The following is a 115,343-nucleotide window of genomic DNA, read 5'->3' as shown; positions in this document are numbered from 1 at the left end:
GATATAACATTAGTGTTTGTGCCTGCATCGTCTGTATCTTTTATTCCATCTCTGGGATTAACGTCACCACGATTGCTAGTCCGTCCTTGAACGCCAACGATGAGTAATCCGCTGAGTTTAGTTGTTGTTGAGAATCGATTCGCTTCAATTTCTGCGGTGCGGGCTTCTAAACTATCAACACGGCCCCGCAAAGTCGCTAATTCAGCAGCAAATTCTTCCTGTAGTTTTTGCAAAGTTGCTAAATCTTCGCGTGTGAGTAAATCAATAGTGGCTGTAGTAATTAGCTCATTGACTCTATCTAAGCAAGCATTTACACCAGCAGCAAATTCATACCTAGTTAAAGCGCGATTACCACGATAACTGCTGTCTGGATAACCCGCTATGCAACCATAGCGTTCTACTAAAGACTGTAATGCACCGAATGCCCAATCTGTGGGTTGTACATCCTTGAGTTGAGAAACCGATGTGACTTGTGCCATCGGTTCTTCTGTGATGGAGAGTGGGGGAGTGGCAAAGTAGGGGAACAATATAGCTTCTGACTCCTGAGTAATTTCCGTGTCAGTGTAATCCTGTGCTACTGCTTTTTGTGCAACTCCGTTCGCTCCCGCAACTAATAAACAGGCGAGCGTCCCAATGCAATGACTGCGGCGAATAAGTCTAGCTTTCAACTTTTTACACTCTGCTCACATACTTACGTGAAGAGTGTATTCTCGATTCTCTAGCGTCCACATGGGGAAATGTACGGATTTTGTACAAAATTAGACTTTATGCGTCTGGGCAACTTCTGAAAGCGCGAGTATAACAGGGTATTAGGTACTGAGGGACTGGGGACTGGGGATTAGGGACTGGGGAATAGGGATTAGGAAAGAGTTTTCCCCACGCCAATTACCCAATACCCAGTACCCAGTCCCCAGTCCCCAGTCCCCTTAAAAACACACTGGATTGATTGAGAACTACTATGGCAAATCGCTGGCGCAAGCTGACGCTAAAAGCTGCTAAACGAAATCAGCCACATGCAGGCACGACCAAAGATGTGGCTGAAAAACTCGATAAAAAGCCGAAAAAGCAAAATCGTCTATGGTCAACGCTAGCGATGCCTACGGCGGGCTGCGCCTACGCAATTCTGCTAAGCAGTGCTAGTTTAGTTATGGCTTTTGCTTGGATTAGCACTCTCTACATCTTCAATCCAAATCAGGTCAGTTGGCTGAATAAAGTTTTACCAGAATGGGCACAAATTCCCCTCGGTAACTACGAACGTCCCCATACTCTCGAAGATATCCAACTCAATCTGAGTAAGCAAAAACACATAGCTGGGGAAATCTTACCTTTAGATAAGGATGCAGAAATCTCGTTTTTACTGCCAGTTTTTCGACAACGTGCTAATTGTCAGTCTAATTGTCAAGAACTTGTTGAACTCAGGGTTTATCAACGCTCACAAGAGTCACAGTTTCAATCCCAGTCCGAAAAATATTACTATCTAGCAACTCAACTATCTGTAACAGGCCCAGAAGAATCCTTTGTATTGGATGCGACATCAGAGCAAGATACCAACTTTCCCCTACCTTTAACTGAAGTGAAACGCTTTGAAGGTGCTACATCACCAGGGGTTTGGTTTTCTTTACAAGGTCAGCGCCAACAAGGAAATAGAAAGTTTGCTTACGGTAACATCATATATTACAATCCAGAACGCACCAATTTACAGTCGATGTTGTCTTGGACAAGTCCCAAAGGACAACAGCCCAAATGGCAGCAGGTAACTGGTGATAAGCAAAAAGAGTTAGTGGTTGATCAAACAGTAGGATTAGAACCGCAGTTACAAGTTTATCAAGTCAAACCTGTCAAATTATTCCTCAAACCCCTTCAATTAGAAGCGATTACCCTCACCTCACCCGCCCTCAAAGATTCTGCGTACCAAAATGCCCTTTCAATTGCCCGTAGTGGACTATGGACACCAGCTTTTGAATGGCTGAAATTCATCCAAAAACAGCGAAGAGGAGTTTTACCAGAGGCGGCGCAAGCGCAAATGGATTTAATTCGCTTGCACTCCCAACTTACCAAAGCCCAAGCTCAAAAAAATTGGGCAAGTCCGAGTCAACAAGTATTAGCAGATTTGATTGATGGTCGCTGGGGGAAAGCTTTACAGGTGTTTGAAGCATCGCCTCATAATGCTCAAGAAATTGCCACCTTACTGAAAGCCGATGAAGGACGGTTGTGGAATCGCACAGTTGCAGCGTTGCGCGTGAATCCAAATAGGTCGGAAGTACAAGCTTGGGGAGCATTAATTTTAGCAGTTCAACGGGGGCGAGAACATGCTAATTCCTGGTTGAGCGCCCAACCACAAATCAAAAAAGATACTCTCGCATATATTCAAGGTCTGTTAGCAAGAGTTAGTAGTGAGGTAAAAAAGTCACAAACCCTTTCTACTCACCCTAGTCAGATTATTGGTTCGGTGCAACCAATCACTCAAGTCACTAGCGCCGAGTGGCTACAACTAAATTCCACAGCAGATATACAACTCACAGACAACCAATGGTATCAGGTGGAAGTAAGTGCATTTCATGACGGTAAACGCTGGCTAAATTCACCATTTAATAACTTAAAGCCTCCTAAAACTTCCGCAGCTAAATTTTTTTGGCAAACTTTGGGTATTAGTTCTGACCCTGGAATTCAAATAGTTGTCTGGCTACCCAATGGAGAACAGCAAACAAATACCGCCATTATCAAAGCAGTGCAATTACGAGGTGGAGTTTTGCGCCTATTAGCTACTAGCGTCACAATTCCAGAGAATCAAAATAATGGTCTTCAACCCAGACCCCTAGCTATGACAAATACAGCGCTGGAATGGGTGCAACCATCTCCAATCACTATAGAGGCACTGTATCAACAAGATCCCCAAAAGGTAAAGACAATTTTACCAAGTGTGTGGCGTTCCTTACAACAGTCAGGTGATCTTTCCACTGAGGCTATTCCTAGCTTTGAGCAGATGCAAGAAAAATTGAGTTTTTGGCCTGTTCAATTGATTAATTTAACAAATAATGCTAAGCCGGAAACAGTATTAACTATCTCAGAAGCATCAATAGCATTTTTGAATCAGGCTGTACCTGGGATTCATGGGGAAAAAGAGCAATCACGTCCCCGGAGTTTAATTTTGTCTGATACTGGTAAAGTAATTTATACGGATTTTACCGAAAATTCCCAGCAAGTATTGACAGCGATCGCTAAACTTTCAGACACGCATTCCCTAGCTTTACTAGTGGAAAATGCTAATAACTATAGTCTGAAGCGCTGGTCAGACAAAAACCAGCGTTTTGAATAGCAACTCTCTTGTTAAAATTCAAAGTCGAGAGATGCTAGCGATCGCTGTCCGAAACAACTTACATTATTCTTGGCTAACACCATCTAGACGTTGGTGCTTCAAGTTTTGCAACTGCTCTAGCAAAGAATCTATCTCTGCTTGCAGATGCATAAGTTTAGCTTGCTGGTCATCTTGGTAATAAGACTTGCTCAACTTGCTAGCCCAGAGAGCCTGAGACTCACGGTTATAAACACTTGGTGAACAGGTAGACATCACTTATTTAAATCCACAACTTAACTCACACCATTAGAGATAATATAATAATGTAAATTTAACCTTTATGAAAATATTGTATAATTTTAATCATTTAGTCTAATAAGTTTTAGATTCTCTTATAAAAGACTGCAATTTTGATACTCGTGTTCCAATCAAAAGACTGGGAAACAAGGTAGACAAGGGGACAATGTAAATAAATAATTAATCCCCATTGCCCCTTATCCCCAGAGGGGCCCCGAGTTTCCCAGTCCCCAGTCCCCAATCCCCAGTACCCAATCTTTAAAAATCCCGTGACTTTGAGCCTGTCTGCTGCTAAATCTTATCGCCAACCTTGGCCTGGACTGATAGAAGCCTATCGTGAATACTTGCCTGTTAGCGAAAAAACGCCTGTTGTCACTTTGTTCGAGGGTAACACGCCTCTAATACCAGTACCGGCGATCGCAGAGCGCATTGGTAGACAAGTACGTGTATTTGTCAAATACGATGGTCTCAATCCTACGGGTAGCTTCAAAGACCGGGGAATGACAATGGCAATTTCCAAAGCCAAGGAAGCAGGAGCAAAAGCAGTAATTTGTGCTAGCACAGGCAACACCTCAGCCGCCGCCGCCGCTTATGCTAGGCGTGGTGGGATGAGTGCCTTTGTCCTGATTCCTGATGGCTATGTAGCATTGGGCAAATTAGCTCAGGCTTTGCTGTATGGGGCGGAGGTTCTGGCAATTAAAGGTAATTTTGACCAAGCGCTAGAAATTGTCCGTGAGATGGCAGAAAGCTATCCAGTAACTTTGGTGAATTCAGTCAATCCCTACCGCTTAGAAGGGCAGAAAACAGCAGCATTTGAAATTGTTGATGTGCTCGGCGAAGTTCCAGACTGGCTGTGTATTCCTGTGGGGAATGCGGGAAATATCACAGCATATTGGATGGGCTTTTGTCAATATCATCAAGCCGGAAAGTGCGATCGCCTACCCCGAATGATGGGGTTCCAAGCCGCAGGTGCAGCCCCCTTAGTCACTGGTAAGCCAGTGGCGCACCCCGAAACCTTAGCGACAGCAATTCGCATTGGCAACCCGGCTAGCTGGGAGTTGGCGATCGCAGCCCAATCAGCCAGTATGGGAAGTTTCCACGCCGTCACCGATGCAGAAATTCTCGATGCTTATCGACTTTTGGCATCATCTGAAGGCATCTTTTGCGAACCCGCTAGCGCTGCTTCTGTAGCCGGCTTATTGCAGGTAAAAGACCAAGTTCCCACCGGGGCGACAGTAGTTTGTGTCCTCACGGGCAATGGTTTAAAAGACCCAGATACAGCAATTAAACACAATCAAAGTCTATTTAAACAGGGTATCGCGGCTGAACTAGGAGCAGTAGCCGAGGCAATGGGATTTTAAGAGTGGTGAGTACTGAGTAGTTAGGGCTTTCGGTTATGAAGCCACACATGAGTGATCAAAGATTTTAGAAGTGCTCATCACTTGAGTTAGACTTGACCGAACTATCCTCAAATAGCTAACTATCCCCTAATAAGACCATTTCTTGCAAGAGAAATATTCCCATGTTCTACCTGGTTTGTTTTGGCGTCCAGCCAAATGCCAATCCCAAGAACTACTTGCATCAAAGCCCGCTTTACAACGATAGTGTCCTTGTCCAAATAATACTTGCGTTTCTTGTCCCCCAGATAGAGATTGTTGTTCCTCTGTAGATAACTCTGCAAGTAAATCGGTGGTGAACATTTGATGTGACATAATTAATGACCTCACTGACTAGATAGATTGTTTAGCGTTGTCGCTATTACTAAATAACGAATATCAAACGCAAAATATTCCAAAATTAGTAAAATACTAAAAGATTTTTGAGATATTCAAAATACAGCTACTATGCTTTATAGTCTTTCTGAAAGAAAGTAACTTTAACTACCAGGAATTATTCTATTAAATCTAGAGAAATGTGGTTGTGCAATAGTCATATATCAAAGTTATTCAGTTAATGAACTCCAAACAACCGTTTATAGTAGTCGAAGTATAGGTTAGGACAATGTTGATTGCTCAAAGCCTTGTAGACGCGAAGCGGCTTCCCGTAGGGTATTTATATAGGCTAAACCATAGCTATCCGCGCTTCAGAACTCAGTACGGGCTAAATTATAGCTATCCGCTGTAAGCGCAGCCATGCCCGCAAGGCTTTACAGCACTCTGCTATAAATAGCGTCATTTCAATCCTAACTCATTCGTCTATGTGTGCGGTTGTATTTAAGATCACATTCACTGAGTATATTTAACTAGATTAGAAATCGCTGTGAGCAATTCCTCTGGCGCTACAGGTTTGGCGATGTGCTGTTGAAACCCTGCTGCTAGTGTCTCCTGCTGATCAATTTCACTCGCATAAGCAGTCAGGGCGATCGCAGGAATCTGTTGTCTTCCTTCTTTTGCCTCTAAAGCTCGCACCTCTTTTATCAGCATATAGCCGTTCATTTCTGGCATCCCTATATCGCTGAGCAAGATATCTGGTTTTGACTGTGCTAGAGCTTGTAATGCTTCATCTGCTGATGCTACTGCGGTTACAAGTGCGCCAAACTCCTCAAGCACAAAGCTGAAAAAGTCACGGGTATCAGCATTGTCATCCACAAGCAGGATTTGTATACCTGTGAGCGGGGCAGAAGCAGTAGTCTCAGTTAAAACAGTGTTCGTTTCATCCTTGATGATTGCGCTGTCCTTGAGCAAGGGTAGCTGAACTGTGAAGATCGATCCTTGCTCCTCACCTGGACTTTGGGCCCACACTGTTCCACCATGCATCTCAACCAAGTGACGGACTAGGGCTAAACCTAACCCTAATCCACCAAACTTTCTGGTTGTCGTACTGTCGCCTTGATAAAAATATTCAAACACATGAGGTAGAAAGTCAGGGCTGATGCCCTTACCATTGTCACTCACGGTAATTTGAGCTTGAGCGTCAACACACTCCAATAGCACATTTACTTGTCCGCCACTAGGTGTGAACTTGACGGCATTCGATAGCAGATTCCAGAGGACTTGTTGTAAGCGAGCACAATCACCCAAAACTTGCCCAACCGACGGATCTAGCATCGTTTGAATTTGAATGGTTTTCGCCTCTGCCGCTAAGCGCACTGTCTCCATTGCGGCCTCAATAGTCGATGCCAGATCGACTGCTGTCATGTTGAGGTTGATTTTACCTTGGAGAATGCGAGAAACATCTAACAAGTCTTCAATTAGCTGAGCTTGTAATTTAGCATTGCGCTCAATGGTTTCCAGTGCTTTATTGAGAGCTGTTTCATCAAATTTACGACTTTGCAACAGTTTTGACCAACCTAAGATCGGATTTAGGGGCGATCGCAACTCGTGAGAAAGGACTGCTAAAAACTCATCTTTGATTCGGTTTGCGGCTTCTGCTTCTGCTCGTGCTGTTCGCTCAAGTTGCAAGAGGCGATCGCGTTCTGACTCGGTTCGCTTACGATCTGTGATATCAGTTAGCATGGCGATCGCACCTAAGAATTCACCCTGCTCACTCCAAATTGCTCTAGCAGAAATCAGTGTCCAGATGTACGAACCATCCTTGCAGCGCAATCGGCCTTCTTTAAGATCATTCCCTTCTTGCTTGAGCCACTCAAGTTTCTGTTGGGCAATCACACCATCAGTCTGATCCATAAAATCAAATATGGCACGACCGAACATCTCTTCTGCCGTATAGCCCAACATCTCAAAGATCCGCTGATTCACAAACTCTGTTCGTGCTTGAGAATCAATCATCCAGATTCCTTCATAAGAGGTATCAACAATTCTGCGATACCTGGCTTCACTCTTCTGTAAAGAATCCTCTGCTCGCTGGCGTTCACAACGCTCTTGGGCTTCCCGCAATGCTCGTTGTACTGAAGGAACCAACCGCCCTAGTCTTTGCTTCAACACATAATCGGTTGCACCATTCTTCAGGGCTTCGATCGCCAATTCTTCACCCAACGCCGCAGAGACAAAGATGAAAGGCACATCTGGACAATGATTGCGAGCAATTTCCAGTGCAGAAATCCCATCAAACGATGGTAGGGCATAATCGGCAAGAATTAAATCAAAAGCCTTTGTTTCCAGTGCCGCCAAGAAGTCAGCACTGGTTTCAACACGTACGAGTTCGCAATCAATTCCTCCTTCTGTTAGTGTCGCTTGGGCAAGCTCTGCATCCAACAAACTGTCTTCCAACAGAAGGAAACGCAGGACACCCATCACTTGTTCTCCGGCTGACGATGAGGTACAGGAGGTAGAGCCCCAAGGGGTGGCTGATTGATCACTGCCCAAAATAATCCCACACCTCTAATCGCATCAACAAACTCATGGTAATCTACAGGCTTGACTACATAAGCATTGACGCCTAACTCGTAGCATCGAGATAAGTCTGGTTCTTCGCGGGAAGAAGTCAGTACTACAATGGGAATCACCCGCATTTTGGGATCAGATTTAAGTCTTGCTAGCACTTCTAACCCATCGATTTTAGGTAGCTTCAAATCGAGCAGCACTACAACAGGATACCCCTCCATTCGTAACCGAAATAATCCCCGGCGATAGAGATAATCTAATGCTTCCTCACCATCACGTACTACGACTACTTCGTTAGCGAGATGGTTTTCCGAAAGGGCAGTCAGGATTAATTCTGCATCATTGGCACTGTCTTCAATCAACAGAATTCGCTTGAGTTCCTTCATTCACTCTCCTTTTTTATTAACTTGGGCAGTGAGAAATAAAATGTGGCTCCGTTGTTAACCACACTCTCTGCCCAAACTCGACCATTATGCCGATGAATAATCCGCTGCACATTTGCCAATCCTACACCTGTACCTTCAAATTCTAGGTCACTATGTAGGCGTTGAAATACGCCAAACAGTTTGTGGACATATTGCATATTAAAACCAACGCCGTTATCTTGCACAAAAAAGATAACTTCGTTTTCATGGTTGGTACTGCCAATAGTAATTTCTGCTATGGTGCGAGTCAGGGTATATTTAATTGCATTGCCAATCAGATTGCGAAGGACGAGCCGGAGCATTGAAGGGTCGCCCTGCACCTCTGGCAATGGTGCGATGTGCCAATGGATTGTGCGTCCTTTTGTCTCAGTGACTAAATCGCGTTTGACTTCTCGCACTAGTTGATCCATATTCAGGGTAATAGAACGCATCTCGCTGCGTCCCATCCGAGAAAAAGTCAGTAATTCATCGATTAGTATACCTGCCTGTTTGGCGGTTTGGGCGATCGTCCGTAAATAACGCTGACTTGTTTCATCTAAGCTGGTTGAACTCAGCCGCTTTTGCAGCAATTCCACAAATCCGGCGATATGGCGAAACGGTGCTCGCAGATCGTGAGAAACTGAATAGGAGAAGGATTCTAGTTCCTGATTGGCAGCTTCTAGTTGGGCTGTGCGTTCTATGATGCCTTGCTCTAGGATTTCGTTGAGTTGTTGCAAGGTGATTTCGGCAAGCTTGCGATCGGTGATGTCGAGCGCAGTTCCAATTAACTCAAGCGATCGCCGAGATACTCCCTCTCCCTCGAACTGTGCCTGTCCGTAAGCCGACACCCACCGCTTGGTTCCGTCGGGCCACACAAGCCGATATTCAATTTCGTAAGCACCCGACAACTTGGGATCAAGTGCAGTGTTGACAGCACTCGCTACGCGTTCTCGGTCGTCAGGGTGTATGCGCTCCATGATCATTGGTAGAGGAATAATCACTGCGTCATTAGGCTCGCCCCAGATTTCGCACATTCGCTCATCGAACTTAACGAGGTTTGTGCTAGGGTTGTAGGCCCAAGTACCGAGCCGACCCACCTTGATGGCAAGTTGTGTGCGCTCCTCGCTTTGCCGCAATGCCTCCTCAGCTAGTTTGCGCTCAGAAATGTCGGCGATTAATCCCAGCATCCGCACTGCTTCCCCTTGAGTATTATGATAAATATGCCCACGTGCCCAAATCCAGCGTAATTCTCCATCAACACGGCGAATACGGCATTCAAAATTCCAAATATTGTTATTAGTGAGGGCTATCCGAAACTTGGCATCAACTAGAGCGCGATCTTCAGGTACAACGTGCTCCAGAAACATTTTATAAGTCCATTCGGGTAGGAGAGACTCGTAACCAAAGATTTGATCATGTCGCAGGGAACGATGAGCAGTTTGGTTGCTTAAATTTAGATCCCAATCGCCTAATTCTGCAGTTTGCAGCGCAAAGCTTAAGCGCTCCTTGCTCTCGCGTAATGCCTCCTCAGCTAGCTTGCGATCGTGAATATCAACACACGAGCCGATATAGCCGAGGAACTTCCCCGTTGATGCAAACCGCGGCACACCAGCATCCAAAATCCAACGATATTCGCCATCAAAATGTCTAAGGCGATACTCCATTTGAAAATTTTGTCGGGCATCAAAGGCATTAATGTATGTATCTAAGTAACGCTGAAAGTCATCGGGATGAATGCCTTGAGTCCATCCATTCCCCATCTCTTGCTCTAAAGTCCGTCCGGTAAAGTCTAGCCAAGGTTGATTGAAGTAATTATAGAGTTTGTCAGTGCCAGACATCCAGACCAGCACGGGAGCGGTATCTGTCATTTGGCGAAAACGGGCTTCACTTTCACGCAATGCAGCTTCGGCCTGTTTGCGTTCGGTAATATCAGTAACTAACCCTACAAACCCTTCCACGATTCCTTGAGTGTTCAAACGAGGAATATACGTAGCACTTACGTAGCGTGATCCACCATCTATGTAAGGCACTTGGCTTTCAAAGGTAACTTGCTGTCCTGCTAATACCTGCTCTACGTAAGGACGAATCCCTGTATAAGCAGATTCACCCAAAACCTCCCAAATATACTTGCCATAAACCTCTGTTGCCGAATGCCCAAACCATACCTCGTACTCTCGGTTATTGAAGCGGTAACGTTGTTCTGAATCTACAAAGGATATGAGGACTGGTAAGGCGTTTGTGATCAGGCTAAGTTCTGCTTCTCGTTGGCGTAGCGCCTCCTCTGCTTGCTTGCGTTCGGTAATGTCACGAAAGAAAATTCCTAGCCCCTCTTTAGAAGGGTAGGCATGAATCTCAAACCAGGTATCATAATCAGGCGGTGAGTAGTAGTGGTGTTCAAAGTGGACAGGAACCTGCTCTGCTATTGCCCGTCGATACTGGCGCTCTACGTTAGTGCCAACTGATGCAGGCCACTCCTCCCAATGGATCTTGCCGATTACCTCGGTTCGCGGCTTGCCGTTGAGCCGCTCAGCCTGTGTATTCTGATACATGACTCGCCAATTTGGATCAAGGGCAACGAACGCATCAGTCATCCTCTCCAGAATGTGATTGATTTGGTTATAAGCTGATTCAGCTTCTTGTTGTGCCGCCTCGCTAGCAGCTCGTAATGTCTGTTCACGAAGGGTTGCTGCTTGTCGTATCCGAGCTAGCTTTAGAGTTGCTTCAACTCGTACCAAAAGTTCACGCGCAGAGAACGGCTTGATCAAATAATCATCAGCTCTGGCTTCTAACCCCTCAATGCGAGACTCCTCTCCAGCACGAGCAGAAAGCAAAATGATGGGTAATTCTCTCGTTTGTGGGTCGGCTCGGAGCTGACGCAGCAACTCGAAACCATCAAGCCCTGGCATCATCACATCACTTAGAATCAGATCAGGTCGTTGTATCTGAGCAGCAGCCAGGGCCGCGATCCCATCAGCAACCGCCTCAACTTCATACCGTTGGCTCAACAGTCGTTTTAGATAGTCACGCATGTCAGCGTTATCTTCAACCAAGAGAATTCGTGCAGATTCACCTACAGGCAAAGAACTAATTTGCCCCCCTGCCCCCCTGCTCCCCTGCTCCCCCTCCTCTTCTCCAGGTAGCCAACGTAATGCTTCCTCAACATAGGGAGCCGCACCTATTGCGGTTGAGTATGGGACGATACGTTCAGTAGATCTGGTGCGTAGCGCATCGCTGGGCAGATGGGCAAATCCTGTGGGTAGCGACACGGTAAACCGGGTTCCTTGGTCTACAATGCTGTTGACCTGAATGTTGCCTCCATGCAGTTTCACTAACTCCTGAACCAACGATAATCCAATCCCTGACCCTTCATAAGTCCGCCCACGCGCACCCTGCACTTGATAAAATCGCTCAAACAGACGCGGAAGTTCGATCGCTGTAATGCCAATACCCGTATCCCTAATTTCTAATTCAACGTGATTACCACCCCAACGCAGTACCACTTCAATTTCTCCCTCAAAGGTAAACTTGAAGGCGTTGGAAAGTAGATTGAGGACAATCTTCTCCCACATTTCGCGGTCTACATACACTCTTTCGGGCAGAGGTGGACAATTGACTAAAAGCCGTAGCCCAGCTTGTTCAATGGCGGAGCGAAAAACGCTGGCTAACTCTGCTGTCAGCATTGCCAAGTCTGTTGGTTCGTAAACTGCCTGCACCCGTCCAGCTTCAATGCGGGAAAAAGCAAGGAGGGTGTTGACCAGTTTGAGCAAACGTAATCCATTACGCTGCACCATCTCCAATTTTTCCCGCTCCCCTGGCTGGAGTCCTGAATCGTTAGCTAAGGTTTCTGCTAACGGGCCCAGCATTAGGGTTAGCGGCGTGCGAAATTCATGACTGACATTACTGAAGAAAGCAGTTTTAGCTCGATCAAGTTCTGCTAAGGCTTCGGCTCGTTTGCGTTCCTCTTCGTAGGCACTGGCGTTAGCGATCGCTGTAGCAACGTTACTGGCAACCAGCTCAAAAAAACCTCGATATTCATGATCAAACTCCAGGCGAGGGCTAATACCAAGGACAAGCAACGCCGCTAACTGCTCTTTTTGACCTGCTTGAGCGATGGGCAAGACGATCGCTGAACGCGGTGATTCTTCCCAGGCTCCACCCGGTAGCTCACCAAATTGGTTCGTTAACTGATCAATAACTACTGCTTGTGCAGTTGTTTTCACCTGTGCCAGCTGCCAGGGGTCAGTTTTCTGAGTTAAGTCAACCTGTTGAGGACTGCTAAATGTGCCCGCTTCCAGCCCCACTGTTCCCACAAGGTGAGCTTCGTCGCCATCATTCTCTACTAAATACAGTAACGCAAAGGGAATATCGTAAGGATTTGTTGCCAGAGTTGTGCTAGCAATGTGACAAGCTTTCTCAACCGACTTTGCTTCCACAGTGCTAGCAGCCAGTTCCCGTAATGTGCTCAAACGCCGCTCACCAATCACCCGTCGAGTGGTTTCAGTGACAGCCGTAAACGCTCCTCCCACTTCTCCTGTTTCTAAGAAAATGGGGCTATAAGAGTAAGTAAAGTAGGCTTCTTCGACATAGCCGTAGCGATCAACCAATAGCAACATATCATCAGACCAGGTTGCCTGCCCGGTTGTCAACACGCTTTCAAGCTGCACGCCAATAATGTCCCAAATCTCAGCCCAAATTTCTTTACCAGGGCGTCCTAGTGCCTGTGGATGTTTAGTACCCAAAATCGGTTGCCAAGCATCGTTGTAAAGCAATACTAATTCTTTGCTCCACCAAATCACCATCGGAAAGCGAGAATTCAGACAAATGCTTAGAGCAGTTTTCAGGCTTGATGACCAGTTTTCAACTGCACCGAGCGGTAATTGCGACCAGTCGAGCGATCGCATGAGCGCCCCCATCTCACCACCTCTTGCAAAGAGATCGTTGGAATTTGCTGCCTTCGCTTCAGTCATCTAAATCTCGACTCCGCTTCCAGAAAATATTTGTCTACCATACTGAGTGCTGAGTTATGAGTGTTGAGTTATGAGTGCTGAAGCGCGGATAGTTATGGTTTAGCCCGTCAAGAGTCAGTATTTATTCTCTCCTTGCTCCCCTGCTCCCCCTGCTCCCCCTGCTCCCCTACTCCCCTACTCCCCTGCTCCCCTGCTCCCCTGCCCCTCCGCCCCAGATCGCTCTTGTGTCAACCGATCAATAGCATCACCCAAGGCAGTGGTGAGACTTTTGCGGGTTTGAGCGTGGTTATCTTGCTCAGTTTTCAAAGCTTGCACCAAGCGATCGCGTTCTTTGATGACGGCGATGAGTTTAAGTTGCAAGTCCTCTACAGATTTTAATGGTTCTATTTCTTGTTGGATAGCTGTTAGTGCTGTACCATCAGCAAGTCTCCCTTCTTCTTTACCCTGGAGTTTCTGAAGCTCTACCTTGAGGGATGCGATCGCCTGTTGCGACATCTGGGCATCTGTGCGGCGTTGCTCTGCTTCTGTATTGTAAAGTTTACGCCATTTTTGGGCACTTTCCCAAGCCGCATCGCGATCGCGCAACAATTCTGTCAGTTGTTGTTTGAGGCTCTGAATTTCCGTCAACCATTGTTGTGTTAAGTCTTGACTCATAGAAAATTATTTTGTGTTACTTTGATTTACCTTCTTTGATAAAGATTGATACCAAATTAGGATAAGTAGTATTGTTTGAGAGTCTACAGAATAGCTTTGTAGTAAAGGCTTTTAATCGAAAATTAATATGATAAGCTGCTGGAGCCGCAGAAAGAATTTTCTTAATTTCTATCCCACTTTATATCTACAGTCAAAGTAGTAAATCAGTAGTGAGCAAATAACCCTGCAAATATGAATAGACTCTAAACGAAGTGCAATACTCAATCTTACGGTAGAATCACGGAGAAACTTACCAGTGCCAATTGTCTACTAATTGTTTAACTCCAACCCAGAAAGAAAAACCAAAAGCTTTGCTAAAAAAGTTTTTCTGTTTTCAATTTTGACTTGTTGAATCAACTGCAACTGTAGTTATGACAAATCCTCGTTTTGTCCGCTTTTTTCGCCACCTCAATTTGCGTACGCTCAAGAAAACTTTTGCTAGGACAACTGAAAGACGACTTTTAGGACTTGCTTCGGAAATTGCTTTCAACGCCATGTTATCCCTGTTTCCAGCGATTCTTGCTATTCTCACAGCTATTGGCTTATTTGAAGAATCTTTGCAAGACACTTTTAAACAATTGGCGGTGCAACTGAGTCAAGTTTTACCCGAAGAAGCGCTGCTTCTAATTCGTGATTTTGCCACCACAGAAATTACTGACCCCAAAAATGGTAGCTTGTTTTCTTTGAGCTTTGCGATCGCAATTTGGACTGCTTCTGGAGCAGTCAGTACGGCTATGACTGCCTTTGATCAAATTCATCAAATTCCCTCAGCAAAGACGCGCCCCTTTTGGAAAGCCAAACTCGTCTCTTTAGGATTAACAGTCGGTACTATATTGCTTTTGGTGTTGGCTTCTTTGTTAGTTTTTACTAGCGACCTACTTTTAGCATTAGTGGTACGTGAAAATGGTTATTTGGTCTTTTTATTACATATTTGGCAACTATTACGCTGGCCTCTAACTTTAAGTATTGTTGCTACCGCCTTTAGCTTTGTCTATCGCTATGGCCCCAGCACATGGAACTCAGGCACGCCGATGATGCCTGGAGCAATTTTAGCAGCTGTTTTCTGGGCAATTTTGTCTGCCCTATTTCGGCTTTATGTGGCGAATTTTGGCAACTATAATAAAGTATATGGTGCAGTAGGGACTGTGATAGTGTTAATGCTATGGTTGTGGATGAGCGCTGCTGTTTTGTTAGTAGGCGACCAATTAAACGTGAGTGTTGGTGAAGATATGCGCCTGAAAACGCGAGCGCAATCTAGGGAAGAATATTAAAGATAAATATACTCATAAATCCCCGTGTAAACGGTTAAAAGATCTCAGTAGGGGAGTAAAATATCTAACGATTCAATACAAATAAGCGATCGCCCCAATGTCTGAATCTCCTCAGTTTTCAATGATTGAACCTGATGCTAAAGCCCCAAGCCTAAAGCGCCTGCGTCAAATGAGCCGACTCCTGGATAGTATGATTACGATTCCCGGAACTAAAGTTGGTATTGGTCTAGATCCACTTATAGGACTTATACCCATTGGTGGTGATTTTTTGGGAATCATGCTTTCTAGCTACATCATTCTAGAAGCAGCGCGGCTGGGTGCGTCTAGAGCTACTTTAGGTAGAATGGTTTTGAATGTGATCATTGATGGCTTGGTAGGCGCTGTCCCAGTGTTAGGAGACTTTTTTGACTTTGCCTGGACAGCTAACACTCATAATCTCAGGCTATTAGAAGAACACTTAAAGTTTCCCAGCCAGAAAAGGAGTGCAGACAGGTGGTTTATCTTTGCCGTTTTTGTTGGATTATTGCTGATCGCTATTGTCTTAGTAGCATTACCTGTGATACTAATTAGAATTCTATTGAACGCCTTCACTGGCACTTAAATTAGTTATTGACAGAATGAAAGATTGGTGGCAAGCCACTTTTCCGAAAGGGCGGCAAAGTCTAATTATTACTGATGCTAAGGGGTATCCTGTACAAATCGCGTATGGCGAAAAAGGTATAGGTAAACCGTTAATTTTTTTACATGGTATGGGCAGCTGGAGCTACAATTGGCGCAACAGTATTGCACCATTATCTAAATATTTTCGTGTAATTTGTTTTGATGCCAAAGGCTATGGATTTTCAGAAAAACCATTGTCCCGCAGAGAAGATAACGGTCATCAAGTTATTGAGTTAGCGAGAATTATTCAAGCATTATGTGATGAACCTCCAGTGATTGTGGCAGAATCTTTAGGTGCATTGGTTGCCCTTGCCCTTGCTCAAGAAAATCCCCAACTAATTGGGCGATTAGTAGTAGTAAATGCACCTATTTTTGCCGAACAACTACCCCATTGGGCTATGGAGTTGATTGCTCAAGCGCCTTTGGAAATAGTGCAAACAATTGACTCTTTGCGTCTGGCATATTTCTTCGCACCTTTAGTTAGAGAAATTATGGCAATAGAAAGGCGTGGGGTGCTGTTTGATCCATCAATCCTGACACAGGAAGATGTCTACTGGATAACTTACCCGTTTATTGAGCTACCTGGTACTCTTGTGAAAGTTGCCGAAGAATTACAAATAGCAGCACGAGAGATTAAAAATTTCCAAGAAAATAAGCCAAATATGCTCAGTAATATTCAAAATAATCTGGATACTATTAGATGTCCCACACTAATTTTGTGGGGCGAGCAAGATAGTTGGTTTCCGGCTAGTCATGGCGAGAAATTGAATCAACGCCTCCTCAATTCCAGGTTACAAATTCTGCCTAATTGTTGTCATGATGCCTCAACTGGTGCTTTTAAGGTAGTGAATAGAGCAATTATTGAGTTTTTGCAAGATACTGATTTCTGTTAATACTAAAGAATAGGGAATAGAGAAGTAGAGACGTTGCATTGCAACGTCTCTACAGAGGTTAACTCAACCGCTGACGCAACCACAAAGCTAGTAAAGGCAATGCCAGTTGATAACCCTGCTCAGCACTGTAAATCAAACCTTTGTGCTGTAACCCATTCAAAGCGCCCTGAAGGCTACCACCCCTCGAAAGTCCATTTTTTTGAATGTAATCTTTGCTTTGCGGTTTGTCTGTGGGATCTAGAGCCAAACATTCCAAAAGATGCACCTGATTTGCTGGAAGTAGCATCAGTAATGACTCAAACGTGATAGACAGGTCTTGGAGCAGTCCAGCAATTGCTTGCTCTACGTCTTGCTCAGTAATTAATTTATCAGGACGACACAAAGTTTGCAGGCGGCGAATGAGTGCCATAGCATCGCCAATGTGTCCCTGTACAGCATCTAAAAATAGTTGCAGTGCTTTTGAGCGAGAATCAAATGTTAGTCCCTGTGTATGCAAAGTTTCTCTAGCTAACACTGCTAAAACGTCCTTAGCTAAGGGAGGTAATTGCACAGTTTCCAGAGGATAGTTAGTCTCATCTGAATGATTACTTGTCTCAGCAATAGTTGCTATGAGAACGTAACTAACATGAGTATGCATTTTGATTTCTCGCCTGAATGTGGCTTCCCACAAACCATTGCGATCCCAAGAGCGGATGTGGGGAAAACTCTGCAAAATCAACACTACCCGCTTATGCAAATCAATAGCCATGATTTGCGGCAACTCTAGCAATAGTTCAAATGCCTGCCATAGTTGTTGGTTGAACGCATCTGCTTTGACATTTGGCGATCGCAATAGTTTTAGTTTCCCACCATTTCCCTCCAGCACGTAAATAAAAAACTGACTAGCACTCTTAACAACCCAATCTTGAACTTTTGCCGGTTGCCAGTTTTGACTAATCGCCTCTGCTAGCAACTGTACAAATCGCTCCCCATCTGTAGCGCGGATGCAGTCTATTTCCAGCACAATCGCGCCGACTTCTTGCGCTGCTCCCCGCACTAAGGTACGCCGTCCGCCTCCAGGTACTCCAGTAATCAGCAAGTCGCCATCCTGGGCAAGTACTTCAACAATGCGCTGAAATTCTGCTGATCGCCCAATTAATTGCAAAGGAGTAGACAAATTCAAATTCACCCGCCTTTCGCCTGTAACGAAAGCATACTCATTTCTGTGATTACTCAGCAACCATTGAACTGGGGAATGGGGATTGGGGATTGGGGAATGGGGATTCATACCCTAACCAAATCTTACTCATAATTTCTTTCCCCGCACTCAGTTCCAGAGCGTTCATTGAAGACAACTATGATTAGCATCAAAAATAAATAGTGCTAAAAAGTTTTTAACACTAATAAATCGTGTCATATTAGATTTAACACTTTTAAAAGGATTAAAAATATGGCTCAGGCAGTGTCTACCATTGCGCCAGAAGATAAACAGCTTATCTGGCATAATTTGGATATTTCCCAAGCGATCGCCCGCTTGCAAAGTGATGCCGAGACAGGTTTGAGTAGCGCGACGGCAAAACAGCTATTAGCTGATTTAGGAGCCAACGAACTTACTGCCAAAAAAGGCAAACCCTGGTGGTGGAAATTTCTGCTGCAATTTAACCAGCCATTGCTAATTATTTTGCTGTGTGCGGGTTTTGTGAAAGCAATAACTGGCAGTTTGGTGAATGCGGGGGTGATTTGGGGCGTCACTACCACAAACGCCATTATTGGATTTATTCAGGAATCGAAAGCCGAAAGTGCGATCGCAGCCCTAGCTAAAGCCATTACCACAGAAGCTACTGTCATCCGCGATGGTCAAAAATTACGCATTCCCTCACGAGAATTAGTTCCTGGTGATATTGTGTTGCTGACTTCTGGCGACAAAGTACCAGCAGATTTACGCTTAATCCAAGTGCGGAACTTGCAAATTGATGAATCTGCTCTCACAGGTGAGTCGGTAGCCGTAGAAAAAGACACCCGTGTTTTAAATCTGCACGCAGCTTTAGCAGAGCGTAAAAACATGGCTTATGCCGGAGGCTTCGTTACTTTTGGGCAAGGGACTGGTATTGTAGTTGCTACAGGAAACGCCACCGAGACAGGGCGAATTTCCCAGTTAATGCAGCAGCATATAGACATTTCCACGCCCTTAACCCGAAAATTCGATAAATTCAGTCAAAACTGGCTGTACATGGTGCTAGGGCTAGCTAGCCTCTGCTTTGTGGTGGGATTAAGCTTTCGGGGTTTTCAAGAAGCCTTAGAAGCTGCGATCGCTTTAATAGTAAGTGCTATACCAGAAGGTTTACCAGCCGTAGTTACAGTCACACTAGCCATAGGTGTTTCGCGGATGGCACGGCGTCATGCCATTATTCGCAAATTGCCAGCAGTGGAAACCTTGGGTAGCGCTACCGTCATCTGTTCCGATAAAACTGGGACTTTGACAGAAAACCAAATGACAGTGCAAGCAATCTACGCTGGAGGACATCAATATACAGTCAGCGGTTTAGGTTACGTACCAATGGGAGAAATCCTCATTGATGACAAACCAGTGAACTTAGACAGTGAAAAGGGTTTGCAAGAATGCCTGTTAGCAGGATTGCTGTGCAATGACTCCCATCTAGAAAAGAAGGATGATAAGTGGGTAGTCATGGGAGATCCCACAGAGGGAGCCTTAATTGCATCAGCTAACAAAGCGGGTTTTAGCCAGGATAATTTAGCAAAACAAATGCCCAAGCTGGATGGAATACCGTTTGAATCTGAGTTCCAATACATGGCGACTTTGCACGCCACTCCCAAAGGAAAGACTATTTATGTCAAGGGTTCAGTAGAGGCAATTCTCCAACGCTGCAACCTGATGCTAAATAATGATGGACAACTTCGCCCTCTAGATTGTGTAGAAACTTTAAGGCAAACCACTATTGAGCGGGAAGTAAATATCATGGCACGGCAGGGCTTGCGAGTATTAGCTTTGGCGAAAAAGCCCGTCAGCGAGCAAAAAAATACGGTAGATCATCCAGATATTGCCACCGGGTTAATTTTCTTAGGGTTGCAGGGGATGATTGATCCGCCGCGTGAAAGTGCAATTAGGGCAGTACAAGCCTGTCAATCGGCGGGAATCCAGGTAAAGATGATTACTGGAGATCATGCGGTTACAGCACAGGCGATCGCTCGCCGCTTGGGAATCAACAAAAATGGCTCAGTTCTAGCTTTTACAGGCGCAGAACTCACGCAAATGGATAAAACAGAACTCGCCCAAGTCGCTGAAGAGGGAGTAGTCTTTGCCCGTGTCGCACCAGAACAAAAGCTGCGTTTAGTCGAAGCTTTACAATCAAAAGGCGAAGTAGTCGCCATGACGGGGGATGGTGTAAACGATGCACCAGCATTGAAACAAGCAGATATTGGTATTGCGATGGGTGGTGCTGGTACAGAAGTAGCCAAAGAAGCATCTGATATGCTACTTACCGATGATAACTTTGCCTCCATTGAAGCTGCTGTAGAGGAAGGACGCGCGGTTTACAAAAACCTCCTAAAAGCTATTTGTTTTATCTTGCCTGTCAACGGTGGGGAATCAATGACGATTCTTATTAGCACATTATTTGCTAGAGATTTGCCAATTTTATCCCTACAAATTCTCTGGTTGAATATGCTAAATTCCATCACAATGACAGTACCTTTAGCATTTGAACCGAAGGCGCAAAATATTATGCAACAACAGCCGCGTCGTCCTAATGAACCATTGCTATCGGGCAGTCGCATCAAGCGAATTTTAGCAATTTCTCTGTTTAACTGGATTGTCATATTCGGAGTATTTGAATACATCCGCCAAATAACTGGTAATGTGGATTTAGCTCGAACAATGGCGATTAATGCTCTAATTGCTGGACGGATATTCTTTTTATTGAGTATTAGTCAATTAATCCCAAATCTCATTGCTAAGATGAATGGAACAATTAAAGAGAATGTTAATATTCCTGCAATTGGTTTTGGGATTATTGGGGCAATTATTTTACAAATCATTTTTGCTCATGTGCCGTTGATTAATGAGGTTTTTTCAACAGCACCATTGAGTTTGCAGCAATGGTTATTTTGTTTAGCGGTAGGTTCACCGATGATTATATGGGCGACGATTGTGAATCGTTTTGATCCACTAAATTAATAGTTTTAGAAGTTTTACAGGTTATGGGGACGTTAGGATGAGAAAATTAGGTAAATCGACTCGTCACGGCGTTAACCAAGTACGAGCGTCGGAGTCGCCAATCCTCGATCCCCAATTTCCAATCCCTTTTACGTTTAAGTGTCTTTTAATCTGTAAGGAGAAAAAATCTTGTTTCGCATCTGGCGATTAAAATTTGTTGTTTTCACAGTCATTGGATGCCTTACTTTGCTAACCATAATTAACTTTGGGGAAATGTATGTTCTGGCTCAATCTTCTGTAACTTCAACAGTGATTGCTCAAGCACCAAATCTAGGGCGACACTTCAAACAATTTGGGCTTGAGGGTTCGATCTTTATTTACGACTTAAATAAAAACCGAACCTACGAACATAATCCTCAACGTAACGCAACTGCAATTATTCCAGGTTCAACATTCAAAATTTTCAACGCGATGGTGGCTCTTGAAACTGGTATCATTCCTGATGATGTGGCTGTCCTGACTTGGGATGGAATTCACCGGAATATTGATGCGTGGAATCATGATACGAATTTGCGTCAAGCCTTCAAGGATTCAACTGTCTGGTTCTATCAAGTACTAGCACGCAAAGCTGGACATGAGCGGATGCAGCAATTGATTAATAAAGTTAATTATGGCAACCGTCAAATTGGTACTGCCGCAGACATTGATCGTTTCTGGTTGCAAGGGCCATTAAAAATTACACCCAAAGAGCAAATAGAGTTTTTGCAAAGGTTGTATAGAGGCAATTTACCCTTCTCGCAACGGACAATGAATCTTGTCAAAGATATTATGGTGCGTGAACAAACTCCAGACTACATACTAAGAGCAAAAACGGGATGGTTAGATAGCACTAACCCAGAAGTTGGCTGGTTCGTAGGCTATTTAGAGCAGAATAAAAACGTTTATTTCTTTGCAACAACCATTGACATGTATAAGCCAGAGGATGCACTCGCTAGAATCGAGATTACACGAAGAAGCTTAAAGGATTTGGGCTTGCTATAAGATAGGCTGATGCCCTAAAGAGGAACATCGCCAAGTGAGCTTTTTTGGTTTTGTTCGTGACTTCAGTTATTTGCTGAGGGAAGATTATCCAGAAGCCGTTTACGAATTAGCACCAGTTGTTCTTGGCTATTAATTGGGCTACGCGGTGCTGGCAGTTCTGTATTAGGCCAATTAGGTAAATTATTGCAGGGACATAACAAAGCTGGCATCCCGATATTTCGTGCGGCTACTGGCATAGCGCAACGGCTGCAAGGTAACATATCCCATTCTGGTGTTAATAGTTCAGCAATAGTTTCTTGCGTACCTTCCAAATAACAATCACCTGATTCTGGTGAGAGAATTTTTTGCCAGCACTCTTCAAATTCTTGACTATAGCGATCGCCTTCTAGTACTGGTTGAGGCAAAAAGCTTGCCTGACCATTACCCGTGATAACTCTCTTACCTAACTGAAACCAGTAGGCAAGATATCCTCTAACTTCTTGTTTGGTTGCCATATTACAATTTTAGATTTTAGATTTTGGATTTTGGATTAATTTGAATTAAGAGTTAAGAATCTTGACTTATCACTTCTTGTGGTTATTCTATATTTGGCAATGGCGAACCTAGAACGCTGAGATTGAGAACATGACCGCCAGTGACTAAATAAACTGCTTCACTGAGCAAACCTAACTGGCGCACTAGAGAACCTAGGCGATCGCGAAATGTCCGACCAAGAGGGTAAGCTGGCACTACACCCCAACCTGTTTCTTCTGCAACAAATAGCATATCAGCAGCAACCAGCTGCACCGTCTCCAACAACTCTGTAAGAACATTTTCCCAGCTTAGGTCGTCTTGTTCTAAGAAATTAGCTACCCAAGTTCCCAAAGAATCGACCAAGAGGCAAGTATTCGGCTTCGCATCAGCCAGGGTAGCAGACAGTTCTATAGGTACACAGAGCGTCACCCAGTCTTGAGGACGACGATTTTGGTGTTTTTGAATGCGTTTGTGCCACTCTTGGTCATCTGGATTGTCATTAGCTGTTGCTATATAAACAACTACTTTCCCCGACTGCATCGCCAGAGTCTCCGCCCATTCACTTTTACCAGATCGCGCTGGCCCTGTGACTAAGATGACTTTACCCAAAGTTGTTTCCTTAGTATCTTAGAAAAGATAACTCTGGTACTAATTTATCACCACAGTTTTTTACTTTACAGGTGAAATTTTTGCTAACAAATAACTTTTAAGAGATAAAATTAGCACCAGCACAGCATCTTTGATGCCACAAATGGCAAAAGCCAAAATCCCAACAACCCCATTCATAATTATAAAAAGGCGTCGGTAAAACCCATTCCTTCTCGGTAGGTGATGAAAAACGCCTTTTTAGACCGTTGACAGTTGACTGTTAACAGTCAACTGTCAACGTGAAATCCATTCCCTTTTAGGGGTGGGATGAGCTTAATTAACACTATTGGGGACAGCAAATTTAAGGTTATCTTTTATGAAAGCAGGCTTAAAACGCATTGAGGCAACTCTACACGATATAGGGACTCGCGGCACTGCCTCCGCGGCTCAAACAGGTGATTCGACAAAACGGCCTTTCTCCTTTAGGATTAGCGTCGGCGCAAATGAACCTACGGAAAGTACACAGACGCCATCTGAAGAGGACGTAAAAGCACAAGGGCAAACAGTAGACCTTGATGTAGATCCCGCTGGAGACTACTCAGCCGAACAAAATTTATTTCCCCAACATGACTCTGTGCAGACTTTTCAAGCACAAGAGAGTGGTGACAAAACACCGACCCTACCTAAGTTTAAAACTCCTAGCTTAAGTAGTCATCGCCACGGAGCCAATCCGACCTTGGCGATGAATCTACTACAAGAAATTCAGGAAATTGTCGCTGGTTGGCAAAATGAACTGCAAAAAATATTACAGCAAATTCAAGATATTTATTTAGAAGGCCCAATTGTCAATGGCTGGTTAGAATCTAATCTTCAAGAAGCAGAACAGGGAGGAACTGCAACACTGCGCCATGCGGAAGTTGACCGCCTCATGGACTACGTAGAAGAAATTTGCGCGACCGATAAGAAAGTATCTTATCAATCATCCAGTACTGGCTATCGCCTCTGTGGCGTGGATAATTCTGGTAAAGTCTGGTCACGTCCATGTCCATCGGATCAAGTTGCGACTGTTAGCATGGCGATCGCCCGTTACCAAAAATTACGTCAACTATTGGGGCGCAAGCAATATCTGGAAACCCGTTTGAGTCAATTAGCCCAAACGCTTGTGGTTTTACACAGTCACATTCAACAAACATAAAAAACCATGTCCCTTGTGGACAACGGGAGATGCGGCGTGGGGAAGAATTATGCCTCATCTCCCATGCGGCGGATGAGGTTTCCCGCCGCTTTCTATGAAGTTTTAAAAATTATATCCGAAGAAACTCGGTTGGTGGGTTGGGAATTTTTGGTTTAGATTAACAGGCAGCAAGTGTAAATAGTGAACAGTTATCTCTGGACACTGATAACTGATAACTGATAAGTGATAACTAACAAAATGCCAGACCCTCAAATTTCTGCCATTATCTGCACTCATAACCGAGATACCTATTTAGGTGCTGCGATTGATAGCCTTTTGACGCAGGATTTTACTGCTGACTTTGAGGTTGTAGTCGTGGATAATGGGTCTGGCGATCGCACTCGCGAAGTTGTAGAACAAAGAGCCAGCGATCCCCGTCTGAAGTACATCTTTGAACCTACCATCGGTTTATCTGTTGCTCGGAACACCGGCGCAAGAGTTGCTCGTGGTGATATTCTTGCTTATTTAGATGACGATGCTGTAGCTAGCCCTGGCTGGCTGCAAGTTTTATATTTTGCTTACAAAGATAATTCTCAGTTAGCGATCGCAGGTGGCAAAGTCACTCTACTATGGCCCCCAGGTATCCAACAACCACGCTGGATATCTCCAGGACTAGCTGGAAATCTGGGAGCATACGACTTAGGTGACAACATCATTTACATCGAGCAACCAGGTTTAACACCTAGAGGCTTGAATTACTCTATCCGCCGTAGCTTTCTTGAAGAAATCGGAGGTTTTGATCCTCAGCTTGGTCGAGTCGGGAAAAACCTCTTATCTAATGAAGAACTGCAAATGACCGAATTAGCTCTACAGCGTAGTTGGCAAGTCGCTTATCTGCCCGAAGCTTTAGTTGCTCACAATGTTGCTCCAGAGCGTCTCCAACGTTCCTGGTTTTTAAACCGAGGCTGGTGGCAAGGTATCAGTGAATGTTATCGAGAACAACTCTCCGGTAAAGCTGGTGTTGCTCAGTTGCAGCGGGGTAGCGAACGGTTTTTACGTGGTTTATATAAAGCAGTGCAATATTTCTCCGACCCAGCAGAACGATTTGATAAACTTGTGTACGCTTATGGTCAGATTGGTTACTTAAATGCCGCTATTCAAGGTCTTTTATCTCAAAATCAAATAAAAAATAACAAATAAAAACTTAAATTTTATGTCATCTAAAATACCAGTTTCAGTACTAATTCCAGCCAAAAATGAGGAAGCAAACTTACCAGCCTGCCTCGCTAGCCTTACCAGAGCAGATGAAGTATTTGTAGTAGATTCTCAAAGTACCGATAATAGTGTTGAAATTGCTAAAAGTCACGGTGCAAATGTCGTGCAATTCAGCTTCAATGGACACTGGCCCAAAAAGAAAAATTGGTCTTTAGATAATCTCCCTTTTCGCAACGAATGGGTATTAATTGTAGATTGCGATGAGCGCATCACCCCCGAACTATGGGAAGAAATCGACCAAGCAATTCACAATAATGCAGATAACGGTTACTACCTGAATCGCCGTGTCTTTTTCTTAGGAAAATGGATTCGCCACGGTGGTAAATATCCTGATTGGAATCTGCGTTTGTTTAAGCATCAAAAAGGTCGTTACGAAAACCTCAATACCGAAGATATTCCCAACACTGGTGATAACGAAGTTCACGAACATGTGATTTTACAGGGAAAAGTCGGGTATCTCAAAAACGATATGCTCCACGAAGATTTTCGCGACCTTTACCACTGGTTAGAACGGCACAACCGCTATTCCAACTGGGAAGCGCGTGTTTATTTCAATATTCTCACAGGTAAAGATGACAGCGGCACTATTGGTGCAAATCTATTTGGTGATGCGGTACAACGCAAGCGTTTTTTGAAAAAAGTGTGGGTACGTCTGCCATTTAAACCAATTTTACGATTTGTTTTGTTCTACATTATTCAGCGCGGTTTTTTAGATGGCAAAGCCGGATATATATATGCACGCTTACTGAGTCAATATGAATATCAAATTGGAGTCAAACTTTACGAATTACGTAACTGTGGTGGTCAGCTAAATACTACAACTACTCTGAAGGAGGGAGCAGGGGAGCAAGGGAGCAAGGGAGTAGAGGGAAAGCTATTGACCATTGACTCTTGACAAATGATAAATGACGATACTTTTGTAGATTTACGTAAATATGACCAATCCTGGTTTGATCGAGGGCGTCCAGGTTGGTATATTTTGTTGTGGTGGATTGTGCAGGCGATCGCTTTTCCCCTCACACCTCAACCGCTCAATATTTTGCGTCGTGCTTTACTGCGTTTGTTTGGCGCTCGTATTGGCAAAGGCGTGTTGATTCGACCCACAGCCCGCTTCACCTATCCTTGGAAAGTCACCATTGGCGACTATAGTTGGATTGGAGATGATGTAGTTTTATACAGTCTCGATCAGATATTCATCGGTGAACACTGCGTAATTTCACAGAAAAGTTACTTATGTACTGGTAGCCATGATCTTCAAGACTCTGCTTTTGGTTTGAAAACAGCGAGTGTCACCATTGGTAATGGCGCATGGGTGGCGGCAGATTGTTTTGTCGGCCCAGGAGTGCAAATTGGAGCTAATGCAGTAATTGGCGCTCGTAGTAGTGTTTTCACTCATATACCTCCTGGACAGGTTAGTTGGGGAAACCCCTGCCGTCCCCAGTATTTGCGGCAGATAAAATAGCGAGACGTTGTATTGTGTAGGAGACGTTGCATTGCAACGTCTCTATGTGTTTACCGTATTTAAGGAAAAATCGGTTCAGCTGCTAATTTATCCAAACGGATGCTAGCAAGCAAATTCCGCCACTCTGCTTGAAGTTCTGGATTTTGAGGATTTTTCTGACGCAGTTCTGCTAGTGTCGTCAGTGCCTCGTACCATATCCCATTTTCAGCATAGATAACAACGCGTTTTAGAGGTTCTGCTGTGTTTAGCTCCTGGACGGTTGCCTGTTTCAGGTTGACTCGTTGTATCACCCCTTCAACGTAAATCGGAGGTGATTCTTTTTGTTGGTCACAGTAAACGGTTAAAAACCAGCGATATTGTTTGCCCACTTCTAATGGGGGAGCATTGGCAGGTAAGGAAACTCGGATTAATCCTGGACGCTCTGGTAGGGCGATCGCTTTTTGATAGATAGGGTTTGATTCTTGATCTTGCAGTACAAATTCAGCTGGATAGGTAGAGTCTTTAGTATATGGCATATAGAACAACCAGCTTGGGCGTTCCACAGTTGTTAATCCCCAAACATTCTTTACTGTGCCAGGTTCCTCGCTAAAAGGGACTAGGGCAGTGAGTTCAGTTTTAACAGATGGACACACACTTAAGCTGCCTCCACGGCTAGCTCCTCCAGTGGGACGACCTCCGGGAGGTGGCCCGGGTGGAGGCGAAGGGGGATTAAAGCGTACAACTTGAGCGTGAGTTGAAGCTGGTAGGGTTGGTTTTGCTAGTACTGAGGTTAGGCTACTCACTAAACTTGTGCAGCTAAAAGCTAGTATTAAAAACAGTTTTATCGATTGCGAATTTGACTTCATCTAAAACTTTTCCTTAAGTCAATTAGTTTAGATATTTTTACTTTTTATTTTTGAATTATGAATTGACATCAAGCCAACTGTCGCCACCAATGATAAAGCTGATGGCACAAAAGGCACCCAAGCACCCAAAATTAATAGACCAAGGCAGAGTAGATATAGCACACCAGAGGTAACACCGACAGCTAATGCTAATAGAGGAAGCGATCGCCACTGCCAAGCAAGTATTCCCCCGACCAAAGACCAACCCCAAATCCAGACTACTTCAATCCACAGTGACCAAACCCGCAGTAATGGACGTTTATCTAATACATTACTTAGGATCTGGCTAACCATCTGCGCTTGTACCAGCACTCCTGGCATTTGTTTGTCGAATAAAGCTCCGTATGGTGTAGACCAGGTGTCTCGAAAATCCCCTTTTGCCACTACACCAATCAGAACAACCCGGTCTTTGACAGCGCTGGGGTTGACCGGATTATATAGAAACTGCGTCAGCGTTACTTGCTCAGCTATCTGCTTTGAGGAACGGTAGTTGAGTAAGATTTGACCATTAGGATCGATGCCTTGATAGCCGCCAGCGCGAGACTTTAGAGTCGGAAAAACATTATTGCCCAACTGCAAATTTCCTTGCAGAGTGAACTGAGGTTTAATTCCTAAAGGCGATAGATAGCGGAATACCAGTTGCATACTGAGTGCGTAGGAAGCTGAACACAACGATGCTGCTTCTTGGTTCATGAACAGCAGATGCCGACGTAAAATCCCATCGCTATCTAGAACAAAGTCGCTAAATCCTACACGATACTGTTCTGAAATTTCCGGTGGCGGTTCAATACCTTTGGTGTTTGCTGTTCTATCACTTCCCTTGCAGACGCCAATCAAATTCTCAGTCTGCTGGAGACGAGTAGTTAAATCTTGCTCCTCAGCCGGAAAATCACGGTAAATATCCAAACCGATCGCTCTGGGTTCATACTGCTCAAGTTTTGTCAGTAGTTTGTTGAGAGACTTATCAGAAAGGGAAGCTCCTTTTAATGATTCACCATTTTGTCGTTGAGTCGCCAGGTCATTATCATCAATTGTCACTATTAACAAGCGTGAATCAGTTCCTTCATCAGGACGCGATCGCATCATCTGATCAAAGGCATTTAGCTCTGCACTTTGCAGCAGTCCCACAAACCTCACCCCACAAACCAAGGCTGCGATCGCTAAGCTGTAGAAAAAAGGTACGTTCAATCTGCGTTGAACAGATGCAGATAAATTCGGTATTTCTTCGGTGTTTGCATACCTTAGTTCTTCCCAAGTCGGTGGCTTTTGGGCTGGATTTTGGCAAATTACTGGTAGCCAAGTTGCACAGGGAAATTTATCTTCAAGTCCTTGCAACCGTTCTCGTGCTTGCCGTACTGCCTGGTATAAAGATTCACCACCTGCAAAGCCTGCTAAAAAATACTTCAAAAACTCCTGGGCAACCCGGTCTGGGACGGGTTCGCGCATAATGATCATCTGGGGAATTTGCAAATCAGCCAGTTCTCGCGCCAATCCCAACCCATCACAGGAGTTGAATATTGCCAGTTGCAACCCATTTTCAATCGCTTTTTTAAGAGCGTACTTCAACTCACCAATGGTGAGGCTATCAGTTTGATTTAAATAAATTCGCCCACTTTCTCCATTCCCCTGACTGGAACTATGGCCAGCGAAGAAAAGAATATCCCAGTTTTTCCCCCAGAGATGGTCAGTCAATTCCTTGCGTTGTGGTTCTACCACAAAGCTAATATCGGCGTTACTACATTGTTGCAGTAAAGCTTGGTCAGCCTGAGTATCAATTCCTTGGCTATTACCGACAATTGCCAAAATATTTACCGCTTGGTTTCGGGTGCATGGTTTGATAATGCGATCGTAGGTTGGTGAAGCGAGGGCGATTTCAGTCTTGGGATAGCGTTCTAACAAGTCCCATAAATGCCAAGGTAATAGCTGCAATTGACTATTTTCTGTTTGCAGAATCACCCGTACTTCTTCTGTGGGCAATAATCTTTCTAGCCATTTCTCTCGCAAGGGGCGAAACTCCTCCGCCCGCAGCCAGGTGTTGAAACGTGCCCGCAAAATGTGGGCAGTGTTTTCGCAGTCTTGGATCATTGATACATTTGTCACCTGCACTTGATCAGCATGGAGACGATAACGGTTGCCCAAATGTCGATAGCTAGATTGCCAGTGACTATAGTAAAGCGGCATTTCAGGTGATGGTGGTAGCTTACCCGTAATTTCTGTTGAGGGGCGATCGCATTCTTCACCAATCTGAAGGGTGACAGCAAACCCCTGCTCAAAACTACCCTCTCCAAATTTTAGAACTACTAACTTACCCATAACCGTCGCTTTGCTCCAATTCAAAATCACCGAATTTATTATGCTTTTACCCTTGTCTTCTCCTGTGGTTGCGACGTTGCGCGTAACTTGTTTACCCGTGAGGATACGGAAATAACTACTCTATATTTATGTTCTTCTTTAGAGTATCAGTTCTATTTTGCAGTGTGGTTAACAGCCAGCCTCGGTTGGATGCTTGCGTAGACTTCTCTTTGCCCATGCGGCAGCTTCCTCTTTGTAGAAGGTTTTCTGACTTGATCAGCCAGTGTTGCATACAAAAGTCGGAGTAGGAGCTTCCAGGGAGAATAAGATTTCGTAATTGTTACCCCAAGCTTGAAATCTTAATAAATATAATTACTGTCTTCTCTACGAGATACTCCGCGAATCAAGTGGGGCGTAGCTCATTAAGAAATACAAATTATTACCAATAGCTAGAAGCCACTGCTCAAACTTCTTTTGAAGTTCAAAAAATCAAGTTGGAATTTTTACCCGAATTACCAATTACCAGTTAATAATTACCAAACCAAACTTGGAAATTTACATGCTTCAAATTATAAAATGCTCTGTGATGCTGGTATCATTCAATGCTACTTTAACGCTAAATTGCTCTGTGGGTGCGCCACGAAACTGTAACTGAATATAGTTGTCTGATTTTCTGGCTTGAGCTTCCAGAAACACTTCTCCTGAACTATCAAGAACAGTAAGCTGCACTCCTGGAGGTAAATATATTTGATTACCAGTAGCGTGTAACTGGAGACGAATACTGGTTTGTTGGTCAGTTTCGGGAGTAATTTCCACCATTAACATGACGGGCTGGTTGAGAATTTGGATTCCCCAATCAATCAATTTTGCACGTCTAGTTACTGCTTCTGGCTGGTTGAGGGCATTTTTTTCCACGGTTTCAGTACTGCGAAAGGCATAAGCTGGTCTAAGTTCCGGCACATTCCATAAAGATTCAATAGTTTGCCAGCCCGTCTCAAATATCCCAGCAAACCACTGACTCAAATTCACAAATGGGGTTGCTAAATGATCAATTAACGCTTCTAGGGGTTGCAATTGACTCAAAGGCAGCTTTTCGGTTGTGACTCTAGGGATAAACCCCAGTAGCCTTGCTTCTTGGAGCGATTCATCAAATTGAACTACTAAATAACCTACCCGTTCTTCCCAGGTTTCTGGAGGAATGTTACATGTCTGCTGATCCAGACGTACAGGGCGACACTCCAAACGACCAACTGAGGATATCTCCAGATCAGCCACATCTGCACAGAGGCGCATGACAGGGTTCCAACTGTCACTGGCTTGGAGGTTAGTAGGAATTTCCATCATCTGCAAGTAGTCATTCACTACCCATACCGCTAGCGTATTCAGCCGCACTTGCTCTGCTTTTTCAAGAGTTGGCTGCTGATTGGCAAACTGCTGGGCAGTTATGCGAGCTATTTGGGAAATCGGCAAAGTTATTGCGGAATCGTCTAGCTGAAAGGTGATGTTATTCATACGTTAAGTCCCCAGTGGTCAATGCTGCTATCTATATATCGCTCACATTCACTAAATTTATGCCACAAAAGAAAGCTTTTAATAATCAAAAAAAACTGACAATTGACTGGAGACTAGGAGAGTTTTCTGAATCTCAACTCTCGTATACACCAGTATGCGATCGCTAATACCCAATTGCCAGTCTCCCACGTAGCGCTTAGCGCTGATACTACTAGCATTTTTACTAGTAGTACATATCAACTCTGAATACCAAAAATCTGAGAGTTTCATTACTGCTTCTGTTGACTACTTTGTCACTTTCATCCAAAAAATCTGAAACCCTTAACTTAAAGGACTTTAATTTCTTATTGACTAAATAAAATTCATTTATCGCTTGAAATCACCGCAAAATGTATTGTTATTACAGTAATTACTTAGAAAATTATATTTATTTACCTATATAGATAGATGCTCTATAAAATTATCTTCCTTAAGGAATACAAATAAGCTAAAAAACTTAATTTTGTTGGGATATCAACTTAGCTTCAAAAATAATTGATATGCATTTCAATCAATGATATCCATCAGATAAATCTTATAAATCTTAGTCTTTTGTTAATGTTTTCAAGCTACTATACCAGAATAGTTGATGGCTCAAACTTGGATATCTAGGGATGGTTGTGTCATCCCGGAAAAATCCCCTAGATTTATCCCCCAAGCTGCAAAGTGTAGCTGTAAAGCAAGCAATTCATAGGTAAATCTCTGAGGTAATAAGCATGAATTACACTATCGAGTCTGCACGTAACATTTTTTCTAATACTCAAGTGGCAGATGCAGTTCCAGCCACCACAGCAATGTTTGCCAAACTCAACATTGACGACAAACTAGCATTTCTTTGGTATGCCTATACCGAACTAGGTCGTACAATTACTCCCGCCGCTCCAGGAAAAGCAAATCTGCAATTGATGGAAGATATATTCAACCAAATTAAGCGGATGTCTCATGAAGAACAAACGCAATTAATGAGGGATCTTGCGACCAATGCTGACACTCCTATCAGCCGTTCTTATGCATACTTTGGTGTCAATGCGAAGCTGGGTTTTTGGTGGCAGCTAGGAGAGTGGATGAAACAGGGTATCGTTGCTCCCATGCCAATCGGCTATCAAATGTCAAGTGAAGTTAAAGCAGTACTAGAAGCAGTCCAAAAAATCGATCAAAGTCAGCAAATTACTGTACTAAGAAATACTGTAGTAGACATGGGATTCGATCCGACTCAGGCTTCTACAACGGAGGCAGAAGTCATAAACTTCACATTCCCACGCACATCTCAACTTCCTCAATTTCCTATTGAGGGGGTAACAGATCCAACAGTGTTGAAATACATTGCAGCGATGAACGCAGATAATGTTGAAGCTGCTGTTGCTTTATTTGCTAACAACGGTGCATTGCAACCGCCTTTCCAAAAACCGATTGTTGGGCGAGAGGCTATCACTGCCTATCTGCGAGACGAAGGACAGGGATTGGTCATGAAACCAACAAAAGGCATCTCGGAAAGTATAGAAGATGGTTATACACAGCATAAAATTACTGGTACGGTCGAAACTCCTTGGTTTGGGGGTAACGTGGGAATGAACATTGCTTGGCGATTCTTACTCGACCCCCAAGGACAAATTTACTTTGTGGCGATTGACTTATTAGCATCTCCTAAAGAACTGCTCAACCTGGTACGTAAATAGTGCGCTAGTAGCGCGTCTTCGTAACTTTAGCGAATGGGAAAAGGGTAAGGGATAAAGGGAAAAGGTGCTTATCCGAATGGCACGCACACTTCAGGCGTGCCATTTGGAATAAAACTATTTCTCAAAGATTAGTTTAGTTGAATAAATCAGGCGATCGCTTTAGAGATTAACGATGAGGTAACATCTGAAATAATCGATGGCAGAATGATTTGAACGAAGCCACGAAACGATAGCCCTTACGGACAATATCCAAAACAAAGTACGGCACTCTTAACCGAAGTGGATACAAAAAAGGGAGATATAGCCAGTAATAAGCTTTTTTCAAGTTATTCCACTTTGAGCATGTCTGTTCATCGAGAAAATCCGAGATATCTACGACTAATCCTCTACCTTCATGCATCATGACATTGCGACCGTGAATATCATGGGGGTAAAGACCGCGATGACGGGCATAATCTAGAGCTGCATCAATGTCTCGTATAACCTGTTTGGGGATACGTAGACCAAGGTGCATACAGTTGTAAAGAGTAACTCCATACAGCCGCTTCAAAATTAAGAAGCCTTCTTTGGCATAGAAACATTCCGAAAAAGCAGGATGAGTACCTAAGCGGTGGTAAACCTCCACTTCCTCCTCAAAACCTGGGCGACCAGGTGCGTAAATTTTCACCACTAGGTCTGGATGGTCGGGGTGATAGACCACAGCAGCATAGTTTCCCGTACCCAGAAGCCGCCAGGGTTCAGGAAGATAGTTTACTTTTACTGGGTTATGGGGATTGACACTCTCAATTTGTAAGCTAGGAAGTAGTTCTTGGTAAATACTTTCAAGCATGTGCTGAAGGTGTAATTTATCCATACATACAGGAGTTACCCATAGAAACTACATCATGTATCCTCCAAGTAGGGTAGGCATTGTAATGCCCACTCTACATGTGATCTATTCATCATAAAACCTGCTTTAAGCCAAAGCATGACTTCAGAAGAAAATTCTAATTAGTCCGAACTTCAGTTACAACCAATTACCAATCAGCACATAGGCAGACCAAAAGCTTGGTGCTTTGTAGTTGGGATGTTTCAACAGTTGTAGCTGGGCACGGTGGAGAGCTTCAGCTTTGGTAATTTTGCCACCTTTAAGTTCTTGATAAAAGGCACTGACAAACAGAGCTGTTGATTCATCATCAATCTGCCATAAGGATGCTAGAGTACTGCGTGCACCGGCTCGTACAGATGCCCCGGCTAAACCGAGTGCTGCACGGTTGTCTCCTGCTGCTGTTTGGCAAGCACTTAAAACTAATAGTTCCACTCTGGTTTTATCCTGACTACGAAGGAAACTATCAAAATTTTTGACTTTGATTGGGCCATCAGCAGCCAAAATATAGGTATTTTCAGCCAAGGAACTAAACTGACCGTGAGTTGCTAAATGCACTACGTTAAATGAAACGGTATTAATTTCGGTTTCTAGTTTTTTGCTGGTGAACTGCCCATCTAGGAGACTGGTTGTCGATATGCCGGCTTCGGTAATGCCGTTGAATTCAGATTTGATAGCAGGTAAAGGAGCATAGTTGGGGTAATTGGCTGGAGGCTGAGTTAGCCCAGCAGTTAAGGCTTTTAGCTGCTTTTGTACCAGTGGTTTGGGGTCGAGGAGTTGCAGACCGACGCTGAGAGCGATCGCATATTTTTCCACTAAATACTGTTTACCATCATAAAGAGCTGCCATTGGTAAGTTGCGTAATGCTCCATCCAGCACAAACACTAAGGTATTCACCCCACTCGCTTGTAATTCTGATTCAATAGGTTGGAGCAACCAGTTATAAACTTGTTGCGACTGATTTTCTACAGCTTTGCTAGCAGTGGGATTGACCAGGCTTTTTCGCAGTTCTGTGAGAATTTTTTCTACTTCTACTTGACGAATTTTGGTGTTGTAATGCCGCAGGGGTTGTTTGGGAATTTTGACAATTACCTGGAGTTCGTTAGGAAGAATAATTGGATAAAGGATGGCAGCAGTGGGGTTATCTTGTACCACTTGATCGAGCGGCACTTTTTGACCTTGTAGACAAGCTTCCCGAAAAAAGTTATCTAATTCTGCCAATTGCAGTGCTTCAATCCGCTGACGTGCTTTCTCTAATATTTTTATATCCGGTTGTGTCCCCTGAGATTGCAGCAGTAACTCTACTGACTGTCGATAGACTGGTTCGACGCTATCTCGAAAGTTAAATTGCACGTCTTGATTGACTGCCACTAAGTCACTGCGGAGATACTGGAGAGTTTCCACAGCAGCATCATACGCTGCGATCGCACCATTAATATCTTTTTGTGCCCAGAGCAATCTACCTAACTGCCACTCTAAGGTATAGATAATGTCTCGTGCGTTGCTGGTTTGTGCGAGAATTAATCCTTGCTGGGTGAGCTTTTGCGCCTCTGACCACTGTTTGGTTTCTTCGTATAAGCCGCCCAAGCTCTTTAAGGCATAAGCTTCTGCCCGCTTGTCGCCCAAACTGCGGGATTGCTTAATAGCTTTGGCAAGTAATATTGCCGAGTCCGAATTTCTACTGGGGAATTTCGTCAGGCTTTGTGCAAAATTAATCCTAGCGTAGATAGCAGCACGACTAGGGGGGAGTTGCTCTAGTTGGGATTCAATTGATGGTAATAGAGTTTCGGCTTGTGCTAATTGTTTATCTTCGATGAGTAGGCTGAGGCGATTTAGTTTTGCCGTAGCTCTTGTCAGGGGCGACGGGGACACTTTCTCTGTTTGTATATAATAAGCGATCGCCTGTTGTTTTTGCTCTTGTGTACGGATATTACGAGTATTATTTCCTAAGCTGAACAGACTTGCGCCGATATCAGCGTTTGATTGTAGTCGTTGAGCAATCACAAGACTTTGCTCAAGGGCTTGGCGGGACATTTCGAGTTCCCCTGCTACTTGGAGAGCATCACCTAGTGATCGCAATCCTACTGTCTTTGCTATAGAATCTGGTTGAGATTGTAACGTTTGATTGACTTTTATCAGTGTTTCTACTGCACGGCGGTAAAACCCTTGAGTTCGCCACGCTTGTGCTTGATTAATCTGCGATCGCATTATACCGCTTTGATTTTTTGCTTGCTTGTAAACCTCTTCCGTTTGCTCCCAAGTTGCTAAAGCTGCCTCTACCTTTCCCATTGCCAGTTGTAAACGACCTTGAATATCCAGTGATTGGGCAAATACTTGCAGATTTTGGTTTTTACCCTGTTGTTTGAGCAAATTCAAGCTGTCTGTAATTGCCTGCTGTGCCTCAGTCCATGCACCGAGCTGCTGGTAAGCTAAAGAAAGATTACTCAAAGTCGCTGCTAGTCTAAGCTTATCCCCTTGCTGCTTATATTTCTGGGCTGCCTGTTGCAATACATTCACCGCTTGGGCAAAGTTGCCGGCATCGAATAAAACTTTACCCTGTTGCAGTGGAGAGGTATTAGTAACACTGTTGATTACCAGTTGGGATGAGGAGTTAAGCACACCTGGAACGTTTGCCAGCACAGGCGAACTAAGGATGCACAGTAAAGCAATTAAGAAGTACAAAGGCAAACGTAAAAAATCAAAAGTCTTGCCTTTTACTCTTTGTCTGTGAATTTTTAGATAATTCACTCCAGAAAACCTAGTTGTTTTAGTCATGGGCATGGCAAGAGGTAAGTAATAACCCGCAAGGCACAAGATTGACTGTAGGTGCTTGGGCTACCAAAATAATCATTAGTATCCCTCACTACTGATGGCGGTAAAGACTTTCACTTTAAACATAATGTTTGGTTCGTAGTGAGCGCTTTAGCGCTCAAGCTAAGGACTTTAGTCGTGACTACGAACTTATTCACGCATCAGGCGTTGGTGTAGTGGATTACTAGTAAAAGTTTCAGAGCCAATGCTTATTGAATACCTCAGCTTCCGACGTCAGGTATGAAAAGTGTCAAAAATTAACTTTTATAACAAACCCTCTAACTCAGCAAATTTCCGTAAGCGCGGTAGACACTGACGCTGATAAAAACTGCTTAATGTCGGAATTGAGAGATTAAATTCCTCAGATAATTCTCTCCAGCTAACTTCAGGGGGTAGGCGTTTGAGAATTAACACCTGACAATTCACCTCTGGATGCCCTTTTATGTGAGTACGGCGCAGTTCTCCATCCGCATCTGTCTTAGCCCATATCTCCAAGTTTTCCAAAATGGGAGGTGCTTGGGGGGTAGCAGGTAAGTTATCTATAGGGTCAATGATTTCACTATTTTCACCCGATTTAGACTGGTGGAGCCGGAGCGGGACGGTTGTAATTTGTTCTCGGTGCTGGTTGAGATAAAAGTCTTGTAATCTGCGTTTTAGGTAAGCATTTAGCCAGGTGACAACACTACCATAAGTGGGGTCATATATTTGACCCGTCAACCCTTCACAAACGTTGCGGCAGAAATATAACCAAGTTTGTTGTAGTGCGTCTTGATAATAGGGAGTATTTTCCCTCCAGAGCCTACCTGCTGTCAAGCGAATAATTTGCGTGAGCAGCTTTTGACGCTGAGGGCTTCCGAGTGGGTTTCCACAGGCTTTGGCAACTAAGCAGCGTAGCTGTTCATCGAATTCAACCATGGCAATCTTGGCGAAGAAAGCAAGAATATCTTAGTATTACGTATAACAATGCCCTAAAAAAATTACCCTTCGTCGCGATACTACATTTTTTTACTTATCCTCATTTTGCTTTGCTTTCCCGCCCTGCACTCATCTTGCGGGCTAATAGCTTAAATGCGTTTAAACGCGTTGAAATTAAAGAAATTTCAGATGGATTATGGTTGATGGGTTATAGACCCGCTATCAATTTGCCAACAGTATTACGAATTTGCAGATAATGACGATATAAATTACGACGTATAATTATACCATCTTATTGAAAATTTACCAATTAAATACTGTGTAATTTCAATTTATTTGCTGTCATAATTTGGCAGAATCATCATAAACTATACTTTTCATCACATTTGTTAATTATGGTTGTGGTGTAAGAATTAAACTTTGACGGCGTAAATTGTCTGCATAAATATTTAATATTGTAGTATTTTGTAGTATTTGTGTTAAAATAATGTTAATATTGGCTACATTATAAATAGCAAGACGTACTAGAAATGGATGTCCATCCACTAGCATCATTAATTTTTCAACCTCGGTTTTATCCGAGTTTAGTTAATGTCTTTGGGCTAAATCTAAGATGTTTTTATGCTCTAATCAAGACAATTATACATTAAACCATGATTGATTAATATTAATAAGCCAATAAACTTCTGTAGAATCTACAATTAACAATCGCCGTTTTTTCCAAATACTCGTCGTTTACCTAACTGAAAATATTTCGAGACTATATAATTATGAAATTTACCTTCTCTATACCTTCCTTACTTGCTTACATATCATCTATTATGCTACTAGGTTTGTCGCTACCATTAGTTGTAAAAATACCAGCTTCTAATGCTTCTAATAACTGCCAAACTTTTAAGCCACCAGATCTTAATATACTAACCGACTTCATAGGCATGGGACACTTTCAAGAGGATTGCCAAAAAGACTCACTCGCTGCGGTTTCTTCTTTCACGCAGGCAATTAGGCTCAATTCCAAGGCTGAAGAACCCTACTATCATCGTGCAAATGCTTACAAGAAACTTGGAAATTATAAAGCCGCAGTGGCAGACTATACCGAAGTAATTAGGCAAAATACAGGTAGATTGGGTTTTAGTAGTCCTGCCTACTGGAATAGGGCTTTGACTTACGAAAAGTTGGGTGACAAACAGAAAGCAATTTCAGATTTTACTCAAGTAATTAGTGAAAGTGCTTCTTCTGCTGAGGCATACTTTTTCAGAGCAAATATGTACCGGGATTTAGGAAATAAAGAAAGTGCGATCGCAGATTACAAAGTAGCAGAAAAGATTTTTCAGCAATATGTAGATGGGGTTTACGGAAATGGCCCTATGGATACTATAAATGAAGAAATGTTGGATAAAGTCAGAAATGAATTATCAAGCATGGGAGTAGATATTTCAGTACCGCAGATTACAACTGGTACTATTTTAAAATCAATCGCCAAAGTAGAAGTCGAGCGAGCACTAAATTTAGCAAGATTTGAACCTCAACACCCAACGATTCAGCATTTTGACGCTCAAATTGATGATTTGTATAAACAATTAGAAAACACACAACCGCAAGTAGACAAAATTGTACTGAAAAGTCTTAAAGCAAATGCTGCATATCAAAAAATAGAAGGGTTTGAAATAGAGCGATCGCAACTTCTCAAAGAATTTTCTCCAGACCATCCAGCAATAGTATTAATTGATAGTCAAAAAAAGGAATTAGAAGCTTTAATTAGCCACAATAAAATATAGGATTTTGTGGACTACAGGATATGTAACGGCATAAATTATCTATGCAAAAAATGAATAATCTAGTTGCCGTTACACACAACTCCTTTTCAGCTAACTATAATCTGAGCCAGGACAATAAATTATCCCACCAAGAATATGTCAAATTACCTACACTCAGCTTCATTTTTTTGCGAATGTCTTGGATATTCCAGTTAGTTAACTTAGCGAGAGTTTGCGCCTCTTGTTCAAAACGCTTAGGCAAAGACCGCTTGTATTCTCTGCCTGCTTGACATTGAAGTTCCCCAGTAAACGGATGTTGTAGAATATAACGCCCTTGGAAAGATTCACGGTTGGAGGTTTGTTGAAATGTCGGATCTTCAGGGAATTTGTCGCGGGTATAGCGGATGTGTAGACGAGTGATGAAGACATTACTGGTAGGCAAGGAACCACGAAAGCCGGAGGATATTGGTACATTACTAGAATTATTATCCAGCCAAAATACGCCTGCTTGCTTCAGTTCTTCTTGAGTCAAAGGCTCGGCAGAACAAGGATCACAATTACCCATATCCCAAGCGTATTCTAAAAAACCGACCTTCCGGTCTTCTTTAGTGTAGGCAGTTTGGAACATGGATTTGTAAAATTCACCAAATTCATCTTTAACAAACAGAGGAATATTGGTATTAGAAGGGATTTTTACCGTCCGATAGTTAGTGATTTCAGCCTCTCCTTTGGGCGAGAGGATATAGACAATTAAATCCTGCTCGGTACTGGCATTGATCATGCCCAAACGAATTGGCAGCATGAACTTGGGTGATTGATAAGAAATTTGCAGCGGACGGAGGAATTGATAGCCAGATTGCTCGAATTTATCCAGATTGACTTTGGCAACAAAGAACTTCATCGAGGAACGGATGTAAGGCTGAAGTAACTGTTTTGCACCTCTGGGAATTTTATAACCGTTGCGTTTGAGCCAAGTTTCTAGTCCACCAGATTCTTTTGCACTCAGGATCAAAATGTCGTATTCGCCGACGTTGAAACGTGCTTCGACTGTAACACCTAAGCTGGCATCGCCCCTCGTACGCCCTCTTTCTGCTGCTGCGGTTGGTGCTGGTGCTGCTTGCATTACCCGATCATAAGCTGGCTCGCAGGGGTCAGAGTCAAAATACTCCACCAATCGCGGCGCACTAAAAGCATCCAAGCGTTCGATAATTTTGGGTTGGGCAATGCGAACTTGCTCTTTTTCTAACACCGTCGGAACAGGTATCACCATCGCAAAATCTTTGACCTCGCCTTGGAAGTCGTTGGCCATCGTTAGGACAGTGCGATCGCCATCCCGCGCGATCGCCACCTGAGAAGCTTTGTTATACAGTTTCGTATCAGCTTTAGCTACATAAAATCCACAAAATGCCCAAGCTGCGGGCGTAAAGCACAGCACAGCTACAACCGCCAGTAATAATGACATTAAGACTCGAAAAAGCTTCATTTTATACCTCTATGAATAAGTGGTGATTCAAAAGTCAAAAGTCAAGAGTCAAGGGTCAAGAATCAGTAATTTATTCCCCTTGTCCTCCTCTGCTTCCCCTGCTCCTTCTCTCTCCTTTGACCAAGAAAATCGTGCGTCCAACCAGAAAAAATCTAGGATTACAGTCAACGGGGCTAGAGCGAATAGTGCCCAAAAAACTGCGGTGGGGACAAAGAAATAATTCCGCAGAATAAAAGTGCAGATGGCAATGCATATTGCCCAAACTACACGCCCGATTCGGGCATTGGGGATAGACCGGGGATCTGTAACCATAAATAGGGCAAACAGTAACAAAGACCCGCTCATTAGACGATGCCAATAAACGTCCCAAGTCCAACCCAGCCAGAGATTGCGAATCGCCTCCAGCAAGGAATACGCACCCAAAAAAGCTGCTGTGGTGTCCCAGCGACCAACTCGCTGCAAAATCATCCCGCCAGTTCCAGCAAATAACAGTCCATACCACCACTCCTCGCCCCACTGTCCCGGCGAAACCCAAGCATCGGGCGTCAGAACTAAGGCACAGATGATACCAAAATTGGCTGGATTGAAGAAATGCTTCTCACCAACTTGGAAAAGAAATTTGCTGGCGATCGCACTTGCTGCGGCGATTGCCATTGTTGTCCAATGATCTGCCCGCAAAAGCAAGCTGAGTCCCAGAGAAGTAATTAAAGCGCTGCGAAGATTCATCATTTGTTCTTTGCCAGTGACTAATGACAATATCCATTGCGTTGCTAAACAAGTGGCGATCGCCACCCCAATCAACTCTGGTCGCAGCGTCCAGTCTCTTGTACTAATTCCCAAGACCAAAAACAAGCCCAAAAATAGAATTTGATAATCGCGTATATCTTTAAGCAGCATTACCCCATAATTCCGAGATTTCCCTGAGATTTGTCATCAATCTAGACGAGTAAAAGCTAAAACGATGTTGTTGTTACAGATTTTGTTACAAAACTGGAAATAAAACTTACAAAGCAGGTAGCGCACGGGACATTTCATGCTATATGTATGACTTACTTTTATAGTAAATTTCATATAAAATGGACGATGATAAGGATATTACAGAAATTCCTTTACGACCTCTGGTTTGGATGGGAGACTCTCTCAAAAATATCCGCTTATTTCCTGAAGAGGTGCGTGCATCAGTAGGTTATGCGCTGCAATTGGTGCAAGCAGGGGAAACACCAATGGATGCCAAGCTTTTTAAAGGGGTTGGAAGTGGCGTGTATGAAATCGTCAAACGCTACGATACCGATACTTACAGGGCAGTCTATGCGGTAAAGATTGGAGAGAAAATCTATGTTCTGCACGCTTTTCAGAAGAAATCAAAGCAGGGGATTAAAACACCACAAGCTGATATTGACCTGATTAAACAACGCTATAAGGACGCAGTGGCAAGGGAGAAACAACAATGACACAGGAACCCGTTTTTGAAGAAAGCAGTGGCAACGTATTCGCTGACCTCGGTTTGTCAGAGGCTTCGGAACTTTTTATGCGGGGCAAGATAGGGATTCAGGTACTCCGTCTCCTCTCTCAGCGCAACCTGAAACAGCGGCAAATCAGCGAGCTTCTTGGCATTCCCCAGCCAGAAGTATCTCATTTGATGAAAGGAGAGTTTCAACGGTTCAGCGAGGGCAAACTCCTCATTTTCCTCAAGCGACTCGATACGGAAATCACTTTACATCTTCGTCCTCGTTATGCACCGGGCCAATCTGCTGAAACTGTTATATCGCTATAGCGCAGTATGGAAGCCATCTTGGGTCTGAGTTTAGAACAAACCAGGATTTATCAATGTCACAATAAAATAAAATCACATAGACTGCTCGTAAACAGAAAACTAAGCTTACGTTCAAGAACAAGATCTCAAAGCGAAGATGCAGTTAGCGCCCTTTTTTCCGATTTTTTACCGTGTTCTTCAACCAACTTTTCCCAACTGTCTTTGGGGTGGCGATCGCAATTCCAAAATGATCGCACTAACATTTGATGATGGCCCTCATCCTCAGTACACGCCCCAAGTATTGGCAGTTTTAGACCGTTACAACATTAAAGCCAGTTTTTTTTGGTTGGGTGCTTGCGTCAACCGTTCACCAGCGATCGCTAAAGCAGTCAGCGATCAGGGACACTGGATAGGATTGCATGGCTATGATCATCGCTCTTTTCCCATGCTCTCCCCGCTTGACCTTAAGGATAGTTTAGAAAAAACTCAAGCTGCTATCTACAATGCCTGCAACCTACAACCTGAACAAGTGCGCGATGTCCGTCCCCCCAATGGTTTATTTACACCTGCAACTTTAAAATTATTTCTTCAGTGGAATTACCGCCCAGTTATGTGGAGTGTTGTACCAGAAGACTGGGTAAGACCAGGCGTTAACACAGTAGTGCAGCGAGTTATTGAGCAGGTACAAAACGGTTCAATGATTGTCTTACATGATGGTGCTTGCGGTGGACAAGATGTTGCAGCCACAATCAAAATCCTCATTCCTCAACTACTACGACAAGGTTATGAATTTGTGACTGTTGATACCCTATGGCAGCAAGGTACAACCAAGCCTCTGTGGTAAAGCATTTGAGAGCTAATCTCACTCCCAAAGTCAAATTAAGTACAGTTCCAAGCAAGAATAGAAACTTCAATCAACAATGACAATCAATTGCAGCCACCATCTTTTCTTGATGTTGGTGTAAAAGACTTCGGAACTCTTGTAACCATTCTTCACTGGACTTTCCTTGACAATCATGCCACTTTCCATCAGGAGTAACGATAGCGTATGAAACTAAATCAGGCACTAGGGTAGAGATAGGGCGAATATTGTCTTCTGATTGCACAACATCTAGTCCGTATCGACGTTGAAATTCTTCGGGGTTGAGATTGTAATGCTGCTCCTTATCCGAAATGATGCCATCATATCGACCACCAATCACAAATCCGTCACATTTTGCTTGCGAAGATGGATTATCTTCATCTGCTTCAAAGTATGGCATCATCAATTCTTCAGCCTTTTTGCTTAGGTTTGGTTCTGTGTGATCAACAATCACAAGTGTCAGAAAATGGCTCATATCTAAGCAAGTAAAGTTGTAGTTCTTCTTGTTGTAAAAGATATCTTATGACTTATGGAATTTGCAATATTTTAGCAAATGAAGGTAAGAAAAATGATTTAATTGCTTTGATGAGCGATCGCACTAACACTAAATGTCAGACGGTTGCCAGCCGGAGTTAATAACGAAACTTTGTTTAGTAACAACAGCTTCTTAAAGTTAAAAATTAAAACTCAGGACTTAAAGTAGCTTTAATTCTTAGGCTTGAGTAACAGATAAAATAATTGTCCATTGCTGACTGTAACACCAGCGCGATCGCCTGCCACCTTACCAGTACCTAAAAAATAATCTACTCTACCTGCACCTTTAATTGCCCCTCCAGTATCTTGATCAAGAACATAGCGACTAACAATCCGATGCTCTATTCCGGTAGCATTAGCAAAAGGAAAAGAAGCACGAATTAAGGCTAAAGCACCAGGAGGCATGAGAGATTTATCTGTAGCAATAGAACGCTCTGCTGTGACTGGTACGTTGATAGAACCTTGTGCTGGGTTCCCATGATTTTCTTGAAAAAAAACAAAGCTGCGATCGCGCGGAATATAAATATTTAAGTCTTGGGGATACTTCTGGAAATAGTCGAGAATAATTGGCATAGTCATACCTTCTAAAGGCAATTTGCCATCGTTCGCTAGTTCTCGCCCAATGCTTTTATAAGTATAAGCAGTATTACCGGCATAACCTATTGTTGTTTGAGTGCCATCAGTTAGCTGAATTCTTGCAGAACCCTGAATCTGAGCTAAATATGGCTCAAGGCGATCGCGAAACCAAAACAACTCTAATCCCCGCAGGTTGCCTTTTTCGCCTTGCAAACCGTCTGCTCCTTCTAACTCTTGGCGTGTAGGATGAGGCTTAGGCCAGGAATCTAAATCAGCAGGTAATCGATAGATAGGATAGCGATATTCTGCTGTAGGAAAACGACTCGCTGCATAAAGTGGTTCATAGTAGGCGGTGAACAAAACCGCACCTTTGGTATCGTGTCCAACTGATTGATAAAAGACAAACTCTCTTTCTATGGCTGTATGTAATTCTGTTGCAGAGTTAGTTTTTACTAGCAGTTCCCGAAATCTTTTCAGACTATTTAGCACGCGATCGCGTGTAATTCCAGTCACTTGATCTCTTTGATAAGCAGCAACAGCATTAGCTGTTTGTAGATATTGCAGACTGTGATCAATAGCTATCAATAATGCCTTTTTATCTGGTAGTTGATTATTTTCTTTTGCATAGATAAACTCATCTACACAAGAAGCATCACCTTGGCAACAAGTAACTGGCAATCTCTGGATTAGTACTGCTGACGGTGGTACTTTTGACTTTTGAATAGACGCATCTTGATTTTGGCTATTAAAAAAAGATGTTGGTATGTCCCACTTTTCCACACGGCATTCTGGCGGACTGAGTTCCTGATGCGCTAAAGATTGCATACGCACCAGAAAACCCGCTAGAATCACGGGTATGCTAATGGCGATCGCTGCAAATGTCTTTTTCATCTAAAAAATAAAGATTAGAGATTAAGAAAATTCTTACCCAGTCCCCAATCTTATTATTCATTCATGTTACGGTAAGTGGCAACTGCCGAAGGTGATATACGGTTTAAATATCGGAATATCCAATATTTAAAAATGGTATCTAAAATTACTGGAAATGTCGCAATAAATAAGAAGATAAAATCTCGATTAGCTGGTAATCCCCAATGGCGCGATAAACCTTCTAGAATTACTTCCCAGCCATGAGGAGAGTGAAATCCGACAAAGACATCAGTGAACAAAATGATAATAAATGCCTTAGCACTATCACTCAAACCATAGACAATATGATCAAAGAAATCTTTAATCACCCCAATAGAAGACTTGCTGACTAGCAAAAGCCAGATAAAAGCACCAACAGAAAAAATATCAGAAAAAACATTTTTGATTGCATTGGCACTTTCGCCACGAAACTCCTCAGCAATCTCACGAGCTTTCTCTTGCATTTCGGTTTCAATTTGCTCAGGATTCAGTGGAGGTGCATTACTAATAAGATTTTGAAACTTGATTTTCTCTTCAAATCTTTGCAGTTCTCTAAGAGCTTCTTCTTCCATCTCAAAATTGAGGAATACTTGTACTTGCTCAGAGCCTCTAAAATTGTCAACAAGTGGCCCTACTACAAAAATCTTTGCTAACTGATGAGTTAAAAGTGGTACTATAATTAACAATAAGATGAATCTAATAGATATTATTGTTCTTCTTTGAGTTTGACGAAAGTTTTGAACTACATCTTGTTCAGAATTAGGATCTAATTCAACTTGTAAACGAGTAATAGTACTTAAAATTGAACGAGGTAAAATACCCAATGTATCGGCTTTTAGACGTGGCTTTTTCTCCACTTTTTGCTCTACTTTTTTTGGCGTCAATGGTGGAGCAATTGATGTCGATTCAACTGGTAAAGCTGGAGTACTAACTAAAGTTGAAGAAGTTGTTGGTTGATTAAATACAGTGTATTTTGATATGACTTGATCAACGAAGTTTAGCTTTTCGAGAACTAAAGAAGCATTGGGATATTCTATGCCTGCTTTCTGAGCTGCTTTTTGGTTTTCTTCGTTTAAGAACCAACGACTGGCTCTAAACTCTGTAAGCCTCATCCGGGAAATTTTTAATAGCTTTTTCAAGTCTGACTCAAAATAATCCATCACGCTGTTGCTGTATATGGCTGAGTCAACATCTATTTTATTACCATTGAAATGCTTACTTTCTATCTCCTTAATCTTTAATGCCGCTTGGTAAGCTTCATCTAGAGAACGCTCTGGTGTCTGTAAATACCAACGGTAAGCAGGCAGTAATAAATGATAGATTTTTTGGCTAAAAACAGAGTTTTTCATCGCAGACAATCATCCAGCATGTTTTGGTGATTCTTAACCCTAAGTTAACGCACGAGGTATATTAACAAATCTACAAGGAGAAGTTTTGTGGTTTCTCATTCAGTTTGGATTGTTGGTACTAGCCGCAGTGGTAAGACTGCTCGTTTGGTAGAGCAATTTTGTAGTTGGGTGCAAACTGAAAACAAATATATTGAATCATTTTATACTAAAAATCTAAGACAGGAAAAAGCTGGTCATCTACCAAAACTTTTGTATCTTCGACCAACAGAACCAGGAGTTTTAGCCTTAGCTGCTAATGATGACAATCGCAGAGAATTAGGAGATAAAATTGTTACAAACACCCTAGGAAAATATCCGGTTCGTGCTAAGACACCGCTAGGTTTTTTTCAGGATGAAGTTATTCTATTTTGGCCGTTGCTGATTCAGTCATTGAACTTGAAAGCACAATTTCCAGTAAGATTGCGTCCAGAAACAGAGCAAGAATTGGCAACCAAACTCTGGCGTTCCCAATTAGACGAAGAAATTTTGCGTCTAGCGGGAGTTAATGAGTCTCGTTTGGTACGTCGCATTCTGGACTTATTGCAATTAGCAGCTTACAGCGGTACGCCTTGCGAAGATATTGCCGAAATTTTGCAAAAGGGTTTGCAGGAGAATGCCATCAATCTAAAGCCAGAATTTTTGGCGTCTTTGCTGCTAGATTGGCGTAACTGGTGTTTAGAGAGGGGCTTTCTGACTTATGGAATTATCACCGAACTCTATAGTCAGCATTTATTAAAAGATCGCAATTACCAACAGCACCTAACTAAACGCTATCAAGCGGTACTGGCGGATGATGTAGATGATTATCCTGGCGTAGCACGTCACCTGTTTGATTTACTCTTAGATCAAGGTGCAATCGGGGCGTTTAGCTACAATCCCGATGGTGCAGTGCGATTAGGATTAGGAGCAGATCCCAACTACCTAGAAGGATTAGCAGGGCGTTGTCGTATAGAAACTTTAACCTACTCACCCTCAGAGTCTCTTCCAGATAGACTTGCAACATCAATGGTGGAATTAGTCACAGAACCGATGGGACTGTTTAGTTTACCCAATGCGGTGCAGTCCATTCTAACCACCTCCCGTGCCCAACTGTTGCGACAAACAGCAGAGGTAATCGCTAATGCTATCAATTCTGGACAAGTTGAACCAGAACAAGTAGTGATTATTGCACCTGGTTTGGATGCGATCGCTCGTTATACCCTAGTAGAAATCCTCGTCAAGCAAAATATACTCGTAGAATCGCTTAACGATCAGCGTCCCCTGATTACCTCACCCGTTATCCGCGCCTTATTAACGATGCTGGCACTAGTTTATCCTGGTTTAGGACGCCTAGTAGATCGGGATGCTGTGGCTGAGATGCTCGTGGTACTCAGTGGAAGCGAGGGGGCGAGTGGGAGAGTAGAAGAGGAGAAAAATAATTCTTCACCCCATCACCCAAAGATTGATCCGGTACGTGCTGGGTTAATTGCCGATTACTGCTTTGTCCCTCATCCCGATTATCCCAACTTACTGCCAGTATCAACGTTTGAGCGCTGGGATAGAATCGGCTATGCAGCTACCACAGCTTATAATGACATATTGCAGTGGCTAGAAAAACAGCGATCGCAACAAGAACTCCGCCTAATTCCCAGCCCCATTTCCGTTTTAGACAGGGCAATTCAGCACTTTTTGTGGAATGGTAGTAATCTTCCCTACGATCAACTAGCAGCACTGCGGGAGTTGCTCGAAACTGCCCAACACTACTGGGAAATTGACACCCGATTACGACAAATTGACCCCATAGAGACAGCATCTCACGCCACTATTAACGAATTCATTCAACTACTGCGGCGTGGTACTATCACCGCCAACCCCTATCCTGTACGCCCCATCGGAACAGCCAAAAAAGCTGTCACCTTAGCCACAATTTTCCAATACCGCTCTAGTAGACGATTTCATCGCTGGCATTTCTGGCTAGATGCTGGTTCACCCCTGTGGGCAAAAGGTGGTGCGGCTACATTGTTTGGTGCGCCGTTTTTCTTGCAAGAAAGGTTAGGTGAACCTTGGACAGCAGAAGATGAGAAATTTGCAGAAGAACAACGACTACGAAGAATTTTGGTAGATTTGCTATCTCGTGTATCTGAAAAAATTTATTTATGTCACAGCGATTTAGCTGTTAATGGTCAAGAGCAATTAGGGCCATTATTACCTTTGGTGAACGCCTGTGTATCTGTTGTTTCTGAGGCTGTTGTTACTTAACTAATTTTACATATAGCAAACTTAAACACATTTTTAACTGGTTTTTCAGGTAGTAAATAGTTTCATTTCGCTAAGAATAAAAGTAGATTTCAAATGCAAGCAACTTTTGTGAATCGTAAAATAATTTAGCGATATCTATGCTATGGTTGTTATAGGAATCAAAAAAGTAAAAGCACAAAAACTTCAAAAAACTGAAGCGAGCTTAATATGCTTCTTGTGCTCTGGTAAATCCACTTCAATTCGCTATGATTTTTTGTAGCGAAAACACAAAGCCAAATGAAGCAAGATATTAAGCTTGGTAATAACTTGAAGTTAATCAGAACTTGACTGGGTATGAGCCAGCAAGAGTTGGCTAATTATAGCTAGCATTACCTACCAGATGCGAGCACTCTTTGAGTCTGGGAAGAAAGACTCTTAGTATAGTCTGGGAAGCAGATAGAAATTCAAAACTGTTGATAACTTAGTGCAAGCGGTAGCGACCATTTTTAATCGCGAACTAGGTTTCAGCAGTTGCATATTTTTGGAACGAAAACTTCAATAAAAATAGGTGTCGTTCCTTAATATCCAGAAATTTAACCATATTGTCAAAAGTCACCAAGATGTTTTCCAAGTTTTAGTATCAGAGGTTGCTGATGTAAGCATCAGCACAACATCTGTATCTATCACTTTTGGGCTGGAATTTATTCCCCTACATCAGTCACAATCCGATTGATTCTCAAAGAATACTTGCAATAAACGCTAGTACAGCAGTTGCTCAGTACTTGGGGATATTGATTGGTTGCGATCAATAATTAGAAGTTCTCGGCAACTATGACACAAGCAAAATCGAGGAAGTTATAGCGACCATTTAGAGTGGATTGCAATTTTGGTTGGTTGTGTGGTTAAAGGAAACAACTCTGCGTAAATTGAAATTCCTACTGTAACCACTCTTAAGGTTTGAGCAACCAATTGGGATTCTGTTACAACACGGCAATGCTTCAGTCAAAGTTTTAAAGGCTTCGTTATCGACAGATGTAGAGTTTCTCTGCATTGACTCCAAGCAATCTGAACGCTATCTTCCAGGAAACAAGCTACAGCGATTTTAACTGTTTTTGCTGTGATTGATCGCCTCCAGCAAATGGTATGTGCTTGCCAATATTACCAAGCGTGAACGTCTTACCTCAATCTTCAGACCCACCAACAGAAAAATTGTAGGAAACACCAACCATGACTGACGATAAAATTAGACAGATAGCTTTTTACGGTAAAGGCGGTATCGGTAAATCCACCACCTCACAAAATACCCTTGCTGCTATGGCAGAAATGGGTCAACGTATTCTGATTGTCGGTTGTGACCCTAAAGCTGACTCTACCCGTTTGATGCTACACAGTAAAGCCCAAACCAGCGTTTTGCAATTAGCTGCTGAACGAGGCGCTGTGGAAGACATAGAACTCGAAGAAGTGATGCTTACTGGCTTTCGGAACGTCCTTTGTGTGGAGTCTGGCGGCCCAGAACCCGGTGTAGGTTGCGCTGGCCGCGGTATTATCACCGCCATCAACTTCTTAGAAGAAAACGGTGCATATAAAGACGTTGACTTCGTGTCTTATGACGTGTTGGGTGACGTTGTGTGTGGTGGTTTCGCTATGCCTATCCGTGAAGGTAAAGCCCAAGAAATCTACATTGTTACATCCGGTGAAATGATGGCGATGTATGCAGCTAACAACATCGCTCGCGGTGTTCTGAAATATGCTCACACTGGCGGCGTGCGCTTAGGTGGTCTGATTTGTAATAGCCGTAACGTTGACCGAGAAATCGATCTGATCGAAACCTTGGCAAAACGCTTGAACACCCAAATGATTCACTATGTACCTCGTGATAACATCGTGCAGCACGCTGAATTACGCCGCATGACAGTAAACGAGTACGCACCTGACAGCAATCAAAGTAACGAATATCGGACACTGGCTACGAAAATCATCGGTAACGACAAGCTCACCATCCCCACACCCATCGAGATGGAAGAGTTAGAAGAGTTGTTGATTGAATTCGGTATCCTCGAAAGTGAGGAAAACGCCGCAATGTTGATTGGCAAGACAGCTACCGAAGTACCAGCAGAAAGTACTACCAAGTAAGCAATACTCTAGGGTGGGTAGCAGCCCACCCTTACTTCAGTTGTTAAAGGCTATGTACAAGAATAGACTTTTTACAGAAGTCGGAATATGGGAAAAAGCACAGAATGTTCCTTTCCCCGTTCTTCATATAACTCTTAGCCAACGTCTTGCAAACTCGATAAACTCTGGAGTTCGTCATTCAAAGGGCGATCCTGGATACTGCTCAAACAAAATTTAATATGAGAGCGGATAGCTCGCTCATAAACTACAGTTTGCTCTGTGCGTATCCCTATAGGCTGATATATCAAGTTAATTTCTGGAAATTCATGCCAATACATCAAAAAAATATCCTTAGCTGGAGTAGTTATTTCATAATTATTCTCTTTCCTTTTTTTTCTGAGCCTACAATTATTGAGTTGTAATTTTTCTCTAAATAGTTTTTCAAAATCTGGAACTCGATTTGAAGTAGCTTGCATAGTTTATACACGTTAATAACGTATTAATTAAGCGAACACTATCTTGTGATGTTACTTTAAGTATGACACTTTAGCTACCTATCATAAGAATAGTGTATCAGTTAGAGAGTCTTTGAGAATTATGAGTTTATTTTTATTCTTTAGGGTAACAGAAGAGAGCTGATTCCAACTGATTTTATGACAGTTTTTCGCTAATCTGCCTTGTTATTGACCATAGATTAGGGAATTTTAAAATTAGTTTGAGATGATCAATTTACTAAACCGCAACTTTTTGCTATTCTTCTATCCCAGCTTAAGTAACTTAGCATCAAAATTTGCACTTTAGTTTTATCCACGGTTCTGAAAAAAAGCGTTAGAACAACTTTGGCATATAAAAAGGCGTGGTTAACTTAACAAAAATTTTCTTGCCAGCCGATCGCCACTTCAGCCATGTTCGATTTTGGGCAAAAAAGAGATTAGAGACATTGAGTAGTTGTAGTGGTTAGGCAATCAAAGCCTTAAATCAGTGAACAGTGAACAGTAAACAGTAAACAGGTGGGAGATTTAAACCTGCCAGATAGCGCCTGTCACTAATCGGTTTTGGGTTATTAGTTGTTCAGTTGCAAGTACTCGCCCCTTTAAATCAGTGAACAGTGAACAGTAAACAGTAAACAGGTGGGAGATTAAACCTGCCAAATAGCGCCTGTCACTAATCGGTTTTGGGTTATTAGTTGTTCAGTTGCAAGTACTCGCCCCTTTAAATCAGTGAACAGTGAACAGTAAACAGTAAACAGTAAACAGGTGGGAGATTAAACCTGCCAGATAGCGCCTGTCACTAATCGGCTTTGGGTTATTAGTTGTTCAGTTGCAAGTACTCGCCCCTTTAAATCAGTGAACAGTGAACAGTAAACAGGTGGGAGATTTAAACCTGCCAGATAGCGCCTGTCACTAATCGGTTTTGGGTTATTGTTGCAAGTACTCGCCCCCTTAGTGGTTTCCTTTAAACCCAATTATGTTTACTGTTTACCGTTTACTGTTCACTGTTAAAGTTGAGTGGCAACCTATTGCAAGTTTACGATTCGAGAGCCGAGTGGATGCAACCACTTTAGTCCTAAATCTGAAAAACCACTTTAACAATGAGTGAAATACCAGTTAGCATCCTGTATAAGGATGAATTTATAATCTACCTTTAAAGATATTTTTAAAATTAACAACAACAAATATGCTTGTATATAGAATACTAGTTTTATTTATTAGTTTTTATTAAGGATTAAAGATATATATATTCTTATATATCTATATCGCTATGTACTTTTGTATGTTCTCAATATTATCTAATAACATCTTTAGTAATCACTCAATCTTAATCAAATGAGGTTTTTTAATGAAAAACTTGATTCCTGATCGCAAAACATCTGAGGAAGAACGTTTCCAAGATGATTATTATTCTTACTTTGAAGCGCCTGAAAATGTTACCCGATATACGCCCGCAGCTGGTTTTTTAGATAATGCTTTTCCAGAAAAGTCATTCTCTTTATTGGATTTAGGATGCGGTAATGGGGCTTTAAGCAAATATCTACCTGCTCGATGTGACTACCTTGGAGTCGATCACAGTGAATTAGCTATTGAACAATGTTTAAAACTCTACCCAAATAGAAACTTTATTGCCAAAGATTTATCGCTTTTTCTGTCTGAGCTTGCTAATGAAAATCAAAAATTTCATGCAGTAGTGCTAGCAGGCTTACTGTTTCACAGCGTTGATAAAGAAACTCAAGAAAAAAAAGATGATCAAGAAATTATTCAATTCTGTTTGGATAAAATATTAAGTGATAACGGATATCTCGTGATTATTGTGCCTTTTTGCTATGGTAATCATCCATCTCATAGTCTATTTGTTCGAGCAGAGTGGCTGCAAAAGTCAGTAGAAAAAATGCTGGAAGTTGCTAAGGCAAAGATAGTTCACGAAAATATTTCCATACAGGTCGGCTTGGAAAAGAAAGTTCAACAGCAGAAGGCGATTCCTGACTGGTTTGTTGCTGATAGCAGTGCTGATTATTCCAGTATATTTGTTGGAACATACATGGCGAGTTGGACATTTATTGCCTCCCCCGCAGCGATTAAAAGTTAAACTCAAGCTAAAGGCAGAAAAAACTTAAATGTACTGCCAACTCCCAACTTGCTTTCTACGTGAATTTGACCGCCTTGCAGTTCAATCAAGCGACGGGAGATAGTTAAACCAATGCCGGTTCCTCCAGAATGGCGATCGCGCGATCGGTCAGCTCGCCAGAAGCGCTCAAATACATGTGGTAAACTCTCTGGGGCAATACCAATACCTGTATCAACAACCGCAATCCAGAGTTTAGATGCTTCTGTCCAAGTGCGAATAGTAATTGAACCCTTGGTAGTATAACGCACTGCATTACCAAGCAGATTAACTAGTATCTGTTCTGTGCGGTCAATATCTGCCAACACAGAAGGCAGCACAGATGGACATTCCAAACGCATAACTGGCCCATCTTCTAATAGCTGGTCGCTAAATTTCTCCACTAATGACTCTAATAAAGGACGCAGATTTACTCGCTGTATCTTAATTGGCAAATAGCCTGCTTCTGCCTTAGAAAGTTCTTGTAAATCGTTTACCAACCGCTCTAAGCGCTTAGTTTCTTTTGCTAAGCGCCGATAAATCTCAGGAGACGCTTCAATTTCCCCATCAGCCAGTTCTTCTAAGTAACCACGCACAACTGTAAGCGGTGTCCGTAGTTCATGGGTCATATCTCCAATTAGTTCCCGCCGCCGCGCTTCCACTCCTTCTAAACTGGCTGCCATCCGGTTAAAACTAGCACCTAGTCTATTGAGTTCTGGAATATTAGATAGAGGTAGTCGTGCATCCATCTGACCAGCAGCAAATTTTTGGGTGATTTGTTCCATCTCCGTTAACCGCTGCATAATACGTCTGGATACCCAGTAGCTCAGCCCTCCGGCTGCGGTTGTACCGGCTAAAACTGACCAAATAGTGCTTCGCCGCCATGCAAGTTCAAATCCTGTAACCAATTCAGTACGGACAGCAATTAAGTTAAATCCCCGATTTTCTAGTCGTTGCAAATGTAGGACAAACAAACGCGGAGAAGAAACTTTGCTAATAATCACCAGACTAGCTACCCCCACCATCATTACTACTAAGTGGGAGAAAAATAGGCGAGATGCCAAAGGTAAGGACTTCGTCCAACGCAGGCCCATCTTCATGAGGCTCACACTACTAGGGAATCTTCAAACTTATAACCCACCCCAACAATAGTTTTAATAAAAGTAGGATTTGCAGGGTCAGGTTCAATCTTTTTTCGCAGTCGAGCTACATGAGTATCCACCACACGCTCATCACCAAAAAAGTTATCTCCCCAAAGTTTGTCAATTAATTGGGTGCGGTTCCAAACTCGACCCGGATTGCTGACAAAAGTGCTTAGCAAGTTAAATTCTAGAGTAGTTAAGTCTAGAATTTCTGGTTGCTGAGAATTTATTTGGCGACTAGCAGTGTGCTGGTCTACATCCACTATAAAGTGTTGGGTACGATTGACCTGATATTGTCCTCCTTGGCGGAGGCTACGCCGCAATAGTGCCCGCACCCTAGCTACCAACTCTCTAGGACTAAAGGGCTTGACCATGTAATCATCAGCACCAGTAGACAAGCCAATAACGCGATCAATTTCTTCACCTTTAGCCGTGAGCATCAAAATGTAAGGATCTTTTGCACCTGGTTTTTGACGAATTCTGGCACAAACTTCCAACCCATCCAAACCAGGAATCATTAAATCTAGGATGATTAAATCAGGTTGTTGCTCCTGAAACATCTGCAAAGCATTCATGCCATCGCGGCTAATGCGACAGAAAAATCCTTCTTTTTCTAGAGAAAGTTGGATTAAATGAGCAATCTCTGGTTCGTCTTCAACTATTAAAATATCCATCTAATTTAGAACTGAGCAAAATACACAGAATAATTTCCTGGTTTGCAATTTTACTCCAGAAACCTATTAAGGCTTTTGCAGTATTTTAGTGTAGACTGCGATGGATTTTAAATTTCAATTTAAAAATTTGAATTTGATGATGCTCGATAACTATAGCCTAGATTAGAGTCTTTTTGAATATGTTTTTTAATACTATCTAGGTCAATAAAGCAATCAGCAACATCAATTAAGCTGTCGCTGGTCATTGTTCGTAGACTCACTACTTCTACTCGATCACCCATTCTGCTGACAGCGTTTACAGCATAGGCTAGATCGCCATCTCCACTAACTAAAACCGCAGTATCATAGTAGGGAGCCAAATTTATCATATCTACAGCAATTTCTATATTCAAATTTGGTTTTTTGAGATTATCTGCTAGCAAAACTATATCTTTGGTAACTACACGATAGCCATGACGCCGCATCCACAATAGAAAACCCTGCTGCTTTTCATTGGTGAAATCAACTCCAATATAGAAAAAAGCCCGCAGCAGTCGAGAACTGTTAGTTAAACGACAAAGTAATTTAAGATAATCAATTTCAATACCGAGTTGCAAAGCTGTATGCAGTAAGTTTAAGCCATCAATAAAAATAGCGACTCGACCACGATTTAAACCATTAAAAATAGAACTATCAATTGTAGTATCTGGCATCTTGGTATCTCGACCTTTGATAGCAGTATCAATTATAGGTTGCCCTGGCCAATGGGGTTTATCTCTGAGCACTTTATATTCATTAAATTCATCTGTTTGTTTGTTAGAATTAGTAATAGCCATTTATACCTCTGGATTTTAAAGTTAGAAAAATTTTGGTTAAATTAGCGATAGTATAGTTAACACTGATTTATAACCTATCAGGAAATTAACGTAAGTCAGTAAATGCAAATAAACTTAACTAGTTTATACTGCATAGAATCTAAAGTAAACAGTCTAAAGATTTTTACTAGACATTAGATATAAGGGCTGGTTTCTCTGTCTATAGATATGCTAGTATCTTCCCATCCTGACTGCAACACGCTTGAGAAATAGGATATTTCTGTAAGGGTAGGGTTTGAATGAGCGATCGCCATCTATATAATCCATATATTTTTATTTTACCTCTGTATTCTAAAAACCCTACAGCTAAAGATTTTCTGCATATTTAGCTAAGATGTTTACCGCATAATCAGGCACTCAAGTATTGATATATAAAAAAATTCAGTAATTTTATCAATATGGAGCTTGTGGTTTAATAAAAACATCTTAAGGGAATACTTTTTTTACTACTCATCATTACTTTTAATCTTGCCGATCAAAGATGAGCAAGTCTTATCCAAACAATAAGAAATATTTAACCTAGTGTGAGAAGTTTATTGCTAGATAAAACTATAAAAATAATATGTATTGCAGCTAGATCCAGGCTGGCTCAAGTAAAATCTGAGTTAACTGACTCCAACGCTCTCCAGGTCTTGAGAGTAGGTGTGGAATTTGCTTACATTAATTTGTAAACTCCCCTCGGATTTGCAGCCAAGAGGAGCGATCGCTAACATAAACAATATGAAACATATACAGAAATTGTTCCTCAGCCCTACCTGGGGAAAATTCGTGAGCTTTGCCAATTGCTAATTAAAATCTCAAACCAACACCACCCTGTACGGAAACAGCTGCACCACCGCTATCACGATAAGCATCAAAAGCAATGATGGCGTTGCCAAAAATCACAGTATTACTATTTGGGACAACGTAATCAACTCCCGGCTGTAAGGCAAAACTAATTTTGTCGCCCACAGGAGAAGAGTTACCACCACCAGCCAACACCAACCCAGCTCCTAAGTAGGCATCAGTATGCCAGTTAAGGGGGAGGTCATAAGAAACCGTTGGTACAATTGCTGTATTTTGTCCTATCAAAGCTTGAGCACGGAAAGAAATCGGTGCTTCCAGAAGCTTGTAGCGGGCTGCTAAAACCCCCCCCAATTGGATACCATCAGTAATACCAATAGTCGGCCCGATACCAACGTAACTCCCGTATGCTACTTGAGCCTGTGCTGCTTGATTGCTAACAGCCAGATTCAACATCAAGCTAGCTCCCACAACTGAAACCAAACAAGGAAAATACTTCATTACCCTACTCCTCACACCATTTTCGATTTTGTCATTTGTCAAGAGTCAAGGGTCAAAAGTTATTTTCTTCCCTTGCTCCCCTGCTCCTCCGCTCCCCCTGCCCCCTGCTCTCCTGCTCCCCATCTCATTTTATGGGCAACGAGGATGAATGCCTCCTTGAGTACAAATGTAAGCCAGTTGCTTGGCATCTAAATTTTTGGCTTGACTAAAATCAACTCCTTGTACTACAGCAGACTGTGAGCCTGTATCTGGAGTTTGTACAAATTGATCCGCTGGATCTTGTCTGCTAGGAGCGAGAATTGTCCCCTGAAAATCTGCTCCTGCTACGTTTGCCCCTTGTAAATCTACAAGACTCAGGTCAGCATTCCGCAAGTTGGCGTTTTCCATGTAAGCAGAGCGCAAGACAGCACCAGTCAAACGAGTAGCGCTTAAGTTAGCATTGCTCAGATTAGCATGATCCAAATAGGCTCCTGATAAATCAGCTCCTTGCCAATCGGTTTTGGTTAAGTTGGCATGAGATAATATTGTTCCTATCGCGATCACACGACCTAAACGAGCAGCGTACAAATTGGCTTCGTTTAATTTGGCGTCACCCAAATCAGCTCCAGTCAAGCTGGCATTTTCTAAGACTGCGCGATGCATATCGGCTCCCACTAGCTGAGTACTACTGAGGTTCGCATCAACTAAACGCGCATCGGATAGATTTGCTCTGTTGAGAGTGGCGCGGCTTAAATCGCTACCGTTCATCAAGACACGGCTGAGATTGGCATCAGTCAGATTAGCTTGCTTCAACTGAGCTTGGCTCAAATTAGTGATCGTATCGTCGTAAGTATCCCAGCGTCCATCCTCACCCACGCCCCGAAAGCGACTACCCTTAAAACTGGCTTGGTTAAGATTTGCAGATTTAAACTTAACACCAGATAAATCAACATTGTCTAGGACTAGGTTGAAAGAGGAACTTCCTTCGGAGCCGCTACGACCTAATTGGGTACGACTGAGATCGATACCATTAATTTGACCACTGGAAACAGCGAGAATCTTGTTGATTGTTCCTTGGTTGATTTGTAACCGCTTTTGTCTCAATTCCCGCTCTTGAGAAGTGTTATTACCCACAGATTCGATCTCGCCAGCTAAAAACTGATTCTTGGTTTTTAATTCAGGGATAGCTTTTAGACCGACACTTACTAAAGCTTGTTGAGTTGTATCCAGAAGAGTGGGGTTGGTTTCGTTAACTAGAAGGTCTACTAAAAATTGGATCGCCTGCGGATCATTGAGACCACCTATAGCTAAAATTGCACTCCGACGCTCCTCATTGGTAGCATTAGAGTTGGGACTTAACTGTTTGACGAGTGCGAGAAACTGTTGACTATTAATTTGTTTAGTTGTCCGCTGGGTTTGCTGGGTTTGGATGTAGACTTGAGTGCCTATTAAAGTAGCCAATACAGCAGTCATGCTTACCAGCGCTACCCCAAATAAAATAAGATTAGGATTTTGCTGTATCCGCCGCCACAAGCTAGGGGAAGTGTCACTAGACATGGCTATTGAGGTGGTGGCTACTTGCTCATTTCCCTCCTGCCATTCAGCGGTTTCATTGTCTTTGGCAGACTGACTTCGGCTTTTGCCATCCTCGTTTTTGGGTGGCAAAGGACGAGTAGCATCGGTAACGTAAGTACCTGCAAGTTGATCGTGCAGTGCGCGACGACGTCCCCGGCGCGATGGCAAGCCCATCCCTTCTCCTAGTACCATCAACACAGCCAAAAATGTGAATAGACCTAGATTAGGAAAGGCAAAGCTATAGCGCCACAGGAAATAGGCGATGGACATGGGTACAGTCCAACGACCAATTCCTTCTCTTATGACAACTGCCCCCAAACCAGGTGGCTTCCCTTGCTCGTTAACAACCCGTACGCCAAACCAACGCTTGGGAATTGTACTACCAGTTTTACCTAGTAAATATAATTGCCACCATGAAAGAGTTACAGGTGCTAACAGGGCTAACGTCCATAGGAAATTAGTCGGCCATGCTACGTTACGGATGCCATAACTGACAGGCAAAGCCAAAGGCCTAGCAATCGCTCTTTCCGTTACTACCAGCACTGGGTTAAGTGGCACTCGGTTAAAATCGCTTCTGGAATTGGCATATACACCAATGCCAAAGGGAATCAATCCACTGGTAACTACCAGTGTAATTTCTGCTACCCAAGCCGCAAAACGCCTAGTTGCTAACGGCAGCGAATTGACTCTTGCCGGTTCTTTTGAGCGACTAGATTCATTACTACTTCTCCTCACAATTGGTGTCGCCATCGCATAATTTCCTTTAACTTTAATTTCTACGCCGCTACTGACGCAGTTAAATTAGACTATTACTTACGTTGAGAGTTATTAGACACAAAAAATTTGTATCCAACATACACCAACACGGCCAACAGTGCCAGACTAATAACAGATACAACCAGTTTGAATACTGCTTGCAGCATCGCAAAGCCTATTAGCACTGCTACACCAGAAAATATCCACTTTTTTGTCCCAGATAAGCTGTTGAACCAGCTTTGAAATCGCTCTAGATACAAGTTAAAGCTAGCACCAGACTGAGCAGTCTGTTTTTGTTCTTGTGGTTGGGGAACCACTTCAGAAGGAGTATTAATCTCTGCCTCTAGCTTTTCGAGGCGATGCTGCAAGTCTTCTTCAGGTTGAGAATTCATAAATTTTTTCTACTTCAGCTAGGACACTTACTCAACAACAGAGCAACCAAATCTCATTATTGGTAGCTTTCTTAGTGATTTTAGCTAATGTGCGTGTGTGCAAAACCTTCGTATACAGAGAAAAATATAATTTTTCTCCTGTTGCTTTCCAAGAGTTGATGTCAACTAAATTTACTAGTGATTAGTTATTTACACCAAGGTGATCAAGGATTAGTAATTGAGATGAGACTTCTTCGAGTTACCGAGTACAGCATCATTTTTGAATATTTAGTCATATAGTGATTAAGTTACAAAATAAAAAATTATACGACACCTTTCGGAACAAAGACCGTTAGCCGCCGTCTAAAAAAATAGACCATGCATAATACCACAATATTGCTCTAAAAACAGTCGGGAGCATTAATTAAAATGAAGACGCTTAGGCTATTTAAATTTGTTCCCGCAGCTTTGGCGATGAGTTTGGTTCTCACTGGAGCTGGTTTTGCACAGACACCACAAATTCAAATTAATCAAAATTTCCAGCCAGATCCACTAATTTTGAACGGACAATCTGGGGGATCTGTCAAAAGCAACTGTGGCAATATAACTGCTGCACCCAATCAAGTTATCCAGGTTACAGAGTCACTGCCTTACTTGCGATTAACAGTTGAGAGTAAGGGACAGCCAACACTGTTAATTGACGGCCCTGGGGGACGCTTTTGCGTATTGGCGGATAATTACTCTGGAGGCAAACCAGAACTTTCTGGTTACTGGCAGCCAGGAAAATATTTACTATTTGTAGGTGAGTTATCACAACAACAGCATAGCTATACACTCTCGATTTCACAACAAAAGAAATAGTCTTTTGTCATTTGTTTTTTACTAATGACCAATGACTAATCTTCCAGTGATTTTGCTGGTACTTCGACTGCTGTGACATCAATTGTGCCTTCTGGTGTAAAGCGCCGAAAACGACCATTTTGTAATAATAGAGGCTCTCCACAGTTAGGACACTGCAATTGACTGTTATTTAAACCTGTAAATTCATATTTACAGACGGGACACTGGTCAGCAACTAAGTTGCGTTGTAGCCACCAGCGAAACCCAAAGAATGCAACAATAGGTGCTAATAACAGCAACCCAAAAATAATTAGCAAGGAGTTAACTAACCAACCCAAGCCCAATGATGCCAGCAACCAAACAACTGCTAGTAGGGTGAGCCAAGGGCGGAGATTCAAAAGATTCAATTGAAATGTCTTAAAGCTCATTTTTTAAATGTCGTCCTGCTCTCCTTCTAGGATAGCGAGTTTAGCAAAGAGCGGAGCCGCAGACGCTTCACCTCCGGTTAAGAATCCAAAATTAAGAGTTTTTTGACTCTTAACTCTTAACTCTTGACAAAAGCTGCTCCTGCAACCGCTTTTGGAAAGCATGCATACCGAAGAAAGCGATCGCCTGCTCTCGCAACCACTGACCATCACAACGCTGATCATCCCCTTGGAGAATTTCTATACAAGCTGCTGCTACGGCATCTGGGCTGCGGTGCGGCACTCGCCACCCTAGTTTACCATCCTGCAAGGGGTCAGCTGACCCATCGTCATCACCTGATAACACTGGAACCTGACAAGCCATCGCCTCCAGATAGACAATGCCAAAGCCTTCTTGAGAAGGCATAATGTAGGCATCAGCAAGGCGGTAATGTTCAATTAATTGCTCTATGGGAACAAAACCTGCGAAAACAACGCGATCGCTCACACCTAAATCTATTGCTAGCTGGGCTAATCGTGGTTGGTCATCTCCACGACCAATTACCAAGTATCTTACTTCTGGAAAAACCTGAGTGATTTGTGGTAAAGCTCGAATTGTGACATCTACACCTTTGTAAATATCCCCTGACCATAGCCGCGCCACAGTCATTAACACCTTGGCATCTTTTAGGGCATACTTCTCAACTAATTCTGGCTGCTTAGAACCAGGAGTAAATTTATCCCCATCAATGGCACAAGGTATCATCTGAATAATGTTGGGGTCTAAACCATTAGCAGCACAAGTGCGATCGCGACTGTAACGACTAATTGTCCAAATTTCAGATGCTAAGGATAAAGCACGACGTTCTTGATTTTTGAGCGGTTCCCAAACTTCCTTGCCATAAGTTAGCACGGTGTAGGGAATGCCCAAAGGCTGGCAAAGGGTTTGTATTAGTACTGCTAGGTTAATATGTCCGCAGAAAACGCGCTGGGGACGGTTTTGCAATAAACACTTGAGCAAAGCCGCAGCCATTTTGAGTCTCCCTATCTGGGGGGACTGATTTTGAAAATAATGAAATTTTAAATTTTGGGACTCAAAAGGATTTGAGCAGTCAGGACGATCTCGCAGTAAAAACACTTCTGCTTTGTAGGCTTGGCTCAATCCCAAATATGAACGAAAAACATCCTTCACATAAGATTGAATACCACCTTCGCGGGCAAAAATTTCTAAGAAGACGAAAATATGACTAGCTTGATTGTTAACTTTATTACTTAGATTTAGGTTTTTTGCCACTTTACTAGTTATCATATTTATCTATTTAAAATCGCGGTAAGGGTGCGATCGCGCCACTTTGTAGCCGCTCTAAATCGGTTTTTACCATTTTCTCTAAAAGCTGCTCAAAGCTGACTTGGGGTTCCCAGTTGAGGTTTCTTTTGGCTTTACAGGGGTTGGCTACCAGTTGAAAATGTTCATCTGTCCGCAACAAATTTGTATTGATAATTACATGCTGCGTCCAGTCTAGCCCTACAGATTCAAAGGCTGTGGCAACCAACTCTCTAACACTATGCAGTTTACCTGTACCAATTACGTATTCGTCTGGGTCATCTACCTGTAACATCCGCCACATTACTTCGACATAATCCCCAGCAAAGCCCCAATCACGTTTGGCATCCAAGTTACCCATTTCCAAGGTATCAGTTAAACCCAATTTAATTGATGCAGCTGCCAAAGAAACTTTGCGTGTAACAAATTGGGGTGGGCGTAGAGGAGACTCGTGATTATACAAAATTCCACTACAGGCAAATAGACCATAGCGCTGTCGGTGATGCACCATTGTCCAGTGAGCATGCAACTTTGCCGCAGCATAAGGATTTTTAGGGCGAAAGGGAGTTTCTTCATCTTGAGGCGAAAGCAAAACATCCCCAAACATTTCTGAACTGCTAGCTTGATAAAATCGCGTAGACAAACCAATTTTTCGTACAGCTTCCAATAATCTAGTAGCTGTACCAGTTATTAAATCCAGGGTTCCCAAGGGGTCGTTCCACGAATCAGGTACGAAACTGGGAGCCGCCAAATTATAAATTTCTTGAGGACGGAGTTGTTCAACTGCGGTTAACAGTGCTGTACTATCTCTCAAATCAACAGTGTAAATTTCTACCTGATTGGTTAGAGTTCCTAGTTTTGTTAAATTAGGTTGTCGATGTGGAGATACCAATCCCACAACTCGATAACCCTCATTGAGGAGCAAACGGCTAAGATAGTAGCCATCTTGACCAGTAATTCCTGTAATTAGGGCTGTCTTAGTCATCTTTTGTACCCTACCGCTCTGTCTTTTTAAGCACGAGATGGCACATGTTGGAGAAAAAATCGGACTCCCAACACTGCTGACAAATCCTAACAAAGGAGTTACTGCAACTCGAATGCTGACTTTACTGTACTCACTAATCTTTTTTATACATAACTGTCTCGCTAATTTTCTCATTAGAAATGAGAGACTTAAGTAAATTTACATAAAGTCAGACTCATGGAAAGATAATTAACAGCTACTATTTTATAAATTAACTATTATTGGACAAGAAATTAAGCCCACACCGTAGCTTAACGTTTTGGTGTGGGTAATTAGTTCACTGTTCTTCTACACAGTATTTGACGATGAGCAGACAATTCCTACCATCCGCACCACGTTCGTAGACGACACGATCTGCTAGGCGTCTTAGGAGAAACCATCCATACCCGCCTACTTGCAGAGTACCTGGTGCAGGCTCAGCGATCGCATCAGGATTGAAAGGTTTTCCATGATCCCAAATTTTAATCTCTAGCCGATCAATCCACAGATAAACGTCAATTTCAATGGTTGTTTCCGGGGGTAAAGCATGATGAGCGTGACGAACAGCGTTAGTAAAGCCTTCTGCTAATGCTAAGTTGAGGCGATAAAGTTGGGTTTCTGACCAGCCAAGTTGAGACAAATGTTGCAGACAAAATTGCTCAAACCATTGTTGCACCTGGTTTAGGAGCTTGAGTTCGCTCTTTACCGTCAGATGGTCTTGCTCCACTATGCTAAGCATTGACCGTGACTTGAATTAAGTTTAAGTGAGAATTGTTTGTGTTTGTTAGCTTTTAGTGATTTTAGCTTTTGGAATAGCTTTTCCATCCAAAACTTAAAATCCAAGATGCAACCTGGACTATTAAAATTGACGCCTGTTGATTTTTCTCAAAAGCACATCTGCATATGCTCTTGAAACTTACAGGCGTCAAAGCACGTTGTGGTGACTAATTTAGAACAGTCCCAAGGTCAAAGATTTATCTAATGGGAGGGCTGCACCAATACCTAGCCACAGGGTAACAAGAGTACCAAATAGGAACACCGTGGTCGCAACTGGACGACGGAAGGGGTTCTGGAACTTATTAACATTCTCAATAAAGGGAATGAGGATCAGCCCCAGAGGTACGGACGCCATTGCTAACACTCCTAAGAGTTTGTTAGGAAGCGATCGCAAAATTTGGAAAACCGGATACAAGTACCACTCTGGCAGAATTTCTAATGGGGTGGCGAAAGGATTTGCTGGTTCACCTGTCATAGCAGGATCTAGCACAGCTAGAGCCACGATCGCAGCGAAGGAACCCATGATCACTATTGGAAACACGTAAAGTAAGTCATTGGGCCAAGCTGGTTCACCGTAGTAGTTGTGACCCATACCTTGAGCGAGTTTAGCTCTTAACTTCGGATCGCTAAGGTCAGGTTTTTTCTGTGTTGCCATATTTAAATGTGCTCTCCTGCTTAAATTAAGGTTAAAGCATTTGTGAAAGCTATTGGCTATTAGGCAAGCCGCCCCAGGGCTTTTACAGCTTTCAGTTTAAGATGCAAGTGTTCGTCTTTGTGTAACTTATCTGTCACTAAATTCTTATTTTTCATAAGTTTAGAACAAACAACTCCATCTGGGAACTGATATTTGTTGCCTTTCGCTGATAGCTAAGATTACAAAGGGCCGGAAATACCTTGCTTGCGAATCATTAAGAAGTGAAACAGCATGAAGACTGCAATCAACCAAGGCAATACAAAGGTGTGGGCGCTGTAGTAGCGAGTCAGGGTTGCTTGACCAACACTTGAACCACCGCGCAGCAGGTCAGAGATGAGAACGCCGACAACGGGAATTGCTTCTGGTACGCCGCTGACGATTTTCACAGCCCAGTAGCCTACTTGATCCCAAGGCAGGGAATAGCCGGTGACGCCAAAGGAAACGGTGATTACAGCCAGGATAACACCACTTATCCAAGTCAATTCACGGGGCTTTTTGAAACCACCGGTTAGGTAAACTCGGAAGGTGTGCAAAATCATCATCAGCACCATCATGCTGGCAGACCAGCGGTGAATGGAGCGAATTAGCCAACCGAAGTTGACTTCATTCATGATGTACTCCACTGAGGAGTAAGCTTCGGCTACAGTTGGCTTGTAGTAAAATGTCATCGCAAATCCAGTAGCAAACTGGATCAAAAAGCAAGTTAGGGTAATTCCACCCAAGCAGTAGAAGATATTGACGTGGGGAGGGACATACTTACTAGTAACGTCTTCAGCGATCGCCTCAATCTCTAAACGTTCCTCGAACCAGTCATAAACGTTGGCCATACAATCTCAAGTTCCTAAAAAGCGGTTGCGGTTGATAAATTCCGAAGTTCTGAATCGGCGATCATTCGCCTAGCATCGACCATAGAAGAAGTTCCAATGATCGCAAACCCCAGATTGAAAAGTCCAGATCGGACACTAAACTTCTGTTCGCCTCTATCCGGCACTCAGAGTTCTCGGACGATCATCTAGCTTTTCGCTCCGCTCAGACTTCTCTCCCAATTAGCAATTTTGGGATTTTAGCAAAGAGGCATTTGTTCGTTTGGTTGTCAGCTTTCAGAGCGGTTAAAGTTCTAAGGAACTTAACACTCTGTAAACATCGAATATATTGCTATCTCTTTGCAACCTAGCACCAAAAATGGTGGTAACAAAGTAGATTTTATCGTCTGGTGAGTGGGATGTACTGGCATCAGTTGAGGAAACAACTTGATGAGAGCAATGCACCACTTCTATAAAAAAAGTAACATAGTCGAGAGATAGATTTCATAAACAACAAGCTAACTGGGCAGTTCTAGGCAATTTGGGTTGAGGTGGAAGTTAAAATGGGGTTCATGCACACAAAGGTTTTTCGGTTAGGATTTTCATTGTTAGTGACGATTTGGTTGGTGCTGGGCACACTTGTTCAACCAGCAGTGGCTTTAACGGGGGAACAAAAACTTGTTTCAGAAGTTTGGCGAATTGTCAATCGCACTTATCTAGATGAGACATTTAATCATCAAAACTGGGCAGCAGTCAGGCAAAAAGCTCTAGAGAAGCCGCTGCAAGACAATCGAGCAGCTTATGGAGCAATTCAGAATATGCTCAAGAGTCTCAACGATCCATTTACCCGCTTTTTAGACCCAGAGCAGTACCGCAGTTTGCAAGTAAATACTTCTGGAGAACTGACGGGGGTGGGGTTGCAAATTGCTTTGAATCCCGATACTGGTAAGTTGGAAGTAGTGGCTCCTATAGAAGGTTCCCCAGCAGATAAAGCCGGGATTAGATCACGCGATCGCATCCTCAAAATTGAAGGTACTTCTACTGAAAATTTAACTCTCGATGAAGCTGCAACCAGGATGCGCGGGCCAATTGGCAGTCTTGTGACTCTCTTAATCGAACGAGACGGGGAGGGAGAAACAGAAATTAGAGTTACGCGCGATCGCATTGCTCTTAACCCTGTGGTGTCAGAATTACGTGTTTCCCCAGAAGGTACACCCATTGGCTACATTCGCCTCACTCAATTCAATGCCAACGCCTCAATGGAATTGGCACACACTATTTCTAGTCTAGAAAAAAAAGGCGCTGCTGCCTACGTTTTGGATTTACGAAATAATCCTGGAGGTCTATTACAATCAGGAATTGAAATTGCTCGTCTATGGTTAGATTCTGGGACTATAGTCTACACCGTTAATCGGCAAGGCATTCAAGGAAGTTTTGAAGCCTTTGGCCCACCGCTGACAGAAGATCCTCTAGTGATTTTGGTGAATCAAGGAACTGCCAGTGCTAGCGAAATTCTGGCCGGCGCACTACAAGATAATGGTCGTGCTCAACTGGTAGGCGAAACCACCTTTGGTAAAGGCTTAATTCAATCTTTATTTGAATTATCAGATGGTTCAGGCTTGGCAGTGACAATTGCTAAGTACGAAACCCCTAAGCACCGAGATATTAACAAACTAGGTATTAAGCCAGACAAAGTAGTTTCCCAAGAGCCGATTAACCGTGAAAAGATTGGCACTCAAGCTGATCTGCAATATCAAGCAGCGGTGGAACTTTTGGGCAAAGACTCGGTAGTCGCGGGAAAGGTGTGATTGGGCATTTGTCAGGAGACAGGAGATAGGAGATAGGAATTATTTATTCTTTCCATGCTCCCCAGTCCCCAGGCCCCAGTCCCCAGTCCCACTTTCTTTAAAGCAGAGCTTGTGACTGAAGCAAAGCTTGTAAATCCAGGGAGGCAAGGCGTTGATAGGCTTGAGCTATCACACGTTTGCCTCTAAGAAAACCCGTATTAGCACCGGGACAAATGTACTGAAGAGTTTCTAGTGTAAAGCGCTCTAAGAGTAACTGAAGGCTCTTAATTTGTCGGGGCCAGTGAAAGGTTTTTGCCGATCGCAATGGTACTGGTTCGCCCTGCTGATTGGGGACTAAATGGCGTCCAGAAAACAGCACACCTCCCAGGTTACTGTAGTAAAGGCAAGATGAGCCAGGAGTATGACCTGGCGTCCAAATCACTTGTATTGTTGAATCGATAGTGAATTCTTGACTAAAGGTAGTTACGGTTAAGCCTGGTAATAAGTAAGCTTCTTGCTCTTGGATGAGAATCTCGCTCTCAAAGGTTTGTTGAATTTCTGCTGTTTTGCCAATAGCACCTCGATGGGTGAGGAATAACCAACGTACACCTCCATGCGATCGCAAAAAATCCTGATTTATTTGCTCTAAGGCAGGGCAATCTATGAGGATATTGCCTTCATTTCTTACAATAAAGTAAGAGGTTCCCCCTAACGTGTCCCGATTGGGTGGAAAGGCAAATATGCTCTCTGGCGCGAAGTTTTCATTAGAGGATGTTTGAACTTCGTGAGAAAACACAGCCCGTGGTGGCTTAGCTGTATGACTTGGCTGTTGAGGTAAGGGGCACATGAGAAAAAAGCCGAAATTGAGGAGTTGTGGATAATCAGGTTAAAGTGTGGAAATTCTGAAGAATTGCAACTTGAGAAATAACTAGCACTATTAACTGTTGTTGAAAAGATCGGAGTTTGAAGTCTGCCTTGTAATTAGTACTGTGGTACTCATAATACAGGAATGATATTCTGTCAAAATTACTGAAGATAACATGGCATTTTGGTTTCTCCTCTTACTGGGGCTAGCTACTTATTTAATGGTGCAGCGCAGCGTTGCTCGCATCACCCGAACGCCAGTGTGGTTGTTATGGCTGGTGTTAATGACACCCGCATTTGTATTGAGCGGATGGACGCTGATGTATGGGGCAAAACAACCACCGCCACCATCGCTGCTTATTTGGCCGTCAGTTGTGTGCCTGCTGTTATACTGGCTGTTGTTTCAATGGGGGCGTCAAGCACCAAGGGACACACAGACCCAAGCCCAAGCCCCGGAATCACAGTCGGCGACCAATCCTGTAGCAGAATCAGCACCAGTGCGTCCCATTGAGCCAACAGAAGAAACTCAGCTGCGAAATTGTTTTCCCTGGTCTACATACTACGTCCAAAACATTGAGTATCGACCTCAAGCAGTAGTCTGCCGAGGCCAGTTACGAACTACACCAAACAATGCTTACCAGCAGATTAAAGCAAATATTGAAGCACAATTTGGCGATCGCTTCTTACTAATCTTTCAAGAGGGTTTGAATGGTAAACCCTTCTTTGTGCTGGTTCCTAACACTCAAGCTGCTAAAGAAGTAAATTTACAAAGCAAACAGGAAAAGTTAACTCGACCAGGATTAGCACTTTTGCTGCTAGCAGCTACTTTGGTTACTACTACTTTGGTGGGAGCGAAAATTGCTGGTGTTGAGCCGACGGTGCTGGAATCTGACCCAACTGTTCTTTTGAAGGGATTGCCCTATGCTTTAGGACTAATGACTATTTTGGGCATCCATGAACTTGGTCACTATTTAACAGCAAGATTCTACAAAATTCGCTCGACGCTACCTTACTTTATCCCCATGCCTTTTTTCTTGGGAACTTTTGGCGCATTTATTCAGATGCGTAGTCCGATTCCCAACCGTAAAGCTTTATTTGACATTAGTATTGCTGGCCCAATTGCAGGCTTTATTGCAACTTTGCCATTATTAATATGGGGCTTGGCTAATTCAGAAATGGTTCCTCTCACTGAAAAAACAGGTCTATTAAACTTTGATGCTCTCAATCCCAGATATTCAATTTTACTAGCGTTGCTCTCAAAGTTGGCTTTGGGTAGTCAGTTAACCTCAAAATCAGCTATTGATTTGCATCCCTTGGCAGTAGCAGGTTTTTTGGGTCTGATTGTTACAGCATTGAATTTGATGCCAGTAGGACAACTAGATGGGGGTCACATTGTGCATGCGATATTTGGGCAACGAACTGCAATGGCAATTGGTCAAATTTCTCGCTTGTTGTTACTAGTACTTTCGTTAGTCCAAGATGAATTTTTGTTGTGGGCGATTATCTTATTGTTCATACCGTTGATTGATGAACCTGCGCTGAATGATGTTACTGAATTGGATAACGGACGTGACATTTTAGGGTTACTGGCAATGGCTTTGTTAGTGTTGATTGTATTGCCGCTACCGCAGGCGATCGCTAACTTTTTGCAAATTTAAATTGTGACAGTATTAAGAGAATTTAGTGCATCTGGAACAGATATAGTGTTTCCTAATATTTTGAGGTGTAAATTAATCTGTGTACCTTGCGGGTTCGCCGCCAGACTTTCTTCAAACTACGCGTAGCGTCTTTGTCAGGAGAAGAGTAGCCTCTACGCATCTATAATCTGTGGCGAATTACTTCTTTGTGTACCTCACTCAAGTGAAAACTGTTACACACTCGTTATGCACAATTAAGTTGTAAATTAATAATAACAATTAGCTCAAATAGCGCACAAATAATATAACGATTTTTTAGCATGATTAAGTGTTAAATTCGATCTAAATTAACTGCTAAAGTCAATATGATTTCAATTAATATCTGAACGCTCACTGAATGTTAAACGCCGTTAATTATAAAGGTGAATGGCAAAGCTGCAATTATTGTGCATAAAACTTCAGCCTTTCAAACTTTGCTGCATCGATTGCAACAAACTGAAGCTGAACTGGCATGACTACGGAGTAACCAAACCGTTTGTGCAAGCTAATTCAACCTAGTACTAATGATTCTGCTATCCTTCACTACTGATCTTCCATTGCGTCATAGCTGCAAATTGGATGTAACAAAATTTCAGGTTTATGGTCACTGCTGGTTCAGCCTTCTAGATTTATGAGTTCTGAGCATCACGATCCATCTATAACTGTATCAAAGCAGCATACTTGTGCTGGATCAATTGATTTTCGTGCTTTGTTTGAGGCAGTTCCCGGCTTGTATCTCGTGCTGGCAGCCGACTCACCCAAGTTTACGATCATCGCAGTCAGCAACGCTTACTTGCAGGCAACAATGACCCAACGAGAAGAAATTTTGGATCGTGGCATTTTTGAAGTGTTTCCTGACAACCCCAATGATCCTACAGCGAGTGGAGTCCACAACCTACAAACTTCCTTGAAGGCAGTAATCCAGAACCGAGCCAGCGATGTGATGGCAGTTCAGAAATATGATATTCCCCGTCCAGAGTCTAAAGGAGGTGGTTTTGAAGAACGCTACTGGAGTCCGGTCAATTCGCCTGTGTTGACAGAAAACCAAGAGGTTGCTCACATTATTCACCAGGTTCAGGACGTGACTGAATTTATGCAGTTTCGACAGCAGCGCAACGAACAACATTTAGAAAATCTGGCGTTGTGGAGTCGGGCTGAGCAAATGGAGGCAGAGATTTATCTGCGTGCCCAAGAATTAAAGCAAGCGAATCAACAGCTTCAGCAAACAATGCGGTATGAGCAAGAACTGCGAATGGAGGCGCAAGCTGCCAAAGCAAGCTTGGATAGCGTGTTGATGAGCCTTAGCGACCAATTTTTTAGACTTGATCGTGAGTGGCGCTACACCTATATTAATGATCGTGTGGTGGAAGTGACTGGCAGATCTAGGGAAGAACTAATCGGACAAAGTATTTGGGATTTGTTCCCGGAAATGGTAAATAGCCAGTTTTACACTGAGTTGCATCGCGTTATCGTTGAGCAAATTCCTACCCAGTTTGAATACTTCTATTCTCCTTGGCAACGCTGGTTTGAAAACCGTGTCTACCCTTCAGAAAGCGGAATCACCATTTTTGTTACCGAAATCACTAATAGCAAGCAAGTAGAAGAAGATCTCCGGGAAGCTCATGTGCAGTTGGAGTCTGCTTTGTTGGCTGGAGCAGTTTACACTTGGCGGTGGAACATTCTCGAAAATCGAGTAACTACAGATGCAGCCTTTGCTCACTTATTTGGAGTAGACCCAGAGAGTGCGGCAAAGGGATTGCCAATTGAGATATTTTTGCGTGCTATGCATGAGGAAGACCGACCACGCGTCTTAGCAGCAATTAACCGGGCGATCGCCACAAGCGAGGAATATTTGGCTGAGTATCGCGTCTATACTGCTGATGGCGAGGAGCGGTGGGTTACTGCACGAGGACGTGCCGAATATGATACTGCTGGCAGACCAGTCGCTTTTCCCGGCGCACTCGCAGATGTTACCAAGCGCAGGAAAGCCGAAGAAGACCGCGATCGCTTCTTTCAACTCTCTCGCGATATGCTGGCAATCAGCAATATGGATGGATACTTTCTTCAAGCTAGCTCGGCTTGGACAAAAACGCTCGGCTATACCTTAGAAGAGTTAACCACACAGCCTTACATTGAGTTTGTTCATCCAGACGATCAGGCTGCGACACAGGTGGAAGCACAAAAGCTAGCCCAAGGTATCCAGACTAGTGGGTTTGAAAACCGTTACCGCTGTCGAGATGGCTCCTACCGTTGGATTTTGTGGAGTGTTGCCCCTTTCTTAGAGCAAAAGCTGCTCTATTGTGTTGCGCGTGATATTACCGAACGCAAATGCGCGGAGGCAGAGCGCGAAAAACTATTGGCACGGGAACAAGCTGCACGAGAGACAGCTGAGGCAGCAAATCGAGTCAAAGATGAGTTTTTGGCTGTGCTGTCCCATGAACTCCGCACCCCCCTTAATCCTATTTTGGGATGGTCAAAGCTGTTGCAATCTCGCAAGCTAGATGAGCGGAAAACAGCCTATGCACTGGAGACAATCGAGCGGAATGCTAGACTCCAGGTGCAACTAATTGAAGACCTGCTTGACGTTTCTCGTATTTTACAGGGCAAGCTCAGCTTGAATGTCGCTCCAGTCAATCTTGCTGTGACTATTACAGCCGCATTGGAGACTGTGCGACTGGCGGCGGAAGCCAAATCCATTCAAATTCAAACGGTGCTAGAACCGAATATTGACCAAGTATTAGGCGATGCAGGTCGCTTACAGCAGGTGCTCTGGAATCTTGTCTCGAATGCTGTCAAGTTCACACCTCAAGCAGGAAAAGTAGAGGTGCGATTAGAGCGCGTTGATTGTCATGCTCAAATTGTAGTCAGCGACACAGGCAAAGGTATCCATCCTAACTTTCTTCCTTATGTGTTTGAGTACTTCCGACAAGCAGATAGTGCTACAACTCGAAAGTTTGGTGGATTAGGATTGGGATTAGCGATCGTCCGCCAAATCGTCGAATTGCACGGCGGTACAGTTCAGGCAGAAAGTCTTGGAGAAGGACAGGGAGCCACCTTCACTGTTAAACTTCCACTGATGCAACAACAACTAAGAATACATCAACAAATCAAGGAATCTCAACTCTCTCCAGATTTGCACGGCATTACGGTTTTAGTAGTGGATGATATGGCTGATATGCGGGAGTATATCAGTTTTATACTAGAGCAGGAAAAAGCAAATGTAATTGCCGTGGCTTCGGCAGCAGAAGCACTGAGTGCTTTAACTCAGTATCAGCCAAGCGTATTAGTAAGCGACATTGGCATGGCAGAGATGGATGGGTACATGCTAATGCGGCGAGTGCGAAGCTTAACATCAGATCAAGGCGGAAACATTCCAGCAATTGCCTTGAGTGCCTACGCTGGAGAAATAAATAAGCAAAGGGCGATCGCAGCAGGATTTCAGATACACCTTCCTAAGCCGATAGAGCCAGATGCATTAATTGCAGCCATTGTGAGCATTATTAAGTAAAATCTATGCACTAATTTTTACAAGAATTTTATTGTAGTAATTGCTACTATTTACCAATTATTTTGGTAGTATTCTATCTAAGATACTGAAAAGCTTATTCAAAAATGCTTATAAGCTCATCCCACCCCGCCAAGGAGATGGGATAACACGAAAGACTGTTGACTGTTGACAGTCAACAGTCAACGGCCTAAAAAGGCGTCTTTCATCCCATCCCCAGAAAGAATGGGTTTTCCCGACGCCTTTTTATAAGCTAATGCGCTAATGCTCTGCTTTTAAGATTTTCATATTTATTTATTACCAATTTAGTATGTATAAAGTTGGTAAAATATAAAATAACTGAGAAAAAGGCTTGAGATACTGAAAATGAATAATCAACGCATCTTTGCTTTGATAAGTAAATATTTTGTGCAATTTCTATCTGGCAATGGAGCTAAAACTGTGTTTGAAAGACAAGGTTTGACGCTAGCTAAGAGTTGATAAAAGAGAAATTTTGATTGAGTTAATTTGAACTATTTTTAACAAATGTTTGCATACACTAATTCTTCTATACACAGCTATGCAACTAGATTTATCACCCCTCTGGATATCACTTAAAACTTCATTACTGGCAACATTTATCACCTTCTTTTTAGGCATTGCTGCTGCCTATTGGATGTTGGAATATCGCGGCAAAGGTAAATCCTTGATTGAAGGTTTGTTTATTGCACCACTCATTTTACCCCCCACAGTAGTTGGCTTTTTGTTACTGCTATTTTTTGGCAAAAACGGCCCAGTAGGGAAACTAATGGAGCCTTTGAACTTTAGCATTGTTTTTACTTGGTACGGTGCAGCGATCGCAGCTACAGTTGTTGCTTTTCCATTGATGTATAAAACTGCATTGGGAGCTTTTGAACAGATAGATGGGAATCTACTACGGGTAGCCAAAACCCTTGGCGCAAAAGATATCACAATCTTTTGGCGTATTAGTTTACCTTTAGCATTACCTGGCATTGTAGCCGCCACGACTCTGGCTTTTGCTCGCGCTCTAGGTGAATTCGGTGCCACATTGATGTTGGCTGGTAACATTCCTGGACAAACTCAGACAATCCCTATGGCAATTTATTTTGCTGTGGAAGCGGGAGCAATGAACGAAGCCTGGTTTTGGGCGATCGCTATTATGGTAATTTCTCTATCTGGTATTATTGCAGTCAATCTTTGGCAGGAATTTAGGGAGAGCAGCAGGGGGAGCAGGGGAGAAGGGGGAGCAGGGGAGCAGAGGAGCAGGGAGAGAATAACTCAGTTAGGACTTAGGACTTATAATTCCTCTGCAACTGGATTATTTGTAGACATTGAGAAACGATTGCCGAGTTTTCATCTCCAGGTGTTTTTTAATACTAATGAGCAACCTTTAGGATTATTGGGAGGCTCTGGAGCAGGTAAAAGTATGATTTTGCGGTGTATTGCGGGGATAGAAACACCGACTAGAGGGCGCATAGTCTTGAATGGCAGAGTATTATTTGACTCGGAAAAAGGAATTAATTTGCCAAGCCGCGATCGCCGCGTCGGTTTTTTAGTGCAGAATTATGCTTTGTTCCCACATTTGACTGTGGCGCAAAATATCGCTTTTGGCTTACCCAAGGGACTATCTGCTGGGGCTATTCGGGTACAGGTAGAACAGCAACTAATAGCCATGCAGTTACAGGGATTAGGCTCACGCTTCCCGTACCAACTTTCTGGGGGCCAACAGCAACGGGTAGCCTTAGCCAGAGCATTGGCTAGTCAACCAGAAGCCTTGCTTTTAGATGAGCCGTTTTCCGCACTCGATACCCACTTGCGTAGTCAATTAGAACAGCAAATGACGGCAACTCTAGCTGAATATCAAGGTGTGACTTTATTTGTTACCCACAATATGGAAGAAGCTTACCGAATTTGCTCCAATCTGTTGGTATTGGAGCATGGGAAAACAGTTCATCATAGTTCTAAATATGATATTTTTGAGCATCCTGCTAATGTAAGTGTTGCTCAATTAACTGGGTGTAAAAACTTTTCTCGTGCTGTTCCCAAATCATCAGAACAAGTAGAAGCAGTTGACTGGGGTTGTAGCCTCCAAGTTATTGAACCGATTAAAAGCGAAGTATCCCATGTCGGCATTCGCGCTCATCAAATCACATTTACCGGAGATTCATCCTGTGAAAATACTTTTCCTTGCTGGGTAGTACGCACAAGTGAAACGCCCCACCGAATGACGTTATTTTTAAAGCTGCATTCTCCCGCTCATAATCTTCAGGATTACCATCTGCAAGCAGAAGTTTTTAAGGAAAAATGGGCAACTATCAAAGACCAATCTTTCCCTTGGTATGTGCGTTTAGATCCGCTGCGGTTAATGTTGATGGATTAATTTGAGAAAGTGACATCGAATTTTAGCATCGATTTTAAAAGCTGCGATCGCTGTCAAGACAGATAAATTCTTACCTCAGCAGATTAGTAAACGCTGTATCAATAAAAAATATTAAGCTTGATTCCCCCCAGAAACGGGGGGTTTATTAAATAGCAACACTAACTCAATGCTGAATTAGCTGTTTCGGAAGCTTTGGCGGCTGGTGGAGAACCACCCATACGAATCTCAGAAGTGAAAGAAGCTATACTAAAGCCGTCAGAATGCTTTAATACACTAGCCCGCATTCGCAAATTAGGACTAGCAAACCACAGGCGTTCCTCAGACCACATGGTTTCATACTCTGTAGTTAAGGTCAAAGCATCATCACTGTCTATTTTATAGCGTCTGGCTACTGGAGCTTTCTCGGTATGATTCATTTGCCGCAGTAACTTGCCTTCTGCGGGATTATCTGCATCGGGTACTGAAACCAACACAGTAGAACCATTGGATTTTTCTGGCTCCGTGCTGTTCCAAGTAACTCTAGCGCCACAAGAAGCTGAATCAGGAGCAATTTCGTACAGTTGACACAGCTTGATCACCTCTGGATGATCTGTTGCTAGCGTCTCAATGATGATGTCTGACTTGCCATGTTCAAATTGCTTATCAGCCAAATGGTGACTAGTACGATGGGAAAACCATTTACCTGCACTCAACTCAAAAAATTCTTCAATATTCATGAATGAAATTACCCTGCATCAAAATGCGAAAAACCCCACTTATTATTAAAAGGTAGTAGGAGCAGATATTAAGCTTGATTGCCTGTTTCCTCAAGTTTCTTAAGAGAAAACCTTGCTGCTTCAGCAACGTGGTTGTGATTGTCTTTTTCTAAGTATTTTAAAGCAGAGATACTCTTGGGAGTAGGAAGATGACCCAAAGCTTCTGCAAGACGCTGCCTTACTAACCAATCATCTGATTGAGCAAAGCGCAGGATTTGATCTACAGAATCGATGTCTTTAATTTCTCCTAAAGCGGAGATTGCAGCTTGTTGCAAGACTACTTCTTCGCTATCCAACGCCTTAATGAGGATTTCGTGGGCGCGGGGGTCTTTAATATTACCTAGAGAAACGGCTGCACTAAAGCGTACTAACCAATCAGTATCTTCATAAAACGCTCGTGAAAGCACCTCAAAGGCTCTGACATCGCCCAAATATCCTAAAGCACCAGCGGCATCAGCACGAATACCATAATCTGGGTCGGTTTCTAGTATTCTCACTAAAAGTGGATAAGATTCTTCCGTAGGCTTGATTCCCAAAGCAAATATTGCCATAGAGCGTAATTGCAGAGATTCATCATCCAATACCTTTTTAATCAAAGGTACTGCGTCTTCAGGGGAAACGTGACGCAGATTGGCAAGGGCTACCATGCGATCGCGCAAATTCGGACTTTCTAACTGAGCAGAGATTTCCTGTAAGGTTAGAGCGGTCATTTAGTTAAATTAGCGTTTCTTTACTTATCTTTAATTTACCTGATTCGCCCTTCAAGCTGTCGCCATACTGAAGTAGCATTTTGCCTACTTTACGGGATGGCTTGATTATGAATGACAGAAGTTGAGTAATGAAGCTAATTTCAGAACTTACACACTCAGATCCCTCAACCCCCTTAAAAAGGGGGCTTTATAAATTCCCCCCTTTTGAAGGGAGCCAGCGCGGTCTTCTCTACTTTGAGGCTGCGCCAAGGGGGTTTCCACGCCACTCCCCACAACGGATAGCGCAGCGTAAAGCCTTCTCTTCGAGAGGCTTGTCTGCGACACGCTGCGCGATCGCCAACGGCATGGCTTCGCTTAGAGCGAGTCTTGTCTGCGACACGCTGCGCGAACGAGCGTCGGGAACCTCCGCAAGGGGGTGGCTCCCCATGAGCGACTGGCGTGGGCTAGGGGGGATCTAGGTTTCAGCCTTCAGTGCGTAAGTCCTGAATTTGTCTATCTACAGGGGAGAACAAGTGATTGAAATTCCGAAGTTTCCTGAATTGAAACTGACTGTTAACCAAGTTATTAATGCTGGTATGTAACTTAACGATTTTCAATTATTCTATCTACCGCGATCGCGTTCCAAATCATCGATCACTTTTTGTATATACCACTCTTCTGACATTCCAGGATAGTAATCTTGTTTTTGCTCAATGAATCTTTGAGCGATTTCCCAATATCCCCCAACTAATCGCAAAAGTCGCTGACGTAGCAGGTTATCTTTTTGCTTTCTGGATTCAGGACTGAATTTCTGAATTTTTTCGAGACTAGTTAAAACTTGTTGGTAATTTTCCCAATCTTCTTGTTCACAAAAAATACTTGCTGCTCGCTGATAATCTTCTATAGCGTTTTGCATTTCTTCTAATAAAGTATAGGCAATGCCGCGATTATAGTAAGCTTGGGCATCATTGGGATTAATTTGTAACACTTGGCTGTAATCTTGAATTGCACTCAGATAATTGCCCATTGCCCGATAGACATTACCTCTAGCAACATACACTAGGACATCCTGCGGTTGCATCTGGAGTGCTTGGTTAAAATCTGCGATCGCTCCTTGATGATCACCTAATAAATAACGTGCTTTACCTCGGTTGCGATAAACTATTGCTTCTTGAAAATTCAGTTTTAGTGCTTGATTAAAATCTGCGATCGCTTCTCGATAATTCCCGATTTTACAACGCACAACCCCACGACAGCAGTAAGCTTGGGCATCTTGCGAATCTGCTTGTAACACCCAGTTTAAATCAGCGATCGCCTCTCGCGTATCTCCCTTTTCAGCTTTTTCTAATAATTGGGTGAAATAATCGTTTGTAGATAAAATCGGTGTATTTTTAATTGATTGAACAGCTAGTTTTTCTGGTGGTTGTAGCTTTTTAATCTGTTCTAGACAGAGGCGACAATTTTCTTTATCCTGTTGCTCTAAATATAATTGTGCTGCTTTTTTAAAATTAGCGATCGCATCTTGAATATACCCCTGTTTGCGCCGCACAATTCCCCGCAGGCTATAAGCAGCTGCATAATTTAAATTCAGACGAATAGCGCGTTCAACATCTTCTAGTGCTCCTGGCAGATTTTTCAGCGCTACCCTTGCCAATCCCCGACAATAATATGCTTCGACACTCTCAGGATTGAGATTTATAGCTTCGGTGTAATCTGAAACAGCTTGGAGAATTGCGCCTAAGTCATAATATGCCAAACCTCGCTGAAAGTAAGCTTCAGCAAAGTAAGGTGTTAGTTGCAAAGCGTGATTAAATTCCTCAATCGCACCAGCATAGTCTTTTTGTTTGGCTTTTTCTAATCCTTTATCGTAAAAATCGTCATTCATAGCATTTTTTTGGGTTTAATCAGTTAGTTTAATTTCAGAAGGCATTCGCCCTTAATATTTGAAGTATTCAGCGTGACTTTGATTCACTTTCTATTTTCGGTAAAACAAAACCAATATGTTACCGTAATTTTTTATAAATAGTATATACCCAATGGAATATTATACACTTCCAAAGTTTGGAGTTAGATTTAGTCTAAACCTACGCTAAAACAAGAATATATAAACTTTTGTTCTCTTAATAATACTTCGTACTCATGAAAATTAGAACTATTACGACAGGTATATCACTTAAATCTCCAAATGAGATAAAAAAAATTAAGCAAGCAACTGAATTTAATCAGCAAGCAAAGACATTTTTTGAGCAACAAGGTTACGAAGTACAAACCACTAGAATATCTACTAATGCCTGGGCAGAATATTTACAAGGATTATCAACAGTTGAAAGTATCAGTAAAATTCAAAATCTAGAACAAATTTGTCAAAATCTTAACATCAGCTTTTTTAATATTGGTTATGCAAGCCAACCCGAAACTATATCTATAATTCCAGATTTTAACAAAAGTACATCGATTATTTATTCCTCAAGTAAAATTGGCGATCGCCAGACTGGTATAAACTTTGAAAATGCTTGGGAATCTGCAAAAGCAATTAAACGTATTTCTCAAGAAACTGAAAACGGCTATGGCAATTTCCGCTTCTGCGTATGGGCAAACTGCCAGCCAGGCATCCCCTTTTTTCCTACTTCCTACCATGTAGGAAATACATCTTTTGCTATAGGTTTAGAATTAGGTAGTTTGGTAATGCAAGCTTTTACACAAGCTAATAATATACAAGTGGCAGAAACAAATCTGCAATCCCTACTGGAAGTTGAATTAAAAAAGATTGCTGCGATCGCTGAAAACATCTCTGATAAATTTGATATTGTATATAGAGGTATTGATACATCTCTGACACCATCATTAGATAAACAAAATAGTATTGCTGTTGCTTATGAAGTACTAATGAATGGCAAGTTTGGACATCAAGGAACATTAGCAATTTCTGGTATGCTAACTCGTGCTTTGAAAAGTATATCAATAAAAATCTGTGGCTACTCTGGTCTTATGCTTCCAGTTTGTGAAGATGTCGGTTTGGCTGCAAGAGCTAACGAGCAGACCTATAATATTACTAATTTATTATTGTATTCGGCAGTTTGTGGCTGTGGACTGGATACAGTTCCAATTCCGGGTGATATCACAACAGAAAAGATTACAGCGTTATTAATTGATATGGCAACTTTAGCCATTAAGCTAGATAAGCCACTATCCGCAAGATTATTTCCAATACCAGATAAAAAAGCTGGGGAAATGACTGCGTTCAATTCCCCATATCTTGTAGATTGTAAAATATTTACTGTTGACTAGAAAAGCAAGTTTTAGAATTCTTATTCCGAAAGTAAACTAGGTGAAGTGAGAACAAAAACGTCTCTCGTTCCCTGAGCATCCGTGAGTGGTTTTATAGGAGTAGTGAAGTGGAAAAAGTCATGATCGTTGACTAATAATAGTTCACCTGGATTTAGAATTTTACTAAACACAGGCTTTTCTTTTTTAGCAGTGTATAAATGTGTTTCTCCACCTTGAATATTATCTCTATCAACGGAGAAAATAGCAATAAAATCAGTGCCGTCTTGATGGATACCTTCAGGTGCAGGATTACCTAAATTATCGGGTGAACAGATAGTTCTAATTTGATGAACTCCGATTTCAGCTTCAGGATGGAGTTTACAGGAATCACTAAATGCTAAAACGAGATTCTTAAAGATATCAAGTTCTATGAGTGCATCATCTAATTCTGCAAACTCTCTTTTTACATCACCCAATAATGGATTATATGCTTTGCTTTGGAAGAGGTAGCCATGAGGTAGCTTGATTAAATTATCTCTAGAAACTATAAACCTAGATAATCTTCTCAAACGATAGTTACCTTTGATATAAGGGTCAACAGGTAGTTCGTTAAAAAATTGCTTAAAACCTTCTAGATTGATTGAGTTTACTTTTCTCAGGGTAAATAGAAAGGCATATTCTAATTCCGTTAATCCCCATACTTTTTGCATAGGATTTACCTCCTTGCATGTTTAAATCCTCCCGAACTCTTCTTTATGGGAGGCTTATACCATTAAGTATATGCTACTTTTTATTAAAATGTCGTAAAAACGACTACAGAAAGTGACAAATTGTGATATTAGAAAGACATTTCAAATGTAATTACAGCGCTTTTCCACAAGACCCTACAAACAAGCTCTACTTTGGCAAGCTTCTAAATAGCAGTAGAGTGTATGCGCTATCAGTTTTAGTTCTCCAAAGAAGAATTACAGCAAAATCGACGTATATTTACTAGCAGTACCAAAGTTCCATAATGATTGATTGGCTTTACCGTTATCCACCCCTGTATCCTGGTATTTTACTCAAACGCTACAAGCGCTTTTTTGCTGATGTTCAACTTGTTTCTGGCGAAGTAGTGATAGCGCACTGTCCAAATACAGGGCCAATGACTGGAGTATCGACTCCTGGAAGTGCAGTACAGCTTTCTAAAAGCGATAATCTTAACCGCAAACTGGCTTACACCTTGGAACTGATTCAGGTGCATGATAACGAGCCGACTTGGGTAGGCATAAATACTGTTTTGCCCAATCGGTTGGTAAAGCTAGCTTTGGCCAAACAACTTTTCCCAGAATTGGGCGACTATAGCCAAATCAAGGGTGAAGTAGTTTATGGGCAAGATAAAAAAAGTCGGGTAGATTTCTTCTTAACAGGAAGTGATGAGTATCGCCCAATTTATTTAGAAGTGAAAAATACAACTTGGGCGCAGGGAAGATTGGCACTATTTCCCGACACGGAGACGACAAGGGGACAAAAGCACTTGCGAGAACTGACGGCACTATTACCCCTAACTCGTGCGGTGATGCTTTACTTTATCAATCGGGGAGATTGTACTGAGTTTGCCCCTGGTGATATCACAGACCCTATATATGGTAAGTTGTTGCGGGCTGCGATCGCTCTCGGTTTAGAAGTCTTACCCTGCCGTTTTGACGTCTCTCCAGAAGGCATCCGTTATTTAGGCTTGGCAAAGCTAAAAATTTAATTACACAATAATACCTCTGCGTTACTCCGCGTTTCCCTTTGCATTCCTACCCTGCGGGAAGGCGTTCGCGTAGCGTCTCGTAGAGAAGCGCCTATGCGTTAAAAGCTGACACCTCATCGTCTCAGCTTTGTAAATATTTTGTTATACTAGTTAATATAAATTTACAGAAGCTCACACCCACAAAGAAGGGAACGCCCTCAAACTCAATGGGTGTATAGCTCAATGTATCTAGCTGCCAACCAATTTAGCTAGCATTGACCTTCTAGTTTTCGCCAATTTGGCACAGGAGCCAGTAATGAACCAACCCATGAATTTATCTTTAGAACAAGAATTTAGCCTCCGTTGCTTTGCCGACCAAGTACAGCAAATGTCTCGTGAACAATCTCAGGCATTATTACTCATGCTGTATGAGCGGATGATGATTCAAGAAAAGACTTATCAGCAATTGCTCAAGCATGAGTGGGAATTAGATTCCGACGCAATTTCTGGGTAAAGCAAGGAAGTAAATATGTGGTTGATGGCGTTGAAATTCAACCGTATACGAGTTTTACTTTAATGAACGTCCAACCACTCTTCTATCAATTCAGTCAGTGTCTTAATTTTGGGAACTTAAATATGACGAGTAGAACGCTACTATTTCAGACCAAGCAGAGGTAGCAGCAGCAGAATCGTAGCGATAGCCGTCATCGCGCATGAAGGTATGTTCTGCTTCATACAAGAAAATTTTGTGAGATACCCTGACATTTTCCAGTGCTTTAATTAAGGTTTGACGGTCGTTTTCCGGTATATGCGGGTCAAGAGTACCCAACACAATGAGCATCTCGCCTTTGATTTCACTGACTCGCTGGATTGTATCAGCTACTCCCTTACCTAACTTACCACTGGGAATACCAGTAGGATAGCAGCAGACTGTTGCCTTAACTTCACTCATGAAGGCTGCTCGAAAAGCTAAGTGTCCACCAATGCAAAAACCGAGAGTGCCTATTTGTCCCGGAGAAACTAAACTCTCTGTTTTCAGAAATTCAATCACAGCACGGCAATCAGCATCATAATCAGCTACCAAAGTTCGACGAGCATTGTCATTACCCCGCATCCGTCCAATATCGTCTGGCTCAATAACTAGACCAACTGGCTCAGTTCGATGGAAGATTTCCGGAGCTGCTACTACATAGCCGCATCCTGCTAAGTAGTTAGCTAGGCGAATCATTGCGCCACCTAACTGATAAATATCACTAAGAAATAAAATGCCTGGATAAAGTCCTGTTAGTTTGGGAGATGCTACGTAAACACGCATTAAACTGTCGTCTACTCTTAATTCGACATTGCGTTTGGTAATTTGCATTTTGTCTCCATTTGGTGCTTGCTTTAATTAGCTTCGCTGCCCGTTTTCGCTATTGCAATTTTTCTAAAGCGAATCAACGTATGCTTCACCGCGTTGAACAAGCTAAATTCCATCTATGTTTAGCAAATGCACCCTTGACACTCCATTGCACTGTATAAATCTACCTTGACTATCACCCAAAAATAGTATTAATGACTACATTTTGGGGTTAAATGTTCATTTTATGGGTGCGATCGCGCAAAAATTAATCACTGCTCAAGTTTACTAGTGCTTCCTAACCAATACAAAGACTGATTAGGCACAAGTTGACTATCAAAACGGCTATAAACAATTTGGGTAGGATACCAAGGAGAAAACCAGTACAAATCTTGAATTGCTTTATGAGGTTTACTGGCGTCTGCCAATTCAAATTGAACTAGAGCCAAATTATTTAATCCCACCACTTCTCGTCCCTCTTGAAACCAGGGGAACTTCCAGAACATTAGCCGCTGTAACCATCTCCATTTGTCGTTTCTTGCTTGTTGTTTGGTAGTGATTAGCCACGGTATATTGGCTCCAAAGTAAGGCTTCCGAGTGTTTTGTCGAGGAATCCACTCTAATGCACAATACCAATCGGGTTTCATTTGTAGCTGGCGATCGCGGCGAGATTCTCTGGGTTTTTGTTCTACCATATTGAGGGGATTAGACCATCCGCTCCAACGTCTTACTTTTTCTGGTAAAATCCAGTCTTTCAATCGTGTATGGATGATCCGAGTAATAGTCTCTTCATTCTTCATAGCACTAGCGGTTAACTGCACTAAAACAGATTGCGCTTGAGAATTTGAAGAAGTACCTACATGAGACATACGAACAACAGAACCGTAGTGGATATCTCCAGACAGAACAACAACTTGTTGGCGTTGCTCAAATAGAGTAGTTAGAAATTTTGCCAATGCTTCAGTATGAATATTCCAGGAATCCCCAACATCAGCAGCAAACACTTTGTCGCGTCGCAACTGCCAATGGTGAATCCAATCAATTACTTTTAAGCTAAATAGATTAGTAGGTGCAATCACCAATGTGGCTTGAATCTCAGGTGTTTGTTGTAGAGGTAGAGAGAGTTGTTGCTCGAAGGCTTGGGGGCACAGTAGCATCGGTGGCGCAGTCGGTTTGTCATCGGCAGGATAGCCCCGCCATGTGCGCGTATCTAAAACAATCACTTCATGGCAATGACTCCGTACGGTATAGTGCCAAGTAAGTGCTTCAGGGTGTCGCTCTAGCACCAACACAGCACCGTCTTGAACAAACTCAGGTAAGCTAGTGCGTGGGTTAGTTGGTGGCATCCCTACATAACGAGCGATCGCATTATAAGCTGCGATATCCGTACCTTGGGAAGCAGACCAGTCTTGAGCAGCCGCCAATAATTTTTCACCAGGTTGACCAGCTGCAAATTGATTGGGTGTATTGCCCCACGCCTGAGAAACTGCATAGGCTAACAGGGCGTTTTGAACGGTTCTTTGCCCTAAAGGTCGTCCCAACACTCGTAAACACCACGCCTGATTGAGGTTCCAGTCATCGCTAACATCATGGTCATCAAAGATACTATACACAGGCACATTTGCGAGAGCGCGTCGTACTTTCCAAAGAGTATGGATAAACTGCCGCATCTCTCGAACTTCCCGATCCCATAGCCGACGCGTTTTGCTACCGCCCATCATCTCCCGCCCTCTAGGGAAAGTGGTCGGCCAGCACACAGGCGACCAAACCAATAAATAAGATGCGTAATACTCACCAAGACCTAAAAGGTGACTAGCAACTTTGGCCTCTTTATTGTGTAATCCGGCTGTAAAGCCAGCTTGGTAAGTCGCAACTTCAACTCGCTGTCCAGGAGGCAATTGCTTGGGTGTATGGTAACTAGCATCTCTAGGTTTATTTTGAGTGACTGGTAGCCGTTCTTCCCAGCCTAACAGCGCGTCGCCCAGCATACTAGATACCCACAATAGGGGCGCGGCAACATCGTCTCCATAAATCTGATCGCCAGTGAGAAAAAGTTGATGGGGACGCTGTTCTGGTTGGTTTGCAGCTTCCTCAATGAGGCAGTCTAGGATGGGTAGTGCATCAAACCCATCACCGTGGGGTTTGCGACAGGAACCATGCACAATTCGTAAATCTTGGAGACGGCTGGGTGGTAGAACAAATGTTGGTTTTTGATGTTCAAAATAGCTAATGTTAACGTTGGGAAAGCGGTTTGAACACAAAGCTTGCTGCAAAGATTGCTGGTGGGAAGTCTGGTTAGTAAACAGGAGGTCGTAGGCATATATGCGATCGCTAATTAGGCATTCTCTACCTGTAGACTGAGCTGTTACCGCCACAACATGAAGTGATTTTCCCAACGCAACTGTAGAGCGTCTTCCTTCTAACAAAGAGTTACCTAACACTGTACCGTTATTTATTGTTTCGTAAACCTTGAGTTCTACTTGACAAGGCTGTTTGAGTGCAACCCAAACCGTCACTGATTTAGGTTCCGTGTGTTGTAAAATTGGCCCTGCTAAAATCAGTGGTAAATCTTGTAAAAACTCGTCCTCAGATTGATTGTTCATTGCGTCGGTTCATATGAGGTTTTAATGTTATCAGGGCAAAATAGTACAACATTGCCTAAAACTAAAGCTTGTAGTGCTTGATTGACACGGCGCAAACCTTGAGTATTTGATACCAGCCCAGCTTAATTTTGCCTAATGAGAAGTGAAATAGGCAAAGACTATAAAAACCGATAGCTGAAACAATCACAGAGTAATACTTTCAGAGCCACTCTGCTTTTAGTGTCATGAATCCTCATATTATCCCAAACTGTAGACCTTGTGATCACCACCTATGAAGTTTACAGAATTGTTGAGGGGGCGATGGGCTACGCCCCGCCGGAGGCGATCGCATGACTGCATATCTTAGTTGATAGGATACATTGACTGTGGTAACGGGTTAAGGCTTCAATTCAGTAAGTAGTTATAAAAAGGCGTCAGGAAACCCATTTCTTCTCGGTAGGTGATGAAAGACGCCCCGACACCGTTGACAGTCAACAGTCAACAGTCTTTCGTGTTATCCTATCCCCTTTTATGGGTGGGATAAGCTTAATTTCGTGTCTTTGCGCCAAATTAATATGATTATTCTGGTAATGGGTGTATCTGGGTCTGGCAAAACTACTATCGGGCTGCTGCTGGCGGATGCATTACACTGGGAATTTAAAGACGCTGACGCTTTTCACTCGCCAGCAAACATTGAGAAAATGCGGCTTGGTATTCCCCTAAGTGAAGATGACAGGATACCTTGGTTGCAAGCTTTGCAAAGAGCGATCGCCCAGTGGTTGCAAGAAGATAAAAATGTAGTGTTAGCATGTTCAGCACTTAAAGCTAGCTATCGCCAATTTTTGTCACTAGATAGCGATCGCGTCAAGCTAGTTTACCTCAAAGGATCTTTTGAGGTTATTCAAAAGCGGCTGCAAGAGCGCCACAATCATTTTATGAGCGAAAAACTTCTCAAGAGCCAGTTTGATGCCCTTGAGGAGCCACCTGATAGTATCTATGTCGATGTTTCTGATTCACCAGAAATAATTGTGGATTATCTCAAGGCATATTTTGAATAAAGATCTTGTGGCCTTTTTGCAAGATCTTGGGTAAAGGGGTAAGGGTGAAAAGGATAAAATTTTCCTTTTCCCTTTACCTCTCAAAAGCTAGTTCTCTGTGCTTAAGTAGTCAGTCACTTAAAGTTGATGTGTGGCGAGAAATGCTTCGACTTCAGCAGATGTTGGTTGAGAGGCGATCGCTCCTGGTTTAATGGTAGTCAGCGCCCCAACAGCACTGGCATAGGTAACGATACGTTTTGCTGTTTGTGCATCCCCCAAGCTATGGATACCATGCTGACTCAGCTGGTGGATGAACCCTGCTAGAAAGCTGTCTCCTGCACCTGTTGTATCGACTACGGGGATGGAAAACGAAGGTAATTTACCCTCGTTCTCACCCAGACAATAGGCACAGCCGTTTTCGCCATCTGTTACCAGCGCTCCCTCAACTGAAGCTAGGCGATAAGTAATGGCTCCCGGATCGACTGTATCAAATAGCCATTCGGCTTCTTCTTTGGAGAGTTTGAGAAAATCAACTCGCTTCAATGATTCTTGAATTTTCTGACGAGCGATGTTGGAATCTTGCCAAAATACAGGACGCCAATTGACATCTAGCACAATCTTTAGGTCGTATTGTTCTGCCAGTTCTAGGGCACGGTGAATTGCCTGCTCACTTTCAGGATAGGCTAATTCCAAAGTACCCAAAACTAGAAAATCTGCCTCTTGAAACAGCAAATTTGGCAATTGCTTGGCTTGCAGGCGGGTGTCGGCAAATTCTGCGGTGTTATACTGACCAAATCCAGCAAAAGTGCGATCGCCTGCTAGATCTCGCGTCACGTAAACTTGCCGTGTTGGTGCTGTGGGATGGCGTTGTACCCCTGTAGTATCTACACCTACTTCTTGTAATAGCTTGACCAGTGCATTCCCTGGCTCATCTTCACCTACTGCTCCGATAAATCCTGCTGGCGTTCCCAACTTTACTGAAGCACAGGCTACGTTAGCTGGTGCTCCTCCTGGGTAAGGAGTCCAAGATTGAACTTCTTCCAGGTTTAGCCCCAATTGATCGGCTAAACAATCAAACAAAATTTCACCGAGGCACAAAACACGGGGATTGCTCATTTCATTTTAGATTTTCGATTTTGCCACAAGTTGAGCCTGTCGTGTGCGGGAGAAAGTCAAAGCGCCGGAAATCGGCGAACTGAACTTTGGGGGTTTCCCGACTTAGCAAACTTCTAAAGACAGATGACAAATTTCCAGTATAAAATCTACAATGTTCTCTGCTTATTTGTCGCCAGTCCTTCACAGAATGAAATAGCAATTTTTACTACTCCCATATCATGTATATGCTCTTGAGCCTCACTTTATCAACTCAATAATTATACGGTATTTTTTTATGATAAAATGCAATTTTTAATACATAAAATCTTCGTGATTTAGATTACTGTCAATTTGAAATCCAAAGAAAATATTGATATTGGTATTGCCGCGAACACTTGAAACCCCTACCTACAAAAGAATCTTCTAGAATTAGAAAGAGCGATTAAGTACATATACCAAGGGAGGATAGAAACAGTCATGGCTGGTGGCGAGTCTCAGACCCCTGTTACTCTGTCAGACAGAGAACTGCAAATTATCGACTTAGTGGCCGCTGGCTTAACTAACCAAGAAATTGCAGGAAAACTGGAAATTAGCAAGCGTACAGTTGATAACCATATCAGTAATATTCTGACTAAGACCCAGACAGAAAATCGAGTAGCTCTTGTCCGCTGGGCTTTACAGTGGGGCAAAGTCTGTTTGAATGATGTCAACTGCTGTATTCTGCCTAACCAGAACGAATAAACAATTTGCTAGTAACGACGTGATTAATCTTGTCTAGTATGCTGACAACCCAATTTTGAGATTTACTGATTGTTCTCCTCACTCCTTTATTTCAGTGTGACCACCTCTACCAAAAGTTCCGCATCCTTTACTTAGTGGGAATTTACGCTAATGGAGCAAAAGCTAACCCTCGGAAGCGGAAACTATAAATTCAGAATTCCTCTCAAAATGCAGCAGAACGGATTACTAGCCTATTGGTTCTGAGTAAAGGCAGTTTTCCTTCCATCGGTACTATTATATTTCTCTAGGAAAAAATAATTAGTACCGATGGGAAATTTCCTCTGTACTCAACTGACATTTACAAAGACGAAAAGAAAACTCACGCCAACGAGAGTGTGCAACGAACAGTAGAGACGTTGCAATTAACGTCTCTACATGTTCTGTCTGTCACTTTTTTTAATTGGTATAACTTTGTTGTCAACCAATCATCAACAAAAATTAGCAACAATCCACTAGCTCAAGCGTTACATTTGAAAGAAATCTATGTTGCTCCATAGGCTTGAGGAGCAGTGTTTCTATGAATACTTCTGCTTCTGCCAAAGGTGATTCATCTCCCTTTGACTTTTTTGGTTTTGATTTTACGATACCTCTATCTGGGAAAGTTCCGAGCCTAGAAGACCGACCTACGGACTTTCCCCAACCTACACAAGATGCCGATTTACTCAAGCAGCTATCGTTTATTCCAGGTTTGAAAGAAATTTTGATGCTGCGACAGGTTCACGCCTTAGAACACGCCACTGTTTGGGTTCTAGGTGAATCAAAAAGCGCTTATTCTCATCTACTAGGGTCTACTAATATTCAAGTTGATAACGAACTGTTAAGCGGTTTGTCTACCGAACAGGGCTTCTACCTTTATGGTGAGGTAAATATTAGTGATTTACGGCGAGCGATCGCACTTGCTCAACATCGCCTCACCAGTGGAGAATGGGATTTGGCTGTACATCCCCGTTGCGGCACAAATTTATCAGTAGCACTGCTCTTAACCGCTGGACTAGCTGTAGGTGTACATCTTCTACTACCATTCCGACCAATTGAGCAGCTGATAGGTTTGGGGTTAGCAGCCACGACAGCAGCAGAACTTGCACCAAATTTAGGTTCTATGGCGCAGCGTTACTTAACAACTGCCATTCCCTTTAATCTAGAAATTGAAAATATTACCCGTACACGCGACGTTTGGGGACGACAAGGACATTTTGTAAAGGTAAACTGGCAAGAATAAAAAGTAAAAAGTAAAGGAACCCATCATGCATTTTGAAACCAGTATCACCCTTAAGGAAGTGTTTCGTAACCAGCACCGACCAGGCTTTCCTGAACCGTTCCATAAAGTTGTGTTCAAGGTAGAATCTGATGGAATAGATTCCTTAGAGATTGGGCTGTGGGTACATACCTCTTATCCAGACAACGATCTGATCAAGGTTGGGCGTTCGTTTCTTGCTGGACGTCTCGCGGATATGACAACGGTTGCGTCGGAAAGTGCATACACGCCATCTGAAGTTGATGCTCTCTGGCAAACAGTGAAGCCGGTCTAAATGCTTTTTGTTTCTTCATTCCTAGTGCATTAAATGTAGGTTGGGTAGAGCAAAGCAAAACTTAACAATCTCAGGAATATTATGTTTCATATTTCAACTCAATCTACAAAATTTATTGCACTAATTTAGAGTAGATAAGCTACTACAAATTTAAGATTTACTTGATAAATCAGTTCTTAGAGAATTGTGTAATGAGACTTTACTTCTTACTCCCTGGGACAGATGGCAAATTTGCTTGTGGTGGCTTGTTTGCAGAGTTAAAAACAGTTAATCTTGCTCAGCGCTTCTGTAATGCTGATGTTGTAACTTATCGTCAACGAGAAAAAGGCAAGCTTTTCATAGATGATTTGCTAAAAGAGAAAAATTTAAATGATGTAATTTTTGTCATTAGCTGGGGATTTGATGTTGCTAAACTTGTCACCAAGCTAAAATCTTACAACGTAGTTTATCATGCTCATAGTGCAGGTTATCCATTTATGCTACCTGCGAGTATTCCTATAATTACTGTGAGTCGAAATACAATGGGATATTGGGGACAAAAATCACCCAATTCTCTGATCTATTATTTGCCTAATCAAATTTCTGATGAATTTCAAAATTTACATATTGAGCGGGATATTGATGTTTTAGTTCAAACTCGAAAATCTTCAGAATATTTAATTAAACAATTGATTCCGGCGTTGCAAAAAAATTGTAAAGTCTTGGTCGTTGATTCCTATGTAGAAGATTTACCTGGATTGTTTAATAGGGCTAAGGTTTATCTCTATGATTCTGCTGAATATTGGGCGAAACAGCGTGTTAGTGAAGGATTTGGACTGCAACCAATGGAAGCGATCGCCTGTGGCTGTCAAGTATTTTCTAGTATCAACGGTGGACTATCCGATTATTTAGATCCGGGATTTAATTGCTATAAAATTGCTGGCTATTCTCAAGAATATGATGTACAACGTATCTTAAAAGTTGTTAATTCTCCAATGCAGTTATCTTTTTCTAAAGATTTTTTGGCTGAGTATAGAACTGAAAATATTATTCAGCGTTTCCAGGTAATAGTAGATGAATTGAATGAATTCTTTGATCACAAAAACCAGCAGTCATCCAATATTAAGAGTTTGACGAGAACGCGTATGGCACAATTAATGGTGCAGAAAATATACAATAAGTTCAGCAAAAAATATTTTAGGGGTTAATATTGTGGTGCGGCGTGAGATAGATTCACGAACCACAAAACAAAGAGAGGAAATTAATGAGTCGGAGGTTATTGGTAACAGGGGGTGCGGGATTTATTGGGGCAAATTTTGTGCATCACTGGTGTCAGGTTTATCCCAGTGATCGAGTGGTAGTGTTGGATGCTCTCACCTATGCTGCAAATCGTCGTAATTTAGCGCTGGTTGAAGGAAGAGAGAATTTTCGGTTTGTACAAGGGAATATTTGCGATCGCTCTGTTGTCGAGCAGTTATTAACAACTGAAAATATTGATATCATCGCTCATTTTGCCGCTGAATCTCACGTTGATCGCTCAATTCTCGAACCCGCCGCTTTTGTGCAAACTAATGTGGTAGGAACTTTCACCCTCTTGGAAGCTTTTCGGCAGCACTGGGAGGCGAAATCAAAGCCATCTAGTTATCGTTTCTTACACATTTCTACTGATGAAGTCTACGGTAGTCTCAACCCAGATGATCCAGCTTTTTGTGAAACAACGCCCTACGCTCCTAATAGTCCCTATTCAGCCTCGAAAGCTGGCAGTGATCACTTAATTCGTGCTTATTACCATACCTATAAACTCCCGACAATTGTCACAAATTGCTCTAATAATTACGGGCCGTATCAATTTCCCGAAAAACTCATTCCTTTAATCTGTATTAACATCTTAATGGGTAAGCCATTACCAATTTATGGTGATGGGAAAAATATACGAGATTGGCTTTATGTAGGCGATCATTGTCATGCTTTAGATGTGGTCATTAATCACGGTAAACCAGGAGAAACTTACAATATTGGTGGTAACAATGAGGTGGAAAATCTCAACCTTGTACAAACTTTATGCCAGATGATGGATGAATTAGCACCTGATTTACCAGTTTTTCCCTCAAAGCAGTTAATTACTTTCGTCAAAGATAGACCAGGACATGACAGGAGATATGCAATTAATGCGAATAAGATCAAAAATCAACTTGGTTGGATGCCTTCAGTTACAATTGCTGAGGGTTTACGTTTAACTGTTGAATGGTATCTCGCTCATCGTGATTGGTGGGAACCTCTCTTGTCTGCGGAATATCAAGCTTTCTATCGCAAAAATTATCTAGAATCGGCAAATGATCGTTGACACTAAGTTTGCTTATTTGATTCTATCCCTCCCACAGTCTAGCGAGATAATGACTATCCTTAAATAGTAAGAAAATCAGATCAGCGTAAATTGCAAGCAGGTGTCAAATGCTGCAAGCAGAGCAGATATTACAAGAGCGTTATCAAGTTCAACGCCAACTCGGCAACAATGGGATTCGTCAAACTTGGCTAGCAACGGATTTACAAGCTTCCGATGCGGAAAATTCGTTAGTTGTGGTCAAACTTTTGGCTTTTGGCGGTACTGTACAGTGGGATGACCTAAAACTCTTTGAGAGGGAAGCACAGATTCTTAAACAGCTAAATCATCCCCGTATACCTCGGTATATCGATTATTTTTGTATTGATGACCGCACACTCTGGTTTGGCTTGGTGCAAGAGTATATTCCTGGTGAGTCACTCAAGGAACAACTTATTGTTAGCAAAAGGTTTACTGAAAAACGAGTTAGGAAAATTGCTATTGAGGTTTTGAATATTCTCATGCATTTGCATGAGTTGAATCCAGGAGTGTTACACCGGGATATTAAGCCAAGTAATTTAATCTGGGGTGAAGATAATCATATTTATTTAGTTGATTTTGGCGCAGTTCAGGATAAAGCGGCAAAAGAAGGCGTTACTTTTACTATTGTGGGTACTTATGGTTATGCCCCAATGGAACAATTTGGTGGTCGAGCAGTTCCAGCATCGGATCTCTATGCATTGGGAGCAACTTTGATTCATTTGTTAACTGGTATTTCTCCTTGTGATTTACCCCAACAGGATTTGCGGTTGCAATTTACTGAGCGAGTTAACCTGAGTCCTAGTTTTATTAGCTGGCTACAAAAGTTAACTGAACCTGCGCCAGAGCAGCGCTTTGCTAGTGCTAGCCAAGCGTTGAATGCTCTCAAATCTGGTCTAGCTGTCAAATCTGCTAAAAATCAGCTTTTGCCACTAAAAGAAGTCACCAACAATTCTGGATGCGGAATCAATAATTACACTGAGACCGTCCCAGAGGAAATTCTGGGGTGGAATTGGGGAGCATTTCTACTACCTTGGCTATGGTTGTGGACTAATCAAGTATGGTTTGGATTATTCTGTTTTGTGCCCCAAATTGGCTGGATAATGGCGATCGCTCTCGGTGCAAAAGGCAATGAATGGGCTTGGAAAAGTAGACAGTGGCGCAGTATTGAACACTTCAAAGCACATCAAAGAGGCTGGGCGATCGCCGGTGTTCTCATTGGAGCACCTATAAGTATTGCATTGTGGACGTGGGCGCTCACTGCGCTCAAATCTGCATTGTAAGGAGTCAGGAGACAGGAGTCAGGAGTCAGGAATTAGGAGTGAGGGTCAAGAGTTATTTTTCCTCTGCTCCCCTGCTTCCCCTGCTCCCCTTTGGCTCCTGTTCTAACCATTCACTTGCGATTCAACTACACCCACAGGACAAGCAACGTTTGTACCACCCAAGCCACAATAACCATTGGGGTTTTTAGCTAGATACTGTTGATGGTAAGCTTCTGCATAATAAAATTCAGGTGCATCCAAGATTTCTGTAGTAATCTCGCCATAACCTGATTTGTTGAGAGCTTGCTGATAGGCTTCTCGTGATGCTTCTGCTAGCTGCTTTTGACTTTCGGAATACACGTAAATTCCAGAACGGTACTGAGTGCCACTGTCATTACCCTGACGCATTCCTTGGGTGGGGTTGTGGCTTTCCCAGAAGACTTTCAGCAGTTGGGAGTAACTAATCTGTTTGGGGTCAAACACAACTAATACGACTTCATTGTGACCAGTCCGTCCACTACATACCTCTTCATAGGTAGGATTGGGCGTGAACCCGGCAGCGTAACCTACTGCGGTGGTGTAAACTCCGTTCAGTTGCCAAAATTTACGTTCTGCACCCCAAAAACAGCCCAAACCAAATAACGCCTTTTCCAATCCATCAGGATAAGGAGGTTTTAGGGAATTCTTATTGACATAGTGATGAGCGGGTACTTGTATAGACTGTGCCCTTCCTGGCAAAGCTTCTTCAGGAGTGGGCATAACCTGTTTTTTGCCAAATCCAAATAGCACCATTGATTCTGACTCTGATATACATCTTTACCTTATTTAATATTGTAAAGATTTTAGCGATCGCTTGGGATTTTCTCGAAATACTCAATATCGCAAATTTTGCGTAAATTATTACTCTATTACGTATGTCTTTTGCAACAATTACATGAATTTTCAAATGCGTGGAATACGTATTATTGTAGGGGCACAATATATTGTGCCCCTATGCGTGTGGACTATATTAATTGAAAAACAATGTATATTTTTCTCTATAAATAAAAATTTTTATACACAAAAAAGCACTTGAGAGTCTTGCTCACTCAAGCACTTTCCCGTATAACTTTATACCACGTCACTCTTATCTGTAACATATTAAATCTACAATACTCCCTGTTAGGGGAGTATTGCGAGGATAAATTGTGACAAACATGTGGTGAAATGGTATCACTCCTTGCACTAAATAAGAATATCTCTTCTGCAATAAAACGAGGAATCTAGTGAGTGACAGTTTATCAACTGAACACTAAAAAAAGACTCATCATGGATAGTAACGAACAAAACAAAGCATAATTTGAGAAAATAGATGTATTTAGTATAGAAAAATTATATTTATTGGCGATCGCTTACGTTTAGGAGCAAATCAGACAGTTTTGCAACGTGCGAAATGTAGTTATATAAATTACTCACTTTGTGTGGTAAATACGCTGTAAGTCATCAGTAAAGAATCGCCATTGAGTATGCGAGAGATAGCTTATGTATTTAAATTACAATTTTAATTATTAACTAATTGAAATTTTCAGAATTAAGCTCATCTCACCCCTAAAAGGAGATGGGATTTAACGTTGACAGTTGACAGTTGACTGTTAACCGTCAACTGTTAACGGGCTGAAAAGGCGTCTTTCATTATCTACCAAGAAGGAATGGGTTTTCCTGACGCCTTTTTATAATCGGTTGTAATTTTTTCCAAATTTAATCTTTAAAACTGACGATTTATGCAAAAAAAGCAAGTTAATAAAGCTGTGATTCCGGCGGCTGGTTTCGGCACTCGCTTATTTCCAGCTACCAAAGTTGTCAAAAAAGAACTTTTCCCAATTATTGATCAAGATGGTAGAGCAAAACCTGTAATACTAGCGATTGTTGAAGAGGCAATTAGTGCAGGAATTGCAGAAGTTGGAATAGTGGTGCAGCCGGATGATCAAGAAATCTTTGAAGATTTGTTTAAAAATCCACCCAAAAAAGAACTTTTCGCCAAACTGTCACCACAGAATCAAGAATATAGCCAATACATCCAAGAGTTAGGCAACAAAGTCACAATTTTAACGCAAGAGGAGCAAGCAGGCTACGGTCATGCAGTCTTTTGTGCTAAAAACTGGGTGCAAGATGAGCCATTTCTATTGATGCTGGGCGATCATGTTTATACATCTGATACAGAAAAATCTTGTGCGCGTCAAGTTTTAGATGTTTATGAACAAGTTAATAAAAGCGTTGTTAGTTTAACTAAAATGTCAGCAGAGATGCTTCATAAAGCTGGGTGTGTAACAGGAGTTTGGCAAAAATCAAACTCGATTCTTGAAGTTACACAACTCTTTGAAAAACCTACTATTGAGTATGCATATCAGCATTTGCGTATAGAAGAAATGGCAGAAGATGAGTTTTTATGTATATTTGGTTTATATTTACTAACGCCACAAATTTTTGATTTTTTGGCAGCACACATCAATAAAAATTTCCGAGAACGGGGTGAATTTCAGTTAACATCTTGTCTTGATAGATTGTGCCAGGAAGAGGGAATGACAGGATATGTTGTTAAAGGTAAGTGTTTTGATACAGGATTACCAGATGCTTATCACCAGACGATGATTGATTTTAGAAATGTTTCATAGCTTAAGTGATAGATATCATGTCAATACTGTTCGGTTAAGCATTTTTAACTTGGAATTGTGTTTTGGAAAAGGTTACTGGGTTTGGGTTAAAAGTTTTTGTTCCCCCTTTTCCCCTTCCCCTTTCACCTTTAACCGAAAGGTATTGAATATCATGTCACGTTAATCAAGCTAAATATAAATGTTCATTCGTAGCTTTGGGATTTGTGTACTTAATTTATACTTATAGCTCGTAGCTCGTAGGGTGAGACTTACCTCTGTGTTATTCTGTACTGACAGCCGCCTCTAACATTCGTATTGTTCCAAAATTGGCATCTATTTCCACTTCTACGCCAATTGGGAGAGTAAATTTATCCTTAATATGACCAATCATTGAACCGTACCAAGCGGGAATATTTAGGGGAATTATGTGGTCTTGCAATACTTGCATCAAAGTAAATGACGGTTCATCCCCAAGACTACAATTAGTACATTGCCCAAATATAAAGCCAGCGATTTGATTAAGAATACCAGCAGTTTTTAACTGCGTTAGCATCCGGTCTAAACGATAAACATCCTCGCCAATTTCTTCTACAAATAGGATGCTTTTATTCCAAGAAGGCAGGTAAGGTGATCCTACCATCGCTGCTAACACTGACAAATTACCACCCACAAGTTTACCCCTTGCCTTTCCGGGTGCGATTGTCTGCACTGGTACTTCCCTGGGATTAAGATTTTGCATTGTCACCGCTTCAGCATTAAATAGGATGCGCTTGAGGTAATCCACCGTTAACTGATTCCAAGTAGACGTAGCAACTGGGCCATGAAAAGTAATGAGCCGACTGCGGGCATTAATTGCCAACAATAAAGAAGTGATATCGCTGTACCCCATGAGGATTTTAGGATGAGAACGGATCAGCGAGTAGTTAAGTAAGGGTAAAATGCGATTACAGCCCCAGCCTCCACGCATAGCAATAATTGCTTTCACTGAGCGATCGCTAAACATAAAGTTAACATCCTCAGCGCGATCGGCATCTTTACCTGCTAAATAGCCGTAACGATCTAAAATATGCGCCCCCACCTTGACTTTTAACCCTAATTTTGATATGGACTCCTTCGCATCTTTGATGTTTTGCGCGTCAATGATACCGGCAGGGGCGATCAATCCTACGGTATCACCGATTTGCAGACAGGGCGGCTTGAGGATAATGTTTGGCGATAGCTTTCCTTGGGCAATAAGTGGAAAGCTTTGAGTAGCTAGGGCAGCTAACCCAAAAGTGAGAAATTGTCGGCGCTTGATAGTCATGATGGGATAGCGTAACATTTACTACCCATCTTGAGAAGTTCTGGGAAGAAGTTTCTTTTGAAAATTAAAGACATGATCACGCCAAGAGTTAAATTGTCATGTCCGCGACCACTTTCTCTAAGCGACTACAAAATTCACCAACTTCCCAGGCACCACAATCACCTTTTTAATCTCCTTACCCGCGATGTAACGCTGGGCGACTTCTGATTCAAAGGCATACTTCTCCTGCGCTGCTTTATCTGCTTGCGTCGGCACTTGAGTCACGCCACGAAATTTGCCGTTAATCTGAATCGTCAAAGTGATTTCATCAGCTACTAAAGCAGCAGGGTCAAAAGACGGCCAAGTTTGAGTGTGGACTGAATTACTCTCACCCAACAAATGCCACAACTCATCAGCAATGTGTGGCGCAAATGGGGCTAGCAATGCTACCAAAGTCTGAATTCCTTCTGCATAAATTGGTGAATTCTTGCATTTGGCATCAGTTAAGGCATTACTCAACTTCATCAATTCTGAAATAGCTGTATTGAATTGATATTCGTCCTCCAAATCTTCTGTCACAGCTTTGATAGCAGTGTGAATCGCCCGCCGCAATTCCTTTTCAGGCGGAGTCAAATCAGAAAGTTGAGGCTTCTTATGAGACACTCCAGCAGCAACATAATCTGTCACCAACCGCCACACCCGATTTAAGAAGCGGAATTGTCCTTCTACATCAGCTTCATCCCATTCCAAGTCTTTTTCTGGCGGTGCTTTGAACAAGATGAACATTCGTGCTGTATCTATACCATATTTGCCAATTACATCTTCCGGCGCGACACCATTACCCTTAGATTTGGACATGGTGGCATAAAGGCGTTGCAGTGGTTCACCTGTCTGAGGGTCACGAGGATCACCCGGATTCACAAGACTAGAGGGAATCCATTTGTCTTTACCGCCCTTGTTGGGATTCAGGTAAGTTAAGCCCTGTACCATGCCTTGAGTTAACAAACGTTGGAAGGGTTCATCAAAATTCAACAAGCCTCTATCCCGCAACACTTTAGTAAAGAACCGCGAATACAACAAATGCAAAATCGCGTGTTCAATCCCACCCACATACTGATCAACTGGCATCCAGTCGTTAGTTTTACTGGAATCAAAAACCTGTTGCTCGTTCTTGGCGTCAGGAAACCGCAAGAAATACCACGAAGAATCAATAAAAGTGTCCATCGTGTCGGTTTCTCGCTTCGCTGGAGTGCCACAAGTCGGACAAGGTACATTCACCCAGCTTTCTAACTGAGTCAAAGGTGAACCACCGCGTCCAGTAAATTCTACATCTTCCGGCAACTGCACTGGCAAATCTTGATCGGGGACTGGCACTATTCCACAGTTGGGACAGTGAATAACTGGAATGGGTGCTCCCCAGTACCGTTGTCGCGAAATCAACCAATCCCGCAAGCGATATTGCACTCGCACCTTGCCAAAACCTTCTTTTTGGGCGTATTCAACGATCGCTTGTTTAGCATCTGTAGAAGTCATACCAGTAAAAGGCCCGGAATTAATTAAGATTCCTGGTTCAGTGTATGCCTGGTTATATTCAACCTGAATAAGTTGTGTGACTTCATCTATCTCTGATGCTGGAGTTAAGCCAAAATCTGCAACATCATCTGGCGAAGCGATGACAAAATCAATCGGTAAATCATAAGTTTGGGCAAACTTAAAATCCCGCACATCATGAGCAGGCACACCCATCACTGCCCCAGTACCATACTCATACAGTACATAATCAGCAATCCAAATAGGCACTTCTTCCCCTGTAAATGGGTTAATTGCCTTACCACCCGTGGAGATACCCCGCTTAGGTTTATCTTCCGCAGTGCGTTCTAGTTCACTTTGGTTGGAAACCTCTTTTATAAATGTTTCTACTGCGGCTTGTTGTGCTTTTGTGGTGACGCGCTTTGTGAAAGGATGTTCTGGTGCTAAAACCAGATAGCTAACACCATAAACCGTATCTGGGCGTGTAGTATATACAGCAATTTTTTCATCTAACCCGATGATGGGAAATTCCAAGTAAGCGCCTGTTGATTTGCCAATCCAATTTGCCTGCATCAACTTGACGCGTTCTGGCCAACCTGTCAACTTATCCAAGTCATTAAGCAATTCTTCGGCGTAGTCGGTAATCTTCAAAAACCATTGCCGCAACAATTTGCGCTCAACTATTGCACCACTGCGCCAGGAACGACCTTCGTTATCAACTTGCTCGTTTGCCAGCACAGTTTGGTCAATAGGATCCCAGTTTACCGCTGCTTCTTTTTGATAAGCTAACCCCGCTTGCAAAAACTGCAAGAAAATCCATTGCGTCCACTTGTAATAATCTGGCGAACAGGTGGCAACTTCGCTATCCCAGTCAATAGACAAACCAAGACGCTGCAATTGCTGGCGCATCAGGGTAATATTTTGATAAGTCCACTTTGCCGGTGGAACGCCCCGGTCAATAGCAGCGTTCTCTGCTGGCAAGCCAAAAGCATCCCAACCCATTGGGTGCAACACCCGATAGCCCTGCATTCGTTTAAGGCGGGCAATTACGTCAGTAATAGTATAATTACGGACGTGACCCATGTGCAGGCTGCCCGATGGATAGGGGAACATAGACAGAGCGTAGAACTTTGGCTTGTTGCTTACTGTAAGTGTTTTATCTAAGCTAAGTTCTGCCCATGTTTTTTGCCATTTTTCCTCAATTGCTGCTGGGTTATATCTAGATAAATTAGAATTAATACTTTCAGCCATTTTTATCTCTAATAATACTAATACTCGAAACGCTTTTTTCAGCATTTTATCGCGATTAATGAGTATAATTTTCTACTAATTAATCTTATTCAACTAATGCTTACTCTTTTCTTATTATCTTCCTATCTTTTCTAGTTGCCTAAAGTTGTTGAAGTAATACTTTAAATATACCATAACGCTTACAGCATAGGCATCCTAGCCTTTTTTCATAATTTACCTATTTTCACTATTCTCATTCCCTTATCGCTAGCCGTTTCAAATGCATTTTATACCAGGTTGCCAAAGATAGTATTTTGTCATATTGAGTGAAACGTAGACAAGCGTTGTATTTCTGAGATTATTCTCTCCGCTTATAATGACAAGAAATGATAACTTGGTGTTAGGTACAGATAAGACCATCTCTTATAAACAAACATAAAAAACTCCTTACTACCTTACTAAAATGAATATTGTAAAATACTTTAACATCAGTCAGTTATTGTTTGTGTTTCTAAATACTATCAATACAAATAATTAATTACCCTAAAAGTTAAATTGATTCTTGGTTGAACCTGTTTCGATGTTTTAGGGATTTGATGCTGCCAAAAATGCTGTGTTATGCCCGCCATGAGCAGGAAGCTGCCATGTATTAACTCAATTTCTGCTTTCAAATCCCGATTATGTTTATGCTTAAACATAAACCTTCTTGCTCCGCCAAAGCTAACAGAACCAATGATAGGATTTCTCCCTAGCTCCGGTTCAGCATCCGTATGCCAGGAGATTCCATCGTTTCCATCTCGGTAAAGATTCAGTAAAACACTGTTAAACTTAACTTCTGCAATCTCGTTAACTTTCTCTTTTACCTGTAACAGCGTAGGTGTCCAAGGTTCTGGTTCAAGATGAATACCTGAGAATTTATATGACATATTTCTATCTCCATACCAAGCAGTTTTTCTTGGTAAGTTTACTTCCTTCCCGTACATCTTCATCTTGTCTTGTCGCCACTTGATTTCGTTCAGCAAGGTTTGAAAAAGCTCATCGCTGTCTTGCTGATTGAAAAAATTGCGATAGAAAGTAACGTCTGCATCTGGCATAGATAAAACTTCTTTATCCATACGCTTTATTGACTCATCTACAACGAAGTCAAAACTTGGGTAAACTAATGCCATAACCTATTGTCTTAGCAGGCATAGGAAATTCTTATTGTCTCGTTGTTTGTAAGCTTGAGCTTCTTTATGTGGGCTGAGTAACTTCGAGCAATTAATTCTTTTTTCGTTTTAGCATTTATAGCGGTAATCACATAGGTAAGAACAGTGTTGAATGCAAGAGAGCAATGAAGTAACTGGGTTTGTACGGGCTAAATGCCCCGCTACCGCTAACAGCACTGGCTAAACCATCACTTAAAGTATTTTCACTATAAACCCATAGCTTCTCCATTCCTGCAACTAGTCAAGAACTTAAAGTTAATAAAGTGGTAAAGATACTTAAATCTCTTTACTTTAGAAGTTCTCGTATCCATTAGTTAAAATAAGCGATGGCTGAATCAAAAATAAAATTTTCTGGTTTGGTGCGGGTTTTTGTCTACGGCACGCTCAAACCAGGGGAAGCTAATTATAAAAGATACTGCGCTGGCAAGGTAATAGATGCCAAACCAGCTATGTTACTAGGTAAATTGTTTGCTCTACCGATGGGTTATCCAGCGATGACGCTAGGAGATAGCCAAGTTCATGGATATTTACTTTCCTTTCCTAACCCAGGGATTTTAAAAGAGCTAGATGTGCTGGAAAATTACCAGCCAGCTAGACAAATGTCACAAAATCTCTATAATCGCCAAATTATGGAGGCTTACGAACCAAAAGGAGTATCTTTGGGTTACGCTTGGGTCTATTTAATGTCTCCAGAGCGGGTTTACCAATTTGGAGGAGTTCCTCAACCTGACGGCTGGTGGGGCAACTCCAGTTTCACTGCAAATTAGTTTATATCCTGTTTGGTATCTCGCTGTTGTGGCTGTATGTGATTTAATGGACTTTCTGGAGGAGCCACTGCTGCTTTGGGAATTTCAATTACTGGGTTATTTAGTCCCACCATCAGCGGGGAAGCTGGGGGGACAATAGACGCTGAAGTCGTTTGTGTTGGTTCTATTAGTGGCTTTTGCGCCAGTTGCGGCGCTTTTGCACCACCACCAGGTAGTACGCCGGATACTGCGCCGATAATGCAAGCAGCAATGGCAGCACCTCCAAACGTCCAAGCTAACCGAGTACGGCGGCGCAAACGTGCCAATACTTGCTGGACTGCTTCTTCTGGTGACTGTTGGGCTGCTGGTATTGGCAAAGTTCGCAAGCCTTGGCGTAGCTTTAATAGTCGCGCATACAAGCATTGAACTGAGGCATCGTTTGCCAACCATTCTTCTACTTGCCTGCGTTCGGCAGCTGTTACCTCACCATCGAGGTAAGCACTCAATAACTCGAAGCGATCGCGCTTCACCATATCCATAAAACCCGTTGATTCATTGGTATGCTTAGTAGCCATTCCATTTGGCAAATCTTTAGGTAGTTGCGAGCGGGAACGGTCATAAAACTGAGAATCAGTAGTCATCTTAACATTATTACCAATTCATACACGGGTAAAGTGATTCTGACAATCTGGAGAAATTAATCATTTTTCCTCCTGATGACAGAAGTAATTTGCTTTTTCCTCACAATTCTTAATCAATGCTTAAATTTTGTTAATGGTTAAAGGAAAGATACTGTAAATTAGGTATCTAGATAATTTTGCAACTGAGCTTGCAACCTGGATCTCGCTCTGGCTATTCTCGACTTCACAGTTCCCAAAGAAACTCCAGTGATTTCGGCAATTTCTTCATACGCCATGCCTTCGATTTCTCTAAGGACAATAGTAGTACGAAACACTTCTGGTAAATCCGCGATCGCCTCCCGTAGTTGTTCGTAAAATTCTCTAGTGGTAAGTGCTTCCTCTGGGCCGGGAGTATCTCCGGCAATTTCCCAATCCATCTCGCCGTCCTCTACTGAGCGAGGTGCATCCAGCGATAAGGGACTGACAACCCGCTTGCGTTTTCGTAACTCATCGTAAAACAAGTTGGTAGCAATGCGGCTTAACCAACCTCGAAATTTAGAAGGCTCTTGCAATCGGTTAATATTCCGATACACTCGAATCCAAACTTCTTGAGCTAAATCAGCTCTGTCTGACCAATCGGGAGCCAGGTGATATAGAACTCTATCGACTTGTGTCTGATAGCGGCGCAATAGTTCTGCAAACGCAGCACGATCAGGGCGCAGTCCTACTTGACAACGCAAAATTAGATCATGATTAGAGAGTTTGTCAACTTGCACTGATGCTTCTGGATACCTTGCATCAACAGTTGACCAGGATACAGTAATCGACTGACTCATAGATCGTACTGGCTTTAAATCATCCCTTCCTATTAGACCTGCTAATGAGCAGGAAGTTCCTTGGTAAGGTGACGGATTTATGACTGGAACACTGAAGTATACAAGTTTGGGTAGATTATTGGCAATGGTAAGAGCCACTGTCTCCTTATGCTGCTTGCATAGTTGCCTTTTTATCTATCAGTTAATAGTTGACAAGGGAATAGCAATGTTACGTAGATTTGTGCTAATTATGGCAACTGTATACACACGCTTGACAAAAATAATTAGATGTGGTTTTAAAGATGAGGGATCAAAATTTTTCACTTCTAAATTTATATCTCATACTTTATCCTGGATCTAAGGCGTAAGATTTGATACCCTTAACCAGGTGAGAATTTTTGTAATTTATACTGCTGTATTTGCTATGACTCTTATTTTTTGGGATTTGTCACCAGAATAGTTGATGTTTTTTCTGAGTGTTGTTGGTAATTACCAAAATTAGTGTGTTCGGGTACACGAACTTGAAAAAAGAAATTGAGGGAAAATGTAATTGTGACTGTTAGCAATAATTTTTCAAACATGGTTTTTCTTCCACCCACACCATTAATAATTGATTGCTACATTTCCAGAGTTCCAGAAAGCATTAAAAGCAAAGGCTTCCGACCTTTAGAACTTCACAGAAATGAAGTTTTTTACCCAAATTTCTGCTGGCAAAATCTACATAACTTTAGTTTGCCCAGAGCTATTAGCAGATTCATAATGAAACTGATAAGTATTTATAAATTTTTGATACTTTGAGCATGAGCGCATTCAATTTGTTTGCTGGATATGTCAGGGATAAACAATAAGCAATGGCAATGGTAAGAAATGAATCAGTAGGGCGTATGGTAATGATGCTCTGTTTTGGCACAGCAATTTTATCTCTGGCTGTCCATTGGCGCATTACTTCAGCTGAACCGTATTTGGGACAACCTGCGTCTGCTTCGTTGCGGCGAGATGCCAATCCTCAAGGAAGCCGCCCAAAGGCTGTTTACGGAAATCTCTCGCAAGTGGGCTTAGGAGATACGCTGAGTAAGTCTGTGTCTACTAAACGTGTAACAGACCAGGAGGCGTCTAAATCAAATTCTGCTATTAGCAAAAATGTAGCTACGACTAACCTCCCAAGCAAGACGCGATTAGTAGCGCCAGCACAAAAAGATCATAAAACTAAAGACAGCTGGCCAAAGTCTTTATTAGCTCAGGCTTTACCTCAACAAAAAACCTCTAATCAGAAGACCTCTGTCAACACGCAAGTTGTTGTTGATTTGAGCGATCGCCGCGCCTATGTCTACGCTAAAGATGAAGTGATAGCTAGTTATCCGATTGCTATAGGTAAGAAAGGTTGGGAGACACCTACGGGTGATTTCCAGGTGATGCACATGCAACATCATCCTATCTGGCGTCACCCAATTACTGGCAAAGTATTTGAAGCTGGTACTGACAGTCCTTTGGGAGACAGATGGATTGGCTTTTGGTCAGATGGACGCAATCATATTGGCTTTCACGGTACGCCAGAGGTGGAAGTTATAGGAACAGCTGTATCTCACGGCTGCTTAAGAATGCGTAATCCTGATGTCCGAATGTTGTATGAACAAATCAAGGTTGGCACAACTGTAATAGTGCGTGATTGATTGGTAAATAGTAAATAGTCAATGGTCAAGAGTCAATAATCAAAAGACTCTTGACCATTGACTTTTGACTTTTGACTTTTGACTTTTGACTATAGAGATTGTGGTGATTTTTGCTCAAAGTTAGGTGCGTGTGCTTGAAGTAAAGCACTGACTTGACGTACAACATCATTAGCAGTATTTTTACCCAAGTCCTGACGTTCTGGAAAGAAATTGGGTCGATCTAGATAACGACCGATCGCTTCGCCGACTTGCTGAGAAATTAATTCTTGAAGTTCTGTCTTAGCCCGTTGACGCTGGTAGTTAGCACCTTCTTCGGTGGTAGCATACAAGGGTGGCAGACGGTTGAGGGCGTAAGCGGCGATATCCCCAACATCCAGAGAACTTTCGCTGGTAGCTTCGATTTCTGCTACACGGGCGATCGCTTCTGTCAGTACCAGTTCTTCCATGACATTAATAAATTGTTTGCGAGGTACCGCCACTACCTCACCAGTCAATAGCGACCCCATCAGCCGATCCAGCGCCATATACTCTTCTATTGAGAGTTCTGAGGCATTATCACAGATTCGTCCGACTTCTGCTTCCATTGCTGGTGTCAAATAACCATCCTGGAGAGCTTGTTCTACAATTTTTTCAATACTCATAACGCTCATCATCTTTACTCTAGCCAAGCAAGGTAGGGACGGTATCAATCTAATTTATTTTGCCTAATTATTGGTACAAAACACACAAATTATGCACCGATATGATCAATTGCATCTTTACTAATTAAAGACGTTGGTTCGCCAGGGTGTTGGATCAACGGATTGTCCATTGACATATAGACCCCAGTGTAAATGCGGCCCTGTGGAAGCACCTGTTGAACCCACTGCGCCAATTAGTTGACCAGGTTTCACTAAATCACCTTCTTTAACATTAATACGACTCAGGTGCATGAAAATACTGGTTACGCCTTGACCGTGGTCAATGCCAACTACGTTACCATGAACCCGAAACCCTTGAGATACTCTACCTACCAAAGCAACTCGCCCTGCGGCTGGGGCAGTTACAGGCGAACCCGTTGCGCCAGCGTAGTCAACGCCACGATGGTAGTAGTCCTTTGCAAATTTACCATTATAGTAGCGACGTACACCATAGATCGTACTAATCCGCCCTGCGTTGGGTTTGAGGAAGGAACCACTCCAATATTTTTGTGGTGTTTGTAGTGCTTTAAAAGCTGCTACGCGTGTCAGCTCCAACTTTGTCGCTTGCAGTCCGGCTTTTCCTGGTGGTAGATTAATGCGTTGTACTGGGAATTTGCGATCGCTCACTTTCACTACCAAGTTTTGCACCTGACCATCCCCGGAAATTCGGAATTTTCTAATTCCAGCCGTTTCTAATGGAGTTGTGGGAACAAAAGCCCGATATTTACTGGGTGCAATTGCAAATGCTGGGTAAGTTTTTTGGCCAACAGACACCGTTGGATTACTACCACTTTGCGGATTATCTAGATTAATCTCTACTGACAGCGTATCCCCTAATTTAGGATTAGTCGGAGTCACTTTTACTTGCAAAGCATCCACAGGCAATGCCATGAGGGGGATAGCGGCAAACATTCCTACGAACAAATTTACTGCCCGGTAATTTCTTGGCAAAACTTTGACACCAAAACCGAGTAAATTTTTGTTTAAATTACTAGCGAAACATTCCATCATCGACATGTAAAAAATCCCTTGCTTCTGTTGAAAAATAGACTAGCTAATTACTACTAGTGTTTCCTTCTGGAAGCAAATATTTTTGCAAGATATGAGGGTTGCTAAACCTCCTAGAGACTTAACTCTAATAATCGAGGTGTATGACATTAGAAATGAAAATATAATTTACTTAAACAACTTGTTTTAGCTATCATTTTAGTTTTGCTTAGACTTTTCAAGATCAAGGCTAGTGTAACTGTTTTTTAGCTTGATAGATCCATCCCACTTTCTAAACCATAGAATTTTGGGCAGAAATTATTGCATCTTCTGGATTTCAACCTTAGCCAAACCAGGCAAGCCAGAGGGGAAGTGCGAAAAATAACCCTACAAAAGTCAAAGCGATACTGCTAGCCAACAAGTTACGATCTAGGTCATAAACTTCTGCCAAAATCAGTACAGAAAGTCCTGTGGGTGTTCCAGACATCAGCACTAGTACTAGACGGTGTTCGCCAGTCACACCTAAATAGGTAGCACCTAATCCCACCAACGCTGGCACAATGAAGACTTTCAATACGCTGGCAATTGAGGCTATTTCCAGACTTTTCCAGCCTTTGATTGTCCCAAGCCGCAGACCAACTAGTAACAAAGCAAAAGCGATTACAACCCAAACGGCTTGGTCTAATCCCGACTCAACCACTGCTGGCAATTTTACAAACTGAGTATTTAAGCCAATGAAAAATGTCCACAGACTAGGGACAGTTGCAAGATCCCGTAACTGAGTCCACCAAGAGTTTTGGGTTTGACTCTTACCAAAATAGCTGGCGATTAAGATAGCAATACCGTATGTGCCCACAACATTGTTGGTGACGCTGAATAATACTGCCCAATCAGTATTTTCAGGACTGGTTAGCACCTGTGTGAGTGTCAATCCGACGAAGCCTGTATTGCCTAAAATTGTAGCCAGAATAAAGCTGCCCAAACTTGCCCGCACTAAGGAGTTAAAGCTAGAAGATGGAGCATTAAGCGACAAATCCAAACTTTCTTGTTTTGGCTGCTCTTTTAGACTCATTAACCATTGTCGTACCCACCAGATTAACAGGGCTAAAACCAGACTCAGCAACAAAATTACTATTGCTATTCCAGGTATTAGTCCGCCATTAGATAAGTTAGTATGACGTGCCAGAACTAAAAGTTGTAGTGGAATTCCAACCCAGTAAAGCGAGTAACCCAGTAGCTTCAAAAAACTATCTGGGATAAACCGAGATACTAGAAAACCTAAACCTATCCATGTGAGTAAAGGGGTGTAGGCATGAAATAGGGTTTCCATCATGTAAAGTTGCACCCTCTGGTAAACCTGTTTATACTCTCATGGTTGAAAGCCGATAGCATTAGCGAGTTCTCGAACGTCACGAGCGACTAGGATTTTATTAACTCACAATATGAGAAGTACAAAAGCAAAAATTCGCCCTTTTACTAGAGAAAGAGACGATTTTGCTTGTAACTCTACTTAAAGCCTATCCGAAAAGTCACTTTAAGCTCATCCCACTCCTAAAAGGGGATGGGATTTCACGTTGACAGTTGACTGTCAACCGTCAACTGTCAACGGCGTTGGGGCGTCTTTCATCACCTACCGAGAAGGAATGGGTTTTCCCGACGTCTTTTTATAAATTTTCTAGGGTACATGAGATGAGACGCTCAGCAGTAACTACCTTGTTTGTCTCTACAGAGAAGTTGCCCACTGTAAAATAGAAATCTATCTTCAGATAGAGAAAATTACTGCAAGGAATCAAAGCAGCATGATAAACGTCCAGCGCTTCCATCCACAGCGCCACTGTGTTTCTTGTTTGTCAGTTGTATTGGCACTGCTACTGGGCTTAGGACTGGAAGGACTTTTTAAACTGGACGTTTCGCCACTTTTTTTTGCTGCTGTGGTCTTCAGCAGTTGGTATGGCGGACTGGCTCCGGGTCTAATAGCAACAGTCTTGGCTATTTTAGCCAAAGACTACTTTTTCATCTCGCCCTTCCACTTACTAGGGCTGTCAAGTGCGGCTGATGTGTTAGAACTTATCGTATTCAGTGCAGTAGCATTATTGATTAGTTCGTTAAATGCGGAGCTAAAGGCTATCCGACAACGATTAGAGGCAAATATAACAAAGTTGCAAGTTAGATATAGTGGCTTGCTTGAGACAGCCAATGAAGGTATCTGGATATTTGACAATCGGGGACAGACAGAATATGTCAACCAGCAGCTAGCTGACATGCTTGGCTACAGCATTGAAAAAATGGTTGACCGCCCGATTTTCGACTTTATGGAAAGTCAAACTCGAATTGAAATAGAGCAATGGCTAGAGCAACAAAGGCAGAAAAATCGAGAAATTAAACAGCAATTTGACTTGCATTTACGCCGCAAAGACAAATCGGCTCTTGAGGCAGTTATCTCAATTAGCCCAATCCTAAATAAGCTGGGCGAATTCTCTGGCGCGATCGCCATGCTGACCGATGATATTACTAAGCATGAACAGCATATTTTTCAAAAGCAAGAATGGTTGGATTTAGCTCAAAACAGCGACTTAATGTTTCGCACATTAGCGGATACAATGCCGCAAATGTTTTGGATTACACAACCGGATGGCTATCATGAATATTTCAATCGCCGCTGGTATGACTACACTGGAAAAACCTTAGAACAAACACAAGGTGAAGGATGGCAAGATATTTTGCATCCTGACGATGTACAGCGCACGATCGCAGTTTGGCAAACTTCCCTTCAGACTGGAAAAATCTATGATATTGAGTACCGTTTTCGTCGTGCTGCTGATGGAGAATACCGTTGGCATTTAGGACGAGCGTTTCCATTAAAAAATCAAGATGGTCAAATTGTCAAATGGTTTGGCTCTTGCACTGATATTCACGATCAGAAGTTGGCAATTGAGGAACGTGCCCAGGCTTTGGAACGGGAACGTAATGCCAGGATAGAACTCGAAAAAGCCAATCGTATGAAAGATGATTTTTTGGCAATTGTCTCCCATGAACTGCGCTCTCCGCTTAATCCAATTCTAGGCTGGTCAAAACTTCTGCTTAATCGCAAATTAGATATAGCAAAAACTACTCAAGCGCTCGAAGTCATCGAACGCAACGCCCAATTGCAAGCGCGGTTGATTGAAGATTTACTTGATGTTTCGCGCATTCTACGAGGTAAGCTCAGCCTAAATATTAGTCCGGTTGACTTAGTTGCCATAATTGAGGCAGCACTAGATACCATCTACCTAGCAGCTGAAGCCAAATCGATTCAGATCCAAACGCATGCTGCTTCGGTAGGCATAGTGGAGGCCGATTATAATCGCTTACAGCAAGTATTTGTAAATTTACTTACCAATGCCATTAAATTCACACCAGCGGGTGGTCGGGTAGAAATTCGTCTAGACAAAGTTGGCTCTCAAGCTCAAATCGAAGTCAGCGATACAGGCAAAGGAATTAGTCCTGACTTTTTGCCCTACGTATTTGATCGCTTTCGGCAAGCGGATGATACAACGACAAGAAAGTCTGGCGGGCTAGGGTTAGGGTTAGCAATTGTCCACCACATTGTCGAACTCCACGGCGGTTCTGTGGAAGTTGCGAGTCAAGGAGAAGGTTTAGGCGCAACCTTTACGGTGATGCTACCTCTAATCACATCTTCTCAATACAGTCAGGACGATCGCCTACCTGACAATTCCCCAAATCTACAGGGCTTGCGAATTGTGGTTGTAGATGATGATATTGATACTCTAAATTTATTAGTCTTTATCCTTGAGCAGTATGGCGCTCAAGTAGAGGCAGTTGGATCGGCCCGTGAAGCACTAGAAGCGATCGCTAATACCAAACCAGATTTTCTGTTAAGCGATATCGCTATGCCTGAAGTAGACGGCTATATGCTAATTCGTCAAGTTAGAGCGTTAGAAGTATCTCAAGGAAATATGTTACCTGCGATCGCTCTAACTGCCGTTGCAGGAGAGGTTAACCACAATAATATTATCTCGGCTGGTTTTCAGAGATACCTCACTAAGCCTGTAGAGCCAGTCGAATTAGCAGCGGCAATTGCCGACCTCAGCAGGCACAAATAAGACTATGTAGAGACGTTGCATTGCAAGTCTCTACCAAAGGATTTGTTGCAATCATGAATTGAATCGGTATAATTTTATTTTTAAATTAGGACACATAAGAATTAAGTTGATATTAACGATTTCTTTGTACAGAATTAATCTCCTACTAGTAGGTTGTTATGCGGCAACAGAATATCTAACACATTGATATCAGTGTCAAAACTGGAAATTCAAACCTGATTTGGTAAGGGCGTTAGCGATGCAGCTTGCCTACGACTACCCTGCCTTTTTTGTGTTAGCTGTTACTGTGCTTTAACTTACCTGTGAGTCAGGAGTACAGATGGTAGATTACCGGAATTTTGAGCAGTTCCTACAAAGTCGGATCAAACGACGTAACTTAATTATCGGAGCAGGAGCATTTACTGGATTAGCGATCGCCAATCAATTTTCGCATCAACCAGCGATCGCCAGAGGCAGATTTTCCAATTATCCTTTCACTTTGGGTGTAGCATCGGGTGAACCTTATCCTACCAGCGTAGTGATTTGGACTCGTCTAGCTCCCGAACCTTTGAATGGGGGTGGAATGCCGTATGCTAATGTGCCAATTCGCTGGGAAGTGGCAACTGACCCGGACATGAGGCGTGTTGTCTCAAGAGGTACTGTAATTGCAACTCCCCAACTAGCTCACTCTGTTCGAGTTGTAGTAGAGGGACTACGATCCGATAGTTGGTATTGGTACAGGTTTATTGTTGGCCGAGATGCTAGCCCAATTGGACGCACTCGTACAGCTCCTTTAGCAGGCATCTACTTGAGTAAATTTAACTTTGCGCTTGTCTCCTGCCAAAATTATGAGCAAGGGTACTATACTGCCTACAAATATCTGGCCCAGGAGAAAGACCTCAGCCTAGTAGTACATGTTGGCGACTATATATATGAGGGAGGCATCAGAACAGATCGGGTAAGACAGCACAATAGTCCAGAAATTGTGACTTTGGATGATTACCGCAATCGTCACGCCCTTTATAAAACCGATTCTAATCTACAAGCAGCTCATGCAGCGTTTCCCTGGATTGTCACTTGGGATGACCACGAGGTAGAAAATAACTACGCCAACAACATTTCAGAACTTGATACTGAACCAGATCAAGACCGGGCAATTTTCCTCCAACGGCGAGCAGTTGCTTATCAGGCTTACTACGAACACATGCCATTGCGTCCCTTTTCACGACCCACTGGCCCAGATATGCAACTTTTCCGACGGCTGGACTTTGGCAACTTAGCGACCTTTCATGTCTTAGATACCCGCCAGTATCGTACCGATCAGCCCTGTGGTGATGGTACTAAAGAACGTTGCCCAGAAAACTTTGATCCAAAGGCAACGATTACTGGTAAAGCACAGGAAGATTGGTTATTCCAAGGTCTAAATAGCTCACACACTAAATGGAATGTTTTAGCTCAGCAAGTACCCATTGCTCAGCGAGACATGACACCAGGGGAAGGCGGAACCTTCAGTATGGATAAGTGGGATGGTTATTTGGCTTCGCGCGATCGCCTCTTGGCTTTCCTCGGACAGCGCCAGCCTTCTAATCCAGTATCCTTGGCAGGCGATGTACATTCTAACTGGGCCATGAATCTGAAGGCTAACTTTGATCAGCCAGAATCCGCTACCGTTGGGAGTGAATTCGTCTGTACTTCAATTAGCTCTGGTGGAGATGGAGCAGACACTACCCCCACGGTTGAAGCTTACTTACCAGATAATCCTCACATTAAGTTTTTCAATGGTCAACGGGGGTATGTTCGCTGTGCGCTGACTCCCACAACTTGGAAGACAGACTATCTAGTTTTATCAGATGTAACAACCCAATTTGGCACAATTAGTAAGCGTGCTTCATTTGTGGTTGAAGATGGTCGTCCGGGAGTACAGCAAGTCTAAGGGAAAAGCATTCCACTTTACTTGTGGTTTGGATAAAGGGTAAGGAGTAAGGGGGAAAGGGGAAGGGGGAATTCAAACATTTTTCCTTTTGGCTTTTTCCCTCTTTTTTATAAGGGAAATGCTGAAAACCCCTGAAGATATAGCAGGCTTAGCCATCAATGTATTTTTTCCCCTTATCATCAAAACATGGATGTACAAAAGATGATCGCTAGACATCATCCTTAGATCTCAGATGTTGCAGTTCCGAATACGAACTTCCGAGTTCCGAACATGAACTTCCGAGTTCCGAACATGAACTTCCGAGTTCCGAGCACGAACTTCCGAGTTCTGAGCACAAACTTCCGAGTTCCGAGCACGAACTTCCGAGTTCCGAGCACAAACTTCCGAGTTCCGAGCACAAACTTCCGAGTTCCGAGCACAAACTTCCGAGTTCCGAGCACAAACTTCCGAGTTCCGAGCACAAACTTCCGAGTTCCGAGCACGAACTTCTGAGTATCGCTTCTACGAGTGCATCAATACCTTTCGGTTAAGGGGAAAAAGCTGAAAACAGTAAACAGTAAACATAATTGACCTGAGTTCGGGTTAAAGATAAGAAGGCAAGAGCCACTCCAGTTGAAGACTAGGTTTCTTAGGTTGATGACAATAAGCGATTAATCCGCATAAAACGTTAACACAAAAATTAACGGGGCTGCGATG

General features: G+C 42.6%; 94 protein-coding genes and 3 pseudogenes (1 of these 97 running past the window's edge). 41 read left to right on the top strand and 56 right to left on the bottom strand.

The genetic code is table 11. The features are described from left to right. On the bottom strand, positions 1 to 668 hold the 5' portion of the coding sequence (locus tag FNW02_RS09930) for an iron uptake porin (RefSeq protein ID WP_225225555.1). It extends 1,039 nt beyond the left edge of the window; the window shows 668 of its 1,707 coding nt (coding positions 1–668); the start codon lies at positions 666 to 668; the stop codon falls past the left edge of the window. A gap of 290 nt (positions 669 to 958) precedes the next feature. Between FNW02_RS09930 and FNW02_RS09925 the strand changes: the two genes are divergently transcribed. After that, on the top strand, positions 959 to 3,316 hold the full coding sequence (locus FNW02_RS09925; protein WP_191757378.1) for a hypothetical protein: 2,358 nt from the start codon (positions 959 to 961) through the stop codon (positions 3,314 to 3,316). A 63-nt stretch (positions 3,317 to 3,379) separates the two neighbouring features. Here FNW02_RS09925 and FNW02_RS09920 read toward each other — a convergent pair whose 3' ends face one another. Further along, entirely contained in the window at positions 3,380 to 3,568 is a 189-nt protein-coding gene (locus FNW02_RS09920) for a hypothetical protein (RefSeq protein WP_162398779.1), read from the bottom strand. 293 nt (positions 3,569 to 3,861) lie between these two features. On the opposite strand from FNW02_RS09920, the gene thrC reads away from it, so the two are divergent. Then, positions 3,862 to 4,953, top strand: a complete 1,092-nt coding sequence (gene thrC / locus FNW02_RS09915; RefSeq protein ID WP_191757377.1) for a threonine synthase — start codon at positions 3,862 to 3,864, stop codon at positions 4,951 to 4,953. A 126-nt stretch (positions 4,954 to 5,079) separates the two neighbouring features. Here thrC and FNW02_RS09910 read toward each other — a convergent pair whose 3' ends face one another. From FNW02_RS09910 to FNW02_RS09890, 5 genes are all read right to left on the bottom strand, one after another. Beyond that, entirely contained in the window at positions 5,080 to 5,304 is a 225-nt protein-coding gene (locus tag FNW02_RS09910; protein ID WP_191757376.1) for a hypothetical protein, read from the bottom strand. A 513-nt stretch (positions 5,305 to 5,817) separates the two neighbouring features. Then, positions 5,818 to 7,785, bottom strand: coding sequence for a hybrid sensor histidine kinase/response regulator (locus FNW02_RS09905; RefSeq protein ID WP_191757375.1), 1,968 nt, complete (start codon positions 7,783 to 7,785; stop codon positions 5,818 to 5,820). Further along, positions 7,785 to 8,261, bottom strand: a complete 477-nt coding sequence (locus FNW02_RS09900; protein ID WP_191757374.1) for a response regulator — start codon at positions 8,259 to 8,261, stop codon at positions 7,785 to 7,787. The genes FNW02_RS09905 and FNW02_RS09900 overlap by 1 nt, the downstream gene beginning before the upstream one ends. After that, a complete protein-coding gene (locus tag FNW02_RS09895) occupies positions 8,258 to 13,246 on the bottom strand; it encodes a PAS domain S-box protein (RefSeq protein WP_191757373.1) in 4,989 nt (1,662 codons plus the stop codon). The genes FNW02_RS09900 and FNW02_RS09895 overlap by 4 nt, the downstream gene beginning before the upstream one ends. A gap of 174 nt (positions 13,247 to 13,420) precedes the next feature. Then, on the bottom strand, positions 13,421 to 13,900 hold the full coding sequence (locus tag FNW02_RS09890; RefSeq protein ID WP_191757372.1) for a hypothetical protein: 480 nt from the start codon (positions 13,898 to 13,900) through the stop codon (positions 13,421 to 13,423). Between the two features lie 410 nt (positions 13,901 to 14,310). Between FNW02_RS09890 and FNW02_RS09885 the strand changes: the two genes are divergently transcribed. The 3 genes from FNW02_RS09885 to FNW02_RS09875 all read left to right on the top strand — a co-directional run bounded on the left by FNW02_RS09885 (position 14,311) and on the right by FNW02_RS09875 (position 16,763). After that, positions 14,311 to 15,210 carry a YihY/virulence factor BrkB family protein gene (locus tag FNW02_RS09885; protein ID WP_191757371.1) on the top strand — a complete coding sequence of 300 codons (900 nt, stop codon included), beginning with the start codon at positions 14,311 to 14,313 and terminating at the stop codon, positions 15,208 to 15,210. A gap of 97 nt (positions 15,211 to 15,307) precedes the next feature. Continuing rightward, positions 15,308 to 15,811 carry a DUF4112 domain-containing protein gene (locus FNW02_RS09880; protein WP_191757370.1) on the top strand — a complete coding sequence of 168 codons (504 nt, stop codon included), beginning with the start codon at positions 15,308 to 15,310 and terminating at the stop codon, positions 15,809 to 15,811. Positions 15,812 to 15,827: 16 nt separating this feature from the next. After that, a complete protein-coding gene (locus tag FNW02_RS09875; RefSeq protein ID WP_191757369.1) occupies positions 15,828 to 16,763 on the top strand; it encodes an alpha/beta fold hydrolase in 936 nt (311 codons plus the stop codon). Between the two features lie 58 nt (positions 16,764 to 16,821). Here FNW02_RS09875 and FNW02_RS09870 read toward each other — a convergent pair whose 3' ends face one another. Beyond that, a complete protein-coding gene (locus FNW02_RS09870; protein WP_191757449.1) occupies positions 16,822 to 17,931 on the bottom strand; it encodes a DNA polymerase III subunit delta in 1,110 nt (369 codons plus the stop codon). A 261-nt stretch (positions 17,932 to 18,192) separates the two neighbouring features. Here FNW02_RS09870 and FNW02_RS09865 point away from each other — a divergent pair, with 261 nt between their 5' ends. Beyond that, complete coding sequence (locus FNW02_RS09865) at positions 18,193 to 20,937, top strand: cation-translocating P-type ATPase (RefSeq protein WP_191757368.1); 2,745 nt, start codon at positions 18,193 to 18,195, stop codon at positions 20,935 to 20,937. 168 nt (positions 20,938 to 21,105) lie between these two features. Then, positions 21,106 to 21,957 (top strand): class D beta-lactamase, encoded by an 852-nt coding sequence (gene blaOXA / locus FNW02_RS09860; RefSeq protein ID WP_263627727.1) that lies wholly within the window; start codon positions 21,106 to 21,108, stop codon positions 21,955 to 21,957. A 62-nt stretch (positions 21,958 to 22,019) separates the two neighbouring features. Here blaOXA and FNW02_RS09855 read toward each other — a convergent pair whose 3' ends face one another. Together FNW02_RS09855 and cobU are read right to left on the bottom strand one after the other, a co-directional pair. Further along, the gene (locus tag FNW02_RS09855) at positions 22,020 to 22,451 is read right to left on the bottom strand and encodes a hypothetical protein (RefSeq protein WP_191757367.1); all 432 of its coding nucleotides are present in this window, start codon (positions 22,449 to 22,451) and stop codon (positions 22,020 to 22,022) included. A gap of 82 nt (positions 22,452 to 22,533) precedes the next feature. Beyond that, positions 22,534 to 23,079: a bifunctional adenosylcobinamide kinase/adenosylcobinamide-phosphate guanylyltransferase gene (gene cobU, locus FNW02_RS09850; protein WP_191757366.1), complete on the bottom strand. Its 546-nt coding sequence runs from the start codon at positions 23,077 to 23,079 to the stop codon at positions 22,534 to 22,536. A gap of 355 nt (positions 23,080 to 23,434) precedes the next feature. On the opposite strand from cobU, the gene FNW02_RS09845 reads away from it, so the two are divergent. The 4 genes from FNW02_RS09845 (at position 23,435) to hpsU (ending at position 26,969) form a co-directional block, all read left to right on the top strand. Then, a complete protein-coding gene (locus tag FNW02_RS09845) occupies positions 23,435 to 24,253 on the top strand; it encodes a hypothetical protein (protein ID WP_191757365.1) in 819 nt (272 codons plus the stop codon). 237 nt (positions 24,254 to 24,490) lie between these two features. Beyond that, positions 24,491 to 25,432, top strand: a complete 942-nt coding sequence (locus tag FNW02_RS09835; protein WP_191757363.1) for a glycosyltransferase family 2 protein — start codon at positions 24,491 to 24,493, stop codon at positions 25,430 to 25,432. Positions 25,433 to 25,445: 13 nt separating this feature from the next. Next, on the top strand, positions 25,446 to 26,402 hold the full coding sequence (locus FNW02_RS09830; RefSeq protein WP_191757362.1) for a glycosyltransferase family 2 protein: 957 nt from the start codon (positions 25,446 to 25,448) through the stop codon (positions 26,400 to 26,402). Positions 26,403 to 26,405: 3 nt separating this feature from the next. After that, complete coding sequence (gene hpsU / locus FNW02_RS09825) at positions 26,406 to 26,969, top strand: hormogonium polysaccharide biosynthesis acetyltransferase HpsU (protein ID WP_191757361.1); 564 nt, start codon at positions 26,406 to 26,408, stop codon at positions 26,967 to 26,969. Between the two features lie 59 nt (positions 26,970 to 27,028). On the opposite strand, the gene FNW02_RS09820 is transcribed toward hpsU, so the two are convergent. The 4 genes from FNW02_RS09820 to FNW02_RS38535 form a co-directional block, all read right to left on the bottom strand. After that, entirely contained in the window at positions 27,029 to 27,814 is a 786-nt protein-coding gene (locus FNW02_RS09820; RefSeq protein WP_191757360.1) for a DUF928 domain-containing protein, read from the bottom strand. Between the two features lie 27 nt (positions 27,815 to 27,841). Next, on the bottom strand, positions 27,842 to 30,166 hold the full coding sequence (locus FNW02_RS09815; protein WP_191757447.1) for a CHASE2 domain-containing protein: 2,325 nt from the start codon (positions 30,164 to 30,166) through the stop codon (positions 27,842 to 27,844). Positions 30,167 to 30,709: 543 nt separating this feature from the next. Next, positions 30,710 to 31,657, bottom strand: coding sequence for a DUF1822 family protein (locus tag FNW02_RS09810; RefSeq protein ID WP_191757359.1), 948 nt, complete (start codon positions 31,655 to 31,657; stop codon positions 30,710 to 30,712). A gap of 78 nt (positions 31,658 to 31,735) precedes the next feature. Further along, positions 31,736 to 31,927 (bottom strand): hypothetical protein, encoded by a 192-nt coding sequence (locus FNW02_RS38535; RefSeq protein WP_225225552.1) that lies wholly within the window; start codon positions 31,925 to 31,927, stop codon positions 31,736 to 31,738. A 485-nt stretch (positions 31,928 to 32,412) separates the two neighbouring features. Between FNW02_RS38535 and FNW02_RS09805 the strand changes: the two genes are divergently transcribed. After that, positions 32,413 to 33,372, top strand: coding sequence for an orange carotenoid protein N-terminal domain-containing protein (locus FNW02_RS09805; protein ID WP_191757358.1), 960 nt, complete (start codon positions 32,413 to 32,415; stop codon positions 33,370 to 33,372). A 166-nt stretch (positions 33,373 to 33,538) separates the two neighbouring features. Here FNW02_RS09805 and FNW02_RS09800 read toward each other — a convergent pair whose 3' ends face one another. The 4 genes and pseudogenes from FNW02_RS09800 to FNW02_RS40110 form a co-directional block, all read right to left on the bottom strand. Then, complete coding sequence (locus FNW02_RS09800; protein WP_191757357.1) at positions 33,539 to 34,225, bottom strand: protein kinase family protein; 687 nt, start codon at positions 34,223 to 34,225, stop codon at positions 33,539 to 33,541. A gap of 153 nt (positions 34,226 to 34,378) precedes the next feature. Then, positions 34,379 to 37,012, bottom strand: coding sequence for a CHAT domain-containing protein (locus FNW02_RS09795; RefSeq protein WP_191757356.1), 2,634 nt, complete (start codon positions 37,010 to 37,012; stop codon positions 34,379 to 34,381). Positions 37,013 to 37,312: 300 nt separating this feature from the next. After that, positions 37,313 to 37,963 (bottom strand): sigma-70 family RNA polymerase sigma factor, encoded by a 651-nt coding sequence (locus FNW02_RS09790; protein WP_191757355.1) that lies wholly within the window; start codon positions 37,961 to 37,963, stop codon positions 37,313 to 37,315. 393 nt (positions 37,964 to 38,356) lie between these two features. Then, a pseudogene (locus FNW02_RS40110) lies at positions 38,357 to 38,689 on the bottom strand (AAA-like domain-containing protein). A 44-nt stretch (positions 38,690 to 38,733) separates the two neighbouring features. On the opposite strand from FNW02_RS40110, the gene FNW02_RS09775 reads away from it, so the two are divergent. Next, positions 38,734 to 39,741 carry a tetratricopeptide repeat protein gene (locus FNW02_RS09775; RefSeq protein ID WP_191757353.1) on the top strand — a complete coding sequence of 336 codons (1,008 nt, stop codon included), beginning with the start codon at positions 38,734 to 38,736 and terminating at the stop codon, positions 39,739 to 39,741. A 94-nt stretch (positions 39,742 to 39,835) separates the two neighbouring features. On the opposite strand, the gene FNW02_RS09770 is transcribed toward FNW02_RS09775, so the two are convergent. Further along, positions 39,836 to 41,203 (bottom strand): DUF2330 domain-containing protein, encoded by a 1,368-nt coding sequence (locus tag FNW02_RS09770; protein WP_191757352.1) that lies wholly within the window; start codon positions 41,201 to 41,203, stop codon positions 39,836 to 39,838. 48 nt (positions 41,204 to 41,251) lie between these two features. After that, positions 41,252 to 42,100 (bottom strand): RnfABCDGE type electron transport complex subunit D, encoded by an 849-nt coding sequence (locus FNW02_RS09765; protein ID WP_191757351.1) that lies wholly within the window; start codon positions 42,098 to 42,100, stop codon positions 41,252 to 41,254. Positions 42,101 to 42,279: 179 nt separating this feature from the next. Between FNW02_RS09765 and FNW02_RS09760 the strand changes: the two genes are divergently transcribed. From FNW02_RS09760 to FNW02_RS09750, 3 genes are all read left to right on the top strand, one after another. After that, positions 42,280 to 42,654, top strand: coding sequence for a type II toxin-antitoxin system RelE/ParE family toxin (locus FNW02_RS09760; RefSeq protein ID WP_191757350.1), 375 nt, complete (start codon positions 42,280 to 42,282; stop codon positions 42,652 to 42,654). After that, complete coding sequence (locus FNW02_RS09755; protein ID WP_191757349.1) at positions 42,651 to 42,977, top strand: helix-turn-helix domain-containing protein; 327 nt, start codon at positions 42,651 to 42,653, stop codon at positions 42,975 to 42,977. Before FNW02_RS09760 ends, FNW02_RS09755 begins: the two co-directional genes overlap by 4 nt. Positions 42,978 to 43,113: 136 nt before the next feature. Continuing rightward, on the top strand, positions 43,114 to 43,800 hold the full coding sequence (locus tag FNW02_RS09750; protein WP_191757348.1) for a polysaccharide deacetylase family protein: 687 nt from the start codon (positions 43,114 to 43,116) through the stop codon (positions 43,798 to 43,800). Positions 43,801 to 43,870: 70 nt separating this feature from the next. Here the strand turns inward: FNW02_RS09750 and FNW02_RS09745 are convergent, their stop codons facing one another. The 3 genes from FNW02_RS09745 to FNW02_RS09730 all read right to left on the bottom strand — a co-directional run bounded on the left by FNW02_RS09745 (position 43,871) and on the right by FNW02_RS09730 (position 47,195). Further along, entirely contained in the window at positions 43,871 to 44,293 is a 423-nt protein-coding gene (locus FNW02_RS09745) for a hypothetical protein (RefSeq protein WP_191757347.1), read from the bottom strand. Between the two features lie 230 nt (positions 44,294 to 44,523). Continuing rightward, a complete protein-coding gene (mltA, locus tag FNW02_RS09735) occupies positions 44,524 to 45,819 on the bottom strand; it encodes a murein transglycosylase A (protein WP_191757346.1) in 1,296 nt (431 codons plus the stop codon). A gap of 53 nt (positions 45,820 to 45,872) precedes the next feature. Beyond that, the gene (locus tag FNW02_RS09730) at positions 45,873 to 47,195 is read right to left on the bottom strand and encodes a proton extrusion protein PcxA (RefSeq protein ID WP_191757345.1); all 1,323 of its coding nucleotides are present in this window, start codon (positions 47,193 to 47,195) and stop codon (positions 45,873 to 45,875) included. A gap of 78 nt (positions 47,196 to 47,273) precedes the next feature. Here FNW02_RS09730 and FNW02_RS09725 point away from each other — a divergent pair, with 78 nt between their 5' ends. The 3 genes from FNW02_RS09725 to nifH all read left to right on the top strand — a co-directional run bounded on the left by FNW02_RS09725 (position 47,274) and on the right by nifH (position 51,575). Next, positions 47,274 to 49,463, top strand: a complete 2,190-nt coding sequence (locus FNW02_RS09725; protein ID WP_191757344.1) for a recombinase family protein — start codon at positions 47,274 to 47,276, stop codon at positions 49,461 to 49,463. A gap of 547 nt (positions 49,464 to 50,010) precedes the next feature. Further along, positions 50,011 to 50,175: a substrate-binding domain-containing protein gene (locus FNW02_RS40105; protein WP_431356802.1), complete on the top strand. Its 165-nt coding sequence runs from the start codon at positions 50,011 to 50,013 to the stop codon at positions 50,173 to 50,175. A 494-nt stretch (positions 50,176 to 50,669) separates the two neighbouring features. Further along, positions 50,670 to 51,575: a nitrogenase iron protein gene (nifH, locus tag FNW02_RS09720; protein WP_191757343.1), complete on the top strand. Its 906-nt coding sequence runs from the start codon at positions 50,670 to 50,672 to the stop codon at positions 51,573 to 51,575. A 134-nt stretch (positions 51,576 to 51,709) separates the two neighbouring features. On the opposite strand, the gene FNW02_RS09715 is transcribed toward nifH, so the two are convergent. Next, positions 51,710 to 52,030 (bottom strand): hypothetical protein, encoded by a 321-nt coding sequence (locus FNW02_RS09715; RefSeq protein ID WP_191757342.1) that lies wholly within the window; start codon positions 52,028 to 52,030, stop codon positions 51,710 to 51,712. Positions 52,031 to 53,393: 1,363 nt separating this feature from the next. Here FNW02_RS09715 and FNW02_RS09710 point away from each other — a divergent pair. After that, positions 53,394 to 54,137 (top strand): class I SAM-dependent methyltransferase, encoded by a 744-nt coding sequence (locus FNW02_RS09710; RefSeq protein ID WP_191757341.1) that lies wholly within the window; start codon positions 53,394 to 53,396, stop codon positions 54,135 to 54,137. 2 nt (positions 54,138 to 54,139) lie between these two features. On the opposite strand, the gene FNW02_RS09705 is transcribed toward FNW02_RS09710, so the two are convergent. The 6 genes from FNW02_RS09705 to FNW02_RS09680 all read right to left on the bottom strand — a co-directional run bounded on the left by FNW02_RS09705 (position 54,140) and on the right by FNW02_RS09680 (position 60,808). After that, on the bottom strand, positions 54,140 to 55,252 hold the full coding sequence (locus tag FNW02_RS09705) for a sensor histidine kinase (RefSeq protein WP_191757340.1): 1,113 nt from the start codon (positions 55,250 to 55,252) through the stop codon (positions 54,140 to 54,142). Between the two features lie 5 nt (positions 55,253 to 55,257). Continuing rightward, on the bottom strand, positions 55,258 to 55,968 hold the full coding sequence (locus FNW02_RS09700; protein WP_191757339.1) for a response regulator transcription factor: 711 nt from the start codon (positions 55,966 to 55,968) through the stop codon (positions 55,258 to 55,260). 119 nt (positions 55,969 to 56,087) lie between these two features. After that, entirely contained in the window at positions 56,088 to 56,783 is a 696-nt protein-coding gene (locus FNW02_RS09695; RefSeq protein ID WP_191757338.1) for a LabA-like NYN domain-containing protein, read from the bottom strand. A gap of 828 nt (positions 56,784 to 57,611) precedes the next feature. Next, a complete protein-coding gene (locus tag FNW02_RS09690) occupies positions 57,612 to 58,106 on the bottom strand; it encodes a hypothetical protein (protein WP_191757337.1) in 495 nt (164 codons plus the stop codon). 129 nt (positions 58,107 to 58,235) lie between these two features. Then, the gene (locus FNW02_RS09685) at positions 58,236 to 60,410 is read right to left on the bottom strand and encodes a pentapeptide repeat-containing protein (RefSeq protein WP_191757336.1); all 2,175 of its coding nucleotides are present in this window, start codon (positions 60,408 to 60,410) and stop codon (positions 58,236 to 58,238) included. 59 nt (positions 60,411 to 60,469) lie between these two features. Then, positions 60,470 to 60,808: a hypothetical protein gene (locus tag FNW02_RS09680; RefSeq protein WP_191757335.1), complete on the bottom strand. Its 339-nt coding sequence runs from the start codon at positions 60,806 to 60,808 to the stop codon at positions 60,470 to 60,472. Positions 60,809 to 61,216: 408 nt separating this feature from the next. On the opposite strand from FNW02_RS09680, the gene FNW02_RS09675 reads away from it, so the two are divergent. Beyond that, the gene (locus tag FNW02_RS09675; RefSeq protein WP_191757334.1) at positions 61,217 to 61,648 is read left to right on the top strand and encodes a hypothetical protein; all 432 of its coding nucleotides are present in this window, start codon (positions 61,217 to 61,219) and stop codon (positions 61,646 to 61,648) included. A gap of 35 nt (positions 61,649 to 61,683) precedes the next feature. On the opposite strand, the gene FNW02_RS09670 is transcribed toward FNW02_RS09675, so the two are convergent. The 6 genes from FNW02_RS09670 to petB form a co-directional block, all read right to left on the bottom strand. Continuing rightward, positions 61,684 to 62,055 (bottom strand): hypothetical protein, encoded by a 372-nt coding sequence (locus FNW02_RS09670; protein WP_191757333.1) that lies wholly within the window; start codon positions 62,053 to 62,055, stop codon positions 61,684 to 61,686. A gap of 109 nt (positions 62,056 to 62,164) precedes the next feature. Then, the gene (locus FNW02_RS09665) at positions 62,165 to 63,340 is read right to left on the bottom strand and encodes a glycosyltransferase (protein WP_191757332.1); all 1,176 of its coding nucleotides are present in this window, start codon (positions 63,338 to 63,340) and stop codon (positions 62,165 to 62,167) included. Between the two features lie 10 nt (positions 63,341 to 63,350). Further along, positions 63,351 to 64,340 (bottom strand): GDP-mannose 4,6-dehydratase, encoded by a 990-nt coding sequence (locus FNW02_RS09660; RefSeq protein WP_191757331.1) that lies wholly within the window; start codon positions 64,338 to 64,340, stop codon positions 63,351 to 63,353. A gap of 316 nt (positions 64,341 to 64,656) precedes the next feature. Then, positions 64,657 to 65,097: an ATP-binding protein gene (locus FNW02_RS09655; protein WP_162397443.1), complete on the bottom strand. Its 441-nt coding sequence runs from the start codon at positions 65,095 to 65,097 to the stop codon at positions 64,657 to 64,659. Positions 65,098 to 65,307: 210 nt separating this feature from the next. Next, positions 65,308 to 65,790: a cytochrome b6-f complex subunit IV gene (gene petD, locus FNW02_RS09650; protein ID WP_162397444.1), complete on the bottom strand. Its 483-nt coding sequence runs from the start codon at positions 65,788 to 65,790 to the stop codon at positions 65,308 to 65,310. Positions 65,791 to 66,008: 218 nt separating this feature from the next. Further along, positions 66,009 to 66,656 (bottom strand): cytochrome b6, encoded by a 648-nt coding sequence (gene petB / locus FNW02_RS09645; RefSeq protein WP_162397445.1) that lies wholly within the window; start codon positions 66,654 to 66,656, stop codon positions 66,009 to 66,011. 539 nt (positions 66,657 to 67,195) lie between these two features. On the opposite strand from petB, the gene ctpA reads away from it, so the two are divergent. Further along, positions 67,196 to 68,440 carry a carboxyl-terminal processing protease CtpA gene (gene ctpA, locus FNW02_RS09640; protein ID WP_191757330.1) on the top strand — a complete coding sequence of 415 codons (1,245 nt, stop codon included), beginning with the start codon at positions 67,196 to 67,198 and terminating at the stop codon, positions 68,438 to 68,440. Positions 68,441 to 68,537: 97 nt separating this feature from the next. Here the strand turns inward: ctpA and FNW02_RS09635 are convergent, their stop codons facing one another. Continuing rightward, on the bottom strand, positions 68,538 to 69,266 hold the full coding sequence (locus FNW02_RS09635) for an MBL fold metallo-hydrolase (protein ID WP_191757328.1): 729 nt from the start codon (positions 69,264 to 69,266) through the stop codon (positions 68,538 to 68,540). A 193-nt stretch (positions 69,267 to 69,459) separates the two neighbouring features. Between FNW02_RS09635 and FNW02_RS09630 the strand changes: the two genes are divergently transcribed. The 3 genes from FNW02_RS09630 (at position 69,460) to modB (ending at position 76,844) form a co-directional block, all read left to right on the top strand. Continuing rightward, positions 69,460 to 70,941 carry a site-2 protease family protein gene (locus FNW02_RS09630; protein ID WP_191757327.1) on the top strand — a complete coding sequence of 494 codons (1,482 nt, stop codon included), beginning with the start codon at positions 69,460 to 69,462 and terminating at the stop codon, positions 70,939 to 70,941. Positions 70,942 to 71,590: 649 nt separating this feature from the next. Next, positions 71,591 to 74,467: a PAS domain S-box protein gene (locus FNW02_RS09625; protein WP_191757326.1), complete on the top strand. Its 2,877-nt coding sequence runs from the start codon at positions 71,591 to 71,593 to the stop codon at positions 74,465 to 74,467. 556 nt (positions 74,468 to 75,023) lie between these two features. After that, entirely contained in the window at positions 75,024 to 76,844 is a 1,821-nt protein-coding gene (gene modB, locus FNW02_RS09620; RefSeq protein ID WP_191757325.1) for a molybdate ABC transporter permease subunit, read from the top strand. Between the two features lie 158 nt (positions 76,845 to 77,002). Here the strand turns inward: modB and FNW02_RS09615 are convergent, their stop codons facing one another. The 4 genes from FNW02_RS09615 to FNW02_RS09600 form a co-directional block, all read right to left on the bottom strand. Continuing rightward, complete coding sequence (locus FNW02_RS09615) at positions 77,003 to 77,560, bottom strand: phycobiliprotein lyase (protein ID WP_191757324.1); 558 nt, start codon at positions 77,558 to 77,560, stop codon at positions 77,003 to 77,005. Positions 77,561 to 77,628: 68 nt separating this feature from the next. Further along, positions 77,629 to 78,309, bottom strand: a complete 681-nt coding sequence (locus FNW02_RS09610) for a HEAT repeat domain-containing protein (protein ID WP_191757323.1) — start codon at positions 78,307 to 78,309, stop codon at positions 77,629 to 77,631. A gap of 229 nt (positions 78,310 to 78,538) precedes the next feature. Beyond that, a complete protein-coding gene (locus FNW02_RS09605; protein WP_191757322.1) occupies positions 78,539 to 78,736 on the bottom strand; it encodes a hypothetical protein in 198 nt (65 codons plus the stop codon). 174 nt (positions 78,737 to 78,910) lie between these two features. After that, on the bottom strand, positions 78,911 to 80,173 hold the full coding sequence (locus FNW02_RS09600; protein WP_191757321.1) for a tetratricopeptide repeat protein: 1,263 nt from the start codon (positions 80,171 to 80,173) through the stop codon (positions 78,911 to 78,913). A 254-nt stretch (positions 80,174 to 80,427) separates the two neighbouring features. On the opposite strand from FNW02_RS09600, the gene FNW02_RS09595 reads away from it, so the two are divergent. After that, the gene (locus tag FNW02_RS09595; protein WP_191757320.1) at positions 80,428 to 81,576 is read left to right on the top strand and encodes a DUF711 family protein; all 1,149 of its coding nucleotides are present in this window, start codon (positions 80,428 to 80,430) and stop codon (positions 81,574 to 81,576) included. A gap of 20 nt (positions 81,577 to 81,596) precedes the next feature. Here FNW02_RS09595 and FNW02_RS09590 read toward each other — a convergent pair whose 3' ends face one another. Then, the gene (locus tag FNW02_RS09590; RefSeq protein WP_191757319.1) at positions 81,597 to 82,265 is read right to left on the bottom strand and encodes a 2OG-Fe dioxygenase family protein; all 669 of its coding nucleotides are present in this window, start codon (positions 82,263 to 82,265) and stop codon (positions 81,597 to 81,599) included. A gap of 302 nt (positions 82,266 to 82,567) precedes the next feature. Between FNW02_RS09590 and sfsA the strand changes: the two genes are divergently transcribed. Both sfsA and FNW02_RS09580 read left to right on the top strand, forming a co-directional pair. Next, on the top strand, positions 82,568 to 83,293 hold the full coding sequence (gene sfsA, locus FNW02_RS09585; protein ID WP_191757318.1) for a DNA/RNA nuclease SfsA: 726 nt from the start codon (positions 82,568 to 82,570) through the stop codon (positions 83,291 to 83,293). Between the two features lie 295 nt (positions 83,294 to 83,588). Continuing rightward, positions 83,589 to 83,786, top strand: a complete 198-nt coding sequence (locus FNW02_RS09580; RefSeq protein WP_191757317.1) for an NblA/ycf18 family protein — start codon at positions 83,589 to 83,591, stop codon at positions 83,784 to 83,786. Between the two features lie 102 nt (positions 83,787 to 83,888). On the opposite strand, the gene FNW02_RS09575 is transcribed toward FNW02_RS09580, so the two are convergent. Further along, positions 83,889 to 84,635: a dienelactone hydrolase family protein gene (locus FNW02_RS09575; RefSeq protein WP_191757315.1), complete on the bottom strand. Its 747-nt coding sequence runs from the start codon at positions 84,633 to 84,635 to the stop codon at positions 83,889 to 83,891. Positions 84,636 to 84,883: 248 nt separating this feature from the next. Further along, complete coding sequence (locus FNW02_RS09570) at positions 84,884 to 87,214, bottom strand: alkaline phosphatase D family protein (protein WP_191757314.1); 2,331 nt, start codon at positions 87,212 to 87,214, stop codon at positions 84,884 to 84,886. 554 nt (positions 87,215 to 87,768) lie between these two features. Between FNW02_RS09570 and FNW02_RS09565 the strand changes: the two genes are divergently transcribed. Then, positions 87,769 to 88,251, top strand: coding sequence for a gluconokinase (locus FNW02_RS09565; protein WP_191757445.1), 483 nt, complete (start codon positions 87,769 to 87,771; stop codon positions 88,249 to 88,251). Between the two features lie 117 nt (positions 88,252 to 88,368). Here FNW02_RS09565 and FNW02_RS09560 read toward each other — a convergent pair whose 3' ends face one another. Then, entirely contained in the window at positions 88,369 to 89,346 is a 978-nt protein-coding gene (locus tag FNW02_RS09560) for a carbohydrate kinase family protein (protein WP_191757313.1), read from the bottom strand. A gap of 456 nt (positions 89,347 to 89,802) precedes the next feature. Between FNW02_RS09560 and pedR the strand changes: the two genes are divergently transcribed. From pedR to FNW02_RS09530, 6 genes are all read left to right on the top strand, one after another. Next, entirely contained in the window at positions 89,803 to 90,066 is a 264-nt protein-coding gene (gene pedR / locus FNW02_RS09555) for a photosynthetic electron transport-dependent transcriptional regulator PedR (RefSeq protein ID WP_191757312.1), read from the top strand. Between the two features lie 556 nt (positions 90,067 to 90,622). Beyond that, the gene (locus FNW02_RS09550; RefSeq protein WP_191757311.1) at positions 90,623 to 91,324 is read left to right on the top strand and encodes a DUF6391 domain-containing protein; all 702 of its coding nucleotides are present in this window, start codon (positions 90,623 to 90,625) and stop codon (positions 91,322 to 91,324) included. 25 nt (positions 91,325 to 91,349) lie between these two features. Next, positions 91,350 to 91,634 carry a hypothetical protein gene (locus FNW02_RS09545; protein WP_191757310.1) on the top strand — a complete coding sequence of 95 codons (285 nt, stop codon included), beginning with the start codon at positions 91,350 to 91,352 and terminating at the stop codon, positions 91,632 to 91,634. 191 nt (positions 91,635 to 91,825) lie between these two features. Then, entirely contained in the window at positions 91,826 to 92,821 is a 996-nt protein-coding gene (locus FNW02_RS09540; RefSeq protein WP_191757309.1) for a glycosyltransferase, read from the top strand. A gap of 56 nt (positions 92,822 to 92,877) precedes the next feature. Further along, entirely contained in the window at positions 92,878 to 93,957 is a 1,080-nt protein-coding gene (rfbB, locus tag FNW02_RS09535; protein WP_191757308.1) for a dTDP-glucose 4,6-dehydratase, read from the top strand. A 107-nt stretch (positions 93,958 to 94,064) separates the two neighbouring features. Then, positions 94,065 to 95,255 carry a serine/threonine protein kinase gene (locus FNW02_RS09530; RefSeq protein WP_191757307.1) on the top strand — a complete coding sequence of 397 codons (1,191 nt, stop codon included), beginning with the start codon at positions 94,065 to 94,067 and terminating at the stop codon, positions 95,253 to 95,255. A gap of 102 nt (positions 95,256 to 95,357) precedes the next feature. On the opposite strand, the gene msrA is transcribed toward FNW02_RS09530, so the two are convergent. Continuing rightward, positions 95,358 to 96,026: a peptide-methionine (S)-S-oxide reductase MsrA gene (msrA, locus tag FNW02_RS09525; RefSeq protein ID WP_191757306.1), complete on the bottom strand. Its 669-nt coding sequence runs from the start codon at positions 96,024 to 96,026 to the stop codon at positions 95,358 to 95,360. 968 nt (positions 96,027 to 96,994) lie between these two features. On the opposite strand from msrA, the gene FNW02_RS09520 reads away from it, so the two are divergent. Continuing rightward, positions 96,995 to 97,885 carry a UTP--glucose-1-phosphate uridylyltransferase gene (locus FNW02_RS09520; RefSeq protein ID WP_191757305.1) on the top strand — a complete coding sequence of 297 codons (891 nt, stop codon included), beginning with the start codon at positions 96,995 to 96,997 and terminating at the stop codon, positions 97,883 to 97,885. A gap of 259 nt (positions 97,886 to 98,144) precedes the next feature. Here FNW02_RS09520 and FNW02_RS09515 read toward each other — a convergent pair whose 3' ends face one another. The 3 genes from FNW02_RS09515 to FNW02_RS09505 all read right to left on the bottom strand — a co-directional run bounded on the left by FNW02_RS09515 (position 98,145) and on the right by FNW02_RS09505 (position 103,075). Continuing rightward, positions 98,145 to 99,167: a S66 peptidase family protein gene (locus tag FNW02_RS09515; protein ID WP_191757444.1), complete on the bottom strand. Its 1,023-nt coding sequence runs from the start codon at positions 99,165 to 99,167 to the stop codon at positions 98,145 to 98,147. Between the two features lie 117 nt (positions 99,168 to 99,284). Beyond that, a complete protein-coding gene (gene leuS, locus FNW02_RS09510; protein ID WP_191757304.1) occupies positions 99,285 to 101,927 on the bottom strand; it encodes a leucine--tRNA ligase in 2,643 nt (880 codons plus the stop codon). Between the two features lie 500 nt (positions 101,928 to 102,427). Then, complete coding sequence (locus FNW02_RS09505) at positions 102,428 to 103,075, bottom strand: alpha-ketoglutarate-dependent dioxygenase AlkB family protein (protein WP_225225551.1); 648 nt, start codon at positions 103,073 to 103,075, stop codon at positions 102,428 to 102,430. 365 nt (positions 103,076 to 103,440) lie between these two features. On the opposite strand from FNW02_RS09505, the gene FNW02_RS09500 reads away from it, so the two are divergent. Then, the gene (locus FNW02_RS09500) at positions 103,441 to 103,881 is read left to right on the top strand and encodes a gamma-glutamylcyclotransferase family protein (protein ID WP_191757303.1); all 441 of its coding nucleotides are present in this window, start codon (positions 103,441 to 103,443) and stop codon (positions 103,879 to 103,881) included. On the opposite strand, the gene FNW02_RS09495 is transcribed toward FNW02_RS09500, so the two are convergent. From FNW02_RS09495 to FNW02_RS09485, 3 genes are all read right to left on the bottom strand, one after another. Then, positions 103,878 to 104,501, bottom strand: a complete 624-nt coding sequence (locus tag FNW02_RS09495; protein ID WP_191757301.1) for an anti-sigma factor family protein — start codon at positions 104,499 to 104,501, stop codon at positions 103,878 to 103,880. The two genes, FNW02_RS09500 and FNW02_RS09495, sit on opposite strands and share 4 nt — an antisense overlap. A 158-nt stretch (positions 104,502 to 104,659) precedes the next feature. Continuing rightward, positions 104,660 to 105,316: a sigma-70 family RNA polymerase sigma factor gene (locus FNW02_RS09490; protein ID WP_191757300.1), complete on the bottom strand. Its 657-nt coding sequence runs from the start codon at positions 105,314 to 105,316 to the stop codon at positions 104,660 to 104,662. 410 nt (positions 105,317 to 105,726) lie between these two features. Further along, entirely contained in the window at positions 105,727 to 105,876 is a 150-nt protein-coding gene (locus FNW02_RS09485) for a hypothetical protein (protein ID WP_191757298.1), read from the bottom strand. 270 nt (positions 105,877 to 106,146) lie between these two features. Between FNW02_RS09485 and FNW02_RS09480 the strand changes: the two genes are divergently transcribed. Continuing rightward, positions 106,147 to 106,965: a L,D-transpeptidase gene (locus tag FNW02_RS09480; RefSeq protein ID WP_191757297.1), complete on the top strand. Its 819-nt coding sequence runs from the start codon at positions 106,147 to 106,149 to the stop codon at positions 106,963 to 106,965. Between the two features lie 89 nt (positions 106,966 to 107,054). Here the strand turns inward: FNW02_RS09480 and FNW02_RS09475 are convergent, their stop codons facing one another. The 3 genes from FNW02_RS09475 to FNW02_RS09465 all read right to left on the bottom strand — a co-directional run bounded on the left by FNW02_RS09475 (position 107,055) and on the right by FNW02_RS09465 (position 109,965). Further along, a complete protein-coding gene (locus tag FNW02_RS09475; RefSeq protein ID WP_191757296.1) occupies positions 107,055 to 107,606 on the bottom strand; it encodes a late competence development ComFB family protein in 552 nt (183 codons plus the stop codon). A 120-nt stretch (positions 107,607 to 107,726) separates the two neighbouring features. Further along, a complete protein-coding gene (locus FNW02_RS09470) occupies positions 107,727 to 108,656 on the bottom strand; it encodes a M23 family metallopeptidase (RefSeq protein WP_191757442.1) in 930 nt (309 codons plus the stop codon). A 319-nt stretch (positions 108,657 to 108,975) separates the two neighbouring features. Beyond that, complete coding sequence (locus tag FNW02_RS09465; RefSeq protein WP_191757295.1) at positions 108,976 to 109,965, bottom strand: AEC family transporter; 990 nt, start codon at positions 109,963 to 109,965, stop codon at positions 108,976 to 108,978. 466 nt (positions 109,966 to 110,431) lie between these two features. Here FNW02_RS09465 and FNW02_RS40100 point away from each other — a divergent pair. The 3 genes and pseudogenes from FNW02_RS40100 to FNW02_RS09455 form a co-directional block, all read left to right on the top strand. After that, positions 110,432 to 110,758, top strand: a pseudogene (locus FNW02_RS40100) (DUF4118 domain-containing protein); the annotation flags it as partial. A gap of 33 nt (positions 110,759 to 110,791) precedes the next feature. Further along, complete coding sequence (locus tag FNW02_RS09460) at positions 110,792 to 112,735, top strand: PAS domain-containing hybrid sensor histidine kinase/response regulator (protein ID WP_431356803.1); 1,944 nt, start codon at positions 110,792 to 110,794, stop codon at positions 112,733 to 112,735. Positions 112,736 to 113,054: 319 nt separating this feature from the next. Continuing rightward, positions 113,055 to 114,647, top strand: a complete 1,593-nt coding sequence (locus FNW02_RS09455) for an alkaline phosphatase D family protein (protein ID WP_191757293.1) — start codon at positions 113,055 to 113,057, stop codon at positions 114,645 to 114,647. A 582-nt stretch (positions 114,648 to 115,229) separates the two neighbouring features. On the opposite strand, the pseudogene FNW02_RS40095 reads toward FNW02_RS09455, so the two are convergent. Further along, positions 115,230 to 115,343 (bottom strand): annotated as a pseudogene (locus tag FNW02_RS40095) (IS982 family transposase); the annotation flags it as partial.

The sequence above is a fragment of the Komarekiella delphini-convector SJRDD-AB1 genome, assembly GCF_014831675.1.
GTDB lineage: Bacteria > Cyanobacteriota > Cyanobacteriia > Cyanobacteriales > Nostocaceae > Komarekiella.
Note: the sequence above shows the minus strand (reverse complement) of the source record. Positions and strands in the feature narration are given on the sequence as shown.

Coding starts and splice junctions, on each gene's coding strand:
- FNW02_RS09925 (WP_191757378.1), top strand. CDS start 959: ATGGCAAATCGCTGGCGCAAGCTGACGCTAAAAGCTGCTAAACGAAAT.
- FNW02_RS09920 (WP_162398779.1), bottom strand. CDS start 3,568: ATGTCTACCTGTTCACCAAGTGTTTATAACCGTGAGTCTCAGGCTCTC.
- FNW02_RS09910 (WP_191757376.1), bottom strand. CDS start 5,304: ATGTCACATCAAATGTTCACCACCGATTTACTTGCAGAGTTATCTACA.
- FNW02_RS09905 (WP_191757375.1), bottom strand. CDS start 7,785: ATGGGTGTCCTGCGTTTCCTTCTGTTGGAAGACAGTTTGTTGGATGCA.
- FNW02_RS09900 (WP_191757374.1), bottom strand. CDS start 8,261: ATGAAGGAACTCAAGCGAATTCTGTTGATTGAAGACAGTGCCAATGAT.
- FNW02_RS09895 (WP_191757373.1), bottom strand. CDS start 13,246: ATGACTGAAGCGAAGGCAGCAAATTCCAACGATCTCTTTGCAAGAGGT.
- FNW02_RS09890 (WP_191757372.1), bottom strand. CDS start 13,900: ATGAGTCAAGACTTAACACAACAATGGTTGACGGAAATTCAGAGCCTC.
- FNW02_RS09885 (WP_191757371.1), top strand. CDS start 14,311: ATGACAAATCCTCGTTTTGTCCGCTTTTTTCGCCACCTCAATTTGCGT.
- FNW02_RS09880 (WP_191757370.1), top strand. CDS start 15,308: ATGTCTGAATCTCCTCAGTTTTCAATGATTGAACCTGATGCTAAAGCC.
- FNW02_RS09875 (WP_191757369.1), top strand. CDS start 15,828: ATGAAAGATTGGTGGCAAGCCACTTTTCCGAAAGGGCGGCAAAGTCTA.
- FNW02_RS09865 (WP_191757368.1), top strand. CDS start 18,193: ATGGCTCAGGCAGTGTCTACCATTGCGCCAGAAGATAAACAGCTTATC.
- FNW02_RS09855 (WP_191757367.1), bottom strand. CDS start 22,451: ATGGCAACCAAACAAGAAGTTAGAGGATATCTTGCCTACTGGTTTCAG.
- FNW02_RS09845 (WP_191757365.1), top strand. CDS start 23,435: ATGAAAGCAGGCTTAAAACGCATTGAGGCAACTCTACACGATATAGGG.
- FNW02_RS09835 (WP_191757363.1), top strand. CDS start 24,491: ATGCCAGACCCTCAAATTTCTGCCATTATCTGCACTCATAACCGAGAT.
- FNW02_RS09830 (WP_191757362.1), top strand. CDS start 25,446: ATGTCATCTAAAATACCAGTTTCAGTACTAATTCCAGCCAAAAATGAG.
- hpsU (WP_191757361.1), top strand. CDS start 26,406: ATGATAAATGACGATACTTTTGTAGATTTACGTAAATATGACCAATCC.
- FNW02_RS09820 (WP_191757360.1), bottom strand. CDS start 27,814: ATGAAGTCAAATTCGCAATCGATAAAACTGTTTTTAATACTAGCTTTT.
- FNW02_RS09815 (WP_191757447.1), bottom strand. CDS start 30,166: ATGGGTAAGTTAGTAGTTCTAAAATTTGGAGAGGGTAGTTTTGAGCAG.
- FNW02_RS09810 (WP_191757359.1), bottom strand. CDS start 31,657: ATGAATAACATCACCTTTCAGCTAGACGATTCCGCAATAACTTTGCCG.
- FNW02_RS38535 (WP_225225552.1), bottom strand. CDS start 31,927: ATGAAACTCTCAGATTTTTGGTATTCAGAGTTGATATGTACTACTAGT.
- FNW02_RS09805 (WP_191757358.1), top strand. CDS start 32,413: ATGAATTACACTATCGAGTCTGCACGTAACATTTTTTCTAATACTCAA.
- FNW02_RS09800 (WP_191757357.1), bottom strand. CDS start 34,225: ATGGATAAATTACACCTTCAGCACATGCTTGAAAGTATTTACCAAGAA.
- FNW02_RS09795 (WP_191757356.1), bottom strand. CDS start 37,012: ATGACTAAAACAACTAGGTTTTCTGGAGTGAATTATCTAAAAATTCAC.
- FNW02_RS09790 (WP_191757355.1), bottom strand. CDS start 37,963: ATGGTTGAATTCGATGAACAGCTACGCTGCTTAGTTGCCAAAGCCTGT.
- FNW02_RS09775 (WP_191757353.1), top strand. CDS start 38,734: ATGAAATTTACCTTCTCTATACCTTCCTTACTTGCTTACATATCATCT.
- FNW02_RS09770 (WP_191757352.1), bottom strand. CDS start 41,203: ATGAAGCTTTTTCGAGTCTTAATGTCATTATTACTGGCGGTTGTAGCT.
- FNW02_RS09765 (WP_191757351.1), bottom strand. CDS start 42,100: ATGCTGCTTAAAGATATACGCGATTATCAAATTCTATTTTTGGGCTTG.
- FNW02_RS09760 (WP_191757350.1), top strand. CDS start 42,280: ATGGACGATGATAAGGATATTACAGAAATTCCTTTACGACCTCTGGTT.
- FNW02_RS09755 (WP_191757349.1), top strand. CDS start 42,651: ATGACACAGGAACCCGTTTTTGAAGAAAGCAGTGGCAACGTATTCGCT.
- FNW02_RS09750 (WP_191757348.1), top strand. CDS start 43,114: ATGCAGTTAGCGCCCTTTTTTCCGATTTTTTACCGTGTTCTTCAACCA.
- FNW02_RS09745 (WP_191757347.1), bottom strand. CDS start 44,293: ATGAGCCATTTTCTGACACTTGTGATTGTTGATCACACAGAACCAAAC.
- mltA (WP_191757346.1), bottom strand. CDS start 45,819: ATGAAAAAGACATTTGCAGCGATCGCCATTAGCATACCCGTGATTCTA.
- nifH (WP_191757343.1), top strand. CDS start 50,670: ATGACTGACGATAAAATTAGACAGATAGCTTTTTACGGTAAAGGCGGT.
- FNW02_RS09715 (WP_191757342.1), bottom strand. CDS start 52,030: ATGCAAGCTACTTCAAATCGAGTTCCAGATTTTGAAAAACTATTTAGA.
- FNW02_RS09710 (WP_191757341.1), top strand. CDS start 53,394: ATGAAAAACTTGATTCCTGATCGCAAAACATCTGAGGAAGAACGTTTC.
- FNW02_RS09705 (WP_191757340.1), bottom strand. CDS start 55,252: ATGAAGATGGGCCTGCGTTGGACGAAGTCCTTACCTTTGGCATCTCGC.
- FNW02_RS09700 (WP_191757339.1), bottom strand. CDS start 55,968: ATGGATATTTTAATAGTTGAAGACGAACCAGAGATTGCTCATTTAATC.
- FNW02_RS09695 (WP_191757338.1), bottom strand. CDS start 56,783: ATGGCTATTACTAATTCTAACAAACAAACAGATGAATTTAATGAATAT.
- FNW02_RS09690 (WP_191757337.1), bottom strand. CDS start 58,106: ATGAAGTATTTTCCTTGTTTGGTTTCAGTTGTGGGAGCTAGCTTGATG.
- FNW02_RS09685 (WP_191757336.1), bottom strand. CDS start 60,410: ATGGCGACACCAATTGTGAGGAGAAGTAGTAATGAATCTAGTCGCTCA.
- FNW02_RS09680 (WP_191757335.1), bottom strand. CDS start 60,808: ATGAATTCTCAACCTGAAGAAGACTTGCAGCATCGCCTCGAAAAGCTA.
- FNW02_RS09675 (WP_191757334.1), top strand. CDS start 61,217: ATGAAGACGCTTAGGCTATTTAAATTTGTTCCCGCAGCTTTGGCGATG.
- FNW02_RS09670 (WP_191757333.1), bottom strand. CDS start 62,055: ATGAGCTTTAAGACATTTCAATTGAATCTTTTGAATCTCCGCCCTTGG.
- FNW02_RS09665 (WP_191757332.1), bottom strand. CDS start 63,340: ATGATAACTAGTAAAGTGGCAAAAAACCTAAATCTAAGTAATAAAGTT.
- FNW02_RS09660 (WP_191757331.1), bottom strand. CDS start 64,340: ATGACTAAGACAGCCCTAATTACAGGAATTACTGGTCAAGATGGCTAC.
- FNW02_RS09655 (WP_162397443.1), bottom strand. CDS start 65,097: ATGCTTAGCATAGTGGAGCAAGACCATCTGACGGTAAAGAGCGAACTC.
- petD (WP_162397444.1), bottom strand. CDS start 65,790: ATGGCAACACAGAAAAAACCTGACCTTAGCGATCCGAAGTTAAGAGCT.
- petB (WP_162397445.1), bottom strand. CDS start 66,656: ATGGCCAACGTTTATGACTGGTTCGAGGAACGTTTAGAGATTGAGGCG.
- ctpA (WP_191757330.1), top strand. CDS start 67,196: ATGGGGTTCATGCACACAAAGGTTTTTCGGTTAGGATTTTCATTGTTA.
- FNW02_RS09635 (WP_191757328.1), bottom strand. CDS start 69,266: ATGTGCCCCTTACCTCAACAGCCAAGTCATACAGCTAAGCCACCACGG.
- FNW02_RS09630 (WP_191757327.1), top strand. CDS start 69,460: ATGGCATTTTGGTTTCTCCTCTTACTGGGGCTAGCTACTTATTTAATG.
- FNW02_RS09625 (WP_191757326.1), top strand. CDS start 71,591: ATGAGTTCTGAGCATCACGATCCATCTATAACTGTATCAAAGCAGCAT.
- modB (WP_191757325.1), top strand. CDS start 75,024: ATGCAACTAGATTTATCACCCCTCTGGATATCACTTAAAACTTCATTA.
- FNW02_RS09615 (WP_191757324.1), bottom strand. CDS start 77,560: ATGAATATTGAAGAATTTTTTGAGTTGAGTGCAGGTAAATGGTTTTCC.
- FNW02_RS09610 (WP_191757323.1), bottom strand. CDS start 78,309: ATGACCGCTCTAACCTTACAGGAAATCTCTGCTCAGTTAGAAAGTCCG.
- FNW02_RS09605 (WP_191757322.1), bottom strand. CDS start 78,736: ATGGGGAGCCACCCCCTTGCGGAGGTTCCCGACGCTCGTTCGCGCAGC.
- FNW02_RS09600 (WP_191757321.1), bottom strand. CDS start 80,173: ATGAATGACGATTTTTACGATAAAGGATTAGAAAAAGCCAAACAAAAA.
- FNW02_RS09595 (WP_191757320.1), top strand. CDS start 80,428: ATGAAAATTAGAACTATTACGACAGGTATATCACTTAAATCTCCAAAT.
- FNW02_RS09590 (WP_191757319.1), bottom strand. CDS start 82,265: ATGCAAAAAGTATGGGGATTAACGGAATTAGAATATGCCTTTCTATTT.
- sfsA (WP_191757318.1), top strand. CDS start 82,568: ATGATTGATTGGCTTTACCGTTATCCACCCCTGTATCCTGGTATTTTA.
- FNW02_RS09580 (WP_191757317.1), top strand. CDS start 83,589: ATGAACCAACCCATGAATTTATCTTTAGAACAAGAATTTAGCCTCCGT.
- FNW02_RS09575 (WP_191757315.1), bottom strand. CDS start 84,635: ATGCAAATTACCAAACGCAATGTCGAATTAAGAGTAGACGACAGTTTA.
- FNW02_RS09570 (WP_191757314.1), bottom strand. CDS start 87,214: ATGAACAATCAATCTGAGGACGAGTTTTTACAAGATTTACCACTGATT.
- FNW02_RS09565 (WP_191757445.1), top strand. CDS start 87,769: ATGATTATTCTGGTAATGGGTGTATCTGGGTCTGGCAAAACTACTATC.
- FNW02_RS09560 (WP_191757313.1), bottom strand. CDS start 89,346: ATGAGCAATCCCCGTGTTTTGTGCCTCGGTGAAATTTTGTTTGATTGT.
- pedR (WP_191757312.1), top strand. CDS start 89,803: ATGGCTGGTGGCGAGTCTCAGACCCCTGTTACTCTGTCAGACAGAGAA.
- FNW02_RS09550 (WP_191757311.1), top strand. CDS start 90,623: ATGAATACTTCTGCTTCTGCCAAAGGTGATTCATCTCCCTTTGACTTT.
- FNW02_RS09545 (WP_191757310.1), top strand. CDS start 91,350: ATGCATTTTGAAACCAGTATCACCCTTAAGGAAGTGTTTCGTAACCAG.
- FNW02_RS09540 (WP_191757309.1), top strand. CDS start 91,826: ATGAGACTTTACTTCTTACTCCCTGGGACAGATGGCAAATTTGCTTGT.
- rfbB (WP_191757308.1), top strand. CDS start 92,878: ATGAGTCGGAGGTTATTGGTAACAGGGGGTGCGGGATTTATTGGGGCA.
- FNW02_RS09530 (WP_191757307.1), top strand. CDS start 94,065: ATGCTGCAAGCAGAGCAGATATTACAAGAGCGTTATCAAGTTCAACGC.
- msrA (WP_191757306.1), bottom strand. CDS start 96,026: ATGGTGCTATTTGGATTTGGCAAAAAACAGGTTATGCCCACTCCTGAA.
- FNW02_RS09520 (WP_191757305.1), top strand. CDS start 96,995: ATGCAAAAAAAGCAAGTTAATAAAGCTGTGATTCCGGCGGCTGGTTTC.
- FNW02_RS09515 (WP_191757444.1), bottom strand. CDS start 99,167: ATGACTATCAAGCGCCGACAATTTCTCACTTTTGGGTTAGCTGCCCTA.
- leuS (WP_191757304.1), bottom strand. CDS start 101,927: ATGGCTGAAAGTATTAATTCTAATTTATCTAGATATAACCCAGCAGCA.
- FNW02_RS09505 (WP_225225551.1), bottom strand. CDS start 103,075: ATGGCATTAGTTTACCCAAGTTTTGACTTCGTTGTAGATGAGTCAATA.
- FNW02_RS09500 (WP_191757303.1), top strand. CDS start 103,441: ATGGCTGAATCAAAAATAAAATTTTCTGGTTTGGTGCGGGTTTTTGTC.
- FNW02_RS09495 (WP_191757301.1), bottom strand. CDS start 104,501: ATGACTACTGATTCTCAGTTTTATGACCGTTCCCGCTCGCAACTACCT.
- FNW02_RS09490 (WP_191757300.1), bottom strand. CDS start 105,316: ATGAGTCAGTCGATTACTGTATCCTGGTCAACTGTTGATGCAAGGTAT.
- FNW02_RS09485 (WP_191757298.1), bottom strand. CDS start 105,876: ATGTTTGAAAAATTATTGCTAACAGTCACAATTACATTTTCCCTCAAT.
- FNW02_RS09480 (WP_191757297.1), top strand. CDS start 106,147: ATGGCAATGGTAAGAAATGAATCAGTAGGGCGTATGGTAATGATGCTC.
- FNW02_RS09475 (WP_191757296.1), bottom strand. CDS start 107,606: ATGAGTATTGAAAAAATTGTAGAACAAGCTCTCCAGGATGGTTATTTG.
- FNW02_RS09470 (WP_191757442.1), bottom strand. CDS start 108,656: ATGATGGAATGTTTCGCTAGTAATTTAAACAAAAATTTACTCGGTTTT.
- FNW02_RS09465 (WP_191757295.1), bottom strand. CDS start 109,965: ATGATGGAAACCCTATTTCATGCCTACACCCCTTTACTCACATGGATA.
- FNW02_RS09455 (WP_191757293.1), top strand. CDS start 113,055: ATGGTAGATTACCGGAATTTTGAGCAGTTCCTACAAAGTCGGATCAAA.